Below are 115,343 nucleotides of genomic sequence, written 5' to 3'. Positions count from 1 at the left end.
CGCGGGGTGGATCGCGCTCGCCGCCATGCGCGACTTGCCGCCGGACGTCGCGCTCCTCTGCGCGGCCTCCGACGGCGTCGACGGCAGCTCCGGCGCGGCGGGCGCGGTGGTCGCCCGCGCGGCGGCCGCCGCGATGGCCGACCGGGGGATCGAGGCCGCGCTCGCGGGCTTCGACGACGCCGCCGCGCACCGCGCCCTCGGCACGCGCGTCGAGACCGGGCCGACAGGCCACAACCTCACGGACCTGCACATCGTCGCGCGGGACGTCACGCTCGGCGCGCGCGCGCGCTGATCTTGCAGCGCGCTGCCCCGCGGCGCGCGCGCCGCTCACCGCGCTGCCCGGCGCGGCCTCACTGCGGTTCGGCGACGGCCCCGGTCGTGTCGCCCATCGCCTCGCGCACGGCGAGGGCCAGCGCGCAGCTGTTCGCCTGCCGCTGTCGCGCCTCGAGCGCGCTCCCCTCGACGGACGGCGTTCCGCCGATGAGATGGCCGCTCGCCTCGCGGCGCACCCGCAGGATGGGCTTGCCGTCCGACAGCCGCCACACCCCGACCCGCGCCATGTGCGGCACCCCGAGCAACGCCTCGGTGCTCGTCGCGCCCTCGGCCGGCTCGTCGAGGACGAGGAGGTAGTACTGCGCCCGCGTCAGGAGCTCCGCCGCGAGCGGCACGTCGTCGCGCATCGTGTCCTCGAAGCTCGACTCCAGGAGCCGCAGCCGCAGCTCGTTCGAGGCGTCCTGCGCGTCGCGCACCCACTCGTCGGAGAGGACATGCATCGTCCGGTAGGCGACGCGCAGGTTGAACGGCTGCGCGGGGCGCGAGCAGCGCTCGGCCTCGTTGCAGTACTCGCCCGCAGCGCAATCCCGCGTGCGCTTGCACTCCGCGCCCGCCAGCGGGTTCGGGTTCGGGACCCGCAGGAGGCACGCGGTGAACGCGTCGCGGAGCGACTGCTGCGCGTTCTTGCGGATGGCGTCGACGCTCGTCGCCTCGTCCACCCGAAGGCGCAGGTAAATGCCCGCAAGCTCACGGAAATTCCACGCCTTGAGCGCCTCCCGATCCACGAGCTCGGCCCCCGCGCTGCGCGACAGATCGAGGGTCCAGCCCTCCACGCGCTCGCGCATCGGGAACCAGCGCGGGCCGAGCTCGACGGCGACGGCGCGCTGGCGCGCCATCAGCTTCTGGCGCGCGCTCTCGATCTGCCCCTGGGACCATTTCCAGTGGAGGATCGCCGAGACTGCGAGGACGAGAGCCGTGTAACCCCAGAACTTCGCCGGGGGCCAGCGCATCTTCGAGCGCGCTTCCCGCGCCTTGTAGACCGAAGGCAAGCCGCGTTCGCGGGGCGGCTGTTCAGAGGACATAGGAGAGGCTCCACGCAGGAGGCACCGACCCGATCACGCGCGCAGAACAGCCTCCTCCACACGAGCTGCGCGGAGGGGAAGGCTGCGCCGATCGCGCCGCTGGCGCCACCACGTCCGAGGGTGACCGGGGCCGCCGGGCATCGCCCAGCGCGCCCCTTTCTTCTCTGCTTGATAGGTCAAGAAGCGAGGATCACTGCGACTTCGGGAGCTTGCCGACCATGAAGCTGACGTTCGGGTAACCGGCGAACGCCGCGGTCTGGAACACGCTCTTCACGACCAGCGCGGGAACGTTCTGATCGACCTGGAGGATGCACACGCCCGGGAACGGCTTGTTCGGCTGCACCTGCTTCCACAGCTCGCGCTTGTTCTTGAGCAGGTTGAAGAGCTCGTCGATCTTCTGGAGACGCCCGAGCTCCTCGATCGCGCGGGTCGACCCGGCAAGGGCGCCGTCGACGAGGATCTGGTTGCCGTTCACCGCGACCATCGGCGCGTCGATGATGTCATCGACGTTCTCCGCCTTCGGGAGCTTGACGTTCTTGTCGACGGCGATCTCACCCGACGCCGAGAAGGACATCAGGAGGAAGATCACGGTCACGATGAGGAAGTCGATGAAGCTCACGAGGTTGAGCCCCGCGTTCGGGTTGCGTCCGCCGTGCCCGGACACCTTGTTCCACACGAACCGGAGCGGCACCCCCTTCATCAGCCGGCGGCCCGGCTGATGGATCACGTGGGCGTGGGGGTTCTTGTGGTGCTTCGGATTGAACCTATCCATGTGCGCGCTCCTGCCTCAGCGGACCGAGAACGTCATGTTGAACACGGGGACCTGCTTGTTCCCGTCCGGCAGCCTCATCTCGCGCTTCGGCGAGTAGAGCGCGTCGAGCACCGCGACGATCTCCTTGAAGGGCGTGCGGTTGTCGGTATGGAGGATGGCCTGGTCGACCTTCTTGTCGCTCGGATCCCGGTGGCCGCCGTGCGTCTTCCACTCCTCCTCGATCCGCTTCGCCAGCTCCGGGTAGCGGATGATCTTCGAGGACGCGTCGCCGAGCTCGACGGGCGACTTGTTGACCTTGACCTCGTTGACCACCGTCGCGCCCTGCTTCCACACGAGCCCGAACTCGCTCTCGCCGATGTGCAGGTTCAGCACCTTCTCCGGCGTCTGCGGGGTGAGCTCCTTGTTGGGATCCGGCGGACCGGGGACCTGGGCGTCCGCGTTCATGCGCGAGTTGGTGACCCAGACCGCCGTGATCAACAGGAATGCAATCGTGACCATCAGCAGATCGATGAACGGGATCATGTTGATGTCCGAGTTCGTCGCCCGCTTTTTGCCGCCGCCGTCGCCGACGTCTACGCCGCCCATATTGCCTTCCCAACGTGAGCCTGGGCTCACCTATCCAAGTTGTTGCGGGAACGCCCTGCCCGCAGCTCGCGGAGGGCCACCATGCTGGGTCTGACTTCGTCGCGCTGCTGAAGTTCCCGGGGCCCCGGCGGCGCAAGCCGTCCGGGGCTTCGAGGCACGGGAGCGGGCCCAGGTGGAAGCGCGCGGGAGGCGCTCGACGACCCGGGCCCGCCGAGGACCATCAGGCAGCCGCCTGACCGACTGCAGCGACATTCACCTTCTGACGGTTCGAGACGACGAGGTTGAGGATCTGCACCGATGCCTCGTTGATGTCGTCCTCGATGTGCTGCGTCTTGCCGTTCAGCACGGCGAAGCCGATGAGGCCGATGATCGCCACGCCGAGGCCGAAGGCGGTGCAGTTCATGGCCTCGGAGATCCCGAGGGCGAGCACGCGAGCCTTCTGGCTCGGATCGACCGACTCGCCGCCGACGGAGCCGAAGGACTTGATGAGACCCGTCACGGTCCCGAGCAGACCGGAGAGCATCGCGAGGTTCGCGAGCAGCGCGAGGTACGAGGTGCGCGCCGAGATCTTCGGCAGCTCACGGAGAGCCGCCTCGTCCATCGCCGCCTGGACTTCCTCATCAGGGCGGTTCACCTTGACAAGGCCGGCCTGGACGATCCGGGCGAGCGGGGCGTTCGCCGCGGAACACATTTTCACAGCCTTGGCGACATCACCCGCCAGGATGCATTTCTGCATGGTGGCGAGGAAGACATCCTTGTTGATGGACGAGCCGAACAGGTAGAGGGCGCGCTCAACAATGATGCCGATCGTGAGGATCGACCAGAAAAGGATGGGCCACATACCCCATCCACCCTCTTTGAAAGCTTCATACGCTCCGTGCATTGCTTCTGTCCTCCAGTTCGCCTCGCGTCCCCGGGATGAGGTTTCGCGCAACTCGATCGGTTCCCTTTGTCAGACTCGTGTTGCCGAGGGGCGGCAGTCTTTCACTCACACGTAAGAACGGATGAGAGGCCTATTTCGCTCGGCGGCGCTGGCCGTGGACGGCGTGCTCCTGTCGCTCTCTGGCGAGATGCGCACGGGACGCTAGCCGAGCGGCGCTGACCTCTGCAAGAGTCCTGATCGTCTCTCCTGGCCCCGGCGCCCGGCGCCGTCCCAGCTCTCTCACCTGTCGTCCAAGACTGACTTCGCGTCGTCACCCCCGGGGCCCGTGATGGCTCTGGGCGCGGCTCCCCGTCACCGCAGAGCGTGCCGCCTTCTGGCCGAGCCACGCCGATGCGCTCGGGGGACTCGCGCATCTTCGCGATTGAGACCCGGCGCCGTCAAGAGAGATTTGGCCACACGTGAGCGCTCTGATACGGGCAAAACTTTACAACAATCGCAGGGTTATGTAACGTTCCGCCGGGCGCACCGCGCGCAGGCCGGCAGCCCATCCCGCGAAACCTCGGGAGACGCGGCGCCGGCGCGACGTCCGCCGGCGCGACAGCGCACCGCGGCAGTGCGAGCGACATTACGCCGGAGGGCGCGCAGTGATTCAGCAGGCAAGCGGACGCGGGGACGGCAGAGCACGGCGGCCTGGTCGGGCGCCGTCGACCGGAGCGATTCAGGGGGCTCCGTACCCCTCCGACGTCGGCCCCTCCCGCGCTGCCTCGCCGTGCCCCGTGGGCGCTCACCGCGAGAGGCACGCTGATTCTGCGGGGATTTTCGCCGATCCAGGCCTCTCGCCGCGCGGCGTGGCCGCATCGCCGAGCTTGCGCACGGGATCGGGCGGCAGTTATAGTCGCCGCGCCTAGAGATTGTCGGGCTTCTGACGACGCTGAGAAAGGGACTTCGAGGATGCGTCATCTGCTGATGTTGGCGGCCGAGGGTGGTGGCGAAGGTGGGATGTGGGAGGCCATCAAGCACAATCCGACCTTCCTGATCGCGAACCTGGTCGTCTCGGCGGTCGTGGTGACGATCATCATCGAGCGGACCGCGTTCCAGCTGGGACGCTACCGCGTGAACTCCAAGGAGTTCTTTGCGCAGGTCAAGAAGCTGGTGGCGGCCGGCAACATCGACCGCGCCATCAAGCTGTGCGACGCGAGCGATTACCCGATCCTGCAGCTCGTGAAGGCCGGCCTGACCCACGCGAACAAGGGCGCGGACGAGATCGACGCCGCCCTCAGCGAGAAGCTGTCCGAGCTCAAGCCCGCCGTGGAGAAGCGGGTCGGCGCCCTCTGGTCGCTCGCGAACATCGCGACGCTGATCGGCCTCATCGGGACGGTCTCTGGCCTGATCAACACGTTCGCCTCCATCGCCGCCCAGGGCCTCTCGCAGGCCGACAAGCAGCGGATGCTCTCGAACGGCATCGCGGAGGCCATGTACAACACGGCGTTCGGCCTCGCCATCGCCGTCGTGTGCATGATCGCGCACGTCCTCCTCCATACCCGCTCCAAGAACATCCAGCACGATCTGGAGGCGACGACGGAGCGCGTCTTCAACCTGCTCACGATCAGCAGCAAGCCTGGCTACTAGCCCATGGCGGACCCGCAAGACGTCCCGCTCAGCTCGGCGCAGCGATCGAAGATCCGGCGCCTATCGCAGCCCAAGGAGCCCGACGCCGGGGAGGAGGCCGGCGAGCTCAACGTCGTTCCGTACCTCGACATCATCATGAACATCCTCATCTTCGTGCTCGCCAGCGTCTCGGTGACATTCGTGTCGTCGATCGACACGACGCCGCCATCCATCGGCGGGGGGAAGGTGCGCAGCGAGCTCTCCAGCAAGGCGTTGAACCTGTCCGCGTTCATCACGAGCCAGGGGATCTCGCTGAAGACGTCGAGCGGCAACATCGCGACCGGCTGCCAGGACGTCGGCAGCGGGGTCACGGTGCCGAAGACGAACGACAGCTACGACTATACCGCCCTCATGGCGTGCGCGAAGCGCCTCAAGAACGCCCGCCCCGAGTTCAAAGAGGAGACGCAGGTGACGATCACGGCGAACCCGGGCATCGACTACAAGACGATCATCGACGTGATGGACGCGCTGCGAAGCGACGACGGGGAGGTGCTGTTCCCGGAGGTCCACTTCGGAGTCGCCCGATGAGCGCCGAGCTGCCCCCTCCGCCGCGGCCGAAGGCGAGCGTCGTCCGCTACAAGGCGGCCCTCCGGAAGGCGATCCGCAGGAACCGGCGGGAGCCGGAGATCGACTTCCTGAACATCACGGCGATGCTCGATCTGATGACGATCATCCTCGTCTTCTTGCTGAAGAGCGTGGGATCGTCGGCGGCATCCATCCCGCAGTCGAAGGATCTCACCCTGCCGAAGTCGGTGATGCAGTCCGAGCCCTCGCAGGAGGGCGTGGTCGTCATCGTCTCGAAGTCGCAGATCCTGGTCGGCGAGGATCCGACCCCGATCGTCGTGCTGCCCAACCGCGAGCAGCTCGCCCAGTCGGGCGTCGACGCGAAGTACAAGCGCAGCGGGCCGAACGATCTCTACGTCGTGCCGCTCGCGAACGCCCTCTCCCATGCGCGCGAGACGGACAAGGCCATCCGCGCCGCGAAGGGGCTCGACCCGTCGTCGTCCGAGGCGGTCATCGTGGCTGACGCGACCACGCCGTACCGCCTGCTGATCGAGGTCCTGTTCACCCTCGGGCAGAGCGAGTTCGGCAAGTACCACCTGATGGTTCTGAGCGGCGGTAGCAAGCAGTAGCCGCCTCCGGCCCTGCCGGCCGGCCGCCCCCGCAGCCGATCTCCCCGCAACCGCGAGCTCCCCGCAACCGCGAGCGGCGCGCTCCCCCCGGCGCGCGCCGTCGTCCGGTCAGTCCACCGCGAACAGCTCTTCCAGATCGGCCTTGGTGAGCTTCTTGGCGCCGCCTGCGTCCTCGCTGAGGACAGAGGAGACGAGCTGGCGCTTCTTGTCCTTGAGCAGCAGGATCTTCTCCTCGATCGTGCCCGCGGCGATGAGCCGGTAAGCGGTGACCACCTTCGTCTGTCCGATGCGGTGGGCACGGTCGGTGGCCTGCTGCTCGACGGCCGGGTTCCACCACGGATCGAAGTGGATCACCGTGTCGGCCGCGGTGAGGTTCAGGCCGGTGCCGCCTGCCTTGAGGCTGATGAGGAAGACCGGCACGCTCGGATCGCCCTGGAAGCGATCGACGCGCTGCGGCCGGTCCTTCGTGGAGCCGTCGAGGTACTCGTACGCGACGCCATCCTCCTTCATCGCCTTCTCGATGAGCTTCAGCATCATCACGAACTGGCTGAAGACGAGCACCTTGTGCCCGCCCTCGACGGCGTTCGCGATGAGCTCGCGGACCGCGATGAGCTTGCCCGAGTCGTCGTCGCCGAAGTCGCGCGGCAAGCCGAGCAGGCGCGGGTCGCAGGCCGCCTGCCGCAGGCGGGTGAGGCCCGCGAGGATCTGCAGCTGGCTCTTCGCGAGACCGACGCGCTCCACCTCGCCGAGGACCTGCGCCCGGACCTCGCGCGCGACCTGCATGTAGAGCGCCCGCTGCTCGCCGGTGAGATCGCAGATCTGGTCCATCTCGATCTTCTCCGGCAGGTCCTTGGCGACCTCCTGCTTCGTGCGGCGCAGGATGAACGGGTGGATCGCGGCGCGGAGCCGCTGCGCGGTCTTGTAGTCGCCCGCCTCGATCGGCCGCGAGAAGCGCGCCTCGAACTTGTCGAGCGAGCCGAGCAGCCCCGGCGAGACGAAGTCGAAGATCGACCAGATCTCCGACAGCCGGTTCTCGATGGGCGTGCCCGTCAGAGCGAGCCGGCGCTTCGCGCGGAGCCGCTTGGCCGCGGCGGCGGTGGCGCTCATCGGGTTCTTGATGTGCTGCGCCTCGTCGAGGATGGCGTAGGTCAGATCGAGCTGCGCGAGGAAGTCCTCGTCGCGGCGGAGGAGCGCATAGCTCGTGATCACGACCTCGGCGGCCTTCACCTCGTCGATCTGGTCCTTGCGATCCGCGCCGTGCCAGAGGGCCACCGAGAGCGAGGGCGAGAACCGGGCGAGCTCGCGCTCCCAGTTCGTGACGACGCTCGTCGGGGCGACGATCAGCGCGCGCATGTGCTTCTCCTCCTGCTTGACGGCGAGGAGGAGCGCGATCGTCTGGACCGTCTTGCCGAGACCCATGTCGTCGGCGAGCACGCCGCCCGAGCCGATGTCATGGATGAACTTGAGCCATGACAGGCCGGCCTCCTGGTAGGGACGCAGCGTCGCCTTCAGGTTCCGGGGCCGCTTGGTGCTGCCGATCTCGTCGATGTTGCTGAGCTTGTGGAAGAGCTCGCGCGCGGAGGCGGTCACGTTCGAGCCGCTCGCGTGCTGGATCAGCTCGTGCACTCGCCCGGCCTGCGCGAGCGGCAGCCGGCCGCTCTTGCCGGCCGCCATCATCAGCTCGACCTCGCGATCGAGCATCGCGCGCACGGCGTCAGGGTCGAACGCGGCGAACGAACCGTCCTCGAGGCGGACGTAGCGCTTGCCCTCGGCGAGACAGCGGCGCAGCTCGTCGCGATCGACGCCCACGCCCTCGCTCTCGAAGCTGAGCTTGACGTTCAGCCAGTCCATCCCCGAGGTGACCTTGGCGAACACGCCGATCGGCCTGCCGCGCACCTGCGTGTCGACGAGATCCTCAGGGACGAAGAGGTCCCAGTCGTCGGGGAGCTCGGCGAGCCCCTCGGTCCAGAACGTGAGCGCCTGATCGCCGTTCGCGATGAAGCCCTGGCCGGTCTCGTCCGGCTTGAGCCCGAGGGCGAGCAGCTTGCTCGCCGCGTCCTGCTGCGCGGCGATGTCGACGCGGATGCAGCGGGCGCGCTTCATCCCCTCCTCGGGCGGCTGCACGAGGACCGGGGGCGACATGCCGTCGGCGCGCACGGCGACCTCCGCGTCGCCGTACGCGGCGAACAGCGTGACGCGCGCCTCGATGAGCGAGCCGCCCGCGCGCATGCGGAACGTGGGAAGGAGGTCGACGACCTCGGCGATCTGGTTCAGGTCGGGCAGCTCGGCGCCGACCTCGAGCGCGATCTTGGGCAGCCCCTGCATGATGATGCGGGGCAGCTCGCTCATCGGCTCGCCAATGGTGGGCGAGCGGAGCAGGCGGCGCATCGCCGCGGGGGAGACGCGCTTGTCGAGGCGGCGCGCGAGCCCCTCCTGCGTGTCGATGTGCCAGCCCGGCCAGCCCTCGAACCACCCGCCTTGCAAGAGCGAGAAGCGGCGCTTGTCGTTCCCCCGCTCGAAGCTCGCCTTGACGATGATGGTGTCGCCGCCGACGGTCTCGAGGTCGAAGCGCGGCCGCAGGCTGTCCTCGCCGAAGCGGAGCTGCATCAGCGCCGGCTCGAGGAGCACGCGCTGGCCTTCCAGCAGCGGGAGCAGCTCGGCCACGTCCTCGCCGCGGATATCGACGGCCGGGTGGCGCGGGTTGCCGCTCTCGAACCGGGCGAGCAGCCGGAGCGCGTCCCGGTCGGGCGTCGGATAGAGCGCCTGCCAGGCGAGCGCCGCGGAGGGCAGCACCGGGACGCGCGCCTCGGCGTCGAGGACGGTGACGGTCAGCGCCCCCTGCCGGACGTGGAGGCGGAACTCCACGCGCCGGGCTCCGCTGACCCCTTCGGGCGGGAGCCAGGCGCCGATCCCGGTCTGCTTGGCCGTGGCGTCCAGGATCGGCGCCGAGAAGGCGACGCCGGAGCCCGGCGGCCCGTGGGTGCCGACGACGGTCGGGACCGGCACCGGCGGCGTGATCGCCAGCCGCCCGCGGCGGTCACGCCGGCGCACGCGCTTCAGGGCGTCACCGCCGGCGTGGGCGGTCTGCGGGACGAGCGCCGGGCTCGGCGGCTCGCGCCGGGGCTGCGCGCCTCGAGCCTGGTCGCGGATGCTGATGAGCAGCGCCGCGACATGCTTGCAATGCTGTCCAGCCTTCTGGAAGGCCGGACAGGAGCACTGCGACTGGATTCCATCGGGCGAAAGCTCGACCTTGACCGGATACGGTTCGGAGTCGGCGGCGCGGACGGTGCCGCTCGCCATCGTCTCGTTGATGGAGATGTCCTCGACGACGCGGCGGCGGAAGTACTCCAGCCCGCGGAGAAAAGTGCGGGCGCCAAGGAGCCTTCGCAGGCCACGATCGCTGAGGGTGGAGAGTGCGTCGGAGATCGGAGGCGGCACGTCGTGGGCTCGGGATACGGGTGCGGCGGCAATTCGCCGGGATGGATCGGGTGGACGGGAGCCGGGGCGGATCCCGCTGGATGAAGAACCGTCATCAGATGAAGAACGGCAAGAACACGATAGTCACGGCGGGGAGCATCTTGATGAGCACGTGGATCGCAGGGCCGGCCGCATCCTTGAGAGGATCGCCGATCGTGTCGCCCACGACAGCGGCGCCGTAGGTGGGGTTGTCCGCCCGCGCCCCCGTCTCGTCGACGAGGTAACGCCCACCGTGCGCGCCGGTAGCGATGTACTGCCTCGCATTGTCCCAGATCGCCCCGGTATTCCCCAAGAAGAGCGACCCGAGGACGCCTGCGACCGTCGCGGCCATGAGCAGGGCCGCGACTGAATCCGCCGCGACCAGAGGATTATCCTCCGTCCTTGCAAAGCGCAAGGCAAGTCCCACGACGACGGGGACCGCCACCGAGACGAGGGCCGGCGCGATCATATGGCGCAGCGCCGCCCGAGAGACCATCTCGACGCAGGGCTCGTGATCGCCGACGAAGCCCGGCGGCCGAGCCCGGGTCTGACGCCTCACCTCGTCAAGGACGCGGCGGCCGGCCTGGAGCACATTGCGGATGCAGCGGCCGGCCAGCCAGAAGACCAGGAGGATCCCGACCAGCGCGCCGAGGTAGACCTCGGGTCGGTCGAGGCGCACGACCATCGCGGTCGTCTCGCCGCTGCTCGGCGCGCTCAACGTCAGCGCGCGCCGCCGGGACTCGTCGAGGTAGCCAGCGACGAGCAGCAGCGAGGCGAGCGCGGCCACCCCGGCCGTGTACGCCTTCGTAAGCGCCTTGGCCGTGTTGCCGACCGCGTCCAGGACGAGGGTGCGTCCGCGCACGTCCGGCCGCTCGCGGGCGACCGTCAGCGCGACGATGCCGCCCGCGTTGTCCACGATGGGGCCGAACGCATCCATGGCGAGGACGTAGCCCGCCGTGCCCAGCATCCCCATCGTGGCGACCGCGGTCCCGAACAGGCCGCCCCAGGCGAGCCCGGAGCGGGCGCCGAGCAGGTAGGAGCCGAAGGTCGCGCCGACGACGACGAGGAGCGGGAGCACCGAGCTCTCGAGGCCGATGGCGAGCCCGCGCAGCACCGCCATCGCGGAGCCGCTGCGGGCCGCCTCGGCGAGCTCGCGCACCGGGCGGTGCCGCTGCTCGGTGTAGTACTGCGTCACGTGCAGCACGCCGATGCCCGTGACGATGCCGATGACGCCGCACGCGAAGAAGACCACCCAGTGGGCGCCGAGCAGCCACTTGGCAGCCCCGGCGATGCCGACGGCGTGCAGGATGGCCGTGACGTAGAGCCCCCGCAGGAGGGCGTTGAAGGCGTCCTCGCGGTCGTCGGTCTTGACGACCATCACGCCGAAGAGCGTCGCGATGAGACCGAACGCGCGGCTGACCAGCGGGAAGAGCACGACGGCGAGGGCGCTCGGGAGCCCGGCGTTGTTGCGGAAGAGCATGGCTCCGACCACCATGGCGCCCGCGTTCTCGGCGACGGTCGAGGCAAAGACGCCCGCCGCGCGCCCGGCGCAGTCGCCGACGGTGTCGCCGGCCAGGTCGACGATCGTGGCCGGGTTCTGCAGGTCGTCCTCGTCGAGGCCGACCTCCGCGCCCGCGAGATCGGCGCCGAGGTCGGCCGCCTTGGCGAAGGTGCCGCCGCCGAGCTGCGCCATCAGGGCGGCGAAGGAGGCGCCGAGGGGGTAGCCGGCGATGACCCAGGGGATGGTCGGCGCTAGCGCGAGCGCCTCGGCCGGCTCGGATCCGAAGCCGCCGCGGAACGCGAGGACCGCGGCGAACAGACCGCCGAGGCCGAGCAGGCTCATGCTGACGACGAAGAGCCCCGAGACGGCTCCCCCGCGGAGGGCGATCTGCAGCGCGAGGTCGAGCGAGCGGCGGGCGCCGCTCGCCGCGCGCACGCTGGTGCGGGGCGCGATCCAGGTGGCGACCCGGCCCGTCGCGACCGCGCTGGCCGCGCCGACCGCGAAGGAGAGCGTCAGCCAGACCCCGAGCTCCAGCGCCGGGACCGGGTTATTCTCCCCTGCGCGCCGGAGGAGGCCGTACGCGAGGAAAATGGCGCCGCCGAGCATCGCGGAGACCGCGCCGATCACGCTGCTCTGGCGGCGAAAGTACGCCTCGGCGACCCCCTGGATGATCGCGGCCACCCGCTGCATCTCGGGCTCGACCGCGGGGCGCGCGACGACCCAGCGAGCAAGGTAGACCGCAAAGGCGAGCCCGATCAGGCCGCCGCTGAGGATGAGCGCAAGCTCCGTCATGACGGGCGGACCGGGCACGCACCGTGGACGCGCTACCTCGGCCGGTGAGGGATAGTGCGGGCGGTGCCCGCGGAAGCGCCGCAGGAACCCACGCTGCAGCGGCGCACGCCTTCCCTACTCCGGCCAGGTGGGCCGTGCAAGCGAAGACGACGCGCGCAGCTCCCGGTCATTTCACGGCATTCGCGTCGCGTCCGACCACGTGGTCCAGGCGGATCTTCGCAGCGAGCGCGCCGACGCGCGCGTTGAGCTGCTGCAGCCGCGCGCGCGTGACCTCGGTCTCCGCGTCGACCACGTCGACGCTCGTGGCCCGCCCGGCCCGGAACAGCTCGGACCTGACGCGCATCGACTCCGCGGCCGCCGCGAGCTGGCGCTCGGCGGACTCGATGCTGCCCGCGGCCTTGCTCAGCTCGGCGTACGCCGACGCCACCTCGAGCCGGAGGGCGTCGCGCAGCACGGCCTTCTGCTCGGCGACCTGCATGGTGCGGGCGTTCGCCTCGGCGGAGGCGGCCGCGGTGGTGAAGACGTCGTTGAGCACCCAGGTGGCGCGAACGCCGGCGGCCCACGTCATGTCGAACTGGTTCTGCGACGGAAAGACGCGCTGGTTGGGGTTCGCGTAGGTGAGGTCGGCGAACGCGTCCACGCGCGGGAAGTAGCCGGCCCGCGTGACCGCCTCGGCCTTCTCGAGCGAGTACTGCGTCTCGTCGAGGGCGCGGATCTCGAGGCGCTTCTGGAGCGCCTCCTGGAACAGCGCCGGGAGCGCCTCGGCGGGCGGCTTCGCGGGCGCGCTGCCCATCACGTCGATCCCGAGGGCGAGCGGCCTGTCCTGCGCCGCCCCGAGCGCGATCCGGATCTGGTCGTCCGCGACCAGGAGCGCGGTCTGGGCCTCGATGAGCACCTGCTCCGCGCCGGCCACCTGGGCTTCGAGCCGGAGCACGTCGGCGCGCGAGAGCAGCCCCACCTCGAAGGTGCGGCGCGCGTCCTCGACGTGGGCTCTGGCCTGAGCCACCGCCTCGCCTGCGACGACGACCTGGCCCTTCACGCGGACCCAGTTGAAGAATGCGAGCTTCGCGTCGGCCGCGGCCTGCAGCGTCTCCGCCTGCAGCTCGAGCTTCTTCGCGCTCTCCGCGTGCGAAGCCGATGCATACCCCTGCGAGAGGCGGAGCACGTAATCCGAGATGGGCACGGCGAGGTTGGCCGTGAGCGCGTACGTGTTCACCGCGTTGTAGGGTTCGATAGCAGGCTGTCCGCCCGGCCCCGGAATGCTCGCGAACAGGTCGGCGAGCGGGTTCTCGACCTCGGACAACCGGGTGTACGTCGCCGTTACCGTGACCCGCGGAAAGAAATTGACCATCGCCTGGTCGACCCTCGCCGATGCCGCGCGGAGGTCGGCCTGCTTGGCGCGGAGCGATGCGCGCGTCCGCAGCGCGGCCTTCGCGACCTCGTCCGGCGTCAGCCCTCCTGGCTGGGGCGCGAGCGCGGTGGCGAGCGGATCGGCCTTCGGCGCCGCCGGCTGCGCCGCAGCGGCGGGAGCCTGCGGTGGCTGCGGCTGGCCGGGGGCGGGAGGCGCCGACGCGGGCTGCGGGGCGGCCGGCTGCGCGGCGGCGGGCGGTGCGATGAGCCCGAGGGCGAGCAGCCCGGCGAGCGTCGAAGCGAGCGAGAGGCTGCGTCGAGACGAGGGTGCGGTGCTTTTCATGACCGGTCGGTCACTTATGGGCGGTGAAAGCACCCGTCAAGATCGCAGGCGATCCCGCGCCACTGCGCATCGGCGATCGCTCGCTCCACCGTCCCACGAGCGTGACCGCGCAGCCTGCGCTCTCGCCCCACGACGGCCGTGGCGGCGCAGGCGCACATGAACCCGTGATGGCGCCCCGCACTGTCCAAGATCGCGCTGGCTCCGTGGTCTGACGTGTTCGTCATGCCGTGCCGCAATGGGCCACGACAGCCGGGACATGACGACCGGCTCCCGGGAGGGGCCCCCTCGTCCAAGGCAGCGTTCGTACCCGTTCACGCGCGTCGTGGACGGCAGAAATCCGTCGCTCACGCGGAGGCAACGCTTATTGCGGCGCTCGATCGAATGGAAGAACATCTCATCAAGTGGCCGCCATCTTGCTTGGCGGCTGACCGGAGGCCTCAATGCATAGACTGCTTGCATCGCGCTGCAGCTTCTCCCCGATGCTCGCCATCCTCGCGAGCGCATCATCGTTGGCCGCCTGCGCTCCCTGGGATCTCGGTGAAGACGAGCCCCCCCAGGTCGATGATCCCGGGAGCGTCGCGATCGCGGCGGAGCCGCCGCCCGCCATCAGCGGCGGGACGCTCGCCGTGAGCAGGAGCGCTGTCAGGGCCGTGGCCTCGGATCCGGATCGCGACCGGGTGTGGATCGTCGATCTGCAGGCGCAGCAGCTGACCGCGGAGATCGTCCTGGAGAAGGGGGATGAGCCGGGCCGGGTCGTCGAGGACGACGCGGGGCGGTTCCACGTCGCGCTCCGCCGCGGCGGCGCGATCGTCACGGTCGACGCGGACAGCGGGAAGGTCGTCGAGCGGCGCGCGGCATGCCCGGCCCCGAGGGGGATCGCTTACGACGCGAGGACCGACGAGCTCCACGTCGCCTGCCTCGGCGGCGAGCTCGTGACGCTCCCGGCCGGCCCCGGAGACGCGACGCGCCGCCTGCAGCTCGATCGCGACCTGCGCGATGTCGTCGTGGATGGAGAGCGGCTCCTGGTCAGCAAGTTCCGTGCGGCTGAGCTGCTCACCGTCGACGCGGACGGCAGCGTCGCGGAGCGGCAGAAGATCCCGCAGTTCAACCTGTTCGGACAGGAGTTCGTTCCGACCGTCGCCTGGCGGACGGTCGGCCTGCCGTCCGGCGGCGTCGCGATGGTGCATCAGCGCGCCCTCGTCGCGCCCGTCGAGATCGTCGAGGGGGGCTACAGCTCCGGCGGATGCGACGGGAGCATCGTGCACAGCACGGTATCGGAGGTCGGGACCCCCGATTCCGGCGACGGGCCGAGGGCGTCCCCTGCCCTCCCATCCGCGACCCTCCCGGTCGACCTCGCGGTGTCGGCCGACGGCGCATCGTACGCCGTCGTCGCGGCCGGCACGAACGAGATACTCCTCACCACCCCGACGACCTTGAACGCGAACATCGGCTTCGAGGTCGAGGGAACCTGCATCGATGCGCAGCAGCGGATGGCGGTGGACGGCGAGCCCACCGCCGTCGCGTTCGCCGGCGACGCCGTGATCGTGCAGACGCGCGAGCCGGCGGGCATCCACGTGCTCGGGATCCCCGGCATCTCCAGCAACCGCGTCATCACGCTCCCCGGGGAGAGCCGGAAAGACACCGGCCACGAGATGTTCCACCGGAACGCGGCCGGTCCGATGGCCTGCGCGTCGTGCCATCCGGAAGGCGGCGAGGACGGCCATACCTGGGTCTTCAACCCCATCGGGCCCCGGCGCACCCAGTTCGTGAGCGGCGGGATCCTCAACACCGCGCCGTTCCACTGGGACGGCGACATGTCGGGCATCGAAGCCATCATGGACGAGGTCTTCGAGCGCCGCATGGGCGGCGTGCACCAGGGGCCGCGCCGGGTGAACCTCTTCGCCCGGTGGATCGACAGCCTCCCCGCTCCGCCGGTGTCGCTGGCGCCCGACCAGGGCGCCGTGGCGCGCGGGGAAGCCGTCTTCCACGACAAGACCGTGGATTGCGCGCGGTGCCACGCGGGCGCTCAGCTCACGAGCAACGAGTCGTTCGACGTCGGCACGGGCAAGGCCTTCCAGGTGCCGTCGCTGGTCCGCATCGGCACGCGCGCGCCGTTCATGCACGACGGATGCGCCACGTCGCTGCGGGACCGGTTCACCAACCCCGCCTGCGGCGGCGGCGACCTGCACGGCAAGACGTCCCACCTCGCCGACGACCAGATCGACGATCTGGTCGCCTACCTCGAGACCCTCTGACCCCCCGCCCTACCGGCCCCCCGGCTGGATTTCCGCCGGGGAACCTGCCCGATCGCGCCCACCTCACCGCGAATGATGTAACGAGCGCCGAGCCGCGATATGCTGACGCGGCGTGAACGTCGCAGAAAAAGTCGCCACCCTCGAAGCGCTCCTCCAGCGGGTGCAGCGGAACACCGCTGCGCCTCGAACCCGGTCGCAGCTCCCGGTCTCCGCGGAGCTCGTCCCGCACCGCGGCGAGGCGCCCGGCGCCATCGCCAACGACACGGCGGGCGCGGCCTTGCCCGACGCCAGGTTGATCGCGGCAGATACGTCGCCGGCGAACGAAGCACGGCCGGCAGGGGCGGCCAGCGCGGTCGCCGTGGGCGGACCGTCCGCGCCGCGCGCCCCCGAGCCGTTCCTGGACGACGTCGGCAGCATCGACGGTTCGGGCCTGCCCGGCGGCCAGCTTGCCGCGCCGCCCGCCGCTCAGGCGCCGCAGACCGCGGCCGCCGGCGTCGCGAGACAGCCGTCCGCGGTCGCGAAGGCGCCGCAGCAGCCTGCTGCGAAGACGCCGCCACAGCCTGCGGTGAAGATGGCCGCAGCGGCCACGCCCGCCGCGAGCGCAGCCAAAGCGCCGGCCGGCAAGCCGGCGGCCACGACCCCGGCGCGGATTCCGGCGCCGCCTCCCAGCTCCCCCGGGAAGTCGGCCGCGAGGCCCGGGGCCTCGCTCGATCCCCGGGTCGAAGCCCGTGACGCCGGCCCCCAGGAGACCTTCCGCCCGCCCGCGGAGCCCGCCGAGCCCAGGCCGAGAGAGGCGACCCGACCCGCGGCCAAGGTCACAGCGCCGGCCGCCAGGTCAGGCCAGGGCAGGGACGCGCTCGCTGCCGGTCCGGCAGTGCCCCCCGCCCGCGGCTCCAGCCCGCGCGCAGAAACGAAGCCTTTCTTCCCGCACGAGGACACCGCGGGAAGGACGAAGGTCGTGGAGAGCGACAGCGAGCTCTCGTTCGCGGGGCTCCTCCCCGACGAGCCGGCGCCCGCGCAGAGGTCGGCTGCAGCGCTGAAGATCCCCGCCGAGCGCAGGCCGACGCCGGAAGCCGCGGCGCACGAGGCGCGCGCCGAGCGCAGGTCGTTCCCCGACCGCGCCGAGGCGCCCGCCACGACCACGCCGGTCGGGAAGGAAGGCGCCTTCGCGCTGGACGCGGTCCGCGCGGCGTCCACCGCTGAGCCGGTCACCCCCAAGGCGGAGCCGGTCGCCGCGGCCACACGGCGCCCGTTCGGAGAGCCTGCCACCGAGCGCGAGTTCAGCCGCGACATGGTCGACGACGAGCCGACCGTGATCCGCGGCATGCTCGAGGACGAGGCCACCGTCATTCGCTCTCGCCCCGAAGGCCTTGAAGACGAGGAGACGGCCGTGCGATCCGCGCGGTCCGAGGCCCAGGCGATCGCGCGCTCGGTCCAGGATCAAGAGACCGTCGAGGCGCCGCCGGGGGTGCTGCCCAAGGACGCGAGCGAGGAAGCGGATCGCAAGTCCAGGTCGAAGCCGGTCGATCGCGATCTCCTCCCGAAGGTCATCACCAAGGACCCGCCCATCACCACGGAGCAGGGGCTGAAACCGTCCGAGCGCGTCACCGCGCGTCCGCCCGCCGACGTCAGCGTCACCGATCGCCCGTCTCCGCGCCCGCGTTCCCGCGTGGGCATCCTCATCGCGGCCGTGGCGCTCCTCGTGGGCGGCGCAGCGGTTGCGCATCGGCTCGGGTTGTTCGGCTCCGAGCCCGCGCCCCTCCCGAACGTCGTCCCCGACACCACCCCGGGCGCAACGCAGGACGTGACGGAGCAGCCTCCGACGACGGCTCAGACGCCGACCGCCGCGCCCGCCGAGACCGCGGTCGCACCGGCGCCGGCCGAGACCGCGGTCGCACCGGCGCCGGCCGAGACCGCGGCGCCGACCGAGACCGCGGCGCCTGCCGAGACCTCGGCGCCTGCTGCGGGTAGCGCCGACGATCTGCCGCCGAATCGTGGCCATCTCTTGGTCAACTCGCCCCAGCAGGCATCCGTGTACGTGAACGGCTCGCTCGCCGGAAGTACGGGAGAGACGCTCGACGTGCCCTGCGGGACGCGTTACGTGCGGCTCGGCAAATTGACGACGGAGAAGGTGTCGAGCCCCGCGTGGCTCTCCTCGGGTCAAGCGGTCATCGTCGGCTGCCGCAAGAAGACGGTCCTGTCGATCGCGGCCACCGTGGCAACCCCGTCGCCGGACCAGCCGGCCAAGCGGAAAGCCAAGCCCGCCGGCACCGCCGCTCCTGACGACGAGGGCTCGGCGCCGGCCCCCGCCGAAGAGACCACGCCTCCCGCCTCGACGGCCGACCCCGCTCCGTAGCAACCCCCCCGCGCTGCTCTGCTCAAGAACCCCTGCCACCTCGAGGGCGGCCACACGCCCTGCAGGGGGGCAGAAGCGCGGTGCTAGGCTCGGCGCCCCATGGAATCCAAGACAGCTGCCCTACCCGGCGAGGCATTTGCGGCGGCGAGCGAAGCGGCGGGCTCGCCGGCGTCCGGCAGGACGACGAGCGCTGGACCCTTCCCGACGCGCAGTCCGGCAGGAGGAGAGCCCCTCGGCGACGTCGCGGGAACAGAGCCCAGCGCCGTCGCGATGATCGTCGAGAGGGCGCGGGCGGCGCAGGTCACCTGGGCCGAGATCCCGATCCGGGAGCGGGCAGAGCTCATCGCGAGGGTCAAGAAGCGCCTGCTCGCGCGGGCCGAAGAGATCGCAGCGCTCCTGCATCGCGAGTGCGGCAAGCCGATCGAGGAGGCCGCGCTGGCCGAGGTGCTGCCGAACGCCGATCTCGTCGACTACTGGACCCTGTCCATCGAGGAGCTGCTCGACGAGTCCCCCGTCGATCTCGACGCGCTCGCCTATCCCGGCAAAGTCGGCCGTATCCGGAGGGATCCGCGCGGCGTCGTCGCGCTTATCACGCCCTGGAACTACCCCGTCGCGATCCCGCTGCGCACGATCGTGCCGGCGCTGCTCGCGGGCAACGCGGTGGTCTTCAAGCCGAGCGAGGTCACGCCGCGCGCCGGCGCGCTCGTGGCGTCGCTGTTCGACGGGCTGCTCCCGGAGGGTGTCCTCGGCGTCGCCCAAGGCGGCAGCGACGTCGGCGCCGCGCTCATCGAGGCCGGCGTCGATCTCGTCGTCTTCACCGGCAGCGTCGCCACCGGTAAGAAAGTCGCCGTCGCGTGCGCCGAGCGCCTCGTCCCGACGTCGCTGGAGCTGGGCGGCAAGGACAGCGCCATCGTGCTGGACGACTGCGACCTGGAGCGCGCCGCGCACGGCGTCGTCTGGGGTGCCTTCACGAACGCCGGACAGAACTGCGCTTCCATCGAACGCGTCTACGTCGAGCAGGCGATCGCGGACCGCTTCATCGCACGCGTCGTCGCGCTCACCGGGCAGCTCCGAGCCGGCGTCGACGTCGGGCCGATGACGACCGCGCGGCAGGCCGAGATCGTGCGGCATCAGCTCGACGCGGCCGTCGAGAGCGGGGCGGAAGTCCTCGCCGGCGGCGCGCCGGAAGCTGGATCGCTCGCCTTCCCGCCGACGGTCGTCAAGATCGAGCGCGAGGACACGCCGCTGCTCCAGGACGAGACCTTCGGCCCCATCCTCCCCGTCATGGTCGTGAAGAACGCCGAGGAGGCGATCGCCCGCACCAACGCGTCACGCTTCGCGCTCACGACGAGCCTCTGGACCCGCGGCTACGAGCGAGCCCACGCGCTCGCACGGCGGCTGCGCTCGGGCGTGGTGACGATCAACAATCACGGCTTCACGGGCGCGCTCCCGGCCGCTCCGTGGACGGGGACGGGCGACAGCGGCTCCGGCATCACGAGCAGCCCGCACGCGCTCTCGGGCCTGACGCGGCCGCGCTTCTTCCTCGAGGACCGCAGCAGAGCGAAGCGCGAGCTGTGGTGGTATCCTTATACTCCGGCGCTCCGGACCGTCGCCTTCGCGATGGCGCGGGCGCGAGGTGGAGCCGGGTTCTTCGGCCGCATCAGCGCCCTGGTCGAGCTCGTCGCCGCGTTCGCGAGGCGCCTGCTCGGCCGCTGATGCGGAGGCCATCGAGCGAAACGCATGCGCCCTCTGATCCTCCTCTCCAACGACGACGGCTACTCGGCCCCGGGTCTGATCGCGGTACGCGACGAGCTCGCCCTGCACGCCGACGTGGTGGTGTGCGCCCCCGCGGTCAACCAGAGCGCGACGAGCCACTCCCTGAGCCTGCACCGCGTCCTCCGGCTGCTGGAGGCCGCGCCCGGCGTGTTCGCGGTCGACGGGACGCCCGCCGACTGCATCTATGTCGCCCTCCACGCCGGCACGCGCGTGCTGCCGCGCCGCCCGGATCTGGTCGTGTCGGGCATGAACCATGGGCTCAACCTGGGCTCGGACATCTTCTACTCGGGCACCGTGGCCGCAGCGCGCGAAGGAGCGCTCCGCGGCATCCCCTCGATCGCGCTCTCCGCCGACGCGGGCGCGTCGCGCCCGGCCGCGGCGGCGCTCGGCGTGAAGCTCGCCCTCGCCCTCCACCGCGCCGCCGGGCCGGAGGGGCGCCGGCCGGCGCCGCTGCTCAACGTCAACATCCCCGCGGGCAGCAGCTGGCCCGTGCGCGCCACGCGCATCGGCGCGCGCCTCTACACCGAAGAGGTGATCTTTCGCCGGGATCCCCGCGGGCACGAGTACCTCTGGATCGGCGGCGCAGGCGTACGCCACGACCTCGTCCCCGGCTCGGACACCGAGGCCTACGACGAGGGCGCCGTCAGCGTCACCCCGCTGACGCTCGACCTGTTCGCGGCGCAGCACGAGGGCGTCGCGCGCCAGCTCGCCGCGGAGCTCAACGACGGTCGCACCGGCTGACGGCGCGCGCGTCGCCCTGGCAGCGCTTTCCGGCTCGGGTGCGCTCGCCTACGCTCGGCGCCATGTTCAACCACGACGCCCTGCCCTCCGAGCACGCGCTCCGCTACCTCAAGGCCCACCTCCGCAACGTCCCGGATTTTCCGAAGCCGGGCATCCTCTTCAAGGACATCACGCCGCTCCTCGCCGACCCGCGGGCGCTCCACATCACGCTGGATCTCCTGGCCCAGCGTTACATCGGGGAGCACGTCGACGTCGTGGTCGGCGTCGAGTCCCGGGGCTTCATCTTCGGCGGCGCGCTGTCGGCCCGGCTCAACGCGAGCTTCGTGCCCGTGCGCAAGCCCGGCAAGCTCCCGGCCGCGGCCGATCGGGTGGCGTACGCGCTCGAGTACGGCACGGCGGAGCTGGAGATGCACAAGGGGTCGATCAAGCCCGGCGCCAGGGTCCTCGTCGTGGACGACCTGCTCGCGACCGGCGGCACGGCCTCGGCCGCCGCGGAGCTCGCGCGCAAGCAGGGCGGCGAGGTCGCCGGCTTCGCCTTCGTCGTCGAGCTCGACTTCCTCGGCGGCCGGGCGCTCCTCGCCCAGCGCGCCGGCGACGCGGCCCGGGTCTACTCGATCGTGCACTTCGCCGCGGGCGAGTGATCGTTCAGTCCTGCCCCACGCCGACCTGCAGCTTGCGCGCAACGATGCGGCTCGCGCTGGTCGCCCGGGTCGGCCCGCCGACAGGGAACGTGATGACGACGGGGCCCGCCCCGCCCTTCGTGATGCCGCCGCCGTGCGCCCCCACGAGCTTGCCCAGGCTCGCCGCGTCGAGCGAGGCGCCGGCGCCTCGCAGCGCGTCGATCGGTCCAGCCCCTCGCAGCGCGGCCAGCGCCCCTCGATCGACCGCCGGCATCTCGGCGAAGACGCCGGACGCATAGACGAGCGCCGTCGCCACAGCGGCCGGATCCGGGCCGCGGAACCAGGCGCCTGCGTCGTGATAAGGCAGGTGCGCGCAGCGCGCGTACAGGGCGCCGAGCTCGGCGCTCGCGCCATCGGCCATGCGGTCGGCGAGCGCGACGAAGCGCGCCCGGAGCGCGGGATCGAAGTAGGCCCGCGCGTACCCGCTGGAGAACCGCGCGGTGATCGCGCGCCACGACGGCGAGCGCCCCGCCTCCTCCTCGTCGAACCCGGGGACGATCTCGACGAGCCCGTCGGTGATCGCCGCGAGCTCGGCGTCAGCGGCCGCTGTCAGCTTCCCCTGGGAGATGAACGCGCCGAGCCCTACGGACTCGGCGGACAGGGTGTCCTGCCCCGCGGCACCGGCGGCGGCCTGCGCCGCGCCGCCGCCGCGGGGCGTCGCCAGCCAGAGCTCGGCGACCCAGCCAGCGAGCTCGAACGGTCCCATCGATGCACCCGAGTAGATGCGCTTGCGCGCCGCCTCGCAGGTGCGCGCGTTCCGCGCCGCGTCCTCGCCGACGGCCGTCTCCGGCGCTGCCGGCAACGCGGCCGGCGTCTCCCGCGATCGAAGCAGGCGCACCGCGACGAGCACGCCGACGACCGCGAGCACCACCGCGCCGATCGGGATCACGACGTGCCGCGCCGGCCGGATCGGCACGGTCGGCGCCGGCGGGGCCAGCGAGCTGACCGCGCGGTGCGCCTGCGCGAGCCGCCGCGCCAGGTCGGACGCCTTGCGCGTGCGCAGGTCCCGCGGCAGGAGCGGCCACTGCTCGACCAGCTGCTCCAGATCGATCGCCACCGGCGCCCCGCGCCCATGCAGCGCGATCTGCCTTCCCTGAACGCTCACCGCGCCCGAGGTCCCGAACAGGCCCAAGGCCTCCTGGACAGCCGCTTCGATTTCCCGCGCGCTGGAGTCGTCCACGATCGCAGGTTACCCGGATTTGCGGCCAGCATGCCGCCGCTTCTTCGCGGGGCGCCAGGGCTTGCGGGCGCGGACGCGGCCGGCGCGGGAAATGCCACGGAGGGGCGATGAAAATGGCACATTCTCACGCGTGCAGAAGACGCGCGTCTACCTATCGCCAGGCATGTTCGGCTTCGCGACCCTCGCCTCCCTCGAGTACTTCGAGCATTTCATCCGAGCGCTCGAGGAGCGCTTCCGTGATCGCGGCCGCATCGTCGAGATCCACGTCTGCGAGGTGCATCCGACGGCCTCCATCCTCCGCCGTGCCGCGAAGCTCGCCCGCCTCGTGGACGAGAGCGCCGGGGACGACGGTGGTCCGATCCACATCGTCGGCCACTCGACGGGAGGCCTCGACGCCCGCCTCGTCGCCTCACCCACGGTGCGCCTGCCCGGGAACGCGCACCGCCGGCTCGGCTGGACGAGCCGGCTGCGGTCCGTCACCACGATCAACACGCCTCACTTCGGCACGCCGCTCGCCGCGTTCTTCGCCACGGTGAGCGGCCAGCGCCTCCTCTACGCCGTCACGGCGCTCACGGTGGCGGGCCTCAAGCTCGGCGCGCCGCCGCTCGCTGCCGCGTCTGCGCTCGTCGCCGCGTTCGGCCGGGCGCAGCTCGGCTTCTTCGAGATCGAGCTCATCGATCGCGCGATCGAGAGCTTCATCCGCGTGCTCGACGACGCCTCGAGCCGCGAGCTGCGCGCCTGGCTGAAGCTCCTGCGCGACGACCAGGGCGCCATCGTCCAGCTCATGCCCGAGGCGATGGACCTGCTCCACGCCGGCCTGGTAGATCGCGCGGGCCTGCGCTACCAGAGCGTCGCGACGTACGCGCCGCGCAACGCCGTCCGCGACTGGGTGTCGGCGCTCCGCTCGCCGTGGGGCGCGATGTCGGCCGCCCTCTTCACCGCGCTCTCGAACATCACGGCTCGACTGAACGAGCACTACCCGTGTCGCTCGCATGACGGCTCGATCGAGCAGAAGCTCGCGAGCGTCCTCGGCGAGCTGCCGCCGCCGGACGCCAACGACGGCGTGGTCCCGCTCGCCTCGCAGGTCTGGGGGGACCTCATCTGGGCCGGCAAGGCCGACCACCTGGATATCGTCGGCCACTTTCCGGGCAAAGGCGGGCACATCGACTGGCTGGCGAGCGGCGCGCGCTTCAATCGCCTGCGCTTCGACGCGGTGCTCGACCGGATCGTGACCGGGATGGTGGCCGGCGAGCAGAGCAGCGCGGCGGCGCCGCCGCGCGTGGTCGTGGAGACGCGCGTGGTGGAGCGCGCTCTGGACATGGCGCAGGGCGACGCCTCAACGGGATCGAGCGGAGAGCCCGTCGCGTGAGCGGCGGCGGCGCAGCGCGCGCGCTCCAGCAGATCACGACGGAGCTCGTAGCGTGCCGTCGGTGCCCGCGGCTCGTGGCGTGGCGCGAGGACATCGCGCGGGAGAAGCGGCGCGCTTACCGGGACCAGACCTACTGGGGTCGCCCCGTGCCAGGCTTCGGCGATCCGGATGCGCCGCTCGTGATCGTCGGGCTGGCTCCGGCGGCGCACGGCGCGAACCGCACCGGCCGGATGTTCACGGGCGATCGCTCGGGTGACTTCCTCTACGCGGCGCTCTTTCGAGCGGGGCTCGCCTCCCAGCCGACGAGCACCGCGCGCGACGATGGGCTCTCGCTCGAGGGCGTGTTCATCACCGCCCCCTGCCACTGCGCTCCCCCGGACAACAAGCCGATGCCCGCCGAGCTCGCGGCGTGCCGCGGCTGGATCGAGAGAGAGCTCGCGGCACTGCACCGCGCGCGCGTCTACCTCGCGCTCGGCAAGATCGGCTACGACGCCGTCGGCGCGCTCGCCCGTTCGCGCGGCGCGTTCGCCGCCGGTGAGCGCGCGCAGCGCAGCGCCGACGCTGCCCCGCACCTCCCTCCGTTCGCGCACGGCGTGGAGGCGCGCCTCCCCGACCCGCGCGGCGGCGCCGGGGAGGCGCGGCTCTTCGGCAGCTACCACGTGAGCCAGCAGAACACCCAGACCGGGCGGCTCACCGGCGACATGTTCGACGCGGTCCTGCGCCGCGCCCTGGAGGCAGCGGGGTTGCGTGCCCTGGAGCGATCCGGCGGCTAGCCCTGCTTCGACAGGATCTTCTGCAGATCGCCCGACTGGAACATCTCCATCAGGATGTCGGAGCCGCCCACGAACTTCCCGTCCACGTAGACCTGCGGGATCGTCGGCCACTGCGAGTAGTCCTTGATTCCCTCGCGCAGCGAGGGGTCGCTCAGAACATTGACGTCTTTGAACTCCACGCCGCACTTCTTCAGGATGTCGACGGCCCGGGCCGAGAAGCCGCATTGCGGGAAGGTCTTGGTGCCCTTCATGAAGAGGACGACGCGGTTGCTCTCGACGGTATCCTTGATCGCCTGGTGGATGTCGCTCATGGCTCGTTCCTGATCTCCCGCCGCGAGCGGGATCGCCCGTTGTTCAATCTACAGGGAAGCGGCGCGTGCCTGCCGGACCGCGCATGGGCCGGCCGGCGGGGCTCGCGGTATCGGCCTTGGATCGCCAGGCGGACCACGTGACCGCCGTGCCCCGGACGCGCAGTTGTGGACGGGGTTTTTGGTGTCGCCTTTCGCCCGCGTCAACTGGGCGAAAGCGCCGCAGGGTTTCCAGTGCGGCGAGGTAGGGGGCCGGTGCGCGCCCCGCGGGCGGATGCGCCCCGCGGGCGGATGCGGCGACGGCGGGGTGCCTCCTTGCGTTCAACGCAGCGGCGCGCTGGGACGCCAGGCGGGCTCAGCGCATCCGGCGAGGGTCGAACGGCCGCAGCCTGGGAGACCCGTGGCATCGTCGACGCGATGCGGTGCCCTCCTCTCCGTGGGCACGGGAGATCGCACGCCGGTCGGCAACGTGCTCCTCGGTCCGCGGCCCAGCCGCGGCGACCTCCGCTTTCCGCTGGCTCTGCACGCTTCAGCCTGCCCGCACCTCAGCGTCTGGCCTCGCGCCGCCAAGTCGTTGTAGAACACGCCCCCACCGCAGCCGTCTTACCGCCCGTGACCAGCGGCCGTGAGCCGCCGCGGGTGCGGCGAGCGTCCCAATGTCGTGGCCTCACCCCGCACAACCCTGAAGGAGCCTCGTATGCGCTTGTACGTCCTCATCCCTGCGGCCCTGCTCGGCCTCGCGCCCCTCGCCTGCGGAGGCAGCGACCCGGAGCCGAACAACCCGTCGCAGATGCAGAACCAGTACGGGGCCCCGCCCGGCCAGTACCCCCCCGGGCAGTACGGTCCGACCACCCAGCAGCCGGGCCAGTACGGTCAGCCGACCACCCAGCCGGGATATACGCAGCCTGCCCCCACGACCCCCACGACAACCCCCGCCCCGACGCAGACGGGCACGAGCACCGGGCAGGCGACCCCGATCGCGCCCGCGGCGGTAAGCGCCGCGACCCCGGTGCTCACGGCCATGGCGGCCTCCGAGGTCCAGGGCATGCAGCCCGAAGGCGGCGCCTTTGCCGGGCAGTTCCAGGACGGCCAGACGCTCGAGCAGCCGTTCAACATCCAGCCGGGCAAGTGCTACTCGGTCATCGGCGTGGGCCTCGGCGTCCAGGAGCTCAACCTGCAGATCGTCGCGCAGCCCGCGCCGATGCTGCCGCCGGTGGTGCTCTCGCAGGACAACACCACCGGACCGAACGCCACGCTCGGCGGCAAGGGGCAGTGCTTCAAGAACCCGCTCCCCGTCGGCGGCCCGGCGAAGGCCATCATGACCGTCCGGGGCGCTGGCCTCGCCGTCGCCCAGATCTACGTGAAGTAGCCGCATTCTGCGGCTCGACGCCGCCTGCCACGCATTCCGGGGTCCCGCGCGGCGCCGCCGTTCGCGCCTCGCGGGACCCCGGCGTTGCTCGCGGGCTCGTCGGTGTGCGCCCGCTGACCTCGCGCGCCAACGATCGGCAGCGTCGCTGGCCACGGCTCGCCGGGTGAGCCGCCATGTGCTCCGTCCTCGGCTTTTCGCCAGGGGAGGTGCGAGGTACACTCCACGGGTGAACTTGCCTTCGAAGCACTGGGCGCTCCGGATTGTCCTGGTCGGACTGGCGTCCTGCTCGCTTCGTCTGGCCGACGGGTCGGCAGAGGACGCCGATGTTCCCCCGGATATCCCTCGGCCGGGAACGCTGGCGTTCGAGCAGCAAGGGACGCTTCAGCTCGTGCCGGGGGAGCTGCGCACGCTCTGGATCACGGGCCAGCCGCCCGCGCCGTACGAGATCAGCTTCACCCTCCTCGGCGAGGCCGCGGGCGCATGGGTCGACCGCACCACGGCCATCGCGGACGACAACGGCAGGGCCTCGGTCCAGCTCCACGCCTCGAACCTGGGGAGCACGTTCCGACTCCGCGCCGCCACGAAGAATGGCCCGGTCGCCGAGCTCGGCGTGTCGGTGAGCGCGGAGGGCTTCGGCACGCTGCGCGTCATCCCGGTTTACCAGGGCACGCGCGTCGCGAAGAGCTGGACCGCGAGCGTTGTCGCGGAGTCCACATGCGAGGAGCTCGCAACGGCCGCACCCCAGGCGCCCATCGGTGCGCTCGTGGCGCACGGCGGTCCGGACGAGCCGGTCGTCGTCGAGGGCGCTCCTGTGGGGCCGAGCCTCACCATCGCGCTCCACAGCGGCCGGATCATGTGGGGTTGCGTGGGCGAGCGGGAGCTGCAAGCCGGGTCCGCGCGCGACGTGTACGTCCCGATCAAGGACCTGCCCATCCACCTGGCGGCGACGCGCCTCAACACGAAGCTGACGCTCGTGACGGACGATGGGCTGAACGCATGGCTCGAGGCGGCGACCGAGCAGCTGGTCGACGCCTTTTTGCCCGCCGGCGCGGAAGCCGCGTCCCTGCTCGACGCCATGCAGCGCGCGGCGCCGGCGGTGCAGGCAGGCGCGTTCGCTGCGCAACGGGTCGAGCGCGGCTGGGACGCGGCGGCGCAGGCGCACCTCGCCGCGCTCCCGATCCCCCTGCGCAACAGGTGTCGTGGATGGGCCCGCGCCGGGCTCGCGGATACGCCGCTCGCGATCGACGGCCATCTGAGCGGGCTGGAAAAAATGCCGGGAAGCGCGGTCTTCGAGGCGAGCTGGCTCGGCAGCGTGACCGCCGACAGCGCGGGCGTACCGCCGGAGCAGCTCATGTCGTGGACAGCGGATCCCGGCGATGTGCTCCGCCTCTCCGGGACGCTCTCGTGGGTGCCGAGCCGTTACATCGGCGGCGCGGTCGGGCTCGGGGCTGCAGTGGAGACGACGGCGGAGTCCGTCCCTGCGGCGCTCGCCGATGGAGCGGAATGCTCGGCGCTCGGCGAGCTGCTCGGCGGCTACGCCGGCTGCAACAGCGACTGCATGGCGATGCTCTGCGCAGGCGGGCTCAAGCTCCTCTGGCGCGAGGGCATGGACGCCTCGGAGACCGCCGGGCTGATCGGCGAGATCGTCGTGAACGCCTCGGGGCCGGCGCAGGTCAACAGCGCAGCGGCGCCGATCGCCTGGACGGCAGACTGGCTCGGAACCATCCGCTACGGAGACGGCGAGGAGGTGAGCGTCGAGGGGCAGGTGAACGCGGTGTCCACCGACGTCATCGCAGACTAACGCTCACCTGGCAGCGTCCTTCGGCTCGCAGCGCAACCACCACCTCCGGCCCGTCGTCCGCTCGGTCGCCGCGAGCGGGATCGCGCCGGCGGCGATATCGAGCTGCTTTTCGGGTGCCTTCGAGAAGGTGCCCTGCAGCCTCACCGACATCGCCTCGACGCACGCGCTGCCGGGATCTAGGCGAAGCCGGAACTCGGCGCCATCGACGGACGGATAGCTGCCGCCGAGATCGAAGCTCGGCGAGCCCTCCAGGCTGGTGTCGAGCAGCCAGCCGTCCTGACCCGGATGACAGCGGTCGAGCGGCGTGTCCACGAGATCCTTGCGGCCGAGCGGCACCGCCTCGCCGAGCGCACCCGTATCGCGATCGATCGGGAGCACGTGCCAGGAGCCGGCGCGCACGCCAGGGTCCGGGGCCGTCGAGATGAGCAGGCCGACGCCGCCGCCCAGCACGCGCCGGACGAGGCGCGGCGGATCGACGCCATAGCTCGTGCGCCCAGGGCGATGGTAGGTCGCCAGCTGCCGCGCGATCCCGAGATCGGCGCGCCACAGCGCCACGGCTTCGTACGAGCCGCCGGGCGTCACGAAGAACCAGGTCTCGCCGAGCCGGACGGCGCCGTTCGGGAACGGCCGGAGGAAATTGCCGGCGCGGCCCGCGCTGTCGCGAAGCGGAAGGACCGGCAGCCCCTCGGAGACGGCGAACAGGTTGCACCCAGCGCCACGACACACGTGGGTCAACGCAGCCCGTCCGCCGGGATCGAGGTACGCGCCCCAGGAGGCAGCCCCGTAGCTGGCCACCCCGAGCGCCTCGGCGGCCGACGCCTCATCCGACCAGGGTGAGGCGCTCACGCCGCTGGAGCGCACCCCGCCCTCCGGGTCGAAGCGGTCATCGAAGCGGATGAGCCATCGCCCGGCGCGCGCCCAGTCAGCGCCCCGCTTGCCCCACGCGTAGGCGCGCATCGTCACGATGTCGTACGGGGCTCCGTTGTCGAAGCCGATCTCATCCGCCCCGAGCGCGGGCGGCGGCGTGTTGCGGAACGGAGCCCACGCGGAAGCCGTCGCCGCCTTGGACGCCGAGCGCACGGCCGACGGCGCTGGCCGCACGGCGGGCGCGGCGCGCGCGGCCGACGGCCTCTCCGGCAGCGGCGGGGTCGAAGAGCCGAGCGCCTCGCAGCGCATCCCGACCGGGCTCCCCGCGCGCAGCGGCGTCTGAAGCACCGGCGGCGGCTTCGCTTCGGCGAGATCGTCCGGCACCGCCGTCTTCCCCCAGCCGACCCGGATCCAGCCCTTGAAGACGCAGCCGACGGGGCCGCACGCGCGCGTCCGGGACGCCGCCGTGTCGGCGTCGCGCTCCGGCACCTCGATCGAGCGCCACGTCATGCCGCCGTCCGTCGACTCGGCGGCGAGCTCGCCCTCTCCCAGGGAGAGCGCGAACCGTCCTGACAGGAGCGCGCCCGTACCGTCCTGGCGCGGCGCGCCGGCGGTCACGTTGCCGCTCTTCACGTCGATCCGGACGCCCACGATCGGGCCGCCCGCCTCCACCCAGCCGCCGAGCACGCCAGGCTCCCGCTCCTCGAACCCCTCGAGCCACATACCGCGCTGCAGGTCGCGGGCGGTGCTGCGGGGCTTGGTCGGAAGGATCAAGGGGACGGCGGTGACATCGCTCCCCTTGAGCAGCGTGAGCTGCCCCGACGCGCCGGGACGAGGCGGCGAGAGGACGGCGACCCGCCCGTCCGCGAGCGCGACGACACGCTCGATGCCGATGTCTCGCGCGGGCGCGCGGACGTGGATCTCGCGTGTGCCTCCCTCGGCGGCGACGATGCAGTACGCGCGGCCGTCCCGCGCATCGCCGTCCTCGCCGCACGAGCCGCGGATCACCAGCGCGCCGTTGCCGCTCGAGGCCACGAAGCGGGGCTTGTCGAAGCGCATCAGCCGGCGCATGCCGAGCGGCCGCTGGAAGGCGTAGAGCGTCGTCGGCCCCTCGCGCTCGCCGCAGACGAAGCCGAACGATGCGCCGGTGCGGATCGCATGGCACGTCGCCTCGCGCTCGGAGTAGGCGTCCGGCGCGACGTCCACGACCGACCCGTCGCGCAGCGATACGCGCGCGAGGGCGCCGCCACGAGCCACCACCGCGGTCGAGATCGAGTCGGGCCACCCGTCCTCGACCGCGGTGCGCAGCGCGCGCCGCCCGAACGGCCCCTGGGCGCGCGCCGGGGGCTCCTGCACATCGTCCGACGCGTCGAGGGTCCGGTACGTCACGCCGCCGCGGGCATCGACCGCGTAGAACCCGTTCGCCGTCATCACCGCCGGATCGCCGCCGATGATGCTCACGGCGGTCGGCCGCGCGTCGATCTCGACCTCACGCCACGTGGCCCCGGCGTCGAAGGTGACGAGCAGGCCGCGCAGGTCGGCCTCGACCACGGCGCGCCAGCCGTCGGCGAACGCGAGCTGGCCGTAGGCGCTCGCCGGTGGAAGCGGGCCGAGCGGCATCGCCGCGCCCGTCTGCGCATCGATCGCGAAGAGCCGATGGCTGTGCGAGAGCCGGGCATAGAGGCGATCGAACCCCGCGATGATCTCGTTCGCCTCCGACGGCAGCTGGACGAGCGGCTCGAGCGGGGCGAGCCACGCCTGAGCGCGCCAGAGCTGCGCGCTCCCGCGGTTCGACGCGTAGAACAGGTAACCGCCGCCGAGCCGCGTCGGGAGCTTGAGCGCGGTGACCTGACCCGACGGCAACAGGTCAGCGGCGCGCTCGATCGATCCATCGTCGTGCGCGATGACCCGCATGCGATCGATGAGCACCCGCTTGGCCCCCGCCTCGCTGGCCACCACGCCGCGCTCTCCGACGAGATCCGGGAGCAGCAGCGACGGCGTGACCATCGTCACGAGCGCCCCCCGCGCGGCTCGGCCGCCCGGCGCCGAGAGCGACGCCTGCGCAGCGCCGCCGTGATCGCTCGACGTTTGCCCTCCGGCCGACGCGACCGCCGCCCGTCCGCCGCACCCTGCAGCGCTCACGCCGAGGAGCAGCGTCATCGCGACGAGCGGCGCGGCGCCGGGCGTCCACCGAGGAATCGACGCGTGCAGCCGCCCGTCGGGCTCGGTCATGACGGACGATGCTAGCGCGCCCCCCGGGGCGCCGCACCGTTCTTGCTGCCGTCCGCTCGACGGAGACAGCCACGGCTCAGCTCGTGCGTGGTCTCGTCCGTCGGCTCGCGGCGATCGCGCCTCGCGCGGCCAGCGCTGGCGAGTCGCCAGCCGCAGGAGCGCAGCTCAACCGGCGAGGCGCTCCGGTTCACAGCGGGGGGCCTGACGACAGCCCCCGCGCGTTCACTTGCCCTTGGCGGAGCACTGCATCGCGCACATCAGATCGCCCACCGCGCACCCGCAGCCGCCGCGCTTCGGGGCCGGGGCGGCGGGTGTGGGAGTGGCCGCGCCGGACTGCTGCGCCTTGCCCCCGGTGCTGCCGCTGGCCGGACGCGGCCTCGAGCCCGCGCGCGCGCCCGCTGCCGCCGGGGCGGCGGTCGGCGCCGCGGTCGCGACCGGCTCTGCCGTGGCGCTCGCGGTCGCCGTCGCGGTGGGCGCCGGCGGCTCGGGCTCGGGGGGCGCCGTCGTCGCCGGGGCCGCCGCCACGGGCGGCGTGGTCTCGGCAGCGGTGGGCGCCGGCGTTTCGCCGCCGCCCTTCATCAGGAGGAAGACGCCTGCGATCGCGATGCCCGCGATCGCGATGCCGGCGCCGATGATGATCGGCGCCCGGTTCTTGGCAGGGGCATCGACGGTCGGCGGCGCGACGGACGGCGCCCGCGCCGTGGTCACGATGGGCGCGCTGAGCTGGAACAGGCCGCCGTCGCTGGCGACGATGCTCGCGACCGGCGACGGCGCTCGGACGCCGGCCCCCGAGGCGAGGGCCTTCAGGTCGATGAGGCCGGAGTCCTCCGAGGCGCTGACGGCCGACCGTGCCGGAGCAGGGGCGGCCTTCGCCGTGAGGGCGCTCAGCGAGAACAGCATCGAGTTCTCGTCGCGCTGGCCAGGAGCAGCGCCGCTCTTGAAGAGCGGAGCGCTCGTGGCCACGTCGTCGGAGCTGGGCCGGTGCGCCTCGGGCCCCGGGCTCGCGCCGAAGAGGTCCTGCGTCGGGCGCGCCGGATCGCGGCGCACCGCGGCCGCGCGAGGAGCGGCCGCCGCGACCGCCTCGACCCCCGGAGACGTCGGACCGACCGGCGCGGCGGCGCTGGGCACGGACTGCGACGGCACGGGCGCCGAGTCCTGCGCGGCCACGGAGGCCGGGGCGCTGCCAGCGTGCAGCGCCGCGACGATCGTGTCGACCTGGCCGAGCGGCTGCCAGTCGGCCATGCCGTCCGCCCAGATGTACGTCTCGGCGTTGATCGCCCCCGCCTGATAGCTGGCGACGATCTCGGCCACCGTCATCGAGCGTTGATCGCCATCCGCCACGTTGACCAGGTACGTGGTCCCGTCGGCCGGAACGCTCGTGCCGGAGACCGGATCGGCGACCCCGCCGTTGGTCGTCACGCCCGAGCTGTTCACGAGGATCGTGGCGCCGCATTTGCGGCACTTGATCTTGACGGTTCTGCCTTGGACCTTCTCGTCCGAGACGGTGTATTTCGACTGACAGGACTGGCAGGTGATCTTCATTGGGGGCTGGCCCGCAGGGGTGTGGTGCCGGCGAGGCGTCGCGTAGAGTTTACCTTGATGCCGCGCCGGTGGCCCGCTCTCTGACGTGCCAGTCGCGCGTCTGATCTCGCAGCTCCGCTTTACGATAGCCGAGGTCGTCGTCCCTTCGTAAAGCACAAAGGGACGGACCGCCGACGTAACCGTTGTCGGGACGCATCGTAGGAGCCCGCAGGCCGGCTCCTGGAGTGGGACCAGCCGCCTTGCGGAGCGCCTCAGACGCCGGTGCTCGGTGGGGATGCGGCTCACACTCAGCGGTGTCGGGGTCCGACGAGGCTGGAGTGCTGCCGTACGGCAGGACGGCGCGGCGAGAGATCCCCGTTCAGGCGTCGCCGCGCACGGAGCCGAGCTCTTCGAGGCTGGGCTCGTCGACCACGACCGGCACATCGTCGACCGGGTCCTGCGGCTCGACGCTCTCGCTCGGCCCCGGGGCCTCATGGCTGCCCACGTGCTCCCCGTACGCCTGCAGCTTCGAGTACAGGCCGCGGCGGCTGATCCCGAGCACGCGGGCCGCGCGCTGCTTGTTGCCGCGCACAGCCTCGAGGGTCAGAAGGATGAGCTTGCGCTCCGCGTCGGCCAGGCGCGTGCCGACCGGGAGGCGCAGCACGAGCGGGTGCTCCGCCGCCTCACCGGCGTCCCGCGGCGGCTCGGCCTCGTGCACGCCTGCCACCTCCCCCTGCGGCCTCCGCGGGAGCGAGGCAGGGCCCGTGGAGGGCGGCGCAGGCGGCGCGGTGACGACGTGCGACGGCGCCGGCTCGGAGGGGACCGCCATGTCGGACACGTGGACGATCGGCACCGACAGCGGCTCGGCCGGCTCGGGATGGACGACCGGCGCCGCAGCCCTCCCCGTCGAGATGCTGTCGTAAGAACGCCGGGCAGACCGCCGCTCGATCCGGCCCTGGCCGAGCTGGACGTCGTTCGCCGAGACCAGCTCGGTCGAGGCGAAGAGCGCGGTCTGCTCGATGACGTTGCGCAGCTCGCGGACGTTGCCCGGCCAGTCGTGCTCCGTCAGCCGCTCGACGGCGGCGTCCGAGAGGCGGCGGGCCGGGGTGCCGTAGCGCTTGGCGAACTTGATCAGGAAGCGCTCGGCGATCGGCAGGATGTCGTCCCGGCGCTCGCGCAGCGGCGGCAGCGTCACCGTGAACACGTTGAGCCGGTAGTAGAGGTCCTCGCGGAAGACGCAGTCGTCGACGAGGTCGAGCAGATCCTTGTTCGTCGCGGCGACGACGCGCACGTCGGCCTCGATCTCCTTGCGGCCGCCGACGCGGGTGAACCGGTACGTCTCGAGCACGCGGAGGAGGCTGACCTGCACGGCAGCGTCCATCGTGCCCACCTCGTCGAGGAAGACGGTGCCGCCGGCCGCCGCCTCGAACTTGCCCTCCGCGGCCGCGAACGCGCCGGTAAACGACCCCTTCTCGTGACCGAAGAGCTCGCTGCCGATGAGCTCGCGCGGGATCGCCCCGGTGTGCACCGGCACGAACGGGCCGGCGCGACGGCGGCTCCGGTTGTGAATGGCGCGCGCGACGAGCTCTTTGCCCGTGCCGCTCTCGCCGACGATCAGCACGGGCGCCATCGTCGCGGCGACGCGATCGATGCGGGTGAAGACCTCCCGCATCCGCGTCGAGCCGCCGATCATCCCCTCGAACACGAGCTGCCCGTGGAGGGGATCGTCGTCGTCGAACTCGGTCGGCGGCGACGAGAGCAGCTCGCGCACGAGCAGCACGAGGCGCGCGGGATCGAGCGGCTTCTGGAGGTAGTCGGCCGCTCCCAGCTTGAGGGCGTCGACGGCGCTCGTGATCGACGCGGCGCCGGTGACCATGACCACGTGGGGCGGCGGCGCCTTCGGCTCGGGGCCATCGAGCTCGCTCGGCGAGAGCCGGCGCATGAGATCGACGCCCGTCATCCCGGGCAGGTTGAGATCCGTGACGAGCACGTCAGCCGGCGTCCGCTGATGGATCTCGAGCGCCTGCTCGCCGCTCGACGCGACGACCACGTCGAGCCCTTCGTGGCGCAGCACCGCCTCGAGGATGGCTGCCTGGTCAGGCTCATCCTCGACGAGGAGCACCCGGCCGTGGTGGCTGTGGCTCCGGTGCGGCGCGCGCGCCTGCCCGCGCGGAATTGCAGCAGAAACTGCGTTCGGTCCCAAAGCTTCCCTCCCAGCTCGGCGGACGGACGGCTCGGCCCCGTGCGTTATGAAACGTGCCGTTAAACTTGTAGCTCGCGCGGGCCTCTCATCAACTCGGGAGTTGCCTCCTTCTCGGGTGCAAGGCCCCCCTCACATGCCGTCCGTGACATGTCGTTCCTGCGCACCTGCGCAACGCGCGCGACGCCCCCGGATCGCTGACTCCTGTGGTGACACGCCGCCGCGCGCATCACCAGCGCTCGATGATGCCGCATGCGATGCGATCTGCCAGCGCCATGCACGTAAGCATCGGGTTCACGGCAGGACTTCCAGGAAAGATGCTCGTGTCGGCGACGTAAACGTTGTCGAGATCGTGGCAGCGCCCCTCCTCGTCGACGACCCCGTCCCGCGGCCGCCGCGACATCCGCGCCGTGCCGAAGGCGTGGTTCGCCGCGGTGATCGTGTCGCGCCCGTCGAGCCGCTTGCTCTTCAAGATCTCGGCTTCCTCCGGCGAAGTCAGCTCGTCGGGGACGCCGTGCAGCCCGGGCAGGATCGACGCGGCCCCTGCCGCCCAGCAGATGTCGGACAGGATGCCCAGACCGCGCTGGATCTTCTCGACGTCGCGCGGTGCGTAGTCGAACCGCACATCGGGATCCCAGCAGCCGCGCTTCGGGCGGACCGTCCCGCGCGACTGCTCGGCCGCGATGATCACGTCGAACGGCGCCATCCGGTTGTAGGTCCGGAGGTGACGCTGGTAGTCGTGCCCGAAGCCGGGGAACCGCGCGGCAAGCACGGCGGGGGGCGACCAGAGGACCTCGAGCTTGATGCCCTGCTCGAGGAAGTGGAGCGAATGATAGCCCTGGGTCGCGCCCTCCCATGGATCGGTGGGATCCGGGAACACCGCCATGATGGCGAGCCCCGGGTGGAGCTGCAGCTCGTTGCCCACGTGGCCGCTCGAGTTGGCGGCGCCGCTGCGGAGCAGGATCAGCGGCGTGGCCATGCAGCCCGCGGCGAGCACGACGAGCTTCGCCCGGATCTCGACGGGCGCGCCCTCGCGCCACGTGAAGGGCTCGATGGTGCGACCGCGCATCCCGGCGGCCCGCCTGCCGGAGACGAGCAGGTGCTCGGCGCGGACGCTGGTGAACACACGCGCGCCTGCCCGGATCGCGGCCGGGACGTACGAGATATCGGTCGACATCTTCGCGCGGTTGCGGCACCCGGTGAAGCACTCGCCCGAGCCGCGGCAGCCGCGCACGTTGCGGTGGGTCGGCTCGCTCGACAGCCCCAGCGCGTCGCAGCCGCGCTTGAAGCGCAGGTTGCGCTCGCCCTGCACCTCCACCGGCGTGGGCGAGACGCCGAGCAGGCGCTCGACGCGCTGGTAGTGGGGCAGCAGCGCGTCGAGCGTGATCGCCGCCGTCCCCGCTCGCTCCGCCCACTTGTCGAACACCCAGGCGGGCGAGCGCGCGCAGATCGCCGAGTTGACGACCGAGCCGCCGCCGAGCGCGATCGCCTGCATGGTCGGGATGAGCATGCGCCCCCGGGCGGCTCGCATCCCGCCCTCGCGCAGCGTGCGCGCCAGCGACTCGCCCGCCTCCTGCCGGAAATCCTCCACCCCGAACGGCGGGCCTTCCTCCACGAGGATCACGTCGCGCCCCGCCTCGGCGAGCTCCTTGGCGACGACCGCCCCGCCCGGCCCCGACCCGACGACGAGCACCTCGCACGAGGCCTGCACCTCGCCGTCGTAGTCGGCGAACACCTTCACCTGGGAGCGCGGCTCGACGGGCGGGAGCGGCTCCACCTCGGCCCTCGAGCGGAGCGTGGCCACGGAGAGCAAGCGCTTGTCGCCGCGCTCGGGGTGCGCGGAGCGCGGCGGCTCCTGAGGGTCGGGTAGCTTCATGCCGTCACCCCCGGCGCGAGCGACGGGGGCTTCACGGCGACCGGCTCTCCCGACGCGCGCGCGGCGGCGCGGCGCTCGAAGGGCGTGGCGCAGCAGGCGACGCCGATCGCGCGGGCGACCTTCTCGTTCGCGAGGTAGCCCATCGAGAGCATCGTCCGGAGCGAGAGGAACGTGACCCGCCGGAGGTAGATGCAGCTCTGCGACATCGACGCGAGCACCGCGATGCGATCGGCCTGCGGGAGGCGCGTGAAGCGGGCGCGGCGCGGCCCGAAGACCCAGGGAGAGAGCTCGACGAAGTGGAAGAGCAGCCGCATGTACGGCCGCAGAGGCCGCGGCGTGCGGGCGACGTAGTGCTCCATGTACTCGACGAGCCCCGCCTCGGTCCCGGAGACCGGGATCGGGCCGCCGGCGGGAAAGAGCGCGTCGGCGCAGGCAGCCACGATGGCCCGCTCCCTCACGGAGAGCGCACGGGAGCGCGCCCCGGGGGCCGAAGCCCGGCGGGCGAGGCTCACGGCGGCGGCCGTGAGCGCCGCGAGGGCAATGACGAGACAGATCACGGGCAGATGCGCAACGAGCTCGCTCATCACTCGACTCCTTCCTTCCCAGCGGGAAGCCATCGCCTGGCTGCCTCGACAGCGTAGTCCGACGCCCAGAGTGCGCAATTTCGTTCGCACTGCGTCGGGGTGTTCGCGCACCATCCTGTCCTGATTTACGCAGCCCGACGTTGCGCCTGTGACAATCGCGGTAGGGTCGGCGCCCGATGAGCGACGAGCCGAAGAGCGCTGTGGACATGAGCGAAGAGGCCGGAGGCGACGAGTCGAGGGAAGACGAGAAGCCGACGTAACCGACCGGTGTTCGGGCTGGAGACGCCGCTCTTACGGGAAGAAGGGCGGCGCCTGGTGCATCTACGGGAAGCCGTCGTACCCCTGACGATCGACGAAGCGGTCGCTCGCCCCGCCCCGCGACCGCCTCACCGCGACGCTCGCCCTGCGCCTCGCCTCAGGGCGCCTCTCCCGGCCGACGCTCCTCGCCCTCCGCTCCCGCGCCGGCCGTTGCGGCGGCCCAGAACGCGCGCACGTCCTCGATTCGCTCGGTCCGGCGCGCGTCGGGCAAGCTGTCGAGCAGCACGCGGCCGTAGCCGCGCGTGCGGACCCTGCGGTCCAGGATCGCGACGATGCCCCGATCGGTGCGCGCGCGGATCAGCCGGCCGAAGCCCTGCTTCAAGGTGATCGCGGCCTGCGGAACGCTGTAGGCGATGAACGGGTTGCCGCCGCCCTGCTCGATCGCCGCGCACCGGGCCGCGACGACAGGATCCGTGGGCACCGCGAACGGGAGCTTCTCGATGATCACGAGGCGCAGCGCCTCGCCGGGGACGTCCACGCCCTCCCAGAAGCTCATCGTCGCGACCAGCACGGCGTGCCGCTCGGCGCGGAAGCGGCGGAGCAGCGCGCCCTTCGGCGCGTCCCCCTGCACGAGCAGCGGCGCCTGCTGCCGCGGAGCGCCGCCACCCGCCCGGGCCTCGGCCGCGGCGCGCGCGAGCCGGACGCGGAGGGCGGCGGCCAGCGCGTTCATCGCGCGGACCGAGGTGCAGAGGACGAACGCGCCGCCGCCCGTGATGCCGATGAGCTCGGCGATGCGATCGGCCCCGCGCTCGACGAACGCGGCGTCGGTCGCCTCGGGCAGGTCGCGCGGCGTGTAGAGCAGCGCCGCGTTCGGGTAGTCGAAGGGCGATGGAACCGTGAGCTCGTCGACCGGCACCGGCACCTCCGCGTCGAGCCCCATCCGCGAGCGGAGGAAGCGGAACCCCGACCCGGCGGAGCCGCCCGTGGTCAGCGTGGCGCTCGTCAGCACCACGGCGCCGATCCGCGCGAAGACGTGCTCGCGCAGCATGTGCCCGAGATCGACCGGCGACGCGCCGAACGAGACGGCGCGGCCGCGCACCTCGACCCACGTGACCTGGTTCGTCGCGGGGTCGACGATCCGCGCGGCGTCGTCCCGCAGCTGGGCGGCGCGGTTGCCGACGAGCTGCACCGCCTCGCTGCTCGCGTTCGCGCTCGCGTACCCCGCGAGCGCCTCGAGGTGGTTGTCGAGCCGATGATAGGCCCCGAGCAGCTCGCCGGACCACGCGTCCCTGGCGAGCGGGACCCGGGAGTCGCCGCGATCCCCGCTGCCCGCGGCGCCGCCGAGCGCGGCGAGCCGATCGAAGAGCGCGTCCGCGGACTCGCGCACGATGGCCGTGATCGCCGTCCCCTCGCCCCGCCCGAGGATGCGGTCGGCGAGGCCCGACGTGATGAACGCGCGGTCCGCGTCGCGCAGCATCGAGTCGACCCGCGCGCGCGAGACGCGGACGCCGAAGAAGCTCGTCGCGATGTCCTCGAGCTGGTGCGCCTCGTCGAAGATGACCGCGTCGTACGGCGGGAGCGCGCCCGCGCCGGCGAAGCCGCGGCGCGCCCCGGCGATCTTCAGGGCCAGGTCCGCGAAGAACAGGTGATGATTGACGATGAGGAGGCGCGCCGCCTCGCTGTCGCGCTTCATCCGCGTGACGAAGCACTCGTCGAAGTAGTCGCACGACGCGCCCAGCCGCGTCTCGCTGGACGACGCCACCTCCCGCCAGACCGGATCCCCCTCGGCGAGGTAGGCGAGCTCCGCCACGTCGCCCATCTCGGTCTCCTGCGCCCACGCCTCGATGAGCGGCAGCGAGCGCCCCGCGGTCCCGGCGCCCGCGCCGGGGCTCTGGCGGAGCTCGTTGAAGCGGCGCAGGCAGAGGTAGTTGCCGAGCCCCTTCACCAGCGCCGCGCGCGGATCCAGCCGGAGGTGCTCGGTCACGAGCGGCAGATCCTTCGTGTAGATCTGGTCCTCGAGCGCCTTGGTCGCGGTCGAGACGACGACCTTGCGGCCGCTCAGGATGGCGGGGACGAGGTACGCGAGCGTCTTGCCGGTCCCGGTGCCCGCCTCGCAGAGGAGGATGCGGTCCTCCGCGATCGCCCGCTCCACGGCGCTCGCCATCGCGATCTGCCCCTCGCGGTCCTCGTAGCCCGGCAGCCCGCGCGCGAACGGGCCGGAGGGCCCGAGCAGGCTCGCGGCTCGGTCGAAGGGCATCGTTGACCGCTTACCGCGGCAGGGCAGTCTTCTCCAGCGAGAGGGCGAACCCCACCTCGCTGAGGGCGACCTCGAGCGACGCGACCGGCTTCTCGAACTGGATCTCGCACCAGGTGTCCAGCGTCCGCTCGGCGTCACCGGGGTCGCGGACGTGCCGGAGCGCGGCCTCGCCCTCGGTGTAGCCGCGCGCCACGGCGGGCTCGGCCATCCGCCGCGCCCGCTCGAAGAGCTGCTCGTCCGTCGCGCCCGGGAAGTCGTTGCGCTGGGCGCGCACGACGAACCCGACCCGCAGCGGCTCGGCGCCCACGACGATGCCCGAGTCCATGAGGAGGTTCTCCCGCACCCGCTCGGCGACCTGAACGGCGTCGCCCCGGGTGCGATAAACCTCGAATCCGGCTTGGAGCAGGGCCTTCTTTATCTCCGCGGGTGTCGGCATCTTCCGCTGGTTTCCGGCTACCCCCAGCTGCGAGCAGGACCATCCATCGCAAAATTACGGGTGCCTCGTCAAGCGGACAGCGCTGGCAGGGGTGTGGCGCTTTGGCGGGCCGGCGCGTTTGTCCCCGCTCACGAGCTCGACCGTGACGACCTCGACGCCCCGTCGTCCAAACGACCCGGGATCTCTGCCCCCTCGGGGGCATCCAGGAAGCAGACCCCCACGATCGACCCGTCCGGCTCGTCCTGCACCCACATGATCCGCCCTGGGCGCGGAGATCTACCGTCGAGCCAGACCGTTAGCTCCGTGCCGGGGTCGAGTGAATTTTCTATCACCACCCGGAGCCCGCCGACGCTCATGTTGAGCGTCCAGCCGGAGACGGCACGGTCGGCGGCTTCGAGGCGGACCCGCTCGCTCAGCTCGCGTCGCGGGCTCCTGCGACGGTTGGCCAGGAGCTCAGGGGGAATCTGGAGCGACGGGGGAGTGAGGGTTCTGCGTCGAATCACAGAAGAAAATTACAAGCACAGACCGTGCCCGAGGACAGAAATGTTGGCTATGGCTGATATCCAGCAGGGACGGGAGGATGGGACCGCTCAGTGGGCTTCGGCATGGTCGGGCTTGTGGCCGGAGCCGTCGTTCGGCTCCTCGAAGACGGAGACGGGCTCGAGCAGGGACAGCTGGTCGCGTTTGATGCCCACGCCCTTGTCGGAGAAGAAGAGGTCGTTCTCCTGGAGCCGCGAGCGCACGCGGCCGATGAACAGGATAGGCATGCCCGCCTGCGTGTAACCGAGCTGCACGAGCGTGCCCTTCGGCCAGTTGCCGCCGTCGAACGAGAGCTCCTTGCGCAGCGTGTAGAACCCCTCGGCGGGGAGACGCTGCAGCGAGTCCGCCCACGTCGTCCCCCGGAACGCGACGGCGGGGCCGTGGAAGTGCCAGCGGTTGTGCACGTTGTGATCAGGCGTCGTGACCGTCGGCAGACCGTTGTCCGAGTGGTTGTGGAAGGAGACGAGGATGCCGGCAGGCACCTTGTCCTCGTTTCCGGGGAGCGGCTTTGTCGTCAGGTAGAGGCCGCAATCAGGGAGGTGTGACTTCGAGCTTGCCATGGCCTGTGCCCCTAGCCCCGCTCTCGACCGCCGTAAAGACACGCCGTCGACGCCGTGCTATGCCGCGCCTGGCCAAGGCGGGAGGCCGCTCGAGGAGCGAGCGGCGCACGCCCCGGGAGCAAGCCCTTCGTGAACAGATTGAGCCAAATCTTCGGCGCTGCCATCGTCATCGCGATCGCCGTCGTCTTCATCGTCCAGTTCCGCCCGAGCACGGGCCCCGTGCAGTCGACCGCGAGCAGCTGCGTCGTCGAGGTCCGAGGCAGCTGCATCTCCTCGGTCGACTTCAACGCCTCGAGGAACCTGCTCGCGATGCGCGCCGTCGACGAAAACCGCCTCCGGGCGATGGGGTACCGGCGGCTCACAGCGGAGGGGCTCTACGAGCGGTGGCTGCTCAACGAGGACGCGGAGCGCCTCGGGATCAGCGTCTCGGACGACGAGCTCACGGCCGAGCTCGTGGCCGGCAGGGTGCGTGTCTCGCTGCCGGCGGACAAGATCCGCCAGGTCGGTTACGCCCTGAACCTCCGGGAAGACCTCATTCGCTACCTGGACGTCCGCAACCGCCAGACAAAGAAGTTCGACAGCAAGCAGTACGAGAAGCAAATCCGGAACATCACGAAGATGAGCCCGACGGATTTCCGCGAAACTCAGCGGAAGGAGCTCGTCGCCGCGCGGATGCGCGACCTCATCCGCGCGCGGGTCCGGGTCGGTGACAGCGAGGCGTTCGAGCAGTTCTCGCGCGAGAAGTCGACCCGGACGCTCAGCTACGTGCGCTTCGATCGGCGCTTCTACAGCGACCTCATCGTCGACACCTCGGAGAAGGCGATCCAGGCCTGGGCGGACGCCAACAAGGAAGAGCTCGACAAGACCTGGGAGGGGCGCAAGGCGCACTATCTGCCCGAGTGCCGGGTCGCCCGGGACCTCATGGTCGAGGTGCAGCCCGCGGAGGCCGAGCAGGGGCCGGAGGCGGGCAAGGCGGCCGCGAAGGCCCGGATCGAGGCGGCGGTCCAGCGCCTCAAGAAGGGCGAGAGCTTCGCCGACGTGGCGCGCAGCGCGAGCGACGATCCGAGCGCGGCGCGCGGCGGCGATCTCGGCTGCGTGACCAAGGGCCGGCTCAGCAAGCCTGTCGAGGACAAGCTCTTCGAGATGAAGGCGGGCGAGGTGTCGGACCTCATCGAGACCGAGGACGGCTTCCACGTGATCAAGCTCGAGCAGATCGCGAAGGACGCCGACGCCGAGAGGATCGGCCGGCTGGAGACGGCGCGCGACCTGTACATCGCCCACGAGTCGGAGCGGCTCGCGGCCGAGGCCGCGAAGCAGGTGCTCGCCGCCGCCGCGGGCGGCAAGTCGCTGGAGGACGCGCTCGCCGCCTACCTGGCCCAGCTCGCGCCCGCGAAGGACAAGGCCGGCGCCGCCGCGGGGGCGCAGCCCGCCGCCGCGAAGCAGGACGGGAACAAGGACGAGGGGGCGAAGGACAGCGGCCAGGCCGAGCCTGGCGCGGCGCGGCCGCCCTACACGACGGCGAACCACCCGAACCGGCCGACCGTCGAGGCGAGCCTGCCGTTCAACGTGTCGGGCTCCCCGATCACGGACGCGAGGGACAGCACCGAGGCCGCGCGCATCGCCTTCCAGCTCGACAAGCCGGGCGATCTGCCCAAGGACATCGTGGCGCTGGAGAACGGTTACGCCGTGATCCAGCTCAAGGAGAAGACGTCCGCGAGCCAGGAGCAATGGGACAAGGACCGCGAGTTCTACACCGCCGCGATGCGCGCCGCGAAGCAGAACGACGCGCTCATCGGGTACATGCGCCGGCTGAAGTCGACGATCGGCAGCGAGGTGAAGTACGACCAGGGCCTCCTCAAGGAGTCCAGGCCGGCCGAGGACGGCTCCGGCGAGCCGGAGCTCCCGCTCGGGGACGAGGGGGAATGACGTCGCTCCCGCCGCGTGACGCTCGCGACGTCCTCCTCTCGAACGGCCTCAAGGTCGTCCTCGTCCCGCAGCCGCATGTCCACCGGGCGGTCGCCTCGCTCTACCTGCGCGTCGGCTCGCGGTTCGAGAACCCGCAGAACAACGGGATCTCCCATTTCCTGGAGCACATGGTGTTCCGGGGGACGCCGACGCTGCCGTCGGCGCACGCGCAGGCGCTCGCGTTCGAGCGGCTCGGCGGGACGCTCTACGCGGCGACCCACGTCGACCACGGCGTGATGAGCATCTCCGTGCCGCCGGCGAACCTGGAGCCGGTGATCGCCCTGCTCGGCGAGGTCGCCACGTCGCCCCGCTTCACCTCGATCGAGGTCGAGCGCGGCATCGTGCGCGAGGAGATCCTCGAGGACCTCGACGACGAGGGGCGCGACATCGACCCGGACAACAACGCGCGCGCCCTCATGTACGAGCGGCACCCGCTCGGCTTCACCATCACCGGCGGCATCGACGCGCTCGATCGCTTCGACGAGCCGATGCTGCGCGCCCACCACGCCCGGCACTACACGACGGCGAACGCGGTGCTCTGCCTCGCCGGGCGGCTCGATCCAGACGCGTGCGCGCGGGCCGTCGAGCGGCACTTTGGCGCCATGCCGCGCGGCGAGCAGGTGCCCGCCGCGCCGCCGCCGAACGGACAGAAGAAGCCGCGGTTCCGCTTCATCGAGAACCAGTCGAGCCAGACCGAGCTGCGGGTCGCGTTCCGTGGCGTGAGCGAGCGCGATCCGCGCGAGCCCGCCGTGGAGATGCTGCTCCGCGTCCTCGACGACGGCATGTCGACGCGGCTCTACGAGCGGATCTGCGACCGGCTGGGCCTCTGCTACGACGTGTCGGGGATGTTCGAGGCCTACGAGGACGACGGGGTCGTCGACATCGCCGCGGGCGTGCAGCACGACCGCGCGACCGTGGTGGTCCGGGAGATCTTCTCGCTGCTCCGCGAGCTCTCCGAGGTCGGCCCGCGCGAGGACGAGCTCGCCAAGGCGCGCGACCGCCACCTGTGGTCGGTGGAGGCGATGCTCGACGACGCCGAGGCGACCGCCGGCTTCCACGGGCTCGCCGCGCTCGCCGACATCACCCGCACCCCGGAGGCGCGGCACGAGGAGCTCGCCCGCGTCACGGCCGAGGACGTGCGCAACGCCGCGCGCGCGCTGTTCCGACCAGAGCGCCTCACCGTGGTGGCCGTGGGCCTGCTCCGCTCCTCGGAAGAGGCGAAGCTCGACAAGGCCGTCCGCTCGTTCGCCTGAGCCCGTCCGCAACTTCAACGGATCCCGTCCGCTCGTTCGGCTGAGCCCGTCCGCGGCTGACTGGCGGACGTCCGCGTCACCGCCGACACGCTCCTGCGCGTGAATTTTCAATTTGCATTCATGCGCATCGATGCATATATGTGAACCGTGATGACGGTCACGGAGGTCCCGGCCGAGCCGATGGGGGCGGTCGCGCGGTGCGAGCTGTACCGGCTCCTTTCGGATCCGGTGCGGGTGCGGCTCCTCGGCCTGGCCGCAGCGGAGGAGCTGGCGGTCGGCGAGCTGGCCGAGCTGCTCCGTGAGGGCCAGCCGAAAATCTCGCGCCACGCGGCCGCGCTGCGCGAGGCGGGGATCCTGCTGGCACGCCGTCAGGGCACGTGGACGCTGCTCCGCCTCGACCCGCGCGCCACGAGCGACCCCGTGGTCGACGACGCCGTGCGCGCGGGGCAGCGCGCGTGCGCGGCCGACGGGACGCTCGCGCGCATCGAGGAGGTGCTCGCGGCGCGCGACGCCGAGACGCGCGAGTTCTTCGCGCGCGGCGGGCGCCCGTTGCGCCCGGGGCCGCCGTCCGAGCTCGCCGCCTACCTCGCCGCGCTCGCGCCGCTCCTGCCCCACCGCCGGCTGGCGGTCGACGCGGGCACCGGCGATGGGGCGCTGCTCGAGGTGCTGTCCCCCGTCTTCGACCGCGTCGTCGGGCTCGATCGCGCGAGCGCCCAGCTGCAGCTCGCGGGCGAGCGCCTGCGGCGGCGCAGCCTCGAGAACGTCGAGCTCGTGTGCGGCGAGATCGACGGGCCCGAGGTGATCCAGGCCGTGGCCCGCGCGCTCGGCGGCGGTCCGCCGGAGGCCGGCGAGGCCCTCTCCGGCGGCGCGGACGTGGTCCTCGCGGCCCGCGTGCTGCACCACGCGCCGCAGCCGGCGCGGGCGATGCGCGCCCTCGTCGAGCTCGCGCGGCCGGCCGCGCCCGGCCGCGGCGAGGACGCCGCGCCCGGCCGCGGCGAGGACGCCGCGCACGCCCGCGGCGGCGCGGTGTGCGTGCTCGATTACGAGGCGCACCACGATCTGACCCTGCGAGAGCAGGAGGCGGACGTCTGGCTCGGCTTCTCGCCGGACGACCTCCGGCGCCTCGCCGAGGAGGCCGGGCTCTCCGGCGTCGAGATCCGGCGGCTTCCGTCCGCCTGGCAGGGCGAAGGTCCGGATCGACACCTCGTTTGGCAGCTGCTCGTCGGCTGGCGCGGCGCGCGTTCGAGCGCATTCACCGGAAAAGGCAAAGGGACACCATGACTGCTGAGAAAAAGCTCTCCTACAAGGTCGCCGACATCACGCTTGCTGACTGGGGTCGCAAGGAGATCCGCATCGCCGAGAAGGAGATGCCGGGCCTGATGACGCTCCGGGCCGAGTACGGCGCATCGCAGCCGCTCAAGGGCGCGCGCGTCGCCGGCTGCCTCCACATGACGATCCAGACCGCGGTGCTGATCGAGACGCTGGTCGCCCTCGGCGCCGAGGTCACCTGGTCGAGCTGCAACATCTACTCGACGCAGGACCACGCCGCGGCGGCGATCGCGGCGGCCGGCGTCCCGGTCTTCGCCTGGAAGGGCGAGACCCTCGAGGAGTACGACTGGTGCATCGAGCAGCAGATCTACGCCTTCAAGGGCGGCAAGGGGCCCAACATGATCCTCGATGACGGCGGCGATCTCACGATCATCGCCCACGAGAAGCACCCGGAGCTCTTCGCCGGCAACGACCCGATCCGCGGGCTCTCGGAGGAGACGACGACGGGCGTGCACCGGCTCTACGAGATGCACCGCGCCGGCAAGCTGAAGGTGCCCGCGATCAACGTCAACGACTCGGTGACGAAGAGCAAGTTCGACAACCTCTACGGCTGCCGCGAGTCGCTGGGCGACGGGATCAAGCGGGCCACCGACGTGATGTTCGCCGGCAAGGTCGCCGTCGTGTGCGGCTACGGCGACGTCGGCAAGGGGTGCGCGCAGTCGCTGCGCGGCCTCGGGGCGCGCGTGATCATCACCGAGATCGACCCGATCTGCGCGCTGCAGGCGGCGATGGAGGGCTACGAGGTGAAGCGCCTCGAGAGCGTCGCCCCGGTCGCCGACATCTTCGTCACGGCGACCGGATGCGCCGACGTCGTGCGCGCCGAGCACATGACCGCGATGAAGGACGAGGCGATCCTCTGCAACATCGGCCACTTCGACTCGGAGATCCAGATTTCGTGGCTCGAGAAGAACCCCGAGATCAAGGAGGAGAACATCAAGCCGCAGGTCGATCACTTCATCTTCCCGGACGGCAAGCGGCTCATCGTCCTCGCGCGCGGCCGGCTCGTGAACCTCGGGTGCGCCACGGGCCACCCGTCGTTCGTGATGTCGACCTCGTTCTCCAACCAGGTCCTCGCGCAGATCGCCCTGTGGACGGAGAAGTACACGGTCGGCGTCCACCTGCTGCCGAAGAAGCTCGACGAGAAGGTCGCCGCGCTGCACCTGCCGAAGCTCGGGGTCGAGCTGACGCAGCTCACGCAGGACCAGGCGAAGTACCTGGGCATCCCCGCCGAGGGCCCGTTCAAGGCCGAGAACTACCGGTACTGAGCGGCGGGCTTTCGGCGCCTCCGCCGCTGGGGTAGGCGGCCGAACGATGGATCCTCGCCACAGCAGGGACGAAGCCCAGCGCTACCTCGACACCTACGCCGCTGCCTGCGGCGAGGATCTCGCCCTCCGCGTCTACACCTCGCGCCTGCTCGGCGCCGATCCGTCGCTCGTGCTCCACGGCGGCGGGAACACGAGCGTCAAGAGCACGGCCGTCGACCTGCTCGGCGATCGCGTCGACGTGCTCTTCATCAAGGGCAGCGGGTGGGATCTCGCGACCATCGAGCCGCGCGGCTTCCCCGCGTGCCGCCTCGCGCCGCTCCAGCGCGCGTGCGAGCTCGAGGCGATGACCGACGAGCAGATGGTCGCGCTCCTGCGCGGCCAGATGCTGGATCCATCGAGCCCCACGCCGTCGGTCGAGGCGCTGCTGCACGCGATCCTCCCCGCGAAGTTCGTCGATCACACCCACGCGGACGCCGTGCTCTCGGTCATCGATCAGCCCGGCTCGGCCGAGATCGTGCGGGAGATCTACGGGGACCAGGCGCTCTTCGTGCCGTATGTCATGCCGGGCTTCGCGCTCGCCCGTCGCGTCGCCGAGCTCGTCCGGGCGCGCCTCGCGCAAGGGGCGCTCCCGTCGGTGATGATCCTCGACAAGCACGGGGTCTTCACGTGGGGCGACACCGCCGAGGAGAGCTATGCGCGCATGATCGACGCCGTGACGCGCGCCGAGCGCTACATCGCCCAGCGCAGCGCGATCGTCCCGCACCCGACGGTCGCGGCGCCCGATCCGGAGTTCCGGGCCGCCATCGGGCCGGTCGTCCGGGGCGCGCTCGCCCGCGCCTCGGGTCGCCCCTGGGTCTGCACGCTCCGCACCAGCCTGCAGCTGATCGCGTTCTGCGACCGCGACGACGTCGCGCGGGCCTCGCAGATCGGCTGCGCGACCCCGGATCACGTCATCCGCACCAAGGCGCGGCCGCTCATCGTCGACGGCGGCGACGTCACCGACACGGCGCGCTTCCGCGCGGCCGTCGAGCAGGGCATCGCGAGGTACGTGGCCGAGTACCACGAGTATTTCCGCCGCTCCTGCGCCGCGCGGGGCGTCGCCCGCGACGAGCTCGATCCGTTCCCGCGGGTGCTGCTCTTCCCCGGGGTGGGCGCGCTGTGCGTCGGCGGCTCGCACGCCGAGGCGGAGATCGTCGCGGACGTCTACGATCACACCGTGTCGGTGATCGAGGCCGCCGAGGCGCTCGGCGGGTACCAGCCGGTCCCGGAGCTCGACCTCTTCGACATGGAGTACTGGAGCCTCGAGCAGGCGAAGCTGAAGCTCGGGGCGGGGCAGAGAGGCCCGCTCGATCGGCGGGTCGCGCTGGTGACGGGCGCCGCCTCGGGGATCGGCCACGCGACGGCGGCGGCGTTCCTCGCCGCGGGAGCGCACGTGGTGCTGGCCGATCGCGACGAGGAGCCCCTCGAGAAGGCCGCCGCCGAGCTCGGGGGACGCCACCGCGGCCGCTGCACGAAGATCGCCTGCGACGTGCGCAGCGAGGCGAGCGTGAACCGGGCGTTCGCGCAGGCGGCGGCGCACTTCGGCGGCGTCGACGTCGTCGTGTCGAACGCCGGCCGCGCGTTCTCGGGGCCCATCCACACGTCGGAGGGACACGAGGCCCTGTGCGCCTCGCTCGAGCTGAACCTGCTCGGCCACCAGAACGTCGCCCGCGCGGCGGCGCGGGTGCTGCTCGCCCAGGACTCGGGCGGCGCGCTCCTGTTCAACGCGTCGAAGAGCGCGTTCAACCAGGGGCCCGACTTCGGCCCGTACTCCGTCGCCAAGGCGGCGCTCGTCGCGCTGATGCGCCAGTACGCCGTCGACCTCGGCCCCCAGGGCATCCGGGCGAACGCCGTGAACGCCGACCGCATCCGGACCGCGCTGTTCGGCGCCGGTCTGCTGGAGGCCCGCGCCCGCGCCCGCAACGTCTCGGTCGACGACTACTTCCGCGACAACCTGCTCCGGCGCGAGACCACCGCGGCCGACGTGGCGCAGGCCTTCGTCTATCTCGCGACCGCCGAGGCCACGACGGGCTGCGTCGTGACCGTCGACGGCGGGAACGCCGCCGCGTTCCCCCGCTGAGCGCGGGTCAGAGCCCCTCCACGCCCGGACCGCCGCCCTCCGCGCCGAGCACGGCCTTGTCGGGCGGATGCTGGGCGTCGAGCCGGATCTTCTTCCAGTCCCCCGAGCGGAACTTCCACACCATGGTCGCCGCGAGGAGGACGACGTAGATGACGCCGGCCCCCCAGATGCCCATCAGGCCGAAGCCGAGCGTGATGCCGAGCAGCCACGCGAGCGGGACGAGGCAGGTGAAGTGCAGGATGAGCTCCACCACCATCACGAACACGGTGTTGCCCGCGCCGAAGAGCGCCTGCGTCAGGATCATGCCGACCGCGACGAGCGGCGTGCAGATGCCCATCACCTGGAGCGGCCGGAGCGCCGCGGCCTGGACGAGCTCGCTGCTGCTGGCGAACGCGAGGATCTGCGGGGCGAAGATCGCCTCGAGCAGGCCGACGACCCCGAAGATCACGAGCCCCAGCCGGACGCTCACCCAGCCGAAGCGCGCGGCCTTGTCGCCGTCCTTCTCGCCGAGCGACTGCGCGACAAGGGTCGCGGTCGACGTGCCGAAGGCCAGGCAGGCGGTGAACGTGAGCTTCAAGATCCCGACGATCACCGTGGTCGCCGCGCCGTAGACCGGCTCGGCGCGGCCGCCGGGGCAGAGCGGCGAGATCACGCCCGCCGGCGCGACCTGGTCGAGCTTGCTGGCGATCGCGTAGAACAGGGCGAAGCCCGTCATGATGGCGACGGTGGCGACGGCGCTCGGGATCGACAGCCTGAGGATCGACCAGGTGAGCGGGACCGAGAGCTTGCTCGTGGCGAACGGGCGGTAGAGGCGCCGGTACTGCGGCAGGAGCGCGTACACGACCATGATCGCGAGGCCGACGTAGGTCGAGATGAAGCCCGCGATGCCCGCCCCGGCGATGCCGTACTTCGGGATGCCGAGCGAGGCGTTGCCGAAGATGAGCACGAGGCAGAGCACGATGTTCAGCGCGTTCATCGCGAGCGCCGAGACGAGGTGGATGTGCGTCTTGCCGATGCCGTCGAAGAACGCCTTCAGGGCGAACGTCGCCGCCATCGACGTCACCCCGAGCAGGCGCCAGCCGAGGTAGTCGAGCGCCGCCTGCCGCGCGTCGGGCACCTTGATGATGACCGAGAGGATGTACGGCATCGTCAGGTACCCGATCACGGAGAACGCGACGCCGGCGACGATCGCGAAGAACAGGGCGTTCGCGAGGACCGCACCCGCGTCCTCGGGCCGCTTCTCGGCGAATCGTCGCGCGGTGAACGCCTGCGTGCCGACCGAGACCGCGCTGAGCGAGCCGCCGAACAGCCAGAGGACGATCAGCGACGGCAGGAGCGCCGCGTGCGCGTTCGACGACTCGGGGCACGGCAGGTGCGCGAAGAAGACGATGTCGATCTCGTTGACGATGCTCTGGGTGAGCATCGCCGCCACGGTCGGCAGCGCGAGCCGCAGGATGGCGCGATGCGGTGGGCCCGAGGTAACGGCGTTCGATCCCGGGGCGGACAGGGCTATCTGAGCCATCGCAGGCTGCGCGGTATACAACGCCGCAGCGTGCGCGCGAGAGAAATGCTCCGCGTGGGGCGCAGCTTACTCGGCCTTGGCGACCCGGGACCGCCGCTTGTGACGGCGCCGCTTCGCCTCGGTGGGATCCTCGTGCCCGTTGCCGTCTTTCTCTGCCGTGTCAGCGTCGCCACGGGCAGGCGTCGGCGTCGACGGCTCGCGCGCTGAGGACGAGGACGATCGCTCGCGCGCCTTCGACTCGCGCTTCGCGACCTCACGAGAGGCGCGATCCGCCGCGCCGCGCGCCGCGGGCTTGTCCGCCTTCGGCGCCGATCCGCGCGTCGCCACCGCCGGCCTGCGCGGGACGGTCTGGTTCCTCGCGGGCGGCTTCGCCGCGTCGGCCTTCGCGACGGCGGGCTGCGCAGGCGGCACGACGGCGGCGGGCTGCGCGGCCCCTGCTCGGGGCGCGGCCGCATCGGGTCCGGCGGCGGGCGAGGCCGCGAGGGCCGAAGGGGCGCCGGTCCCCTGCCCCGCCTCGCTGGGCACGAGCGCGCCGGCTACGCCGGGCGCGGCCGCATCGGGGGTGACCGCGGCAGCCGGCGCTCCGGCTGCCTGCACCGCTGCGGCGGCCGCGAGGGCCTGCGGCGCCGCGCCCGCCGCCGGCGCCTCCGAGACGGCCGTCGGCGCGTCGATGGGCGCATCGGGCTGAGCCGCCTCGCCCGACGAAGGGGCCGCCTCGCCCGCGACGCCGAGCAGCGCAGCGGCCGCTGGAGCGCGCGCCGCGATCTCGCGCCCCTTGCCCACGACGACGACGCCCGCGAGCGCCATCACGGCGGCCACCGCCGCGAACCCGAGCGCGCGGCGGCGAGCGCGCGCGCGCCCGGGCGTGCCCAGCGCCCTCAAGATGGCCTGACGCATCTCGGTGGCGCTCTGGAAGCGGACGCTCGGATGGCGCGCCAGCGCGCGCATCACCAGCTCGTCGACGAAGGGCGGGATCTGCCGGGCCGGCGCGCGCTCGCGGAGGCGCTCGGGGCTGCCCTTGACCTTCGCGTCGAGCAGCGCGACGAGGCTCGGCTCGACGAACGGCAGGCGCCCCGTGAGCATCTCGTAGAGGACGCACCCGAGCGCGTAGAGATCCGCGCGCCCGTCGATGCGCCCCGACGCGGCCTGCTCGGGGGCCATGTACTCGGGCGTCCCCACGATCGCGACCGCGGCCCGCGCCGGCCCCTCGCCCGCGCCCGTCGCGTCCGCGACGCCGTCGACCTCGCCGCGGTCCTCCGAGAGGCACTTCGCGAGCCCGAAATCGAGCAGCTTCAGGCCGGCCTCCGCGATGGAGGGCGCCCCCTCGGCGCCGCTCGGGCGCGTCAGGAACAGGTTCTCGGGCTTGATGTCCCGGTGCACGAGGCCCTCGGCGTGCGTGAGCTCGAGCGCGCTCAGCACCTTGACCGCCATCGCGAGCGCGTCCCTCCAGTCGATCGCGGCCCCGCGGGCAAGCACGGCGTCGAGCGTCGCGCCCTCGAGCAGGTCCATGCCGCAGAACAGGCGGCCATCCGCCGCCATGCCGAAGTCGTGCACCTTCACGAGGTGCTCGTGGGACAGGCGCGAGAGGACGCGCGCCTCGCGGCGGAAGCGGTTCGCGACCACGTCCGTCGCGGAGTGCTCGGCGGAGACGACCTTGAGCGCCACGCGGCGCCCGAGGTCGACGTGCTCCGCCTCGTAGACGGTGCTGCTCGCGCCGGCGCCGATCTCGCGCAGCAGCCGGTAGCGCGTGCCCGGCAGCATGCCCTCGTCGCCGCGCTCGGCCGAGGCCATCGCCTCGGCGCGAGGGCTCACCGGCGTCACGGCCGTCGCGCGGTGCGCCTTGGCGGCGGTGACGAGGGTCGCGAACTCTCCGCGCGAGCGCCCCGGCTCGCCCGGGAAGAGCCGCTGCATCAGGTGCGCCGCCCGCGCGCGCACGCCGCGCTCGCCGCCCGGCAGCGCGACCGCCGCGCCGAGGAGCGCGGCGAGGTCGCGCGCGGCCGCGCGGCTGGACGGGTACCGCGCCTCCCTGTCGAAGGCCGTGAGCCGCGCGATGGCGGCGTCGAGCGCCGGCGTCGCCCCGAGCGAGAGGGCGATCGGCGGCGGGTCGTTCTGGTTGCGCGCGACCGCGGCCATGTGCGTCTGCGCGTCGCCCTGGAGGAAGCGGCGCCCCGCGCACAGCTCCCAGAGCATGATCCCGAGCGCGTAGAGGTCGACCCGCGCGTCGCCCGGGTCGCCGTTGGCGACCTCCGGCGCGACGTAGCCCGGCTTCGCGAAGACGACGCCCGCGACCGTGTGGCAGCGCCGGTTCTGCCCGCGCGCGGTGCCGAAGTCGATGATCTTCACGTCGCCGGAGAAGCCGAGCATCACGTTCTGGGGCGACAGATCGCGGTGCACGATGCCGAGCGCGTCGCCCGACGGGTCCTTGCGCTCGTGCACGTGGGCGAGCGCCTCGGCGATCATCGTCGCGATCGCGACGGCCTCCGCCCAGTCGAAGCGGTGCCCGAGCTGCACCGCGCGCGCCCGGACCTCGCCGAGGCTCCGGCCCTCGACGTGCTCGACCACCGCGTACGGCTCCCCCGTCGCCGGGTCGACGTCCGCCTCGATGACCTGCGCGACGCCGGAATGCTGGAGCTGCGCCTGCACCCGCGCCTCGTCCAGGAAGCGGGCGATGTAGCTCGGGTCGGACGCGTGCTCGCGGCGGATGATCTTCACGACGACGGCGCGCTCCGCCCCCTCGAGGCCGGTCGTGGAGGCGAGGAACACCTCGCCCATGCCCCCCCGAGCGATGCGCCGCAGGAGCACGTAGCGTCCGAGCGGTCGGGGAACATCGTCCGCAGCGAAGCCGCTCTTGTTGGGCTCATGCGAGGGCGGAAGAACCGGGCGAGGCACGGTCGCGGAGGAGTTCGCCATGAACCGAACCTACCGGATGTAGGACAAGGTGGGCCAACTTCGGGTGGTTCGCTCGACCGCGCCGAAACGGGCCGTGTTTTCGCGGGGCTCCCGCCGTACCGCGCCGTTTCGACACAGGGGCTCTCCAGATTATCCACAGGGTTATCCCCACCCTGTCGACAAGTCGCGCGCTCCGGGCGGCCGCCCTGAGCGGCGCAGGAATCCGTCCAGGAAGTCCAGAAAAACGCTGCAATCACCCGAGGTCCCGGCCATTGCTCTCCCCGCTGGCCTCGGCTACTCCTTGGCAGGGATGTCGCGACACGCCGTCCAGCGCCTGATGACCTTGCTGACGTTCGCGTTGGCGCTGGTCCTCCCGCTGCGCGCGGGTGCTGCGATCGTTCCGGTCTGCGAGGACGACCGGATGACGATCGTCGCTCCGCCGGACGAGCCATCGTGCACCGTCCTGACGAGCGTCGACGACGCGACGGGCGCGACGAGGGCTGCGCCCATCTGCGATCCCCGCGGCGCTTCGTCGGTCGCCCCGCCCCGCACCCTCCCGATCACCGATGCGCGGATCGACGCGGTCCCTGGATGCGAGGGGGGCGATCTCTGGCCGAGGGTCGGACCGAGCTCGCGCCATCCCGGCCCTGTGAGCGAGCTCTCCAGCCCGCCGCAGCAGGCGCTGCTCGTTCCGGAGCTCGTCCTCCCTGCCGTGGGCACACCCGTGGCGCTCTTCTCGTTCCTCGCGGTCCCCGGTGGGCCGCGCTCCGGCGTGGAGCAGGGCATCTACCACCCGCCTCGATGAGGCGAGCTCGCCGGCAGGCCGTGCTCGATCGCGCCGCGTGGTCTCTCGGAGCCCGCTGCTGGCGGTTCGTGGCCGGCTCTGCCGCGAGATCCGGAGCGTTTGCCGTTCTGATCCGAGCCCGCTAGGCGGCTCGTCCGGCCCCACGTCGCGCAGGCTCGCCCTCTCCAGGGCGACGCGCCCTCGCGACGGAGGCCGGGCGCAGACGCCGGCGTGGCGGGTCCAGAGCGGTCCCGGCGCTCCGCCGAGGGCTGCGGCCGCACCGCGCGGCGGCGGCTCCTTCGGCCCAGGGTGGCTCGCCGCCCTGGGAGCGCACGATTGGCGATCTTGTCGCGGGCACGCCACCTGGTGTCGCGCCCGCGTTGAAGGAGGGGCCCGCCTGGCGGAGCCCCACCACCGTTGAGAGAGGAAATATCATGAACAAGGGAACAGCCATCGTCGGCTTTCTTCTCTGCTTCATCGCAGGGATGGGGCTGATGTGGAGTATCGATCGGAGCGCCGGCTCGCGCGGGCATGAGATCTCGGCGGCCGTCGACGACGGTCAGCCGTGGACCGACGAGGACGCGGCGGTGCCGGTGTCGTCGAAGGACCCGATGTGGGGCGCGCGGACGGCGCCGGTGACGATGGTCGTCTTCAGCGACTTCGAGTGTCCGTTCTGCACCCGGGTCGAGACCACGATCAACCAGCTCAAGGACAAGTACGGTCCCGAGAAGCTGCGCGTCATCTGGAAGAACAACCCGCTCCCCTTCCACAAGAACGCGCGCCCGGCGGCGCTCGCGGCCGAGACCGTGTTCCGCCTCGGCGGCTCGAAGGCCTTCTGGAAGTTCCACGAGCTCGCCTTCCAGAACCAGAAGAGCCTCACGCCCGAGAACTTCGAGAAGTGGGCGGTCGAGTCCGGCGTCGACAAGGCGAAGTTCAAGGCGGCGTTCGATCGGCAGGAGTACATGGCCAAGATCGACGCCGACATGGCGGTCGGCAAGTCCTCCGGCGTCACCGGCACGCCCGCCTCGATCATCAACGGCGTGTTCCTGAGCGGCGCTCAGCCGATCGACAAGTTCACCGCCGTCATCGAGGAGCAGCTCAAGGCCGCGCAGGCGGCGGTCGCCGCGGGGACGAAGCCCGACAAGGTGTACGCCAAGCTCGCCGGGGAGAACAAGGCGAAGGCGCCGCCCCAGAAGGACCGCGAGCGCCCGCAGGAGGACGACAAGACGGTCTGGAAGGTGCCCGTCGGCGACTCGCCCGCGAAGGGACCGGCCACCGCGCTGGTCACCATCGTCGAGTGGTCCGACTTCCAGTGCCCCTTCTGCACCAAGGTCGTCCCGACCATGGAGGAGCTCCTCAAGACCTACGGGGACAAGGTCCGGTTCGTCTGGAAGAACAACCCGCTCCCGTTCCACCAGCGCGCCGAACCCGCGGCCGAGCTCGCCATGGAGGCCCGCGCTCAGAAGGGCGAGAAGGGCTTCTGGGACACGTACGACCTGCTCTGGAAGAACCAGCAGAAGCTCAGCGACGACGACCTGGTCGGCTACGCCAAGGAGCTCGGGCTCGACGCCGAGAAGGTGAAGGTCGCGATCGCCACCAAGAAGCACGGCGCGTCGATCGCCGCCGATCAGGAGCTCGCGGACGACCTGCAGGCGTCCGGGACCCCGCACTTCTTCATCAACGGCCGCCGGCTCGTCGGCGCGCAGCCGATCGACAAGTTCAAGACGATCGTCGACGAGGAGATCAAGAAGGCCGAGGGGATGCTCGCCAAGGGCGTCGCCGCCAAGGACCTCTACGCCGAGATCATCAAGGACGGCAAGGAGCCGCCGCCGCCCGAGCGCAAGGAAGTCGCCGCGCCGGCGCCGAACAGCCCGTGGAAGGGCGGCGAGCGGGCCAAGGTCGTCATGCAGGTCTTCTCGGACTTCGAGTGCCCGTTCTGCAAGCGCGTCGAGGATACGGTCTCGCAGGTCTCGAAGACCTACGGCGACAAGCTGAAGATCGTGTGGCGCCACCGGCCGCTGCCGATGCACAAGAACGCGCCGCTCGCGTCCGAGGCCTCGCAGGAGGCCTACGCGCAGAAGGGCAACGCCGGGTTCTGGGCGTACCACGAGGTGCTCTTCAAGAACCAGGGGCAGCCGGACGCCTTCTCGCGCGCCTCGCTCGAGAAGTACGCCGAGGAGCTGGGCCTCGACATGACGAAGTTCAAGAAGGCGCTCGACGCGAACACCCACAAGGCGTTCGTGGACGCCGAGAACTCCGTGGCGGACAAGGCGGGCATCAGCGGGACGCCGGCCTTCGTCGTGAACGGCTACTTCCTCAGCGGCGCGCAGCCGTTCTCGAAGTTCAAGAAGCTCATCGACAAGGCCATGAAGGAGGCCGGCGAGACCGTGCCTGCCGCCGTGAGGGTGGACGCCCCCAGGAGGCCGGCCCCCGCCGCGCAGCCTGCCGCCGCCCCCGCCGCCCCCGCCGCCCCCAAGTGAACCGCCGCTGCGCGGTCTGATCTCTCGCCTGCCACAGCCAATCCACCCGAAGGGCGGCTCCCGGTGACCGGATGAGCCGCCCACCCCCCTGCCCCGCGCGGGCTCGGTGGGCATCCTCGTCGCTCCCGCTTCTGTGAGGGCGGCCCCGCGCCCCCGTCCCACGCGCAACAGCGTCGCGCGCCGCTGCGCGCAGCTCGTCGCGCGCCGCTGCGCGCAGCTCGTCGCGCTCGGCGCGGCTACGTCAGCCCGTGGTGCGGAACCGCGAGCGTCCCTCCGAGGTCCACCACGCGCGGTAGCGCTCCTGGGCGGCCTCCCGCTCCTGGCGCGGCAGGTCCTCGTAGTAGCCGAAGTACTCCCGGGTGATGCCCTTCAGCTCGTCGATGGCCGCGCGGCGGAGGGCGGGCTTCTCGTGCGTGAGCGCGTCGATGATCCACTCGATGCGATGGCGCTCGCCGTTCCTCGACCACCACGACATCCACCTGCGCGCGTCGCGGCCGTGATCTTCTCGCGTGATGACGAGCAGCGCCCGGGCCGACGCCTCGACGATCACCTCGTGCGGATCGGAGAGGGCGCTGACGAGCGCCGGCACGCTGGATCCGGAGCGGATCTCGCCCATGGTCTCGATGGCGGTCAGCCGCCGCACCGGCGACTCCTCGCGGTCGCGCGCGATGTGATCGAGCCCTTGCAGGATCGGGCCGCCCGCGGGTGGCGCCGTGATCAACAAAGCGGCCGAACGGACGGCGATCCGCCGGACGGCGATGCTGTCGTCGAAGAGCCGCGGGAGCAGCGCGTTGGCAGCTTCCGGATACGGCAGCTCGCCGAGCACGTGCGTGGCCCAGAAGCGCACCTCGGGGTCGGGCGAGGAGCTCCGCACGGTCATGAAGGGAAGCGCCGGGCGCCGGATCGCGACGATGAGCTCGAGCAGCGTCCCGCACTGGGAGGCGGGGGGCGCCGCGGCGACGCTCGCGACGCCATCCGGGCCAGCGATCTGCTCACGGAAACGCTGGCGATCGACCCGGAGCGGACCGGGAAAACGCGCGGCGACGATCGAGATCGCCGTCTCGCCGTTGCGCACGAGCTCAGCAAACGCCCTCGATCCCGCCTCGCCGCCCGCGAGGACGTGCTGCACGAGCGAGCTGTACTCCGCGCGTAGCTCGCCGGCCGGAGAGGGCGAGGCCGCGGCGCGTCGCTCGGACGGGGGCCTCGGATACGCTGCGGCGGCCTCGAGGGCGACGGGCGTGCGGCGACGCCAGTGGGGGCGCGCGGCGTCCGACGACGGCGCCGGCCCGGCGTCCCGGTGCTCTTCGGCGCCGGGCGTGATCGAGCTGTCGAGCATCCACGGCGGACGTGAGTACCGCTTCGTCCGCGCCTCCTCAGGCTCGCCGAGATCGAAGTCCTCGGACCGCGAGGGGGCCGGCGCCGCGGGGATCTCCAGGTCGGGGATCTCGTCGATGGCGGGCGGCGCCGACGACGCCGTGATGACCGGCGAAGACGGCGCCCTGACCGCCTGCAGGAGCGGCTCGGTGATCGCTGGCATCATCGGCGCCGTGACGGCCGTGCCCGACACGACGTCCACGCCCGCCTCGCGGCCGCGCCTGAACTGCGGCTCGGCGCCGGGGATCGGCGCGTGCGGCATCGGGGCCGGCGGGATGGTCGAGCTGAACGCCATCGCGTGCGCGACGCCTTCGTCCGGCCGCACGGGCTCGGCCTCCACGCCGGTGCCGCGGAGCCCGAACGCCCGCGCGACGGCGTCGATCCCGGATCCGCCGTCCTCCGTGGACCAGCCGCTCTGGTGCCGCGGGCCTTGCGGCTCGCCATCCTCGCGGTCGGCATGCGCTGCCTCTCCCGCGCCGAGATCTGCATGCGCTGCGGGCGGCGTGGATCCAGCGTCGGTCGCGGGCGACCCGTGCGACGCCGCGCGCACCGTGCTGCTCAGCTCCAGCAGCGCGGCGCGGGTGCGCAGGGAGAGCGGGCCATCCTTGGCGAGCTCGTCGCCGTGCTCGTCCAGCGGCGCGGCGACCTCGGCCGGCGGTGCGGACGCCCTCTGCGGAGCGGCGGCCTCGGCCGGCGGCGCGGACACCCTTTGCGCCGGCGCGGCGGCCTCGGGCGGCGGCGCGGACGCCCTTTGCGGCGCGGCGGGCTCCTGGGCTCCGCCGCTCCGGTTCAGCTTCTTTCGCAGGATGAGCCGCTCCAGCACCGCTGCTGCGAGCCCGGCGAGCGCGATGAGGTCGCCGATGCTGGAGAGCTCGACCGACGCGGCGCCGTCGTCACCGTAGACGAGCGCGACGACGCGGCCGCGCACGACGATGGGGACGGCCGCCACCGCGGCCGCGTGAACCTTCCTGCCGAGCTCGCGCTGGAGCTCCGCGTCAGGGGCGCTGCCAGCGAGCGCGCTGATGAGCGGCGCTCGGAGCGCGCGCGCCCTGGCGAGGGCGGTCGGACGCTCGAACGGCACGGTGATCTTCGTGACGCGCTCGCGCTCGGCGCCGGGGCCTGCGGCGTTACGGCCTTCGGCGCGCTCGCCGTGGACGGTGAACAGGACCGTGTATTCGAAGTACTGCTGCGCGAAGTCGAAGAGGACCGCGAGCACCGCCTCGCTCGAGTCGACCGCAGCCAGCTCCTGCTCGGCCATGGCCAGCGTGAACGGGCCCTTGCGCCGCTGCGCAGTCGGCGCAGACCGGCCCGCTTCGCGCATCGAACCCTTCGCCGGCGGCGCGCTCGCCGAGACCGCGCGCGCCACCGTCGCGGGCGTCGCAGGCGCCACGGGCGCGGATGCCGCGGTTGCGAGCGCCGCTGCTGCGGGAACCACGGGCGCGGATGCCGCAGGAGCAGGCGCCGCAGGCGCGGGCGCCACGGGTGCAGATGCCACAGGCGCCTGCGCCGCAGGCGCGGAGTCGCCGGGCCGGCGCTGGTGCGACGCGGTGGCTTGCGGCGGCGTATCTTGCTGAGGGCGGTGCGCGGCCGACGCCCGCTTCAACCAGCCGGTCAGCAGGTGAGTGCCCGGCGCTGGAGGACGCGCGCCGGACGGAGCCGGCACCGGCGTCGCCTTCACGGGCGGCGCTGGCGCTCTCACCGGTGGCGTCGCCGCTTCCACGGGAGCAGCCGCGTGCACGACCCCCGTTGCCGCGAACCCCGAGAGGCGCGGCGCGAGCTCTTCGGGGCGCGGCGTCGGCTCCGCCGGCTCGACCGCGGGCTCTTCCCGCGGCGCAGCCAGGTGGCCCGGTGGCGCGCTCTCCTCGCCCGGATCTGCCGTGGCGAGATCGCGCGTGGCCGGCGCCGCAGCCGCTTGGCCGCGCCGCGGCGCGAGCTCGGCGAGGCGTGAAGCGAGCGCCTCTGCCCCAGGCGTGTTCGCCTCGAGATAGCGGAACGACGGCAGATCGATCGGGTACTCAGCGACGACGGTCGGCTCGTCATCCAGCTCGTGGAGCGGCGGCTTCCTCGGCGTGGGCACGGCCTCGTTGAGCGAGACCTCCGCGACGACGGTCTCCTCGTCATGGATCGAGGTCAGCGCCTCGACCGTCGGAGCATCGTCGATGCTCGATCCCTTGTGCTGCTCCGCTTCAGCCGCCTGCTCACGAGCACTGACGCCGTCGGGGAACGTCGCGTCGGCGTCCTCGGAGGACGCCGCATCGACGTCCGCAGATGACGTCGCGTCGACTCCTGCCGGCGACGTCGCGTCGACGTTCGCTGGCGACGGCGCCCTTGCCCCCGCGAGCGAAGCTGCGTCGACCTGTGCGGACGAGGACGCGTCGACTCGTGCGGGCGGAGGCGGAGCCGCATCCGCACCGGCGGGCGAGGCCGTCGGCGGAGGCGCTTCCGGCGGGAGCGCGGCGGCGGCCGCCGGGGCGGGCTCGACCGGCTCCGCCGGGCTCGGCTCGGCGCGCGCGTCGAGCTGCTTCACGAGCCGCGACAGGCGCCGATCGAGGGCGATCCCGTAGTGCTCCGCGAGCGCCTGGCGGATGCGCACCAGCGGCGCAGCGAGCTGCCGCAGGCTGACACCCAGCGCGAAGCTCAGCTGCTCCGCCACGGCCGGCGCGAGGGGCTCGGCCGTGGCGATGACCAGCGTCGGCTCCGGCTGCGAGGCTCCCGTCGCCGCGCTGTCGAGGCCCGTGCGCACGTCGAGCGGGAACACGCGGTGCTGGACCGCGAGATCGACCGGGAGGGTCCGGAGCACGTCGGGCGACGCTGGCTGCAGTCGGCCCACGGCGGGCGGGAGCCCGAGGCTCTCCGCGAGCAACGCCGTGAGCTCGCGCTCGCGCACCGCGCCCAGCTCCAGCACATTCGTGGCGAGGTCGCCGCCATGGAGCACTTGGCGGGCGATAGCCTCCTCGACCACCCGCATCGAGGTGACCCCATGCTGCACGAGGAGAGAGCTCAGCGTCGGCATCGAGGCGCATTCATCGGTGTGCGGTGGAGGTTGGAGCACGCTCACGACGTGCGGCCCGGTCCATCCTAGACGAAGTCTTCATCGGACACGATCCGCGCGTTGGGAGGCCTCGGAGGGGGCCTTCATGGGTCGTCGCCGCTCGCCGCATAGCAGCGATCTTCCGTCTCAGGGAAGCTGGGTGGGAGGATCCCGCCCAACGCCGCCGAGGAAGCATGTGAAGCGCAGCCCGGTCGCGGAGAGGTCCGCGACCGACGCCGGCGCGCCGCCGTCCGTGCGCTCGGACGAGGGCTCCACGGTCAGCCCGCCCCCATGCGCGTCGAGGATGCCGCGCGCGATCGCGAGCCCGAGGCCGAGCCGCTCTCGACGTCGCGGCGCGACCGGGTCGGCGGGGATCGCCCCCCGCTCGCCGAACGGCTCGAGCAGCCGGGCGAGCGGCTCCGGCGGTACAGGGCCCGCCTCGTCGATGAAGGTCACCACCGGCATGCCATCGGCGCTCGAGATGCGGACCTGCACCGGCCGATCGCGCGATCGCAGGATGGCGAAGCCGAGCACATACTCGAGGGCCACCCGGAGGAGCTCCGGATCGCCCTCCACGGTGGGGACCCCATCGGGCTCGGCCTCGAACGAGATCTCCACACCGCGCGCAGCGGCCGTCCCCTCGAGCTGCACGGCCGCCCGACGGACGAGCTCGCCCGCATCGCAGCGGGCGATCGACATCGGACGGCTGGCGTCCGCGCGGAGCCAGATGGAGTTGTCGAACTCGTCGAGCAGCCGCTTCAGCCGCTCGCCGGCGCCGCGCACGCGCTCCAGCATGTCGCGCGGCGCTGGCCCGAGGTCCTTCTGGTAACGCAGAAGATAGTGGACCCCCGCCAGCATGGTCGCCAGCTCGCCCCGTAGATCGTGGCCCACCCGCGCGAAGAACTCGTCATCCATCCACATAGACGCCTGCTCCGAATATGCAGCAACGCGGACCGCGAGCATCAGACGAGCAAGCCAACTGTCGTCGGGACCGCCCCGAAACAGCCGTCGCCAGACGCTGAGGTCGAACCGCGCCGAGACCTCATCTACGCTGGACAGTTGATGGTTGCGGATAAGCGACCTGGGCACAAGGTGTAGCCGGGGCTCAGGTTTCGCCTCCACCAACGCAGGGGGACCTTTCCAGGAACGCCGGCGGGGGGTCGTTGCCCTGCTGCCGCGCATCGAAGCCGAGCACCTGGGGAGCGCTGTCAGCCGAGCCGCGAGCGGGGGAGCATGTCCGAGGCAGAGCGCAGAGAGTTCGCCGAGCAGCACGACGAGGAGGTCGACGAGGACACCCTGGTGGTCGAACGACGCCGCCGGGTCCTCATCGTGGACGATGATCCCGATTTCCTCGTCATGGCGGAGGCGGCGCTCGCCGCGCACGGCTTCCTGGTAGAGCGGGCGGCGGGTGGGCTGCGCGGCGTGTTCCTCGCCACGCAGGACGTGCCGGATGTGATCCTGTGCGACCTGAGGATGCCCGGCATCGACGGCTTCGTCGTCGCCGAGGCGTTGCGCGCAGACCCGGCGACCCAGCACGTCGCCATCTTCGCGTGCACAGGCCGGCGCGATCTGGAGGCCCGCGCCGCCCTCAACGCCTCGGCCTTCGACGGCGTGCTCGTGAAGCCGGTCGACTGGGACAGCGCCGCTCGTCTGCTCCACGAGATCGTCGGCGTCCGCCGGCCCTACGGCCCTACCTAGGGCACGTAGGGAACAACCTTAGACCCCTTCAGGGCAAGTGCAGGGCGACCCCTGCGCGGGAGGGGAAATGCCCGGCGTCCGGCCGGCAATAAGGTATACAAACATCGCGTGACCCGAGCGGATCGCCCCCTACATGACCTGCGTGACAGGCCGGCCGCACGGTGCCGGAGTCGTTCACGCCGATCGGGCGGCGCGCCGAGGAATGGAAAGGTTCACTGGGATGGAAGTGAAGTGTGACGACAACGCGTTCTCGCCGCTCGTCCTGGTCGTGGACGACTTCCAGGACAACCGGGAGATGTTCGCGGAATACCTGTCCTTCTCCGGGTTCCGCGTGGCCGAGGCCGCGACGGGGCGGGAGGCGCTCGATCGCGCCTTCGAGCTGATCCCGGACCTCATCCTGATGGATCTGTCGCTCCCGGAGATCGACGGCTGGGAGGCGACGCGCCACCTCAAGAGCGACCCTCGCACGAAGCGGATCCCCATCGTCGCGCTCACCGGTCACACGCTCGCGGGGCACTCGCGCGAGGCGAAGGACGCGGGGTGCGACGCCTTCCTCACGAAGCCGTGTCTGCCGGACACGCTCGTGCTCGAGATTCGCCGCCTCCTGTCGCGCGGCGACGGCGACGCGCGGGGCGCGTCGTCGCAGCCGGAAAGAACGACCTGACGCGCCGCGGATCCCCTCCCCGGCCAGCCTGCGAAACCTGTCCGGCGCACACGAGCTCGCGAGGTCCCCGAGACGCGCGAGACGCGACATGCGACACGCGACACCAACGAGAGAAACAGCGCACGTGCGCTCCCGCGTTGGCAGGACTTGACTGAGGCACCACCTGACTATCCCCAGCACAGTCTTTCTGGCTAACTGATCGCCTGAGAGACAAGAGGGAACGAGGATGGCGGGGGTGACGAGAAAAAAAGCCGGTAAAGCCGCGACGGACAGCGCGGATGCAGCGCACGGCCGCACGCTCCGCGGGCGCGCCAGCACGGTGCCCCTGCGCTCGCCGAAGAGGGGCTCGACGTCCACTGCGGCGAGCGGGCCCCGCTCCGCGGGACCGGCTACCCTGCGCGCCAGGGTGCCCAGGCGATCGAAGGCGGACGCGGACCGGCATGCCCCACGGGGCGATGCGGCTGAGCGCGAGCGGATCGAGGAGCAATGCCAGCTCCTGGAAGGTCGCGCGGAGGCCGCCGAGCGCATGCTCCGCGAGACCGTGTCCACCATCTCCCACGACCTCAGGAACTCGCTGAGCGTGATCGTGGTCAGCGCCCGCATGCTGATGCGCTCGATCCCCCAGGACGGCCCTGGCCGGAGGCAGCTCGAGGCGATCACCCGCGCAACGGACGAGATCAACCAGCTCGCGCAGGACCTGATCGACGCCATGAGCATCGAGAGCGGCTCGCTGAAGGTCGGCAAGGGCGCGCACGAGGTCGAGCCGATCCTCGACAGGGCGATCGAGCTCGTCGCGCCGACCGTCGCGCTGAAGCCGCTCGAGATCACGAAGGAGCTGCCGCACGACGTGCCGCCCATCGCGTGCGACCGGGAGCGCATCGTTCAGGTCATCGCCACCCTGCTCGGCAACGCGATGCGCTTCACACCCAAGGGCGGACGCATCACCGTGCGCGCGGAGCCCGCGGGCACCGACGCGCGATTCTCGATCTCCGACACCGGCCCCGGCATCTCGCCGGATCAGCAGCCGCTGCTGTTCGCCCGCCACGCGCCCCCTCGCCGGCCGCTGGGGCAGGGGATGGGGCTCGCGGCGTTCGTCACCAAGGGCATCGTGGAGGCCCACGGCGGCACGATCTGGGTCGAGAGCTCGCCGGGCCAGGGCAGCACGTTCTTCTTCACCATCCCCGCCGTCGGGCTCTCGGTGCGCGCAACGTCCTGACGGACAGCCCGTGCGCCGCGGAAGGGGTGCGCACCGCCGCGCGCCGCTGGAGCGGGGCGCGCGCAGCGGGCGCGCGTGCGGTCAGGCCGGTCCGAGCGCCGAGAGCCAGCGGCGGAGGATCGCGCGACCTTCCGACAGCTTTTGCAGCGACGCCCACTCGTTGCGCTGGTGCGCCTGGGCGTTCTCGCCGGGGCCGAAGTTCACCGCGGGCACGCCGAGCTCTGCGAAGCGGGCCACGTCGGTCCACGCCTGCTTCGGCTCGACCGCGGCGACGCCGGCCTCGCGCAGCGCCACGACGAGCGGGTGCGACGCGTGCGGCGGCGCCGAGGGGCTGAGGTCGCGCCAGTCGATCTCGGCGCGGCCGCCCACGAGCGCCTCGATGCTCCGCTGCGCGTCCTGGATCGAGGTCCCGGGCGGGAAGCGGTGGTTCAGGTTGATCGTGAACTCGTCGGGCACGACGTTCCGCCCGCGCCCGCCCTGCGCCATCGTCGCCGTCGTCACGGCCCGGTAGACGAACCCGTCGATCTCGACCTCGCGCGGCGCGAGGGCGGCGAGCTCGACCAGCAGCGGGCCCGCCTTGTAGATGGCGTTCTCCCCCTGCCACGGTCGCGCGCTGTGCGCCGTCCGCCCGCGGAACGTCAGCCCCGCGTGGAGCGAGCCGCTCGCGCCGAGGCTCAGCTTGTTGTCGCTCGGCTCGAGGCACACCGCGAGATCGAGCGCGCGGAGGCCCGGCTCGCGCTCGATGACCAGCGCGAGCTCGTTCTCGAGGTACGGGCCTTCCTCCCGGGCGTAGAACACGAGCGTCAGATCGACCCCCGCGACGTCCCTCCGCTCGCCCTCGGCGAGATCGAGCATCAGCGCGAGGCCCGACTTCATGTCGCTCGCGCCGGGGCCGTAGAGGCGATCCCCCTCGATCCGCGGCGGCCCGTCGTGCGAGGTGCGCACCACGTCGAGGTGCCCGGCCAGCGCGATCTTCGGGCCGCCCGTGCCCTGCGTCACCTGCACGACGAGCGAATCGCCGTGACGGCGCACCGGCGCGGCGAGCTGCGCGCGCCCGAGCCGCTCCGCCACCGCGCAGCACAGCTCCTGCTCTTCCCCCGTGGGCGACGGGACGGAGCACAGCCAGAGCAGCGTGTCCGCGAGCGCGGCCCCGGCCGCCGCGTCCTGGTCGGGCCGCGCGCTCACACCGGCACCGCGAAGTCGCGCAGCGCCGCGTTGAGCGACACCTTGCGGTCGGTCGCCTCGCTCCGCTGGCCGATGATGAGCGCGCAGGGGATCGCGAACTCCCCCGCGGGGAAGCGCTTCGGCCGCGTGCCCGGGATGACCACGCTGCGCGCAGGCACCCGGCCGCGGTGCTCGACGACCTCGGGCCCCGTGACGTCGAGGATCGCCGTCGACGCGGTGAGCACCACGCCGGCGCCGAGCACCGCCTCCTCCTCGACGACGACGCCCTCCACCACGATCACGCGCGAGCCCACGAAGACGCCGTCCTCGATGATCACCGGCCGCGCCCCCGGCGGCTCGAGCACCCCGCCGATGCCGACGCCCCCGGCGAGGTGCACCCCCCGACCGATCTGCGCGCAGCTCCCGACCGTCGCCCACGTGTCGACCATCGATCCCGAGCCGACCCACGCGCCGATGTTCACGTAGCCGGGCATGACGATCGCGCCCTGCTCGAGGAACGCGCCGTAGCGCACCGTCCCCGGCGGGACGACGCGGACGCCCGCCTTGTCGAGCCCTCGCTTGAGCGGGATCTTGTCGTAAAACTCGAAGGGGCCGACCTCCATCACGGTCATGCTGCGGAGCGCGAAGTAGAGCAGGATCGCCTCCTTGATCCACGCGTGCGTCACCCACCGGTGCGCCGCGCCCTCGCCGCCTGGCGCCGCGCCCTCGCCGCCCGCCTGCGGGGTCTTGTCGGGCTCCGCGACGCGGAGCAGGCCTTGATCGAGGCACTCGATCGTGCGGAGGACCGCGGCCTCGTGCGCGGGCGAGCGCAGGAGCTCGCGGTCGCGGAACGCCGCCTCGACAAGGGACTTCATGGATTCTTCGGTGGCCATGGCGCCGCCTTTAGCACGGCCGCGCTAGCACCGGCACCGGCGTCAGAACGTCACGGTGACGACGCGGCCACAGGGCCCCTCGACGAGATCGATGCGCGCGCGGCGCGCGACGACGCGGGCGACGGCGGCGGCCCGCTCGCCACCGTCGCGCAGCACCACGTCGAGGGAGACCACCGGCGCCCCCTCGCGCGGGCCGCGCTCCGCGATGCGCACGGTCGAGCGCCCGTCCGGCAGGCGGGAGACGGTGAGGTGAGGGCTCGCGATGCCCGCTGCGCTGACCATGCCGACCGCGAGCTCCACGAGCCCGCTCACGGCGCGCACGTCCCCCTCCACCTCGTTGGCGCGGCTGTCCGCGGAGGCGACCGAGATGCCGACGACCGGCCGCCCCTCGACCGCGGTGGCGCTCCAGTTGCGGAGCACGTCGATGAGATCGAGCGGCGTCGGGCGCAGCTCGAGGGTCGCGATCACGAGCTCGGACAGGCGCAGCGCGCCGCTCAGCTCCCGGGCCGTCCTGCGCACCGACGCCTCGAGCGCGAGGCGCTGCCGCGCGTCGATGCCGCGCTCCGAGCCGGCGCGCTCCCCGCGGCCGCGCCCGGGGCCGCGCCCCGGCGGGGCGCTCGCCGCGGCGCGCGACAGCTCTTCCGTGAGGCGCGCGACCTCGACGCCCGCGTGCTCGAGCAGCGCGCACGCGGCGTCGGCCGCCGCGGCGTCGTCGGTCTCGACGAAGCCGTCGCGGACCGCCGCGGAGAGGCTGTCGAGGGCGGAGACGAGCGCCGCGCACCCCTCACACACCTCCGGCAGCGCGAGGGCGACCCCGCGCGGCCCGACGCGGCGCGAGCCGAGCAGGTGCGCGAAGCTCTCGATGCCTGCAGCGCCGTCCCGCGCCGCGCCGAGCGCAGCGGCGAGCCGCTCGTCGAGCATCAGTTCGTCGCGCTCGGAGCGACCTCGTAGCCCGCGAAGAAGTAGCCGATCTCGCGCGCGGCGGTCGCCGTCTTGTCGGATCCGTGGACCGCGTTCTCGCCCACGTTCGCCCCGTACAGCTTGCGGATCGTCCCCTCCGCCGCCTTCGCCGGGTCGGTCGCGCCGATGACCTCGCGGTACTTCGCGACCGCGTCCTCGCGCTCGAGCGCCATCACCAGGATGGGGCTGCGCGACATGAACGTCACGAGCTCGTCGAAGAAGCCGCGTCCCCGGTGCTCGGCGTAGAAGCCTTCCGCCTCCGCGCGGGTGAGGTGGATGCGCTTCATCGCTTTGACCGTGAAGCCCTCCTGCTCCAGGCGGGCGATGATCGCGCCGGCCGTGTTCTTTTCTACTGCATCAGGCTTGATGATTGAGAGGGTTCGCTCGAGGGCCATGGGCGGCCCAGTTAGGCGAAAACGCTCAGCATTGCAAGCGCCACACGTTCTGTCCGCACGATCCACAATCCGTCCCGCTGCGCGCCCCCGGCGCGCTTCCGCGCTCCCGTCGTCTCCGCCCGCCTGCCGCCACGCCGCTCGCGGTGGCTCTCCGGGCTGCGCCCGGCGCTGCTCCCGGAGCTGTCTCCGATCGGGCCGCCCGCCCTCCCGTGCGCTTCCCTTCCGCCGTTCGTCGCGCCTCGCAGCGATCTCGTCGCCCTCGCGCTCCACCGCCTGCTCGCGGGAGCTCCGTCTCGCGACGTCGACGCGCGGCACGCGCGATCGCCATCAAGCTGTCACAATGCGCTGCTACACCCATCGGCCATGCCGAGCCACGTGCTCATCGTCGAGGACGAGCGCGACCTGCAGCGCGTCCTCACGTACAACTTCCGTCAAGCTGGGTTCGATGTGGTCTCCGCCGGGAGCGGAGAGACAGCGCTTCGCGCGGTCAAGGAGGAGCGGTTCGATCTCGTCCTGCTCGACCTGATGCTCCCGGACATGTCGGGCACCGAGATCTGCCGTCGCCTCAAGCAGAACCCGCAGACCTCCGCGGTCCCCGTCATCATGGTCACCGCCAAGGGAGAAGAGATCGACCGGATCGTCGGCTTCGAGCTCGGGGCCGATGACTACGTCGTCAAGCCGTTCAGCGTGCGAGAGCTCATCCTGCGCGCCCGGGCGATCCTCAAGCGCTCCGAGAGCCCCACGTCGGCCCCGGAGAAGTTCGACTTCGGCATCCTGCGGGTCGACCGGGCCGCGCACAGGGCGTGGGTGCAGGAGAACGAGATCGCGCTGACGGCGCTCGAGTTCCGCCTGCTCACGATGCTCCACGATCGCCGCGGGCGCGTGCTCTCGCGCGATCTGCTCCTCGACGAGGTGTGGGGCTCGCACGTCGACGTCACCGCGCGCAACGTCGACACGCACGTGAAGCGCGTCCGCGAGAAGCTCGGGGCGGCCGGCGACTACATCGAGACCGTGCGCGGCGTCGGCTACCGGTTCCGCGCCGAGCCCGAGGTCGCCTAGGGGCCCCATGCTCGTGCTGAGGCAGCTCGGCGTCGGCGCGAAGCTCATGGCGGCGACGGTGCTCGTCCTCCTCCTCGCGGGCGTCCCGATCGAGCGCCTCGCCGCGCGCGACATGGAAGCGGCGCTGCTCGCGGAGCACAGCCCGCGCGCCGCCGTCGACGCGGCCCTCTCGCGCTCGCGGCGGACCTTGTTGTTCGGCCTGGGCGCCGTGATCGTCGTCGCCGTCTCGGTCGGCGCCGCCACCACCTTCTTCATCACGCGCCCCATCCGGAGGCTGACCCGCTTCGCGCTGGCGATGTCCGAGGGCGACCTGTCGACGCGCGCGCCCCTGCGCGGCTCGGGCGAGCTCCGCCAGCTCGCGCGCGCGCTGAACCACCTGACGAGCGAGCTCTCCCGATCCATCGCCGAGGTCCGGACCGAGCGCGACCTGCTCGCGGGCATCCTCGACGGCATGAGCGAGGGCGTGCTCGTGCTCGATCGCGACGGGCGGATCCTCCTCGCCAACCGGGCGCTGCGCGCGATGGCCTCCCTCGGCGAGGACGCGCTCGGCCGCTCGGTCATCGAGTCGATCCGCAACGCGCGGCTCACCGAGGCGATCCAGCTCGCCGGCCAGCGGGACGAGCCGGTCGACGTCGAGGTCGAGCTCGGGCGGGCGCTGCCGAGGCGGCTGCTCGTGCGCGTGTCGCGCCGGAAGGGCCCGGCGCGCACCGGACGTGACGCGCGCGACGCGCTCGAAGCGCGCGCGGAGCACGGCGGCGCGTCGGCGGAGCCGGGGCTCATCGCGGTGTTCCACGACGTCACCGATCTCCGCCGGCTGGAGACGATCCGGACCGACTTCGTCGCCAACGTGTCCCACGAGCTCAGGACGCCGGTCACCGCGATCAGCACCGCCGCCGAGACGCTGCAGCTCGGCGCGCTGCAGGACCCCCTCGAGGCCGCCGAGTTCGTCGACGTGATCGACCGGCACGCGAAGCGGCTCCGCCACCTCGTCGACGACCTGCTCGACCTCTCGAAGATCGAGGCGAAGAGCTTCCCCCTCGCGCTGGCGGAGCTCGACATCGCCCCCGCGATCGATCACGTCACGCACCTGCTCGCCGAGGCGGCGCGCCGGCGCAGGGTCACGCTGACCGTCGACGCCACCGCGCTCCCGCCCGCGCGGTGCGACCGCCGCGCGCTGGAGCAGGTGCTCATGAACCTGCTCGACAACGCCATCAAGTACGCGGGTGAGGGCGCTCATGTCACGGTGAAGGCGCGCTCGATCGATCACCAGGTGACGATCGCCGTCGCCGACGACGGGCCCGGCATCCTGCCCCACCACCTGGGCCGCATCTTCGAGCGGTTCTATCGCGTGGACGCCGGCCGCTCACGCGATCTGGGCGGCACGGGGCTCGGCCTCGCCATCGTGAAGCACCTGGTCGAGCTCATGAACGGATCGATCGAGGTCGAGAGCACCATCGGCCGCGGCACTCAGTTCACCGTCCGCCTCGCGCGCGCTGCGTGATCATGCATGTCCGGGAAATGCGGTATTCGCCGTTCCACCCTGCTGTCACACAGCTGTCACAGAACTCGACTACGCCTGGCGGTGCATGGCTCGAATTCTGCTCACCCTCACGATGCTCCTCCTGGCGGCCGCATGCGGTCGCTCCGACGCTCCCCAAGAGGCCGGCTCGCTCCCTGGCGCGAACAAGAACGCGGCGCCCCAGCCGGCCGCCGGCGGGGAGGTCCCCCTGACGGGTGCGGGCGCGACGTTTCCGTACCCGCTTTATATGAAGTGGATCGCTGAGTTCCAGAAAGCGAACCCCAAGGTCAAGATCAACTACCAGTCCATCGGCTCCGGCGGCGGGATCCGGCAGATCACCGAGCGGACCGTCGATTTTGGCGCCACCGACGCGCCGATGACCGAGGAGCAGCTCGCGAAGGCCGCCGGCATCCTGCACCTGCCGACCTGCCTGGGCGCGGTCGTGCTGACCTACAACCTCGAGGGTGTGCCGTCGGGCCTGAAGCTGACGCCGGAGGCGGCCGCGCACCTCTTCCTGGGCAAGATCAAGAAGTGGAACGACCCGGCCATCCAGAAGGAGAACCCGGACGTGAAGCTCCCCGACAAGGACGTCGCGACGGTTCACCGCTCGGACGGCAGCGGGACGACAAAGATCTTCGTCGACTACCTGAGCGCGGTGAGCCCGGAGTGGAAGAGCGGGCCCGGGACCGGGACCAGCGTCAACTGGCCGGGCGGCCTCGGCGCCAAGGGCAACGACGGCGTCTCCGCCCTCATCACGAGCACGCCCGGCTCGATCGGCTACATCGAGCTCGCGTACGCGGTGCAGAACAAGCTCACGTTCGCCTCGCTCAGGAACAAGAGCGGCAAGTTCGTCGCCCCGTCGCTCGAGAGCACGACCGCCGCCGGCGCCGGCGTCGCCACCCGGATGCCGGACGACCTCCGGGTCTCGCTCGTCGACGCCGAGGGCGAGGACGCGTACCCCATCGCCGGCTTCACCTACCTGCTCGTGTACCAGGAGCAGAAGGAGCTCGCGAAGGGCAAGGTGCTCGCCAGCTTCGTGAAATGGGCGCTGCAAGACGGCCCGAAGTTCACCAGCGATCTCCACTATGCGCCGCTGCCGACGGCCGTCGTGGAGAAGGTCAACAAGAAGCTCGCCGCGCTGGTGGGCCCTGACGGCAAGCCCCTCCTCGCCCCATCACCATGAAGGAAGGCGCGTCAGCGGCGCACACGGCGCTCCGTCGCGCGTCGCCGACGCGCGCGCAGGATAGGTCCATGGGCACGGTGGAAGTCCCGATGCAACAAGCCGCATCGTCCGCGCCGGTGATCGACGCGGCGCGCGGCGCGCGCGGCGCGGATCGAGCGTTCCGCGTCATCCTGACGGTGTTCGGCCTGACGGTGCTCGCGGTGCCCACGCTGATGGTGCTGCAGCTCGTCCGGTCATCCCGGCTGGCCATCGACAAATTCGGCCTGGGGTTCCTCACCGGCACCGTGTGGGACCCTGCGCGCGAGCAGTTCGGCGCGCTGCCGTTCGTCTACGGCACGGTCGTCACCTCGCTGATCGCCATCGCGCTCGCGGTCCCCGTCTCGCTGGGCCTCGCGATCTTCCTGTCGGACCTGGCTCCCCACCGGATCCGCAAGCCGCTCGGCTTCATGGTCGAGCTCCTCGCGGCGATCCCGAGCGTCGTCTACGGGTTCTGGGGCATCGCCGTGCTCCGCCCCTGGCTCCGGGACACCGTCGAGCCGTTCATGATCGAGTACTTCGGCTACCTGCCCCTCTTCGAGGGCCCGCCGCTCGGCTTCGGCATGTTCGCCGCAGGCGTCATCCTCGCGATCATGATCGTCCCCACGATCACCTCGGTGTCGCGCGAGGTGATGCAGGCGGTCCCGCAGCTGCATCGCGAGGCGGCGATCGGCCTCGGCGCGTCCGCGTGGGACACCATCCGCTACGCGGTCCTGCCGTCCGCGCGCTCGGGCATCATCGGAGCGATCATCCTCGGGCTGAACCGGGCGCTCGGCGAGACCATGGCGGTCACCATGATGATCGGCAACGTCCCGAAGGTGAGCGCCTCGATCTTCCACCCCGGGTACTCGATGGCGAGCGTCATCGCCAACGAGTTCGTCGAGGCGACGAGCGACATGTACGTGTCGGCGCTCTCCGAGATCGCGCTGCTCCTCTTCGGGGTCGCCCTCGTCCTCAACCTCTTTGCCCGGTGGCTCGTGAGCTCGACCAAGAGCAAGCTGGAGAGGCGCGCATGAGCAGCGACACCCCTGCCCCCGTGGCGAGCCCGTCCACCGCCCCCCGACGCGCGCTGCTCGCGCCCGCGCCCGGCGAGCGCCTGCGCCGCGTCCGCGGCTACTTCTTCGAAGGGCTCTGCGTCGCGAGCGCCGTCGTCGTCCTGGTCCCGCTGTTCCTGATCTTCATCTACGTGGTCAGCAAGGGCCTGAGCGGGCTGTCCCTCGACTTCTTCACCCAGCTCCCGAAGCCGGTCGGCGAGGAGCGGAGCGGCATGGGCAACGCCGTCGTCGGCACGCTCATCCTGGTCGCCATCGGCTGCGGCATCGGGCTGCCGACAGGCATCCTCGCCGGCATCTACCTCGCCGAGATCGGGCGGGGCAAGCTCGCGAGCGCCATCCGGTTCATCGCCGACGTGCTCGGCGGCGTGCCCTCGATCACCATCGGCGTGTTCGTCTACGCCCTCGTCGTGGTCACGATGAAGCGCTTCTCGGCGCTCGCCGGCGGCATCGCGCTCGCGATCGTGATGCTCCCGACGGTGACCCGCACGACGGAGGAGCTGCTCAAGCTCGTGCCCGCGCACCTCCGCGAGGCGTCGCTCGCCCTCGGCGTTCCGGAGTGGCGCACGAGCCTCCTCGTCGTGCTCCGGACGGCCTCTCCGGGCATCGGCACCGGCGTGATGCTCGCCGTGGCCCGCATCGCCGGCGAGACCGCGCCGGTGCTCCTCACCGCGCTCGGCTCCCAGTACTGGAGCGTCGCCATCGACCGCCCCATCGCCTCGCTGCCGGTGCAGATCTGGCGGAACGCGACCTCGCCCTACCCGAAATGGCAGCAGGAGGCCTGGACCGGCGCGCTCGTGCTGATCGCCATCGTCTTCTTCCTCAACTTGCTCGCCCGCATCGCGACGTCCCGGAGCGTCAAGGCACGTTAAAGGCACCCGATGAGCTCGTTTGATTCACCGCACACTGGACAGACCGGGGAACACCGCGGCGACCTCGACGCAGACGTCGTCGACCACCGCCCCGCGGAGCCCGAATCCGAGGCGCCGCCGGCCAAGATCAGCGTCACGCGGCTGAACGCTTATTTTCACAAGTTCCACGCCATCCACGACATCACGTTGGACATCCCGGACGGCCATGTCACCGCGGTCATCGGCCCGTCCGGATGTGGCAAGTCGACGTTCCTGCGCTGTCTCAACCGGATGCACGAGCAGGTGCCCGGGGCCACGGCGAAGGGCTCGGTGATGATCGACGGCGTGAACATCTATGATAAGGCAGTCGACCCGGTGCGACTGCGCCGCCGCGTCGGCATGGTGTTCCAGAAGCCCAACCCGTTTCCCACCATGTCGATCCGCGAGAACGTCCTCGCCGGGCACAAGCTGAACGGCATCTCCGTCAAGGACCCCACCGGTCTCGTCGAGAAGTGCCTGCGCCAGGTCGCGCTCTGGGACGAGGTGAAGGACAAGCTCGACCAGTCCGGGCTCTCGCTCTCCGGCGGCCAGCAGCAGCGGCTCTGCATCGCCCGCGTCCTCGCCGTCGAGCCCCAGGTGATCCTGCTCGACGAGCCGTGCTCTGCGCTCGATCCGATCGCGACCGCGCGCGTCGAGGAGCTCATCGATGAGCTGAAGCAGCGATATACTTGCGTGCTCGTCACGCACAACATGCAGCAGGCCGCGCGGTGCTCTGACTACACGGCTTTCTTCTACATGGGGGACTTGGTGGAGTTCGACAGAACCCAGACAATTTTCACCAACCCGAAGGAAAGCAAGACGGAAGATTACGTCACCGGTAAGTTCGGCTGAGGGGAGCGGGGAATTTCATGCCGACGTCGCACACGAGCAAGGTCTACGAGCACGAGCTGCGCACACTGCGCGAAAAGCTGCTGCTGATGGGCAGTCTGGTCGAGGAGATGATCCAGAAGGGCTCGACCGCGCTCGCGACGCGCGACACGGGCCTCGCCAAGGCGACGATCCGGCTCGATCGCCGGATCAACCGCCTGGAGTGCGAGGTCGACGAGCTTTGCATGAGGATCCTCGCGACGCGCCAGCCCGTCGCTTCGGACCTGCGCTTCGTCACGACCGCGCTCAAGATCGTCACCGATCTGGAGCGGATCGGCGACCTCGTGGTGAACGTCTGCGAGCGGGTGCAGGAGCTCAACGAGGAGCCGCCGCTCGCGCCGGCCGCGGAGCTGCAAGGCCTCTCGGACGAGGCGATCGAGGTGGTGCACGAGGCGCTCGACGCGCTGGTCGCCCGCGACTGCGAGCGTGCGCAAGTGCTGCTCACGCGCGACGACGTGATCGACGAGCACTACGCCCGCATCTTCCAGGAGCTGCTCCGCATGATGAGCCGCGATCCGAGCACCGTGTACAGGGCCACGCGCATCCAGTCGATCGCGAAGTACCTGGAGCGCATCGCCGATCACGCCATGAACATCGCCGAGTCGGTCGTGTTCCTCGTGAAGGGCACGGACATCCGGCACAACAACCGCCTGAGAGAGAACGACCCGCTCACCTCGCCGCCGCCGCCGCCGCCGCCCGGGCTGCGCCTGCGCTAGGCGCCGCCGCCTGGAGGCGCCTGCGCCAGGCGCCGCCGCCCCGCCCATGGCTTGCGCTAGACGCCGCCAGTGCCATCTGGAGGGGCTTGCGCCAGGCGCCGCCGCCCCGGCCCCTGGCTTGCGCTAGACGCCGCCAGTGCCGTCTGGAGGCGCCGCCCCGCCGTGGCCGTGCGCGTGCCCGTGGTGCTCCTCGGGCCCGTGCTCGCCGCCGCAGCGGGCGTCCTCCCAGCCGACCCAGTACGGGCCGTCCGGGCCGTGCTCGCGCTTCCAGATCGGCAGGCGCGCCTTGATGCGGTCGATGAGCAGGCGGCACGCCCGGAACGCCTCGCCCCGATGCGGCGCGCTCGCGGCGCAGGCCACCGCGGCGTCGCCGATGTGGAGCGCCCCCACCCGGTGCGTCGCGGCGACGCGCACCCCGGGGATCTCCGCGGCGATCTCCGCCAGGACCCGCTCGAGCTCGGCCTCGGCCATCGTCCCGTAGGCCTCGTACTCCAGCAGCGTGACCGACCGGCCGTCGTTGACGTCCCGGACCGCGCCGAGGAACGTGGCGATGCCGCCCGCGCCAGGATGGGACACGGCGGCGATGAGCTCGTCGAGGCTGAGCGGCTCGGTGCGGATCCGGCTCACGGCGCGCTCCTCTGGAAATGACCGGAACGGCCCCCGCTCTTTTCGAGGAGCTTGATCTCCGAGATCACCATCTCGCGGTCGATCCCCTTGAGCATGTCGTAGATCGTCAGGCACGCGGCGCTCACCGCGACCATGGCCTCCATCTCGACCCCGGTGCGATCCAGCGCCTCCGCGGCCGCGGTCACCCGGATCGCCGCGGAGGGCTCGTCCACGTCGAGCTCGACCGCGACGTGCGTGAGCGCGATCCCGTGACAGAGCGGGATGAGCTCCGGCGTGCGCTTCGCCGCCATGATCCCGGCGATCCGCGCCGCGGCCAGGACGTCGCCCTTCGGCGCGTCGGCGCGCGCGACCCGGGCGATCGTCTCGGGGCGCATCAGGACGGCGCCCGACGCGACCGCGCGGCGGTGCGTGACGGGCTTGCCTTCGACAGGCACCATGCGGGCCTCGCCGCTCGGGGACAGGTGGGTCGAGAGCGCTCCGCCCTCGCCGGGTCGATCAGGGGTCTGCGACATCGCTCCGGAATCTGACACGGCAGCCGCCAGGACCGAAAGCCGATCCGTGATCCGGCGCCGCGCAGGTCAGCCGCCGATCGCGCGGATCGACACCGTGGAGGCCGTCTCTTCGGTGCAGCCCTTCCAGACCTTGCCGTCCGGCTTGAGGCGCCACGCCTCGTCCAGGCGCCGGCGGATCGCCGCAGGATCGCCGGCCATCGCCTCGCGCGAGGCGTCGACGCCGTCGTCCGTGGCGAGGCACGGCCGGAGCTCGCCCGTCGAGGAGACGCGCAGGCGATCGCAGCTCTCGCAGAACGTGTCGCTCGTGCCCGTGATGAACCCCACGCGGAGCGACGGGTCGCGACGCGCACGGACGTACCTCGCCGGCCCGAGCCCGGGCTCGGTGACCGCGTCCTCCTGGAGGAGGTGCTCGGCGAGGCGCGCCCTCATCTCGGGCGCGGTGACGAGGTGCTCGCCGACGAGCTTCGCGCCCTCGGCGATCGGCATCACCTCGAGGAAGCGCGGGACCATCCGCCGCTCCCAGGCCCACAGCGCGAGCCGCTCGATCTCGTCGTCGTTCACGCCGCGGAGGACCACCGTGTTCAGCTTGATCGACGAGAAGCCCGCCGCGATCGCGGCGTCGATGCCCCCCAGCACGCGGGAGAGCTCGCCGCCGCGGGTCATCTCGCGGAAACGCCGGGGATCGAGCGAGTCGATCGAGACGTTCAGGCGGTGCAGCCCGGCGTCGCGCAGCGGCGAGGCGAGCCGCGAGAGCTGCGAGGCGTTCGTCGTGAGCGCGAGGTCCTCGAAGCCGAGCGAGGCGAGGCACGCGACGATCGAGACGATCTCGGGGTGGAGCAGCGGCTCGCCGCCGGTCAGGCGGACCCGCCGGATGCCGGCGTCGCGCAGGGCCTCGAACATGGTGCGCCAGGCGGACGTCATCAGCCGGCCGTCGGCGTAGCCGTCGTGGCGCGACGGGCGGCAGTAGGTACACGCGAAGTCGCACCGGTCCGTGACCGAGATGCGCACGCTCCGCGGCGCAGGCCCCGCATGCGCAGAGGGCGCCCCGCCGGCGCCCTCTCGGTACGGGATCACGGCGGCGCGGCGGCCGGGCTCCCCGCCGCCGACGAGCGGCAGCGAGCGCCGCGTCGGGGCCGAGGCTTCGGCCGCCGTGCGCGCAGAATCGAGGCCGGTAGAAGGAGGCATGACGTGTCCCTAGCGGGTCCCCTAGCCGCCTGCCACAGGTGGGATGAGCGCCACCTCGTCGCCGAAACCTACAGGATCGCTCGACGTCGCATAGACGCCGTTCACCGCCACCCGGATAGAGCCCTTGTAGGGGGTCAGCCCCGGATAGCGAGCGCAGACGTGATCCAGGAGCTCCGCCGCAGTGCAGGGGCCAGGCAGCGGCAACGCCACTTCTCCGGCGCCGAGGATGTCCCTCGCGCCTGCGAAGGCGAGCACGCGAACCGCTGCATCCATGGCTGCACGCTAGCATCGCCCCGCTGCCGCGACACGACGAACTGGGGCCGAGCGACCTGGGAGCGCCCGGGCGAGATCGAGTCTACCGGGCCCGGCCGGCGCGGCTATCATCGGACCGCTCACCGCCATGTCCGAAGAAGGCTTTTTACCGGGCACGATCCTGGCCGGTCGCTACCAGGTCCGCCGCGAGCTAGGGCGCGGCGGCATGGGGGTCGTCTATCTCTGCCGCGATCTTGTGATCGACGAGCGCGTCGCCGTGAAGCTGCTCGACCGGCCAGGCGCGGCCGCGCGCCCCGAAGACGCCTGGTGGTTCCAGGAGGAAGCCCGGGCGCTCGCCGGCCTCTCGCACCCGGCGCTCGTGAAGGCCCGCGACTTCGGCGCGCTCAGCAACGGGACACCTTACCTCGTGATGGACGCCGTCCCGGGGAGGTCGCTCCACGAGTGGCTCTACCTCGCCCGGCTCGAGGACCCGCTGCCCTGGCCGATCATCTGGAGCGTCATCGACCAGGTCCTCGGCGCGCTCGCGCACGCGCACGCGCGCGGGGTGATCCACGGGGACCTGAAGCCGTCCAACGTCCTCGTCGACCTCCAGCACGGCGGCGAGCCGCCGCTCGTGCACGTGCTCGACCTCGGGCTCGCGTGGCTCATCCAGGACCGGGTCGATCACCGGCTCGACGGCTCCAGGGAGAGCGAGCCCACCGTGCGCTGGGGCGCGGGCACCCCGGGCTGGATGGCGCCGGAGCAGATCCGCTTCGCGGCGCCGCACGTGGGGTCCGCGACCGACCTCTACGCGCTCGGCTGCATCCTCTACGCCCTGCTCGCCGGCGGCGAGGTCTACGACGGCACGAACGACGAGCTCCTCCAGCAGCACCGGAGCGCGCCGGTCCCGGACCTGCCGCTGCCCCCGGAGGTGCCTGGCGACGTCGCGAAGTTCGTGAAGCGGCTGCTCGCGAAGCGGCCCTGGCACCGCTTCGACTTCGCGGGCGACGCGCGGCGGGTGTGGAAGCGGTTCGAGCCGCGCAGCGACGCGAACGTGACCGCCACGCCGCTGCCGCTCGCCCTGCTGACGAGCGGCCGGCTGCCCCCGAGCCGCAAGGAGCTGCTCACCCCCGAGCTGCTCGAGCCCCCAGACGACGATCCGCCGCCGTCCGTGACGACCACCGGCCTGCTCGCGCTCCGGCCGAGCCCGTTCGTGGCCCGGACGGGCGAGCGGGCGCGCCTCATGGAGGTCGTGGCCGAGATGGTCGACGCGCCGAAGGCGATGCACCGGTTCGTCCTGCTCGCGGGCGAGGCGGGCGTCGGCAAGAGCCGGCTGGCCGAGTGGCTCTGCGAGGAGGTCCACGAGCGGGCGTTCATGGTGCCGCTCCGCGCGCGCTACCGGCGGATCGCGGCGCCGCTCGACGGCGTCCTCGGCGCGGTGACCCAGCACTACCGGCTGGAGCGGGCCGAGCGCGAGATCGTCGAGAAGGTGCTGATGAACCTCTGGGAGGTCCCGCCCGAGGACGAGGTCGGCAAGACGTGGGTCGCGGCGACCGCCGAGTGGATCAAGCCGTCGCCCCCGGGGAGCGAGGCGGTCGGTCCGACGGGCAAGCGCTTCCGACTGGACCGGCCGGAGCTGCGCTGGCTGATCATCCGCAAGACCCTGGAGCGGATCGGCCGCGATCGGCCGGTGCTCCTCTGGCTCGACGACCTGCACTACGCGTCCTCGACGACGTTCGAGGGGCTCCTCACGCTCCACCGCGACGCGCCGAACCTCGGCCTGCTTGTCGTCGCGACCGTCCGGAGCGAGGCGGTCGAGAGCGATCCGGTCGCGGCGAAGCGGGTGGAGGGGGCGCTCGCGGCCTACGGCGGGGAGCGGCTCGACGTCGCCCCGCTGAACCCCACGCAGACGCACGCGCTGCTCCGGGAGACGCTGCCGCTCGACGACGCCGCGGCCGAGGCGGCGACGGCCCGCTGCAAGGGGAACCCGCTCTTCGCGCTGCAGCTCCTGCACGCGTGGGCGGGCGGCGGCCACCTGCAGCTCCGCGCGGGCAAGTACTTCGTGCCGAAGGCGTCGATGGCCGTGCAGGCGGCGACCACCGCCGACCTCTGGGAGGAGCGGCTCGCGGCCCTGCCCGAGGAGCTCCGGGCCGGCGCGCGCGCCGCCGCCGCGCTCGGCGGCGACATCCGGCGCGAGATCCTGCGCGCGCTGCTCACCCCGCTCGATATCCCGGCGGACCGCGCGATCGCGGCCATGCAGCGCGCCCAGATCCTCCTCGCCGTGGGCGACCGCCTCCGCTGGCCGCACGCGCTGCTCCAGGAGCACCTCCTCTCGCAGCTGTTCCTCGAGCCGGACGCGGCCCGCGTCTTCCGCGCCGCCGCCGACGCGCTCGGCGCGCACCCGGCCGCGTCGAGCCGCCGCATCCTCCGGCACCGGGTGGTCAGCCTGCTGCGCGCCGGCGACACCGACGAGGCGGCGGCGCTCATGCACGCGCACGTGGCGGCGCACTGGCAGAGCTCGCGCGACATCGCCGCGACGCTGCGCGATCTCGCCGTGCTCGACGGCAAGCTGCCCGGGGGCAGCGACTCGCGCCCGGGCCTCCGGGGCGGCGTGGAGACGCGGCCCGCGCTGACGGGCACGCGGCTCGGGACGCAGCTGCGCTTCCGGGCCGAGGCGCTTCGGCTGGCGGGACGGCTCGACGAGGCGCGGCGCGACGCGGAGGACGCGCGGCGCATCTTCGAGCACGCCGGCGATCGGGAGAACCAGGCGCACTGCCTGCGCCTGCTCGGGCACATCGCGTCGGACGTCGGCGCGGAGGCGCAGGGCCGGCGGCTCGTGGCGCGCGCGCACACGATCTTCGACGAGATCGGCCACCGCCACGGGCAGGCGCAGTGCGAGGTGCTGCTCGGGGAGATCGACTACCAGCTCGGCGAGCACGCGCGGGCGCGGGCGGTGCTCGCGTCGGGGGAGGCGCGCTTCCTGGAGGTCGGCGATCGGCTCGGCCGGGCGCAGTGCCTGCTGCTCCAGAGCATGGTCGAGCAGGCCGGGGCGCTCTCGGAGGCGGCGCGAGCGCTGCTCGCGACGGCGCGCGCCAACTTCGACGCGATCGGCTACCGGCTCGGGCTCGCGCAGTGCGACCTGACGCTCTCGCACGTGGATCACCGCCTCGGCCGCTTCGAGGCGTCGCGCGCGGGCGCGCTCGCGGCGCGGCAGAGCTTCCGCGATCTCGCGAACCCGCGCGGCGAGGCGGGGTGCGAGCGGCTCCTCTCGATGGCCGCGCTCGACGCGGGCGCGCCGGAGCTCGCCGAGGAGCACGCGCTCTCGGCCGGCAGGATCTACGAGACGCTGGCGGACCCGTGGGGCCTCGTCGAGGCGCGGCTGCTCTTCGCGCAGATCGCGCTCCACCGCGGGGACGCGGATCAGGCGCGCGAGCACCTCATCGCGTGCGAGGCGGTGGCGCTCGCGGAGGCGGAGCCGCGGCAGCACCGGCACCTGACGCTCGCGTGGCTCGCGTACCACGAGGGGCGGTTCCACGAGGCGGCGCGGGAGCTCGACGCGGCGCGCGCGTCGTTCAAGGACAGCCGGACCGGGGACCACACGCCGCAGCTCCTGGAGCGGTTCGCGCGGATGGGGTGGCCCAAGCCGGCGGGGACGCGGATCAGCGGGTGGATGCGGACGCTGGCGCTCGCCTGAGGCGGGCGCTGGGGCCTGGTCGCGAGGGCTGGCGTGGGGGGGGATCTGCCCGCCGCGCTGCCCTAAAGCGGTAGCCAGAAGTCGGGGCCGAAGAGACGGCGCGCGGCCTCGATGGTGCGGAGGGCGCGGGGGAGGTCGAGCTTGGCCTGGTGCTCGGCCAGCTGCACGACGTAAGGGATCCAGAGCGGCCGGCAAACGACGAGCGCCGCGAGGTGGAACTCCGCTTCCTCGGTCTGACCGAGGTCCACCGCGACCCGCGCGAGGAGGCTGTGCACCGCGACCGGCGACCCGAGCGGCGCGATCGCCGTCGCGCAGCGACGCACGTTCTCCGCGGCCGCCTCGCTGGGATGCCGCCGGAACTCCTGGAACGCCGCCTCGAGCTCGTGCTCGTCGCTGACCTGCTCCGGCAAGTGCTCCGCGACGAGCTTCTTCCAGTGATCGACGAACGGCAGCTCCGCGAGCGCGCTCGACCTGTCGGCATGAGCGAGGAGCATATCGGCCTCCTTCCAGTCGCCAGCCTCGCGGGCGAACTCGAGACCGGAGACGACCCGGGCCTCCTCATGAAGCCCCGGCTCCTTCGTCAAGAGCCAGCGCTGCCAGTAAAGCGCACCCCGGAAGGCAACGCGCGCGAGCGGATCCTTGCCCTCGGCGCGCATCTGCAGCGCCACATCCATGAGCGCGCTCTTGTGCCGCTGCACGTCCCCGACCTCCAGGCTCGCCGGCCAGGCGCAGAGCCCGCACGCCTCGGAGATCATCGCGCCCCCCTCGCGCCGCGCGAGCATAGCCCGCCAGCAAGTCGTGCAGCAGGAAACCTCCCCGACACAGCACAACGCTACCACGCCGCGCGCGGCACGCGAGAGGTCGTCGCCGGCGAGTGGCAGGCAGGCAACAGCTCGATGAGCGGCGGCACGGGCAGCCCGCGCCGAACCGGACGGCCCGCGCCGAACCGAACCGAACCGAACCGGACGGCCCGCGCTGAGCCGGGCGGCCTGCCCCGAGCCGCGCCCGATGCCCGATGCCCGATGCCCGATGCCCGATGCCCGATGCCCGATGCCCGATGCCCGATGCCCGATGCCCGATGAACGATGAACGATGAACGACGGGGCGACGCTCGGAGGCAGCCACGGCCACGAGCGCGTGCGGCGGCGACGGCGACACACAGAGCGGGCTCATGGTTCTCGATCTCCACCGAGGCTTCCTGCACAATGCGCCGTTGGCGGCAGCGACAGAGGGGGATGCAGGCGGCCGCGCGAGGTGCGGATTGGCGATCGAGCTCGAGAGGACAACGCGACAGCAGGACACTCCGGGCGCCAGGCGGCGCCAGCGATGAGCCATCGTGATCTCTACCGCGCCGCGTTCGAGGCGGCCGAGGACCCGCTCCTCCTGCTCGAGAACGGCCGCGTGATCGACGCCAACCCGAGCGCGGTGCGGCTGCTCGCCGGGCCCACGGAGGGCCTGCTCGGGCGCGAGCTCACGGGCCTCTCGCCGCTCCTGCAGCCCGATGGACACGCCTCGGCGGAAGGCCTGAAGCAGCGGATCGACGCGGCGAGCCGCGGCGAGCCGCAGCGGTTTCGATGGCTCTACAGGCGGCCGGGCGGCGGGTACATCCAGGCCGACACGCAGCTCGCCCGGCTCACCCTCACCGAGGGCTCGGGGACGATCCTGCGCGCGGTGGTGCGCGAGGAGGACAAGGAGCAACGGCGCCTCTACGCGCTCGCCGTCGACATGCTCGGCATCGCGACGCTCGACGGACGCTTCAGGGAGCTCAGCCCCTCGTGGGAACGCACGCTCGGGTTCAGCCGCCAGGAGCTGATGGACCGGCCGTACGTCGAGTTCATCCACCCCGAAGACAGGGCGCGCACCCTCTCGGAGACCGATACGTTCTCGACCGGCGCGCAGACGCTCACCTACGAGAACCGCTTCCTCTGCAAGGACGGCTCGTACCGATGGCTCGAGTGGAACGCGATGCTCGCGCTCGACGAGGGGCTCGTCTACTTCGTCGCCCGCGACGTGACGCGGCGCAAGAGCGCCGAGCTCGCGCTCCGCGAGTCCGAAGAGAAGCTGCGGGCGCTCTACGAGGGCATCCCGCACATCCTGACCGTCGCCGACAAGGACGCGCGGATCGTCTCCGTGAACCGGACCGCTCCGGGGGTGGATCCGGAGAGCCTCGTCGGCCGGAGCCTCTACGATTTCACGTCGCCGGAGTACCACGCGACCGTGAAGGAGGCGCTGGAGACCGTCCTCCGGACGGGCGACCGGGCGCACTACGAGGTGGTCGGCGTGGGGGTGAACGGCGGGCGAGCGTGGTACGCGAACCACGTCAGCCCGATCCGGGGCGCCGACGAGGTCACGAACGTGCTCATCGTGGCGGAGAACATCACCGAGCGCCGGCGCGCCGAGGAGCTGCGCCGGGAGAGCGAGGCGCGGTTCCACGCGGCCGTCGAGGCCAGCATGGACGCGTTCCTCACGATGAGGTGCCGGCGCGACGAGCGCGAGGAGATCGCCGACTTCGTGATCACGGGCCTCAACGCGCGCGCCGCGGCGATGCTGTCGATGCAGCGCGAGCAGCTCCTCGGCCAGCGCCTCTCGGAGATCGAGCACTCGGTCGAGGCCGCCGTCCTGCTCGAGAAGTGCCTTCGCGTCATCCGGAGAGGAACGCCGCTCGCGGAGGAGATCCTCCTGGCCACGCCGCCCACCGAGCCGTCGCGCCCGGGCGTCTGGGTGCACCACCAGGTCGTGCCGATCCAGGACGGCGTGGCCGTGACCCTGCGGGACACCACCGACCGCAAGCGGCTCGAGGACCAGCTGCGCCAGTCGATCGAGCGCCTCGAGGCGTACGCCGAGGAGCTGGAAGGCAAGAACCGGATGCTCGCCGAGGAGAACGCCGAGCGCGAGCGGACCGCGAGCGTCCTGCGCCAGCAGCAGGAGGCGATCCGCGCGCTGTCGACGCCCATCATCCAGGCGTGGGAGGGCGTCCTCGTGCTGCCGATCATCGGCGCGCTCGACAGCGCCCGGGCCACGCAGATCATGGAGAAGCTGCTCGGGGAAGTCGTCCGCACGCAGGCCCACTTCGCCGTGCTCGACCTGACCGGCGTGGAGGACGTGGACGCGCCGACCGTCGACCACCTGCTCCAGGTGGCCCGGGCCACGAGCCTGCTCGGCAGCCGCTGCCTCATCTCGGGCATCTCCCCCAGGGTCGCGCAGGCGATCGTGGAGCTCGGCAGCGACGCGCGGACCTTCGAGACCTTCGGCGAGCTGGAGGACGCCCTGCGCCACGCGCTGCGCGTGTCGGGCACGCGCCTGCCGAAGGTGCAGCGCAGGGCGCGGTAGCTCCCTCGGGGCTCCGCCCCGAACCCGCGCCGTGCGCGTCTACGCTTCGTCGGCCGCGAGCTCGTCGCAAAGCTCACGGGCCCGCGCCGCGTGGCGCGCCGCCTCGGCGCCCTCGCCGATCGCCGCGGCGTACGCCACGGCGCGGTCGTACGCCGCCGCGGCTGCCCGCAGATCGCCGCCCCGATCGTAGTGGTGCGCGAGGAGGGCCGCGCCCTCGTCGCGCGCCGCCGCGTCCGGGGCGCGGTGCTCGAGCCAGTCCGCGACGAGCAGGTGGATCCGCCGCCGGATCTTGAGGCTCAGCATCTCGTAGGCGACCTCGCACGTGGCGTGCTCCGCGAACACGTACTCGCGCTCGCCGGGGAACGACGCGGGGGTGCGGAGCCGGATCAGCTGGCGATCGCACAGGCGCGCGAGCAGCTCGGCGGTGGACGCGCCGGCGCCGTGCCGCACCGAGAACGGCGGGTCGAGATCCTGGAGCTCGGCGAGGATGCGCTCGCTCGACATCGGCGAGCGCGCCTGCGGGGCGTCGTTCCGGAGGCGCTCCACCGCGCCCTCCCAGAAGGTCCTGCCGACGACGGCCGCCTGGGCGAGGAGCCCGCGCGCGTCGGCGTCGAGGCGATCGAGGCGCGCCTGGACGACGCCGTGCACCGACGACGGCAGGCTCAGCGTGCCGATCGCGTCCTCGCGCACGCGCCACGCGCCGTCCTGCACCTCGATCGCGCCGGCGTCCACGAGGAGCTGGAGCATCTCCTCGACGGTGCGCGGGTTGCCCTCGGCGCGCTCGGCGAGCGCGCGCACGAGCTCCGGGTCGAGCTCGGAGACGCCGCGGAGCCGATCCCGGATCATCTCCTCCGCGTGCCGCCGCGCGAGCGGGAGCGCGTCGACGCGGACGTAGGCCTCCTTCGCGACGCCCCAGTCCGGGCGGCGCTCGTAGAGCTCGGGGCTCGCGGCGCACACCGCGCAGAGCGGCAGCCCCTCGGCGTGCGCCACGAGCTCCTCGATGAGATCGAGCGTGGCGTCGTCGGCCCACTGGAGGTCGTCGCACACGATCACCATCGGCGTCCGCTCGAGCGCGAAGGTGACGAGCTGCGCGAGCGCGGCGGCGATCCGGCGCTTCGCCAGCACGCTGCCGCGCGCCGCGGCCTCGAGGAGCCCGGCAGGCGCAGGTCGCGCGCCCAGGATGGCCGCCAGCCGGGCGAGGATGTCCTCGAGGTCGCTCGACCCGCTCGACCTCGCCAGCGACGGGGAAGGGTCGAGCTCGTCGTCGTCCTCGTACCGCACCGCGCCGGCTGCCCTGCGCCCGCTCACGGTCGAGCTGACCGGCCCTCGCAGGGGGACGGTCGACGCGCGGGTCACCATGGGCGACGCCCCCCCGAGCGCGGCGCGGGTCCCCGCGCCGGCGGCCTCCTGCTCGGCGCGGGCGCGGGCGCGCGCGGTGCGCAGGCGGAGCCAGCGCAGGCCCCGGCGCAGCTTGCGCAGGATGACCTGGGCCGGGTCGGCCTCGTGGATCCCGAACCAGCGGCGGAGCAGCGCGCCGGTCAGCCCGTAGCTCGTCTCCCGCGCGAGCGCCGAGCACTGCGCCGAGAGGACGAACAGCCCCTCGGACGGGGAGGACGCGGCGCCGCGCTCGGACGAGGGCGCGCCGGACGCCGGCCCGTCGCCGAGGCCCGCGATGAGCTCGGCGAGCATCCGTGTCCGGCCCACGCCGGGCGCGCCGACCAGCGTGACGAGGCGCGGCCGCCGCTCGTGGAAGGCGGTCTCGACGAGATCGCGCAGGCGCTGCATCTCCGCGCCGCGCCCGACGAGCCGCGTCGCGAGCCCGTGGAACTCGGTCGGCGCGAACGCGCGGTGGAGCGTGGCCTCGCCGAGCACGCGGTAGATCGGCAGCGCCGCGCCGCGAGCGGCGGGCTCCGGCGGCGCCGGCGCCGCCCGGACCGCGCCGGAGTCCGCGCTCGTCTCGATCGGCTCGACCCGGAAGCGCCCGAGGACGAGGCGGTGGGTGTCGCGGCCGATGACGATCGCGCCGCGCGGCGCGAGCTGTTGCAGGCGCGCGGCGACGTCCACCGCGTCGCCGAGGACCGCGAGATCCTGGCGCGCCGAGCTCGCGGCGCCGACGAACACCCGCCCCGTCGAGATCCCGATCCGCACCGAGAGGCGGAACGAGCGCGCCGCGCGCGGCAGCGCGAGGCGCGGGATCGCGGCCTGCGCGCCGAGCGCCGCGACGATCGCCCGCTCCGCGTCGCAGTCGGTCGAGCGGGGGACGCCGAAGACGGCCATGACGCGCCCGCCGATCGGCCGCTCGACGATCCCGTGCATCTGCTCGACGTGCTCCGCGAGCGCCTCGTAGCAGCGATCGACGACGTCCTTGACGTCCTCGGGATCGAGCCGCGACGAGAGCGCGTTCGCCTCGGAGAGATCGGCGAACAGGACGGTGCAGACCCGGTGCTCTCCGCCCTCGAACGGGACGCCGGCCCGGCCCCTCAGCGCGCTCCGATCGGGGCTGACGCTCCCCCGGCCCCCGCTGCTCTCCGGCGGCCGCCGCTGCGGCCGCGACGCCGGCGGCCGCGACGGCGGCGGGACCGAGAGCGCGGGCGGCGGAGGCAGCGGCGGCAGGTGGACGGCGGCGAAGTCGAGCAGCCCGTCGGGGTCGTCGTCGTCGCGGCCGCCGGCGTCCTGGCCGAACGCGGGCGCGCGCAGGGTGTCGCGCGCCACGACGACGACGCTGGAGCGCTGGGCGGCCTCCAGGGCGGACCACATCTCGCCGAGGTTGTGGAACCGCTGCGCGGGGTTGATCGCGAGCGCGCGGCCGAGGACCGCATCGACCTCGGCGCTCGCGTTCACCCCGCGGGAGCGGAAGCTCGGCCGGATCGACTCGTCGCTCGACGCGACGAAGAGCTGGATCACGTCGCTGCCGCAGAGGGCGGGCTGACCGCTGGCGACCTCGACGAGGATGAGGGCCATCGCATAGACGTCGGTCCATGGCCCCGTGGCGCCGAACCGCGGGCTGAACTGCTCCGGCGCGCCGTACTGCGGCGTGAAGGCGCGGAACGTTCGTCCCGTCTGGACGAGCGCCTCGGCGAACGTCGGCGTCTCGGAGAAGACCTTGGCGAGGCCGAAGTCGAGCACCTTCATGCGGTCGCCGAGCAGGAACAGGTTGGCCGGCTTCACGTCCCGGTGGGACACGTTCTCGTCGTGGGCGACGGCGAGCGCGGAGGCGACCGGCGCGAGGAGCTTGATCGCCTCGGCGAGGCTCCTCGGCGGCTGGTTCTCGGCGCGGCGGCGCCTGAGGTCCTGCTCGAGCGTCTCGCCCTCCAGCCACTCCATGACGATGTACGGCGTCCACGGCCCCTTCGGCGCGGCCGCGGCGCCGATGTCGAGCGCCTGGACGATGCCCATCGTCCGGCGCGAGAGCTTGTGGAGCAGGCGCGCCTCCTCGCGGAACTTGGCGAGGAAGCCGTCCTGCTGCTCGGCGCTCAGGCCCGTCGGGATCTTGAGGCATTTGACGGCGACCGGCGCGTCGAAGCCGAGGTGCCGGGCCCGGTAGACGACGCCGAACGCGCCCTCGCCCGCCAGCGCCTCGACAGCGAACTGACCGTCGACGATCGACCCCACCCAGCCGAACGGGTCGCTGGCCTGCATCGTTACCTAGGCTACCTGCTGCGACGAACCACGAGCAAGAGAGGCAACAGCCCGCGCAAGTCGCGGGCCCGGACCGCTGGGGCCGGCGAGGAGGGGCCCTGCGGGGGCAGCGACGGTGGGGAGATGGACGGCGGTGTGGCCGGCGCGGCGTCCGAGAAGATCAGCGGGTGATGAAGGTGAAGAGATCGTCGTCGCCCGTGAAGGGGAGCACCTCACCCCCCTCGTGTTGAGATCGACCACGGGTCCAGGGCTCGCGCCGCTCACGCCGCAGGGACGCCGAAGAAGTAATAACCCTTGCCCCGGAGCGGGAATTCATAGGTGCCGTACTCCCACCGGAAGGCGCCGCCGAGCGGGGCGACCATCTCCCGCAGCTCGGCCTCGGTGTAGACGCGGAGCGTGCTCACCACGCCGTCCCACACGCTGGCGGCCGCGGCGATCGGCGTCGCCCACGTGAGCCACGCCTTGGCGGCCCGGGATCGGCGCGTGAGCAGCGGGTTCGCGGCGAGCGCGGCGACGCCCACCGGCACCATGGGCAGGAACCCCAGCGGGTTCCGCTCGAACCCCTCGGACAGGAAGATGCCGGACGAGCCGCGCACCGCGTCCGCCAAAATCGCGCGCGCGAGCTCGGGAGAGAAATGGTGGAAGGCGTTGATCATCAGCCGCGCGCGGCCCTCGGCGAGCGCCCGCGGGATGCGCGTCGCGTCCACCGGCGAGGGCTCGAAGCCGACGAGCGACGGGTGCCGCGTGGCGGCCGCCGCCCACGCTTCCGGCTGCGGCAGGACATCGGTGAGCACGAAGCGCGGCGGCGTCGCGCCCGCGCGCAGGAGCTCGTCGATGAGCACCTCCGACGGCCCGGCCGCGCCTGCGCCGAGCTCGATGACCTCTGTCGCCCCCGAGGCGGCGAGGAAGCCCCGGAACGGCGCGATCAGGCCGCGCAGCATGCCGCCCCACCGGATCGTCCGGCTCAGCGACTCGATGATGAGCTCGCGCAGCGGACCGGGAGACCACGGCGAATCGTTCCACTCGAAGAGCGAGAGGCGAGGGAGACCGCGCTGCATCGGTTCACCGTCGACCGCCGCGGGCGGCGGCGCCATCCTGAACGCATGAACTTCCTGCTTCATCGGCACCTCGCCGCGCGCGATCTCGGCTCGGTCGCCGCCGGCGCGGGCGCGATGCTCCCCGACCTCTGGCGCATGGCGGATCGCCGTGTGAAGCCCTCGCGCGCGCCCGAGCGCCCCGACGCCCCGGCGCCCTGCCTCGCCGAGGTGCTGGCCGGCATCGATCACCACGTCGCCCTCGACCGCTGGTTCCACGCCGCCCCCGTCTTCGTCGAGGGGGAGCGCCGCCTCTCCGGGGCGCTGCGCGGCGCCGCGCTCGGCGCGCCGCGGCTCGCGCTGTTCGCCCACGTGCTCTGGGAGATGTGTCTCGACGGCGCGCTCGTGCGCCGGACCGGCCTCGCGCCCCTGCTCGACGACCTCCGCGCCGGCCTCACGGCCATCGCCGGCGCGCCCACCGAGGCCGCCGCCTCGTTCCATCATTTCGACCGGCGCGCCCCCTCCCCCACCGCCGCTCTCACCGATCGCCCCGCCTTCGAGGCGCGCCTCCGTCACATCTGCGACGAGCTCGCCCGCGGCCCCTGGATCGCCGGCTACCAGCACGGCGCCGGCCTCACCCTGCGCCTCTCCGGCGTGCGCGCCCGCTTCGGCATGCCCGCCTTCACCCCCGAGCAGCACGACCGCCTCGCCGCGCTCCTCGACGCCCTCACCCCCTCCGCCGACGACGCCCTCGACGATCTCCTCCGCACCGCCCCGCCCCCCATTCCTCCCTCTTAAATCCAGACGGCGTCCCGCGGCGGTCACTCATGGATGATGATCGTCGTGCCCTCGCCCAGCTCTTCGCCTGTATTGATGGCGTGCCACCCCGGCGGCACCGGCGGCTCGGTCCACAGGAACACCCGGTGGGCGTCGATGGGCGACAGGTTGATGCAGCCGTGGCTGCGCGGCGTGCCGAAGACGTCGTGCCAGTACGCGGCGTGGAGCGCGTAGCCGCTCGCGAAGTACTGGATGTACGGCACGTCCTTGAGGGCGTAGGTCCCCTCGCCGCGGCGCCGCGTGACGCCGTACTCCCCGTCGCCCTTGCGGGGGGCCGCCTTCTGGCCCGCCTCGGGCTTCGCCGCCGCGCCCGCGCCCGGCTTCTTCGACGAACGCTCCTTCGAGGAGCCGCCCTTGTCCGGCTTCGCGCCGCGCGACGCGGAGGGCGCGTCGGCGGTCGTGTCCGCGCGGCCGCCGACGCTCGACGACTCGTTCGAGTCCATCGTCGCCGTGATGTGCTTGTTGCGCATGCGGAAGATGCCGCGCACCGTGGCGGTCGTGGTCTTGGGGTCGGCCACCCCCGCCTGACCGGTCGAGACAAGCGTGGCGTAGATGGGGCGCTTGCCCTCCCAGAGCACGAGCGTCTGGTGCGCGATCGAGACCTCGATCCACTTCTCGCCCTTCTCGGCGACCTCGGGCCACACGGACGGGGCGACCGCGAGCCCGACGTCCAGCTGGCTCACGTACCGCTGATCCTTCGTGCGGTAGTACTTCACCCCTTCGATCCGGCGCATCCGCCCGGTCAGCGGGACGAGGTCGCGGAACGGGAGCTCCTTGCCCGGCGTGGCCTTGTCTCCCTGGATCTGGACGTCGCGCGCGTTCCGCGCCCGGACGAACGCGAGCGGCAGCGTGAGCTCGTCGTTCAGCTCGACGCCGTGCCAGGGAGAGCCCGTGTCGGGCTTGATCTTCGTGGCGGGCGCGAGCCGGAGATCGGTCGTGATCGCGAACCGCCGGCTCAGCGACTCCGGTCCGGTCGGGAACGACCCGATCAGCGACAGGCCGGTGAAGCGCCGCGCGCGATCGGCGAAGACCGCGTAGTCCGGCACCTTGAAGTCGCTGATGTTGCGGATGAGGCGCTTGCCGCCCTCCAGCCAGAACGGGATCGGGTCGCTGTCCCCTTCCGCGCCGAGCAGGGCGCCCTCGCCGAGCTCGAGCGAGTTCTTCCCGAGGCCGAGCTCGCCGATCCGCTTGCCCGGCAGCGGCACGCCGCGCGCGTCGATCGCCACGTCGCTCGCGCCGAGGATGACCCGCTGCACGGTCGCCTTGTTCTCCTCGAACCACGAGAGGTGCTCGTCGAGCTTGAACTCGGATTTGCGCTGCTCGTCGGCGGTGGGCACGCGCAGGTAGAGCGGCAGCACGGCGCGGACGAAGGCGTACCGGTACGGGAGCGCGGCCGTCAGGTTCGGCCCGGGGCCGGCGGCCTTGAGGAGGGGGTCGTCGAGATCGAGCGTCGCGTCCTCGCCGACGCAGAGGAAGCCGCGGGGCTCGATCGCGTACCAGCCGCCCGGGCAGCCGGCGGTGCCGGCGGGCTCGGCGGCGCGGGGCACCCTGGAGCCGACGCGCAGGTAGCCGAGCTTCTTCGACGTGTCGCGTGGCTCCTTGTAGACGGTCGCCACGAAGCCGGTGATCCCGAGCAGCGGCTTGTCGGTCGGCGGCCACGCCGTCACCGCGGGCGCCGCGGGCGCCGGCTCCCCCGCGGCGGCCGTGACCGCCGCGGCGGCCGCCTCCGCGCCCGCGTCGTCGGCCACGGCGTCCGTGGGCTTCTTGCACGCGCCCGCCCCGCACACCGCCGCCGAGAGCGCCGCGACGCGCGCGAGGCCAGCGAAGCGAAGAACGACGCGCGCCGCGCGCATCGAGCGCGGCGCACAGCGAGGCTTCCCGGAAGACAGCAGGCCGCCCATGCGGGCCTACTTGCCAAAAACGGGGCGCGACGAAAAGCCCAAAACACCCGCCCGGCGCTCAGGCCAGGAGGCCCGGCAACGGACCCGTGCAGTAAGCGGGGTTGCCGAACGTCGACACGTCCACGCCCATCGCGTTGCACAGCGTCACGAGCAGGTTGTTGTGGGGGTCGCCCTCGTAGCGCAGGTACCTCCCGGTCCGGAGCGCCCCGCCGGCGCCGCCGGCGATCACGTACGGCATGTCGCGCCGCGCGTGGCTCTGCCCCTGCGCGATGTCGGTGCACCAGAGGACGAGCGTGTTGTCGAGGAGCGTGCCCGTGCCCTCCTGGACCGCGTCGAGCTTCCCGAGCAGGTACGCGAGCTGCTCCGCTTGCCAGCGCCCGATGTCGATGAGCTGCCGCTGCTTGTCCGCGTAGCCCGGGCTCGAGTGCGACAGCGCGTGGTGCGTGTCCGACTGGCCCAGCCAGGTGAACACCTTCCCGGCCTGCGTCGCGCTCCACTGGAGGGACGCGACCCGCGTGAGATCGCAGGCGAGCGCCATCGCGAGCTGGTCGGTCTGCAGCCTCCCGATCGCAGGGAAGTTGTCGTTCGCGTAGACGTCGAGCGGCTCGCCCAGCTCCGGCAGCGCGCACACGCCGCCGAGGAGCCCCGGCGCGTCGAGGCGCTTCTCGATCTCGCTCACCGCGTCGAGGTGCTGCTCCAGCTTCTGTCGGTCCTCGCCGCCCAGCGTCCTCGCGAGGGAGCCGTAGTCCTCCATGACGCTGCCGAGCACCCGGCGGCGCAGGGCGCGCCGCCGCTCGAGGTCCGCCGGGTCGGCGCCGAGATCCAGGAAGAGCCGGTCGAACGCCGCGCGCGGGTCGTCCTCGGGCGGGACCGGCTGGCCCGGGCCGAGGTACGAGACGCGCGACGAGACGTTGGCGTACTGGACCTGGACGCCGAGCTCGAGCGACGAGAGCTTCGTGCGCTCCCCGAGCTTCGCGGCGAGGAACTGGTCGACCGAGATGCCGCCGCCCCAGCCGACGCGCGCGGCCGGGTCGCAGGCGTACGGGAAGAGGGTGCCCTCCTGGAGCTCCGTGCCCGTGAGGGCCTGTCCGATGCCCTGCTGGTGGGCATCGCCCGGCCCGTGGTGGGCGGACTCCATGTCGATGCCCTCGAGGACGAGCAGCTTGTCCCGGTAGGGCGCGAGCGGGGCGAGGATCTCACCGAGCTCGAAGGACGTCTCGGTCCCGGTCGGCTGCCAGGCGTTCTTGACCGTGCCGAGGCCCGTGAAGAAGACGACGAACCGCTTCGGGAAATCGACGGCGCTGGCCGAGCCGGCCATCGCGTCGAGGAAGGGCAGCGCGAGAGCGAGCCCGCCGGCCCCGCGCAGGAAGGTGCGTCGATCGAGGCGTCGCCTCGACGCGCGATGCCGCGCGGCGCCGCTCACGGCTCACCCCAGGCGCCCGGCCCCCTGCGGCGGTAGCGGAACGCGTCCGTCTGGGTCAGCGCCACGAGCAGCGCCTTGATGCTGTACCCGCCCTCGGCGAACGCCGCCTGGATCTGGTTCATGCTGCACTCGTCCTCCGCCTGCTCGGCGCGGCCATAGCCGAAGCGGAACCACTGCGTCGCGACGCACTGGCGCACCTCGTCGCTCTCGGCGAGGCGGTGCGCGAGCTCCACCGCCCCGTCGAAGGGTCCATCCGTGCCGCGGCTCCCGGCGATCTCGCCGCTCGCGTCGACAGGGACGCCCTCGTCGACCTCGCGGTAGAGGCCGATCCCGTCGTAGCGCTCGAACCCGAAGCCGATCGGATCCATGAGCCGGTGGCAGCCGGAGCAGCTCGGGTCCTCCGCGTGGCGCTCGAACCGCCTGCGGGTCGGGATCCCGCCCCGCACCTCGGGGGGCTGGATGTCGATGTCGGGCGGCGGAGGCGGCAAGGTCTGACAGAGCAGCCGCTCGCGGACGAACTTGCCGCGGTGAACGGGCGAGGACTGGTTCGGCTTCGCGAGCACCGAGAGCAGGCTCGCGTGGGTGAGGAAGCCGGCGCGCTGCGCCGGATCGAGCGGCACGATCGCGAGCTCGCCCGGCGCCCCGGCGCCGCCCGCCGGGGCCGGGAGCCCGTAGAACGCGCGGAGCTCGGCGTTCATCAGCGAGTAGGGCGCCGTCAGCAGGGTCGCCACGTCGCCGGCCGCGTCCTCGAACACGACGTGCTCGAGGAACGCCTCGGTCTCCGCCCGGAAGAGCGCCGGCAGCCCGGCGTGGAAGCCCGGGTAGACCGCCGTGTCCTTGGTGAGGGTGTCGATGTGCGACAGCTGCAGCCATTGCGCATGGAAGTTCGCGACCGCGGCGCGGGCGCGCGGATCCTCGAGCAGGCGGCGGGCGTGCGCGGCGATCTGCTCGGCGGTGCGGAGCTCGCCCGCGTCGGCCGCGACGAACAGCGCGTCATCGGGCATCGAGCCCCAGAGCAGGTACGAGAGCCGCGAGGCGATCTCGTGATCGGAGAGCGGCACCACGCCATCCCCGGCCGGGTCCGGCATGCCGAGCTCGACGCGGTAGAGGAAGTGCGGCGACTGGAGCATCCCCTGGATCACGAGCTCGACGCCGGTCGAGAAGCCGTGCTCGTCGTTCCCCCAGGCGAAGAGCCGCGCGAACCGCTCGCTCTCCAGCGGCGTGAGGGGCCGGCGGAACGCGCGCTTGCCGAAGCGCGCGATGAGCTCGTCGGCGCACGCCTCGGGCCCTTGCACCGCCGGGTCGCACCCCTCGAGGAGCCTCTCGGGATCCCGCGCGGCGCGCTCCGCGATCTTCTCGGAGGCCTTCATGAGCTGCTCGGCGAGGAGCGAGGTGACGCCGAGCGCCGCCGCCTGGTTGTTGAACCCGAGCGCCTCCTCCTCGATCACGAAGGCGTCCGCCGGCGCGCTGTCGTCGCCGAGGAGATCCCGGATCGTGTTATTGTACTCGAAGCGCGTCATCCGACGGAGCGGCGAGGCGCCCGGCCGGATCTCCGCGCAGCGCGGGGGCTCGTCCTCCGTCCCGGCGCCGGGCCTGCCGGAGCAGGCGGCTGCCGCCGTCACGACGATCATCGCGGGCCCCAGCCAGCCGCCGGGGCCGCGCTTCGCGCGGGGATGCCGTCCTCTTGACTGATCCATCTGCCCCCTGCCTGGGACGCGCTGGTTTGCGATGCGTGGCGTTGCGGCGCCGCGCGTCGTGCGACGACTTTTCTTACTCCATTGAAGCCAGTCGCGAAAGGCGGGCCGCGACGCGGCGAGCCTTCTGAATCCGGTTGTAGCGGAGTCTCCTAGCGACACTGCGTGTCGCTCGAAAGAATGCTCAACCCCTCGCAAGACGCTGGATTCTATCGTGACATCGCTTGTAGGCTCGCGCGCGTGCAAGCTCCCGTTGACGCCGCAGCCACCCCCCAAAGGCCCGTGCGCAAGCGCACCCGGTTCACCACGCTGTCTCTGTCTTTGAGCCTCTGCGGGAGGCTCCTCCTCGGGCTCTCCGCCGCGACCGCAGCCACGTTCGCGGGTTCGCCCGTCGCGCTCGCCGCCCCCAAGGCGTCGAAGTCGATCGCGGTTCACATCGAGGGGCCCAACGCGGCTGCCATCCGCGAGGACATTCTCTCCTTCGTCCCCGAGACGCTGGAGGTCGTCAAGCCCGCCGCGTTCTCGAAGTCGCTGAAGGGCGCCGGCCAGACCAAGCCCGTCGGGGACGCCCTGGTGATCAAGGCCCAGCGGAAGAAGGCCCTCGACCGCATTCGCAAGGCCGGCAAGGCCGCGAAGGTGGAGGGGGTGATCTACGGGGTCTCGCGGACGAACAAGAAGAAGAAGAAAGAGGTCCACCTCGTCTACGTGGACGAGAGCGTCGGCGACCTCGAGGTGGACAGCGCGGTGCCGCTGGGCGGATCGAGGGACGACCGCAAGAAGGCGCTGGAAGATCTGCTCGGCCCGATGCTCGCGCAGATCGCGCCGCCGCCCGCCCCCGAGGAGGAGAAGAAGGGCGGCGAGGACGGCGGCGACGGCGGCGAGGACGGCGGCGACGGCGGCGACGGCGGCGAGGACGGCGGCGGCGACGGCGACGGCGAGAAGAAGGCAGACGAGGACGAGAAGGACGACGGGGGCGCGAAGCGCAAGCGCAACGACGTCCGCTCGGCGCTCTTCTCGGTCGAGCTCGGCCTCGAGTTCGTCGGCCGCTGGTTCGACTACTCCGATCCGCTCTCGCAGAACCTCCGGCCCTACAGCGTCTTCGGTCAGCCGGCGCTGTCGCTCTCCGGAGAGCTGTATCCGCTCGCGGGGACGGGCATCGCGGTGCTCAAGGGCCTCGGGATCACCGCCGGGTACGCGCAGGCGCTCGGCCTCAACTCGGCGGTGGGCGACGGCGACCCGATCAGCACGACCTACCAGCGCATCAACCTCGGGCTGCGGCAGCGGCTGTCGATCGGCGAGTCGTCGGTGCTCGGGATCTCTGCCGGGCTCCGGTTCCTGACCTTCGAGATCGACGCGCAGGGGGCTCTCGCCAACACCGTGCCGAACGTCTCCTACACGCTCTTCCGCGCCGGCCTCGACGCGCGCGTGCCGGTCGGCCCGGTCGCGCTGGCCCTGGGCGCCGATTACCTGATGCCGCTCTCGTCCGGCCCGGTCTACGACCGGTTCACCGGGGCAAGCGTGCAGGGCATCGGCGCGACGGCCGGGGTCCTCATCCCCGTCGCGACAGGGATCGAGGCGCGGCTGCTCCTCGAGTACGCCCGGTTCTTCTCGTCGTTCCAGCCCGAGCTCACCGACACCTACGCCGCGGGCGGGGCCACCGACCAGTACCTTGGAATTCGGCTCGCCGGGGCTTACATCTACTGAGAGTGAGGTAGCACGTGACGTTCATCGCTTCCCTTTACGGGCGCACCGCGCTCGCAGTCTCCGCGCTGATGAGCGGCGCCGCGCTCCTCGCCAGCTGCGCGGGGACCCTCGACGACGACTTCAAGGACGAGTACGCCACCGGAGGCGACGGGGCCGGCGCCGGCGATGGCCAGGGCACCGGCCAGGCCGCTGCGACGAGCGGCGGCGGCGCCGCCGCCGCCGCGACCACCGCGACCACCGGCGGCGAGGCAGCGGCCACCACCGCGACCACCGGCGGCGAGGCGGCGGCCACCACCGCGACCACCGGCGGCGAGGCGGCGGCCACCACCGCGACCACCGGCGGCGGGCCGGATTGCGGCGACGTTCCGGCGCTGATCGTCAACACGTGCGGCGGCGCAAACTGCCACAACGCGACAACGAGGGCCTCGGGCCTCGCCCTGACGGCGGGGTTCGAGACGATGATCAAGAACCAGCCGTCCGGGTCGTGCGGCGGCTCGGTGCTCGTGCCGGGTCAGCCGGACATGAGCTCGCTCTACACGAAGATCACGGCCACAAATGACTGCAATAACCGGATGCCGTTGAACCAACCGGCGCTCATGGACGAGCAGATCGCGTGCGTGCGCGACTGGATCATGACGCTCCCCCCGTGAGGAGCTGAGGGAGCGGAACGCCGCGGGCGGCGCGTCGTTCCATCGACGAGCCCGCCTCGTTGGCGCCCCCTCGGCCAGAGGCTACGCTCGCCGCAATGCTGCGCCGGCGCTCGTTCTGGATCGCCGCGGCCGCTGTCGCCTACACGGCCTTCGCCGCGCTCCGGGCGTCCGGCGGCCACGGGCCCGCGTGGCTCGCCCTGCTCGGGCTGCCGGCGCTGCTCGCGCTCGGCTTCCGGTGGGTCGAGCGGCCGCCGCGCGGCGAGGACCGGATCGAGCCGGCCGCCCGCAGCGCGGCCGCCGTCTGCCTCACCGGCGCCGCGATGCTCGCCGCCGCGCGGAGCGGCCCCACCGGGCTCGCGCTGATCGCGCTCGGCAACCTCGGCGCCGCGGCCGCGGCGATGGCCGCCCTGGTCGGGCTCGCGCGCATCGCGGGCCTCGGCGGCCTGCTCGAGGCGCCGCCCAGCACGCGGCGCCTCGACGCCGCGGCGTTCGCCTCGCTCTTCTGGACCGTCGCGGTCGCCCTGCCCGCCGTCTCGGCGGTGGCGCCCGAGCGCGCGGCGGACCTCGATCCGCTGCTCGTGCCCTACGCGACCTCCGCGGCGTCGCTCGGCTCGCTCACGGTGATGCTCGTGGCGATCGCGCGCGTCCGCATCGCGCGGCGGATCGAGCTCGGCGTCGCCGACCGGGTCGAGGCCGCGCTGCTGCTCTCGGCGACCGCGCTCGCTGTCGGCCTCGCGGCGGCCTTCGTCGGCGTCGCGCCGCCCGAGTCGATCCTGCCCGTCACGAGCGCCGTCGCGGCGGTCTGCGTCGCGTCCTGCACGGTGGCCGCGGACGCCGCGCAGGTCTCGCGCGCGCTCCGTCGCACGCTCGCGATCGCGACGCTCGCGACCCCGCCGGCGCTCCTCGCGGTCTACGCGGTGCACGAGGCGCCGCGCGGCGATCTCGGGCTCCGCGGCGCGCCGCAGTCGTCCGTCGGCGTCGCCGTGTTCGGCGCGTGCGCGCTCTGCGCCCTCGCGGGGCTCGCCGCGCCGGCCCTCGCGCGCCGGTTCGCGCCGGAGGGGGCGCGCTGGCTCGGCGCCTTCGACGCGGCGACGCGCGCGGCCATGAACCCCGAGCCGGAGGCGGCGCTGGAGACGGCGCTCGCCGCCCTGCGCGACGCGTCCGACGCGGGCACCGCCGGGCAGGCCCCGCCGGCGCTGTACCTGCTCTCGCCGCCCGAGCGGGTGACCGTCGATCGCGCGGGCTACGCGCACACCGAGCCGGCGGAGGTGCCGGCGCGCCTCATCGAGCTCGCTCAGATCGAGCCGGAGCGCGTCCTGCGCGTCGAGGCGGCCGAGGCGGTCGAGGTCCGGCGTCCGGAGGTGCGCCCGCTGCTCGCCTGGCTCGCCGAGCGCGACATCGGCGTGGTCGCCCTGGTGAACGACGCGGAGGGGCCGATCGGGGCGCTCGCGATCCCGCGGGGCCGGCGCGCGTCGCCGATGACGCTGGAGGAGGTGAGCGGCCTGCGCGCGGTCGCCGACCGGCTCGGCGCGGTGATCGCTGTGTCGGCGATGCTGTCGGGGTCGCGCGGCCGTGAGGTCGCCGCCCGCCGCGAGGCCGAGGAGCGCGCGGGCGAGGTCAGGCGGCTCACGCGCGCCGTGACGCAGGGCGCGGGGCGGTTCCGCGCGATCGCGGCGCTGCTCGCGCGGCCGGCGCGGGCCGCGGCCTACAGCCCCGCCGCGCGCGCGGCGATCGAGCAGCTGGAGCGGCTCGGCGAGGCGGGCGGCCCGGTCACGCTGCTGACGGCGCCCGGGATCGACGCGGTGGCGTGGGGCGCCGTCGTCCACCTGTCGTCGGCGCGGGCGGGCGGCCCGCTGGCGATCGTCGACGGCGCGGCGCCTGTCCCCGAGGGGTTCGCGCAGGCGTTCGCCCAGGCGCGGGGCGCCTCCTCGGAGCGCGCGGGCGGCGACGGGTCGTCGGGCTCGGAGGAGACGCCGCCCGCGCTCGCCCTGTGGCGCGATCCGGACAGCTCGCCGATCGAGGCGGCGAAGGGGGGGACGCTGCTCGTCCTCGACGCCCAGGCGTTGCCGGCCGAGGTGCAGAGCTACCTCGGCGCGGCGCTGCCGGACGACGTGAAGCTCGTCGTGGCGGTGCCTCAGACGGTCGACGCGCTCGTGGCGACCGGTCAGATGAGCGAGCGGCTCGCCGACCGGCTCGGCGACCGGGCGGTCGCGCTGCCCTCGCTGTCGTCGCGCGGCGAGGACCTCCGGGCGCTCTCGCTGGACCACCTCGCGCGCATCGGCGTCCGGCTGCGGGGCCGGCCGTTCGGCCTCGATCTGCGCGCGCTGCAGGCCGTGCTCGACCATCCGTGGCCCGGCAACGACGCCGAGATGGGCGCCGTCCTCCTCCGCGCGGCGCTCGTGGCCAAGGGCGACGTGATCGGCGAGAAGGAGCTCGCGGCGATCGGGTTCGCGCCGCAGCCCGAGCCGTCCACCCACGGGGACGGCGCCCGGAGCGAGCCGCGGCGCGCCCGGCGGCGGCGCGCGGAGAAGGCGGGGTAGCCGGGCGGCCGGTGCTGCGCGGTCCGCGTGGGGGGACGCCCGCCGGCGTGCGGCGCCGCGTGGGGGACGCCCGCCGGCGTGCACCGCCGCGTGGGGGACGCCCGCCGGCGTGCAGCGCCGCGTGGGGGGACGCCCGCCGGCGTGCGGCGCCGCGTGGGGGGACGCCCGCCGGCGTGCGGCGCCGCGTGGGGGGACGCCCGCCGGCGTGCGGCGCCGCGTGGGGGGACGCCCGCCGGAGCGAGCCGGTCGCTACGCCTCCGCCGGGGTCCGCCGCGCGGCCCTGGGCGGCACGCCGGGCCGGAGTTGCGCGGGCCGCAGCATGTCCTTCTGGATGAAGTGCTCGAACATGTGGAGGCAGCCGGGACAGGGGCTCAGGCAATCACCGGCATCGAAGTACCTCGATGCCTCGGCCAGGAGCGCGATCCCGCCGTCGGGGATCTCGCGCAGCGCCTGCCGGACCCTCGCCTCGCCCGCGATCCCCTGCGGGAGCTTTCGCTCGCGCTCCCACGCCATGAGGTAGTCGCTGATCACCGCGGGCGCGGAGCACCGGCGCGCGTCCACGGGGATCTTGGCCGGCTCTCCCTTCGAGAGCGCCTCGACCCAGTCGCGGTACCACGCGGTGAAGCTGTCGTGGGTTGGGAGGAGACCCGAGCCCGCCGCGCGGAGATCCGCCCAGACGCTGCCCGCGCGCGGGCCGCGCACCACGAGCACGGAGAAATAGCCGCAGCCCATGTGCGCGAGCGCGACGGTGCCGCGGACCGCTTCGTCGGCCTGGAGCGCGGCGCGCTGGGACACGGTCAGCGTCCGCGGATCAGGCCGGTAGGGCCTCGTGTGCGGGAACTCGTCCGTGAGGCTCTCGATCTGCCCCGGGCCGTCGAGCGGCAGGAGCCCGTAGTAGGGGCCCGCGCCGGCGCTGCCGACCCGGGTGAGGAAGGCTGCGTAGTCGGCGGGGACGCGGGCGCCGCACGACGCCTCGATGCGACGGAGCTCCTCCGGCGCGAGCGGCGGGAGGAGGCGATAGCCGTGCTCGCGGGCGCCGAAGCGGTTCAGCCACGGGTCGTGGTCGCGGTGGAAGTGGTCGAGCGCCTCGGCGACGCCCGCGATGAAGCCTTCGACGACGGCGACGGGCGCGGGGTGGTGGAGCCCTTCAGCGCGCAGGCGCTCGATCGCCCACGCTGCGGCGGCGCTCCCCGGGTGCGCCTTGGCGTACGCCGCAAGCTTGTCGTACCACGAGGCGTCTCCTTCGCGCACGGCACGGTGATACGCGTAGGCCGGGAAGGCCACGTGGTGGGCCGGCTGCTTGTCGAGGACGGCCTCGAGGTGGCGCAGGCCCTCGTCGGCGCGGCCGGCTTCGCAAAGCATGGCGCCGAGGTCGCAGCGGGCCGAGACGTCCTCGGGATCGAGGCGGGCGGCGGCCTCGAACGCGTCGCGGGCCGCGTCGATATCGCCTTGTTCACGGAGGGCGTACGCGAGGCTCACGGCGGAGGCGAACGTCGGATCGAGCTCGAACGCGCGGCGGGCGAGCTGCGCCGCGTCGTCCAGCCGGCCGAGCTTGCGGAGGATCATGCCGGCGACCCAGGCGACCTGCGGGTGGTCCGGGTGGCTCGCGCGGAGCACGTCGAGGGCGGGCAGCGTCTTTTCCAGAGCGTTGCGAGCCTTCGCGTCGAGGCGCTCGTCGGGGAAGCGGCTGAGGAGCTTCACGAAGCGGCAGACGGCGGCGCCGACGTCCATGAGCGCCACGTTCTTCGGGGTGAGCTCCGGGGCGCCCTGTCGCGGCGTAGGCTTCTGCTTGCGCCGCCCCGTCCTGGCCATGGGCGGGACGGTAGCGCGCATCGGCGAGGGCACCAAGGGAAGGGCCGCTGGGTCGCGCGACGCGCCCGGACACGTCCCAGCCCGGTGGGGGGACCGCCGCCGCCTGGTGGGTGCCGCTTGCGGCAGGCGTGCCTGTCGCTGAGCATGCCCGCATGGCACGAACGGCCCCCTTTCCGAACGCGATGGTGATCCCCGGCATGAACCCCGGCGTCTTCATCCTCGGCGGCGGCGGGGGCGGCGGGGACGGCAACGGTCGCGGCGGTAACGGCCGCGGCGATGGGCAGGGCGGCGATGGGAAGAACGGTGGCGACGGCCCGCACGGCGGCGGAAAGGACGCGGGCAGCTGCGGGCCGGGCAGCGGCGGCGGCTGCCCCAACCCGACCCATGGCAGCGGCGGCGGCACGCATGCGGGCGATCCGGTCGATCCGATCACGGGGCGCGTCACCACGGTCGCGGTCGTCGATCTCGCGCTGCCCGGCACGATCCCGCTCGTGGTCAAGCGCAGCTACAGCTCGGCGCTCATCGAGGAGGACTGCGGCCTCGGCTTCGGCTGGACGCATTCGCTGTCGTGGCAGGTCGAGGAGCGGCGCCGCGGCCTGCGGGTGCTGGAGCCGCACGCGGCGGCGACCGAGCTGCCAAGGAAGCTCGATCCAGGCGAGTCGGTGCGGCTGCCGTGCGGGGTGCTCACGCGGTACGCGTGGGGCTATGCGCTCGCCGCAGACGGGCTGGCGTACCTGTTCGCGGAGCCACAGGGCAGCCGGTGGCTGCTGAGCCGGATCATCGATCTCCACGACAACGTGATCGAGCTCGTCTACGAAGACGGCCGGCTCGCGCAGGTCATCGACAGCGTGGGCCGCGTCGTGCGCGTGCGGCGGCACAGGGACGCGCACATCGCCGCCTTCGAGGTCAAGAACGCCTCGGCGCAAGGGCGCTGGGAGGCGCGGCGCAGGTACGCGTTCGACGCGAGGGGCGATCTGATCGCGGCCGAGGACGCCGCGGGACACGCGCACCGCTTCGCCTACGACGAGGACCACCGCCTGGTGCGGCGCGATGAGCCGGGCGGGCTCGTCGCGGAGTTTCGCTACAAGGACAAGCGGTGCGTCGAGACGTGGTGCCACCGCGAGGGCAACGACGCGCTCGACGACGGCGTACCGGAGACCTTGCACGACGGATCGCGGGCCGAGGGGTTCTTGCACGCCAAGATCGACCACAACGACGGCGTGCTGACCGAGGTGATCACCTCGCGCACCATCCGCCGCGTCGACGGCAACGCCTTCGGCAAGCTCGACAAGATGGTCTGGGGCGGCGGCAGCGGCGTGCACACCTTCCGCTACGACGATACGGGCGCGCTGCTCGAGTATGCAGACGCGCTGCAGCAGGTCTTCCGCTGGGAGCGCGACGCGGACGGGCGGCTCCTGGCCGAGGTCGACCCGATGGGCAACAGGACGTACTACGAGCACGACGCGCGCGGCTTCGTCTCCACCATGACCGACGCGCTCGGCGCCGCCGCGCGCTACGAGCGCGATGTGCGCGGCGACGTGGTCGCCGTGGACGACGAGATGGGCTTCGTGGTGGGCTTCGCTTACGACAGCCGCGGCCTGCTCGTCGGCGCCACCCTGCCGAACGGCGGCGCGACGCGCATGGAGTACGACGCGCTCGCGAACCGCGTCCGCGTCGTCGAGCCCGACGGCGCCGAGCGGCGCATCCGCTACGATTTCCTGGGGCGTGTCATGGGCTCCACCGACGAGCGGGGGATCGAGACGCGCTTCGCCTATGACGCATGCGGCAGGCTCGCGGCCGTCTTCGGACCGGCCGGCGGGGTGACGCGCTACGACTTCGACGTCGACGGCAACCTGGCGAGGATCACCGACGCCGACGGGCGCGCCACCAGCCTGCGCTGGGGCGGCTTCCACGTCGTCACCGAGCTCGTGCGGCCCGACGGCAGCAAGCTACGGTACCGCTACGACCGCGAGCAGGACCTCGTGCGCATCGTCAACGAGGCCGGCGAGGAGCACCGCCTCCTGCGCGACGGCGAGGGGCGCATCACCGGCGAGCAGACCTTCGACGGGCGGGAGATCGGGTACAGGCTCGACGTGCAGGGCAGGATCACGCGCGTCGAGCGCGGGAGCGACAAGGTCGACCTCGAGTACAATCCGCTCGGCAGGCTCGTGAAGCGCAGCACCTCCGACGGGCGCGAGGACGTGTTCAATTACGATCCGCTCGGCAGGATCGAGCGCGCGGCCAGCGGCGACATCGAGTGCGTCTACACCTATGACCGGCGCGGGCGCGTGATGACCGAGGTGACGCGGCGGGGCGACGAGGTGCTCGCGGCCTTCGCGTGGACCTACGACGCCATGGGCAAGGTTGCCACCGTGCGCGGGCCGGACGGCGAGCTGCGCATGGATCGCGATCCGAGGGGACGGCCGGTCGCGGTGTGGATCGAAGGCGAACGCGAGCCGCTGCGCTTCGCGTACGACGCGGCGGGCTTCGAGGTCGCGCGGACCTTGCCCGGCGGCGGCACGATCGCGACCGAGATCGACGCCGCAGGCTTGGCGCAGCGGCAGCGCGTGCTCGGTCAACCCACGGCGCCGCGCGTTGGACCTGGCGAACCGCCGTGGGTCGGACCGCTCGTGACGCCCGAAACGTGGCGCAAGACGTACGCGTGGTCGCCCGCCGGCATGCTGCGCGCCGACGAGGATCTCGGCGGCACGACGCGAGAGATGCTCCGCGACGCCAACGGCCGCGTCGTCGAGCGCCGCAGGGCGGGCAAGGCGCAGGGCAAGCCGGCGGAGCGGTTCCGGTTCACCGCGACGGGAGACATGGAGCGGGAGGGCGAGCAGAGGACGTACGCGCCAGGGGGGGCGCTTGACGGAGCGCGCGACGGCACAAGAGACCGTGCGCTACGAGCACAGCGAGCGCGGCGACGTGATGCGGAAGCGCGTGAGCGGACGCGAGGGACAGGGGCAGGGCGAGCCGGCGCACGAGCGCGTGTGGTTCTACGAGTGGAGCGCCGATGGGCGCCTCCTGCTGGCGCGGACCCCGAAGGCCAGGGCGATCTCGTTTGCCTACGACGCTTTCGGTCGAAGGATCGAGAAGCGCGTGGCGCGGCTCGGGAAGGTCGAGAGCGTGACCCGGTACGCCTGGCGTGGCGACGTCCTAGTCCACGAGCGCTGCGAGCGGACCCGGGACAGCGAAGCGCCCGTCGTGGAAGAGCGCAGCTATGTGACGCTGCCGGAGAGCGCGCTGCCGCTCGCGCAAAGGGACGGCGCGGCGGCGGCGCTCAGGTACTTCGTCCACGGGGTGAACGGGTTTCCCGAGGCGCTCGTGGAGGACGACGGGCGCCTCACCGCCGAGATCGAGGTCGGGCTGTATGGAGACGTGCCGGCCGAGCAGGCGCGGATCACGCCGCTCAGATTTCCGGGGCGGTACGCCGATGAGGAGACGGGGCTCCACTACAACTGGCACAGGTACTACGACCCAGAGACGGGGGCGTATCTCAGCCCGGAGCCGATCGGGCTGGAGGGAGGGCTCAAGGCGTATGCGCACGTCGACAATTACCCGGTGGAGTGGGTGGACGCAGATGGGCTCGCGCGCATGGAGTGCACCATCACGCGCTCGGATGGCTCAACGATAACAGGTGCAAGCCGAGGGCGCCGCCGCAGCGATCTCCACCCTGCCGTTCAGGCGGCGCTCCCACCATCGAACGCTCGCGGCCAAGATGCCAGCGTGCAGCCGCAAAACTGCGCTGAGCCCCAGGCCCTGAGCGACCATCTGGAGGATTGGCAGAGCCGGACAGGCCTGTCGTGCCGCCCCGGCGATCCGGATTGGAGGAGGAACCTGCGAGCGGCCATGGGTGAGATTGGCACGAACGGTGGGATCGCTTCCTCCATGGGAGGAACGCCAAGGGCGTCCTGCCCGAACTGTTCGCAGACGATTCCGCGACTCTACGCGCTCGCCGGGATGGATCCGCCGAACAGAGTGATCGCGCCAGGGCATCAGGGTCAGGAGCGCAGCGGACCTCTGACAAGGACCACAAGACCTACAGGCGGCTTCCTGTCTGACCAGGGTAACCGCGGGGCTTCCAGCTTCAACGACTCCCGAAACCGCGGCGGGACCCCGGGCAATGTCCCCGGACGCGGTGGCCTCGGCACGTGGACTTATGATGAAAACCGCGGATTCTGGCATCGCCATTGATGGTGCCCACAGCAACGCATCGAGGAACCGACGTCATGTCAGATCCCAGGATGATGGAAGATCCTCGCGAACGACTCAACGGAGGAGCGTTTGAGCTCGGTCTATGCCAGCCGGGCACTGCACGGCACGCCGAGCTTCGCATTCTCGGGAACGTGTTCGAGCAGACCCTACGGGATGCTGGCTCGCACGAGACCAAGCGTCGGACGTACGCGAGCGCGATCGTCGCCGTAACCGCGTTCGAGCATTGCTTGGCGAAGCTCGTGGCCGATGGATTCCGCAACGTTTCGCTGCCCCCTTCACCCCACGAGGACATCGAGGCGCTGATTGACGACGAGCCCGACGAGCCCGCAGGCTACCTGCTCCTGGCGGAGTCGCTCCGGGCCTCCGCGGACGCCCGGGGAGAGCTCATCGAAATAGCCGCAGCGCGCCTCGAAGGGGACTCACCGGAGCTGAACGAACGCGAGAAGAAGCTGCTCCTGGCACATGGAGATCGTCTCTTCGGCGCACTCGATGATGTGCGACGTACTCTACCGGGCACGTTCTCGTACGAGCGCTTTCTCGGCTTCGTCCGCGAAGCCTGCGTGGCGGACGCAGATGCGGTCGCGCTCGCCGATGTATTCGAACCGCCGCTGCTTCAGGTCGATCCGCGCGAGCTCGGTTTCGATCCCCGCGTGGAGCGGCCGGCCCCGCACACCTACGCGGTCCACGCGCTCCGACGCTTGCTGCACCACCCGGCCGGGCGCTTCCTCCGCCGCTTACGGATGGAGATCCGCGAGGAGATTGAGCCCATCCTGCCCGTCCTCGTGGAGCACGATCGCGTCAACCGCGTCTCGCACCTGACGGTGACCTCGCGAGGGGGACGCGCGCTGGGCGCGTGCTTTCCGGAGCTGCTCTCCCTGGCCTGCTATGCCAGGGCGCTCGACCGCTGGCTCGCAGCGCCGCTGCCCCGGCTCGAGCGTCTCACGCTGCGCTGGGAGCCGGCAGGGCTCTCTGCTGTGCTCGCCGCGCTGGATTCTACCCGCCTTCCGTCGCTCCAGCACCTCGCCTTGTGGGACGCACCGCTCGACGCGAAGTCGGCGGCGCTGGTGCTCGAGCATCCTGTCATCGCACAGCTCACGAGCCTTGATCTTTGGTCGCAGATCGCACCTCAGCGCGGCATATACGAGGCGGTGCTCGCCAGACGCGGAGAGCTCGACCACCTGAAGCGCCTCGTCCTCGCGATCCATGGCGCGCCAGCCGAGCTCGTCGCGCGGTTTGCCGACTGGTCGGCGGTGGTCTGGGCGGACCGGAGCCGCGCTGGCCTGGAGGAGGTGGATCGGGACGCCATCGCTGGCTTCCCTCTTGGAGGGTTTATCTTCTGATTTTTGGGCCGAGAATCGCAGAACACGCGCGGGTCTCCGCTCGGGCCGCGGAGGCCGAAGCCAGCGCGCCTCCCCGCGCCGAAGCCAGCGCGCCTCCCCGCGCCGCTCAGTAGAACCGGTAGCTGAGGCCCACAGGCGCGGCGATCACGAGGCCGTCGAGCCCCTTCATGAACGTCGGCCAGGTGCTCAGCAGGAGCGCGCCCGACGTCCAGCTCGAGCTCGGCAGATCCGCGAGCACCAGCGACACCTCGACGCTGCCGCCGAACGCGAGCGTCTCGACGAGCGCGGTCTCGGGGAGGCTGCCCTCGCGCGCGGTCACGTCGACCTCGCTCCGTCCGTAGTTGAGGTCGGCCAGCTCGGAGGGGATCTCGCCCTTCACGCCGGTGACCTTCGCTTGCTGCCCCACCACGCCGACGAGCCCCGTGAGGCCGAGCCAGAGACGCCCGAAGCGCATCGAGGCGGACGGGCCGCCGACGATCAGGTAGCCGCCGCCGAACCGGTAGCCGCCGAGCGCCCTGGCGCCGAGGTGCAGCTGCTCGGAGAGCGCGACCCCGACGAAGGCCTGACCGCCGGCGAACGGCCCGATCGCCGGGTCGAAGCTGGCGTGGCAGACGTCGTCGTTGCAGGGCGCGATGAGCTCGCCCTCCGGGACGTTGTAGCTGTACGAATAGGCGCTCAGATCGCCGAAGCTGCCGGAGTCCATCAGCCCGACCAGCAGGCCGCCGGCCGCGCCGACCTCGAGCACGAAGCTGCCGGAATGTCCCGGCGAGGCGCCCTGGGTCGACTCCGGCTCCTCGGCCGAGGGAGGCGCCTTGGGCTGCGCGGGCTCCTCCGGACCCGCAGCGGCCTGCTCCGGCGCCGCCGCGCCCTTCCCTGGTCCGGCAGCAGCCCCCTTCCCGGTCCCCGCCGCGCCCTTCCCGGTCCCCGGCCCCGCCGCGCCCTTCCCTGGCCCGGCCGCGCCCTTCTCCGGCGCCGCGGCCGCCGGCGCTGCCGCCTCCTTCGCGGGCGCGGGCTCCGGCGCCGCCGAGCCGTCCTTGGCGAGGGCCGGAACCGCCACGGCCTTCCGTTCGCCCCGCTTGATCGAGACCGACCCCTCCCACGTCTTTCTGCCGGGGGCGCTCGCGCTCACCTTGTGCGCGCCGGGGTCGATCGGCCGGGCCTGGCCCCAGATCGAGCTGTCGAGCGGCGCCCCGTCGAGCGTCACCTCGATCCCCTCGACGGCGGCGGCCCGCGGCACGTTCACCGTGAGCCGCGGGAGCCGCAGCTCGAGCTTCGCTCCCCGCGCCTTGGCGTCGGCCTCGAGGCGCTTGTTGCCCTCCTTGCGGGCCGCGGCGCTGAGATCGATGTACTCGGACCAGGCGGTCGCGAGCTTGCCCTGCTTCTCGTGGCAGGTGGCGAGCGCGAGGAGCGTGGCCGAGCGCGGGCTCAGCCGGTAACTCTCCTCGATCTTGGGGCACGCCTCCGCGAGCTTGCCCTTCTTCATCAGCGCCTTGCCCTCGTCGAGCAGCGCCGCCGCCTGGGCGAACGCGACGTCCGGGCTCACCGCCAGCGCCAGCGCCAGCGCAGCGCCGGCGATGCGCGCCCACGGGCGCCGCGCGCGCCGGGCCGCCTCCCGGAAGAGGCCGCGGCGGAAGGAGCGCCAGGGAAAAGAAAGCAGGTTCTCGGAGGTCTCAGCGTCTTGCCGGTTCAAACGGATCGTCGCTCCAGGCGAGGCTCGTGAAGAGAGGGCCCGAGCGTATCACGCCCCGGTTGAACCGATCAAAACCGCGCGGCTCACGCGGCCCCGGGGCGCTCGTCGAGCAGCTTGATCCCGGCGGCGACCTCGCTGGCGAACGACTCGGCGATCGCCAGGGCCTGACCGAACCGCGGCGGGACCTCCCTGGCGGCGCGGGCGAGCGCCGCGACGGCGAGGTCGTGGGGCTGGCGCAGGAGGACGCGGTACGCGAGGCTCCGGCCAGGGGGGGTCGCGACGACCGCGAGCGTCGAGGGCGACCACGCGAACGGCGGGCTCTTCCGGGTGGCGGTCGCGAGATCCGTGAGCGGCGTGCGCGTCATCCAGAGGGCGACCGCGTCGGCGAAGTCCGGCGGGGCGAGCCCCGGGATGTCGTGGCCCATGTCGGCCAGGCCGACGCGCCGGGTCTCGACCTCGACGTTGCGCAGCTGCCGCCACCGGAGCAGCCGCGCGGGCGGGCGCTGGCCGCGAAAGCTCGCGCGGCCCGTCCACCAGGCGACGAGCGCGTCCGTGCGAAAACAGTCGAGCACGCGCGCGAACGTCGCGTGCCGCGAGAGCGCCGTCGCGACGTCCGCCGGCGCGGGCACGAGCTCGCAGAGGTCGCGCACGCTCGCGAGCAGGCGGGGGTAGCGGCTCCGCGTCAGGACGCCGGCGAGCTCGTGGTTGGTGAGCTGGAGCAGATCGTTCAGCGCGGCCACGAGCGCCCAGTCGGCGGAGGTGAGCTCCGGGAGCGCGTCGACCGGGGCGACGAGGCGGGCGACGCGGACGCGGACCTGATCGATGCGCGAGCCGAGGTCGCGATCGAGCGCCGGCGCGCCGTCTCCGACGAGGAGCGCGAGCCGGACGCCGAAGGGGCGCACCGGGTGGAGAGGGCCGCCGAGGACGAGCGGGGCGAGCACGTTCGCCTGGAGCTCGGAGAGGCGCTCGGCGATCGCTTCGGGCTCGGTCATTGGGGCGTCCGACCGGTGCCCGGCGGGAGCGCCCTCGGCTCGGCGCTCCCGTCGGGCGGGGCGAGGTCGCGCAGGGGCCGGATGCCGACGCCGCCGAGGACGACCTCGGGCAGCTCGGTCGCCAGCGCGGCCGTGAGGCCCGCGGACCGCGCGGCCACCGGCGACCACTGCTGCGCCTCGAGGAGCGCCGCCTCCAGGGGGACGAACGCCTCCTCGGGCACGCCGATCGCCCGACCGTCGCGCCCGATGAACAGCGCCTGCCCGGCGGGGGCGCCCATCGCGCGGAACAGCACGCTGGGCGCGACCGCGGGGACCGCGTCGTAGCCGGCGGGGATGTAGAGGCCCGGGTGGACCTCCCGGAAGAACTCGCCGACCGGGATCCCCTCGATGCCGGTCGGGTGGCGGAGAAAGGCGCCGGCGGCGGTGAACGCGATGCGGGCGCGGCGCAGGGTCTCGGGGCCGAGCGCGTAGGCGACGTGCCGCAGCAGCTGCATCTCCTCCGGCCGGATCCACGAGGCGGTGACCGTCCGCCACGGCTCGGAGCTCGGGACGAGGCGGAGCGACAGCACCACCGACGCCGGGCGCAGGGCGTCGCCCTCCGGCGTCGCCCGCGCCACCGCGGGCTCGCGGCTGAGCTCGACCCGGGCGAACGCCGAGACGTCCCCCATCGCCGGCAGCTTCGTGATCTCCAGCGCCTCGCGGCCCGTGCCGCGGAAGAGCACGAGGCCCGCCTCGCTGAACACCGGGCAGGCGCGGAGGTGGACCGGATGCCGGAACCCGACCTCCACCGCGGCGCCCGGCGCGACAGGGACGAAGTACCCGAGGCCCGGCGTGCTCGTGAGCAGCGGGACCATCCGGCCGGGGATGGCCGGTACGCGGAAGAGGTACCGGAGGACCGGGGCGTCGTCGAAGCTCGACTCCGGCGGCCACTCGCACAGGCCCACCTCGGCCTCGACGCTGCTCCGGGACAGGTAGCGGATCAGCGCAGGGCCGAGCCCCGACTCCGCGAGGAGCCAGCGGGGCCCAGGCTCGCGTCCGGCGGCCGGATCGACGTGCGGCTCGAGCCGGAGCAGCAGCCCGCGCACGTCGAGGCGCCGCTCGACCTCGTACGTCTGCGAAAAGGCGTTGTGGTAGAGCGAGAGCGCCGCGTCGCTGGGCAGGATCTGCGGGATGTCGTACCCGAACGGCGCGGCGGCGTCGCGGTACTGGACGAAGTGCCGGCTCGTCCCGGTGAAGCAGTAGCCGCCGGCGAGCCGCGCGATCTCGGCGACGCGGTCGAGCCGGTCGCTGCTCTCCGCGGCGAACAGGAGGGTGACCTCCCGGGCGCCCAGCTTCGATCGCACGATCTCGACGACGAGCGAGCGGATGATGTCGCCGAGCGAGCCCTGCCGCGTGTAGAGCGCCAGGAAGGCGACGAGCCGATCGATCGACGGCAGGAGGACGAGCCCCTTGGCCCCGAGCGCGACGCCCTTGGCATCCAGCCCGAGGCCGGGCGTGCGCAGCCGGGTCTGGTGAACGGCGACGCGATCGAGCATCGAATGGCTCCCGACGTTAGCGCAGAGCCGCAGACCGTAAGAAGCGCATTCGGATCCGTCAAGCGAGGCCCGGCGCCACGCGGCGAGGTGAACGGCGCGCGCGGCGAGGCGAACGGCGCGCGGCTCCGTCGTGTACGGCGGCGCGGCGTACGGCGCACAGCGGCCGCGGAACCGCGCGCAGCGCGACCGCGACGCTGGAACTACCATGGACGACAGCGTAGTCTCCTTGGCCAATGCGCCCTGTCGGAGCACCGCAAGCCCACCCGGCCCGGCGCCATGAGATCGCCTCCCCGCCGCGCCGGGCGCCCCCGGCGCCCACCCCACGCATCACGTTGGCCAGCGCATGAACACCGCGCGCATCGAGCCCGCAAGGCCGCTCATCGCAGGCCGATTCCACATCGAGCGCGAGGTCGGCCGCGGCGGGATCGGCACCGTGCACCGCGCGTTCGACGTGCAGACCGAGCGGTACGTCGCGCTGAAGCTGATCACCGCGCTCGGCGTCGACGCCGAGAGCCAGGCCCGGCTCTCCCGCGAGGGGCAGATCCTCTCGGAGCTCGATCATCCAGGGATCGTGCGGGTCGTGGCGTTCGGGACGCTGGACTCGAGCGCGACGGACGGGGAGGGGCGGCGGATCGAGGAGGGGGCGACGTTCATCGCGATGGAGTGGCTCGACGGGGAGGACCTGGCGTCGCGCCAGCGGCGCTCCCCGCTCTCGCTCCGCGACGGGCTCGAGGTCGGGCGCCAGGTGGCGAGCGCGCTCGCGGCCGCGCACGACGCGGGCGTCGTCCACCGCGACATCAAGCCGTCGAACATCCTCCTCCTGCACGGGCCGCCGGACGCCGAGATCCGGGTCAAGCTCGTCGACTTCGGGGTGGCGGCGTCGAAGGAGCTCGTGCTCACGACCGACGCGGGCGGCCTCGTCGGCACGCCGGCCTACATCTCGCCGGAGCAGGCGCGCGGCGACGCGACGGTGGACGCGCGCAGCGACCTCTACTCGCTCGGCGCGACGCTGTTCGAGCTGGTCGCCGGCCGGCCGCCGCACATGGGGCCGACCTCGATGGCGACCCTCGTGCGCCTGGCGACCACGCCCGCGCCGCGGCTCTCGGAGTTCCTGCTCGACGTGGTCCCTGCGCTCGACGAGCTGATCCACGCGCTGCTGCTCGCCGACCGGGAGCTCCGGCCGGGCTCGGCGCGCGAGGTGGCGGAGAAGCTCGTGGCGCTCGTCAGCGAGCCGCACCTGCCCACCCCTTCCCCGCTGCGCGTGAGCGACAACCCGCCGGGCGTGATGGGCACGCGGCTCGTGACCACCATCGTGGCGCTGCACGTGGCCACCGGCGAGGAGCGGCAGCGCGAGCTCGATGCGCTGCGGCGCCGCGGGGCCGACGCGCTGCCGCTCGGCGCCGACTCGATCGCCGCCCACCTCGGCGTGCGGCAGGCCCACGGCGACGAGGCGTCGCGGGCCCTGGAGCTCGGTCTCGCGCTCGGCGGCCGCGGCGGCCGCGTCGGCGTCGCCTCCGGCCGCATGCGCGTCGACCGGACGCGATCGGCCGGCGAGGTCGTCGACCGCGCGGTCGCGCTCGCGCGCGAGGCAGGCCCCGGCCGGGTCCTCGCGGACGCGACCACGGTGGAGCTGTCCCGCGGGCGCTTCCTGGGCGAGACCCAGGACAGCGGCGCCGTGCGGGTGCTGTCGCGCGCGCCGAAGCGGCCCGACGCGCAGACGCCCTTCGTGGGGCGGGACGCCGAGCTCATCACCACCGTCGCCGCGTTCGACCGTTGCGTGGAGGAGCGGACGCCGGTCGTGGTGAGCATCTCGGGGCCGCCGGGCATCGGCAAGAGCCGGCTCGCGCGCGAGTTCGTCGCCCGCATCGCGGACCGGCCGGATCCGCCGCGGCTCGTCCAGCTGCGCTGCGAGTCGTTCGGCCGCGCGCAGGCGCTCGGCGTGGCCACCGACGCGCTGCGCGTCCTCACGGGGCTGCCGAAGGGCGCGTCGCTGGAGCAGGCCGACGACGCGGTGCGCGCGCGGCGCATGCTCCACGGCGACGGCAGGCTCCTCGCGCGCCTCCTCGCGAACCAGCCGTTCCCCGACGGGGTCGACCTGCGCGGCGCGCGCGACGCGCTGTACCTCTCGATGACCGACATCGCCGTCGGCGCGGCCTCGATCGAGCCGTGCGCGCTGCTCGTCGAGGACACGCAGTGGGCCGACCCGGAGAGCGTCGCGTGGCTCGATCACCTCCTCGGGCGAGCGGCGGGCCGGCCGCTCTTCGTCATGCTCATGGTGCGCCCGGCGTTCTGGCGCGACCAGGGCCAGCGCTTCACCGGCCGCGACCACGTGCGCGTGGAGCTGCGCCCCATCGCGCGCCGGGCCACGCGCGAGATCGCGCGGGCCGTCTTCAGCGCGGCCGCGGCCGCGCGGCCCGTCGACGACGCGACGCTCGACCGGGTCGCGCAGCAGGCGGCCGGCTCGCCGCTCTTCGCCGAGGAGCTCGCGCGGGTCATCGCCTCCGGCAAGGACGCGGCCACGGCGCCGACCATCGAGGCGGCCATCCAGGTGAGCCTCGACGCGCTCGACGAGCCCACGCGCGAGGCGGTGGTGCGCATGAGCGTCTTCGGCCTGTC

At 72.4% G+C, this 115,343-nt stretch carries 80 protein-coding genes (2 of these 80 only partly in view); 40 read left to right on the top strand and 40 right to left on the bottom strand.

Going from position 1 to position 115,343, the window contains the following annotated elements:
- On the top strand, positions 1 to 292 hold the 3' end of the coding sequence (locus WME75_RS15455; RefSeq protein ID WP_437491327.1) for a DUF4147 domain-containing protein. It extends 1,010 nt beyond the left edge of the window; only the last 292 of its 1,302 coding nucleotides appear in the window; its start codon lies beyond the left edge, outside the window; it ends in the stop codon at positions 290 to 292.
- A gap of 58 nt (positions 293 to 350) precedes the next feature.
- On the opposite strand, the gene WME75_RS15450 is transcribed toward WME75_RS15455, so the two are convergent.
- From WME75_RS15450 to WME75_RS15435, 4 genes are all read right to left on the bottom strand, one after another.
- Entirely contained in the window at positions 351 to 1,355 is a 1,005-nt protein-coding gene (locus WME75_RS15450; protein WP_437491324.1) for a hypothetical protein, read from the bottom strand.
- Positions 1,356 to 1,545: 190 nt separating this feature from the next.
- The gene (locus WME75_RS15445; RefSeq protein ID WP_437491321.1) at positions 1,546 to 2,127 is read right to left on the bottom strand and encodes an ExbD/TolR family protein; all 582 of its coding nucleotides are present in this window, start codon (positions 2,125 to 2,127) and stop codon (positions 1,546 to 1,548) included.
- Between the two features lie 15 nt (positions 2,128 to 2,142).
- Positions 2,143 to 2,712: an ExbD/TolR family protein gene (locus tag WME75_RS15440; RefSeq protein ID WP_437491318.1), complete on the bottom strand. Its 570-nt coding sequence runs from the start codon at positions 2,710 to 2,712 to the stop codon at positions 2,143 to 2,145.
- A gap of 220 nt (positions 2,713 to 2,932) precedes the next feature.
- Complete coding sequence (locus WME75_RS15435) at positions 2,933 to 3,595, bottom strand: MotA/TolQ/ExbB proton channel family protein (protein WP_061605614.1); 663 nt, start codon at positions 3,593 to 3,595, stop codon at positions 2,933 to 2,935.
- Between the two features lie 951 nt (positions 3,596 to 4,546).
- Here WME75_RS15435 and WME75_RS15430 point away from each other — a divergent pair.
- From WME75_RS15430 to WME75_RS15420, 3 genes are read left to right on the top strand one after another with little or no spacing between them, the layout of a single operon-like run.
- Positions 4,547 to 5,224, top strand: coding sequence for a MotA/TolQ/ExbB proton channel family protein (locus WME75_RS15430; RefSeq protein ID WP_061605615.1), 678 nt, complete (start codon positions 4,547 to 4,549; stop codon positions 5,222 to 5,224).
- 3 nt (positions 5,225 to 5,227) lie between these two features.
- A complete protein-coding gene (locus tag WME75_RS15425; RefSeq protein ID WP_437491315.1) occupies positions 5,228 to 5,791 on the top strand; it encodes an ExbD/TolR family protein in 564 nt (187 codons plus the stop codon).
- Complete coding sequence (locus WME75_RS15420; protein ID WP_437491313.1) at positions 5,788 to 6,396, top strand: ExbD/TolR family protein; 609 nt, start codon at positions 5,788 to 5,790, stop codon at positions 6,394 to 6,396. Before WME75_RS15425 ends, WME75_RS15420 begins: the two co-directional genes overlap by 4 nt.
- 108 nt (positions 6,397 to 6,504) lie before the next feature.
- On the opposite strand, the gene WME75_RS15415 is transcribed toward WME75_RS15420, so the two are convergent.
- The 3 genes from WME75_RS15415 to WME75_RS15405 form a co-directional block, all read right to left on the bottom strand.
- The gene (locus WME75_RS15415) at positions 6,505 to 9,834 is read right to left on the bottom strand and encodes an SNF2-related protein (RefSeq protein WP_437491310.1); all 3,330 of its coding nucleotides are present in this window, start codon (positions 9,832 to 9,834) and stop codon (positions 6,505 to 6,507) included.
- A 94-nt stretch (positions 9,835 to 9,928) separates the two neighbouring features.
- Positions 9,929 to 12,145 carry a sodium-translocating pyrophosphatase gene (locus tag WME75_RS15410; protein WP_437491308.1) on the bottom strand — a complete coding sequence of 739 codons (2,217 nt, stop codon included), beginning with the start codon at positions 12,143 to 12,145 and terminating at the stop codon, positions 9,929 to 9,931.
- A 166-nt stretch (positions 12,146 to 12,311) separates the two neighbouring features.
- Positions 12,312 to 13,838 carry a TolC family protein gene (locus tag WME75_RS15405; RefSeq protein WP_437491305.1) on the bottom strand — a complete coding sequence of 509 codons (1,527 nt, stop codon included), beginning with the start codon at positions 13,836 to 13,838 and terminating at the stop codon, positions 12,312 to 12,314.
- A 440-nt stretch (positions 13,839 to 14,278) separates the two neighbouring features.
- On the opposite strand from WME75_RS15405, the gene WME75_RS15400 reads away from it, so the two are divergent.
- From WME75_RS15400 to WME75_RS15380, 5 genes are all read left to right on the top strand, one after another.
- Positions 14,279 to 16,093, top strand: a complete 1,815-nt coding sequence (locus WME75_RS15400; protein WP_437491302.1) for a cytochrome-c peroxidase — start codon at positions 14,279 to 14,281, stop codon at positions 16,091 to 16,093.
- Positions 16,094 to 16,205: 112 nt separating this feature from the next.
- Positions 16,206 to 18,449 (top strand): hypothetical protein, encoded by a 2,244-nt coding sequence (locus WME75_RS15395; RefSeq protein ID WP_437491300.1) that lies wholly within the window; start codon positions 16,206 to 16,208, stop codon positions 18,447 to 18,449.
- Positions 18,450 to 18,548: 99 nt separating this feature from the next.
- Entirely contained in the window at positions 18,549 to 20,165 is a 1,617-nt protein-coding gene (locus WME75_RS15390) for an aldehyde dehydrogenase family protein (protein WP_437491297.1), read from the top strand.
- Positions 20,166 to 20,189: 24 nt separating this feature from the next.
- The gene (surE, locus tag WME75_RS15385; RefSeq protein WP_437491294.1) at positions 20,190 to 20,966 is read left to right on the top strand and encodes a 5'/3'-nucleotidase SurE; all 777 of its coding nucleotides are present in this window, start codon (positions 20,190 to 20,192) and stop codon (positions 20,964 to 20,966) included.
- Positions 20,967 to 21,004: 38 nt separating this feature from the next.
- Positions 21,005 to 21,607, top strand: coding sequence for an adenine phosphoribosyltransferase (locus tag WME75_RS15380; protein ID WP_437491292.1), 603 nt, complete (start codon positions 21,005 to 21,007; stop codon positions 21,605 to 21,607).
- A 4-nt stretch (positions 21,608 to 21,611) separates the two neighbouring features.
- Here WME75_RS15380 and WME75_RS15375 read toward each other — a convergent pair whose 3' ends face one another.
- Entirely contained in the window at positions 21,612 to 22,826 is a 1,215-nt protein-coding gene (locus WME75_RS15375) for a hypothetical protein (RefSeq protein ID WP_437491289.1), read from the bottom strand.
- Positions 22,827 to 22,956: 130 nt separating this feature from the next.
- On the opposite strand from WME75_RS15375, the gene WME75_RS15370 reads away from it, so the two are divergent.
- Both WME75_RS15370 and WME75_RS15365 read left to right on the top strand, forming a co-directional pair.
- A complete protein-coding gene (locus tag WME75_RS15370; RefSeq protein ID WP_437491286.1) occupies positions 22,957 to 24,195 on the top strand; it encodes an esterase/lipase family protein in 1,239 nt (412 codons plus the stop codon).
- Complete coding sequence (locus WME75_RS15365) at positions 24,192 to 24,968, top strand: uracil-DNA glycosylase (protein WP_437491283.1); 777 nt, start codon at positions 24,192 to 24,194, stop codon at positions 24,966 to 24,968. Before WME75_RS15370 ends, WME75_RS15365 begins: the two co-directional genes overlap by 4 nt.
- Here the strand turns inward: WME75_RS15365 and grxD are convergent.
- Positions 24,965 to 25,279 (bottom strand): Grx4 family monothiol glutaredoxin, encoded by a 315-nt coding sequence (gene grxD, locus WME75_RS15360; RefSeq protein ID WP_437491280.1) that lies wholly within the window; start codon positions 25,277 to 25,279, stop codon positions 24,965 to 24,967. The genes WME75_RS15365 and grxD overlap by 4 nt on opposite strands.
- A 694-nt stretch (positions 25,280 to 25,973) precedes the next feature.
- Between grxD and WME75_RS15355 the strand changes: the two genes are divergently transcribed.
- Both WME75_RS15355 and WME75_RS15350 read left to right on the top strand, forming a co-directional pair.
- Positions 25,974 to 26,645, top strand: a complete 672-nt coding sequence (locus WME75_RS15355) for a hypothetical protein (protein ID WP_437491278.1) — start codon at positions 25,974 to 25,976, stop codon at positions 26,643 to 26,645.
- A 226-nt stretch (positions 26,646 to 26,871) separates the two neighbouring features.
- Positions 26,872 to 28,446: a hypothetical protein gene (locus tag WME75_RS15350; RefSeq protein ID WP_437491276.1), complete on the top strand. Its 1,575-nt coding sequence runs from the start codon at positions 26,872 to 26,874 to the stop codon at positions 28,444 to 28,446.
- Between the two features lie 3 nt (positions 28,447 to 28,449).
- Here the strand turns inward: WME75_RS15350 and WME75_RS15345 are convergent, their stop codons facing one another.
- From WME75_RS15345 to WME75_RS15305, 9 genes are all read right to left on the bottom strand, one after another.
- On the bottom strand, positions 28,450 to 31,545 hold the full coding sequence (locus tag WME75_RS15345; protein WP_437491273.1) for a hypothetical protein: 3,096 nt from the start codon (positions 31,543 to 31,545) through the stop codon (positions 28,450 to 28,452).
- Between the two features lie 222 nt (positions 31,546 to 31,767).
- Complete coding sequence (locus tag WME75_RS15340) at positions 31,768 to 33,087, bottom strand: zinc-ribbon domain-containing protein (protein WP_437491271.1); 1,320 nt, start codon at positions 33,085 to 33,087, stop codon at positions 31,768 to 31,770.
- A gap of 358 nt (positions 33,088 to 33,445) precedes the next feature.
- A complete protein-coding gene (locus tag WME75_RS15335) occupies positions 33,446 to 35,269 on the bottom strand; it encodes a sigma 54-interacting transcriptional regulator (protein WP_437491268.1) in 1,824 nt (607 codons plus the stop codon).
- Positions 35,270 to 35,495: 226 nt separating this feature from the next.
- Positions 35,496 to 37,142, bottom strand: coding sequence for a GMC family oxidoreductase (locus WME75_RS15330; RefSeq protein WP_437491266.1), 1,647 nt, complete (start codon positions 37,140 to 37,142; stop codon positions 35,496 to 35,498).
- The gene (locus tag WME75_RS15325) at positions 37,139 to 37,726 is read right to left on the bottom strand and encodes a gluconate 2-dehydrogenase subunit 3 family protein (protein ID WP_437491263.1); all 588 of its coding nucleotides are present in this window, start codon (positions 37,724 to 37,726) and stop codon (positions 37,139 to 37,141) included. The genes WME75_RS15330 and WME75_RS15325 overlap by 4 nt, the downstream gene beginning before the upstream one ends.
- Positions 37,727 to 38,141: 415 nt before the next feature.
- Positions 38,142 to 40,241 carry an ATP-dependent DNA helicase gene (locus tag WME75_RS15320; RefSeq protein ID WP_437491260.1) on the bottom strand — a complete coding sequence of 700 codons (2,100 nt, stop codon included), beginning with the start codon at positions 40,239 to 40,241 and terminating at the stop codon, positions 38,142 to 38,144.
- A 10-nt stretch (positions 40,242 to 40,251) separates the two neighbouring features.
- Positions 40,252 to 40,677, bottom strand: a complete 426-nt coding sequence (locus tag WME75_RS15315; protein ID WP_437491257.1) for a hypothetical protein — start codon at positions 40,675 to 40,677, stop codon at positions 40,252 to 40,254.
- Between the two features lie 128 nt (positions 40,678 to 40,805).
- Positions 40,806 to 41,180 carry a PilZ domain-containing protein gene (locus WME75_RS15310; protein WP_437491254.1) on the bottom strand — a complete coding sequence of 125 codons (375 nt, stop codon included), beginning with the start codon at positions 41,178 to 41,180 and terminating at the stop codon, positions 40,806 to 40,808.
- Positions 41,181 to 41,267: 87 nt separating this feature from the next.
- On the bottom strand, positions 41,268 to 41,777 hold the full coding sequence (locus WME75_RS15305; RefSeq protein ID WP_437491251.1) for a hypothetical protein: 510 nt from the start codon (positions 41,775 to 41,777) through the stop codon (positions 41,268 to 41,270).
- Between the two features lie 129 nt (positions 41,778 to 41,906).
- On the opposite strand from WME75_RS15305, the gene WME75_RS15300 reads away from it, so the two are divergent.
- From WME75_RS15300 to WME75_RS15280, 5 genes are all read left to right on the top strand, one after another.
- On the top strand, positions 41,907 to 43,703 hold the full coding sequence (locus WME75_RS15300) for a peptidylprolyl isomerase (protein ID WP_437491249.1): 1,797 nt from the start codon (positions 41,907 to 41,909) through the stop codon (positions 43,701 to 43,703).
- Positions 43,700 to 44,995: a M16 family metallopeptidase gene (locus WME75_RS15295; RefSeq protein ID WP_437491246.1), complete on the top strand. Its 1,296-nt coding sequence runs from the start codon at positions 43,700 to 43,702 to the stop codon at positions 44,993 to 44,995. Before WME75_RS15300 ends, WME75_RS15295 begins: the two co-directional genes overlap by 4 nt.
- Positions 44,996 to 45,145: 150 nt before the next feature.
- Positions 45,146 to 46,276 carry a methyltransferase gene (locus WME75_RS15290; protein ID WP_437494827.1) on the top strand — a complete coding sequence of 377 codons (1,131 nt, stop codon included), beginning with the start codon at positions 45,146 to 45,148 and terminating at the stop codon, positions 46,274 to 46,276.
- Positions 46,273 to 47,589 (top strand): adenosylhomocysteinase, encoded by a 1,317-nt coding sequence (ahcY, locus tag WME75_RS15285; protein ID WP_437491243.1) that lies wholly within the window; start codon positions 46,273 to 46,275, stop codon positions 47,587 to 47,589. The genes WME75_RS15290 and ahcY overlap by 4 nt, the downstream gene beginning before the upstream one ends.
- A 46-nt stretch (positions 47,590 to 47,635) precedes the next feature.
- Positions 47,636 to 49,708: a bifunctional aldolase/short-chain dehydrogenase gene (locus WME75_RS15280; protein ID WP_437491240.1), complete on the top strand. Its 2,073-nt coding sequence runs from the start codon at positions 47,636 to 47,638 to the stop codon at positions 49,706 to 49,708.
- Positions 49,709 to 49,715: 7 nt separating this feature from the next.
- Here WME75_RS15280 and WME75_RS15275 read toward each other — a convergent pair whose 3' ends face one another.
- On the bottom strand, positions 49,716 to 51,230 hold the full coding sequence (locus WME75_RS15275) for an MATE family efflux transporter (RefSeq protein ID WP_437491237.1): 1,515 nt from the start codon (positions 51,228 to 51,230) through the stop codon (positions 49,716 to 49,718).
- 66 nt (positions 51,231 to 51,296) lie between these two features.
- Positions 51,297 to 54,140, bottom strand: a complete 2,844-nt coding sequence (locus WME75_RS15270; protein WP_437491235.1) for a serine/threonine-protein kinase — start codon at positions 54,138 to 54,140, stop codon at positions 51,297 to 51,299.
- A 289-nt stretch (positions 54,141 to 54,429) separates the two neighbouring features.
- Between WME75_RS15270 and WME75_RS15265 the strand changes: the two genes are divergently transcribed.
- Both WME75_RS15265 and WME75_RS15260 read left to right on the top strand, forming a co-directional pair.
- Complete coding sequence (locus WME75_RS15265) at positions 54,430 to 54,924, top strand: hypothetical protein (RefSeq protein WP_437491232.1); 495 nt, start codon at positions 54,430 to 54,432, stop codon at positions 54,922 to 54,924.
- Positions 54,925 to 55,337: 413 nt separating this feature from the next.
- Positions 55,338 to 57,383: a DsbA family protein gene (locus WME75_RS15260; protein ID WP_437491229.1), complete on the top strand. Its 2,046-nt coding sequence runs from the start codon at positions 55,338 to 55,340 to the stop codon at positions 57,381 to 57,383.
- A 241-nt stretch (positions 57,384 to 57,624) separates the two neighbouring features.
- On the opposite strand, the gene WME75_RS15255 is transcribed toward WME75_RS15260, so the two are convergent.
- Positions 57,625 to 61,770, bottom strand: coding sequence for a HEAT repeat domain-containing protein (locus WME75_RS15255; RefSeq protein ID WP_437491227.1), 4,146 nt, complete (start codon positions 61,768 to 61,770; stop codon positions 57,625 to 57,627).
- A gap of 165 nt (positions 61,771 to 61,935) precedes the next feature.
- On the bottom strand, positions 61,936 to 62,709 hold the full coding sequence (locus WME75_RS15250; protein ID WP_437491224.1) for a sensor histidine kinase: 774 nt from the start codon (positions 62,707 to 62,709) through the stop codon (positions 61,936 to 61,938).
- 312 nt (positions 62,710 to 63,021) lie between these two features.
- Here WME75_RS15250 and WME75_RS15245 point away from each other — a divergent pair, with 312 nt between their 5' ends.
- The 3 genes from WME75_RS15245 (at position 63,022) to WME75_RS15235 (ending at position 65,366) form a co-directional block, all read left to right on the top strand.
- On the top strand, positions 63,022 to 63,486 hold the full coding sequence (locus WME75_RS15245; RefSeq protein ID WP_437491221.1) for a response regulator: 465 nt from the start codon (positions 63,022 to 63,024) through the stop codon (positions 63,484 to 63,486).
- A 220-nt stretch (positions 63,487 to 63,706) separates the two neighbouring features.
- Complete coding sequence (locus tag WME75_RS15240) at positions 63,707 to 64,150, top strand: response regulator (protein ID WP_437491218.1); 444 nt, start codon at positions 63,707 to 63,709, stop codon at positions 64,148 to 64,150.
- 406 nt (positions 64,151 to 64,556) lie between these two features.
- Positions 64,557 to 65,366 (top strand): sensor histidine kinase, encoded by an 810-nt coding sequence (locus WME75_RS15235; protein WP_437491215.1) that lies wholly within the window; start codon positions 64,557 to 64,559, stop codon positions 65,364 to 65,366.
- An 81-nt stretch (positions 65,367 to 65,447) separates the two neighbouring features.
- Here WME75_RS15235 and dapE read toward each other — a convergent pair whose 3' ends face one another.
- The 4 genes from dapE to ndk are packed head-to-tail and all read right to left on the bottom strand — an operon-like array spanning position 65,448 to position 68,778.
- A complete protein-coding gene (dapE, locus tag WME75_RS15230) occupies positions 65,448 to 66,551 on the bottom strand; it encodes a succinyl-diaminopimelate desuccinylase (protein WP_437491212.1) in 1,104 nt (367 codons plus the stop codon).
- Complete coding sequence (locus WME75_RS15225; RefSeq protein ID WP_437491209.1) at positions 66,548 to 67,423, bottom strand: 2,3,4,5-tetrahydropyridine-2,6-dicarboxylate N-succinyltransferase; 876 nt, start codon at positions 67,421 to 67,423, stop codon at positions 66,548 to 66,550. Before WME75_RS15225 ends, dapE begins: the two co-directional genes overlap by 4 nt.
- 42 nt (positions 67,424 to 67,465) lie before the next feature.
- Positions 67,466 to 68,344 carry a hypothetical protein gene (locus tag WME75_RS15220; protein ID WP_437491206.1) on the bottom strand — a complete coding sequence of 293 codons (879 nt, stop codon included), beginning with the start codon at positions 68,342 to 68,344 and terminating at the stop codon, positions 67,466 to 67,468.
- On the bottom strand, positions 68,344 to 68,778 hold the full coding sequence (gene ndk / locus WME75_RS15215; protein WP_437491204.1) for a nucleoside-diphosphate kinase: 435 nt from the start codon (positions 68,776 to 68,778) through the stop codon (positions 68,344 to 68,346). The genes WME75_RS15220 and ndk overlap by 1 nt, the downstream gene beginning before the upstream one ends.
- A gap of 363 nt (positions 68,779 to 69,141) precedes the next feature.
- Here ndk and WME75_RS15210 point away from each other — a divergent pair, with 363 nt between their 5' ends.
- From WME75_RS15210 to phoU, 7 genes are all read left to right on the top strand, one after another.
- Complete coding sequence (locus WME75_RS15210; RefSeq protein ID WP_437491201.1) at positions 69,142 to 69,837, top strand: response regulator; 696 nt, start codon at positions 69,142 to 69,144, stop codon at positions 69,835 to 69,837.
- Between the two features lie 7 nt (positions 69,838 to 69,844).
- Entirely contained in the window at positions 69,845 to 71,338 is a 1,494-nt protein-coding gene (locus WME75_RS15205) for an ATP-binding protein (RefSeq protein ID WP_437491198.1), read from the top strand.
- An 85-nt stretch (positions 71,339 to 71,423) separates the two neighbouring features.
- On the top strand, positions 71,424 to 72,539 hold the full coding sequence (gene pstS, locus WME75_RS15200) for a phosphate ABC transporter substrate-binding protein PstS (protein WP_437491196.1): 1,116 nt from the start codon (positions 71,424 to 71,426) through the stop codon (positions 72,537 to 72,539).
- Between the two features lie 89 nt (positions 72,540 to 72,628).
- The gene (gene pstC, locus WME75_RS15195; RefSeq protein WP_437494825.1) at positions 72,629 to 73,591 is read left to right on the top strand and encodes a phosphate ABC transporter permease subunit PstC; all 963 of its coding nucleotides are present in this window, start codon (positions 72,629 to 72,631) and stop codon (positions 73,589 to 73,591) included.
- A complete protein-coding gene (gene pstA / locus WME75_RS15190; protein ID WP_437491193.1) occupies positions 73,588 to 74,499 on the top strand; it encodes a phosphate ABC transporter permease PstA in 912 nt (303 codons plus the stop codon). The genes pstC and pstA overlap by 4 nt, the downstream gene beginning before the upstream one ends.
- 9 nt (positions 74,500 to 74,508) lie before the next feature.
- On the top strand, positions 74,509 to 75,369 hold the full coding sequence (pstB, locus tag WME75_RS15185; protein WP_437491190.1) for a phosphate ABC transporter ATP-binding protein PstB: 861 nt from the start codon (positions 74,509 to 74,511) through the stop codon (positions 75,367 to 75,369).
- Between the two features lie 17 nt (positions 75,370 to 75,386).
- Positions 75,387 to 76,121: a phosphate signaling complex protein PhoU gene (gene phoU, locus WME75_RS15180; protein WP_437491188.1), complete on the top strand. Its 735-nt coding sequence runs from the start codon at positions 75,387 to 75,389 to the stop codon at positions 76,119 to 76,121.
- A 123-nt stretch (positions 76,122 to 76,244) separates the two neighbouring features.
- Here the strand turns inward: phoU and WME75_RS15175 are convergent, their stop codons facing one another.
- From WME75_RS15175 to WME75_RS15160, 4 genes are all read right to left on the bottom strand, one after another.
- Positions 76,245 to 76,748, bottom strand: a complete 504-nt coding sequence (locus tag WME75_RS15175; RefSeq protein ID WP_437491185.1) for a molybdenum cofactor biosynthesis protein MoaE — start codon at positions 76,746 to 76,748, stop codon at positions 76,245 to 76,247.
- On the bottom strand, positions 76,745 to 77,260 hold the full coding sequence (moaC, locus tag WME75_RS15170) for a cyclic pyranopterin monophosphate synthase MoaC (RefSeq protein ID WP_437491183.1): 516 nt from the start codon (positions 77,258 to 77,260) through the stop codon (positions 76,745 to 76,747). The genes WME75_RS15175 and moaC overlap by 4 nt, the downstream gene beginning before the upstream one ends.
- Before the next feature lie 66 nt (positions 77,261 to 77,326).
- On the bottom strand, positions 77,327 to 78,445 hold the full coding sequence (gene moaA / locus WME75_RS15165) for a GTP 3',8-cyclase MoaA (protein WP_437491180.1): 1,119 nt from the start codon (positions 78,443 to 78,445) through the stop codon (positions 77,327 to 77,329).
- A 21-nt stretch (positions 78,446 to 78,466) separates the two neighbouring features.
- Positions 78,467 to 78,718: a MoaD/ThiS family protein gene (locus WME75_RS15160; RefSeq protein ID WP_437491178.1), complete on the bottom strand. Its 252-nt coding sequence runs from the start codon at positions 78,716 to 78,718 to the stop codon at positions 78,467 to 78,469.
- Between the two features lie 127 nt (positions 78,719 to 78,845).
- On the opposite strand from WME75_RS15160, the gene WME75_RS15155 reads away from it, so the two are divergent.
- Positions 78,846 to 82,391 carry a protein kinase domain-containing protein gene (locus WME75_RS15155; protein WP_437491175.1) on the top strand — a complete coding sequence of 1,182 codons (3,546 nt, stop codon included), beginning with the start codon at positions 78,846 to 78,848 and terminating at the stop codon, positions 82,389 to 82,391.
- 62 nt (positions 82,392 to 82,453) lie between these two features.
- Here the strand turns inward: WME75_RS15155 and WME75_RS15150 are convergent, their stop codons facing one another.
- Positions 82,454 to 83,146 (bottom strand): hypothetical protein, encoded by a 693-nt coding sequence (locus WME75_RS15150; protein WP_437491172.1) that lies wholly within the window; start codon positions 83,144 to 83,146, stop codon positions 82,454 to 82,456.
- Positions 83,147 to 83,717: 571 nt separating this feature from the next.
- On the opposite strand from WME75_RS15150, the gene WME75_RS15145 reads away from it, so the two are divergent.
- Positions 83,718 to 85,721, top strand: a complete 2,004-nt coding sequence (locus WME75_RS15145; protein WP_437491169.1) for a PAS domain S-box protein — start codon at positions 83,718 to 83,720, stop codon at positions 85,719 to 85,721.
- 39 nt (positions 85,722 to 85,760) lie between these two features.
- Here the strand turns inward: WME75_RS15145 and WME75_RS15140 are convergent, their stop codons facing one another.
- Together WME75_RS15140 and WME75_RS15135 are read right to left on the bottom strand one after the other, a co-directional pair.
- Positions 85,761 to 89,360: a protein kinase domain-containing protein gene (locus WME75_RS15140; protein ID WP_437491166.1), complete on the bottom strand. Its 3,600-nt coding sequence runs from the start codon at positions 89,358 to 89,360 to the stop codon at positions 85,761 to 85,763.
- A gap of 260 nt (positions 89,361 to 89,620) precedes the next feature.
- Positions 89,621 to 90,481 (bottom strand): hypothetical protein, encoded by an 861-nt coding sequence (locus tag WME75_RS15135; protein WP_437491164.1) that lies wholly within the window; start codon positions 90,479 to 90,481, stop codon positions 89,621 to 89,623.
- Here WME75_RS15135 and WME75_RS15130 point away from each other — a divergent pair.
- Entirely contained in the window at positions 90,464 to 91,192 is a 729-nt protein-coding gene (locus tag WME75_RS15130) for a hypothetical protein (RefSeq protein WP_437491161.1), read from the top strand. The genes WME75_RS15135 and WME75_RS15130 overlap by 18 nt on opposite strands.
- A gap of 23 nt (positions 91,193 to 91,215) precedes the next feature.
- Here the strand turns inward: WME75_RS15130 and WME75_RS15125 are convergent, their stop codons facing one another.
- From WME75_RS15125 to WME75_RS15115, 3 genes are read right to left on the bottom strand one after another with little or no spacing between them, the layout of a single operon-like run.
- Positions 91,216 to 93,132 (bottom strand): L,D-transpeptidase, encoded by a 1,917-nt coding sequence (locus WME75_RS15125; RefSeq protein ID WP_437491158.1) that lies wholly within the window; start codon positions 93,130 to 93,132, stop codon positions 91,216 to 91,218.
- Positions 93,133 to 93,190: 58 nt separating this feature from the next.
- On the bottom strand, positions 93,191 to 94,555 hold the full coding sequence (locus WME75_RS15120; RefSeq protein WP_437491155.1) for a DUF1552 domain-containing protein: 1,365 nt from the start codon (positions 94,553 to 94,555) through the stop codon (positions 93,191 to 93,193).
- The gene (locus WME75_RS15115; protein ID WP_437491152.1) at positions 94,552 to 96,186 is read right to left on the bottom strand and encodes a DUF1592 domain-containing protein; all 1,635 of its coding nucleotides are present in this window, start codon (positions 96,184 to 96,186) and stop codon (positions 94,552 to 94,554) included. Before WME75_RS15115 ends, WME75_RS15120 begins: the two co-directional genes overlap by 4 nt.
- Before the next feature lie 345 nt (positions 96,187 to 96,531).
- On the opposite strand from WME75_RS15115, the gene WME75_RS15110 reads away from it, so the two are divergent.
- The 3 genes from WME75_RS15110 (at position 96,532) to WME75_RS15100 (ending at position 101,143) form a co-directional block, all read left to right on the top strand.
- Positions 96,532 to 97,953: a hypothetical protein gene (locus tag WME75_RS15110; protein WP_437491149.1), complete on the top strand. Its 1,422-nt coding sequence runs from the start codon at positions 96,532 to 96,534 to the stop codon at positions 97,951 to 97,953.
- A gap of 14 nt (positions 97,954 to 97,967) precedes the next feature.
- Positions 97,968 to 98,603, top strand: a complete 636-nt coding sequence (locus tag WME75_RS15105; protein WP_437491146.1) for a c-type cytochrome domain-containing protein — start codon at positions 97,968 to 97,970, stop codon at positions 98,601 to 98,603.
- Between the two features lie 95 nt (positions 98,604 to 98,698).
- Positions 98,699 to 101,143: a hypothetical protein gene (locus WME75_RS15100; protein ID WP_437491143.1), complete on the top strand. Its 2,445-nt coding sequence runs from the start codon at positions 98,699 to 98,701 to the stop codon at positions 101,141 to 101,143.
- 249 nt (positions 101,144 to 101,392) lie between these two features.
- Here the strand turns inward: WME75_RS15100 and WME75_RS15095 are convergent, their stop codons facing one another.
- Complete coding sequence (locus WME75_RS15095) at positions 101,393 to 102,976, bottom strand: tetratricopeptide repeat protein (protein ID WP_437491140.1); 1,584 nt, start codon at positions 102,974 to 102,976, stop codon at positions 101,393 to 101,395.
- Positions 102,977 to 103,107: 131 nt separating this feature from the next.
- Between WME75_RS15095 and WME75_RS15090 the strand changes: the two genes are divergently transcribed.
- From WME75_RS15090 to WME75_RS15080, 3 genes are all read left to right on the top strand, one after another.
- Entirely contained in the window at positions 103,108 to 106,392 is a 3,285-nt protein-coding gene (locus WME75_RS15090; protein ID WP_437491138.1) for a DUF6531 domain-containing protein, read from the top strand.
- Entirely contained in the window at positions 106,280 to 107,149 is an 870-nt protein-coding gene (locus tag WME75_RS15085) for an RHS repeat-associated core domain-containing protein (protein WP_437491136.1), read from the top strand. The genes WME75_RS15090 and WME75_RS15085 overlap by 113 nt, the downstream gene beginning before the upstream one ends.
- 248 nt (positions 107,150 to 107,397) lie before the next feature.
- Positions 107,398 to 108,510, top strand: a complete 1,113-nt coding sequence (locus tag WME75_RS15080; RefSeq protein WP_437491133.1) for a hypothetical protein — start codon at positions 107,398 to 107,400, stop codon at positions 108,508 to 108,510.
- Between the two features lie 106 nt (positions 108,511 to 108,616).
- Here WME75_RS15080 and WME75_RS15075 read toward each other — a convergent pair whose 3' ends face one another.
- The 3 genes from WME75_RS15075 to WME75_RS15065 form a co-directional block, all read right to left on the bottom strand.
- Positions 108,617 to 110,200, bottom strand: coding sequence for a hypothetical protein (locus tag WME75_RS15075; protein ID WP_437491131.1), 1,584 nt, complete (start codon positions 110,198 to 110,200; stop codon positions 108,617 to 108,619).
- An 83-nt stretch (positions 110,201 to 110,283) separates the two neighbouring features.
- Complete coding sequence (locus WME75_RS15070; RefSeq protein WP_437491128.1) at positions 110,284 to 111,192, bottom strand: hypothetical protein; 909 nt, start codon at positions 111,190 to 111,192, stop codon at positions 110,284 to 110,286.
- Positions 111,189 to 112,727 carry a hypothetical protein gene (locus WME75_RS15065; RefSeq protein ID WP_437491126.1) on the bottom strand — a complete coding sequence of 513 codons (1,539 nt, stop codon included), beginning with the start codon at positions 112,725 to 112,727 and terminating at the stop codon, positions 111,189 to 111,191. Before WME75_RS15065 ends, WME75_RS15070 begins: the two co-directional genes overlap by 4 nt.
- Positions 112,728 to 113,070: 343 nt before the next feature.
- On the opposite strand from WME75_RS15065, the gene WME75_RS15060 reads away from it, so the two are divergent.
- Positions 113,071 to 115,343, top strand: the 5' portion of a protein-coding gene (locus WME75_RS15060) for a serine/threonine-protein kinase (RefSeq protein WP_437491123.1). Its footprint extends 1,618 nt past the window's final position; 2,273 of the gene's 3,891 nt are visible here — the first part of the coding sequence; the start codon lies at positions 113,071 to 113,073; its stop codon lies off the right edge, out of view.

Origin of the sequence: Sorangium sp. So ce1014 (assembly GCF_051521505.1) — a bacterium.
In the GTDB taxonomy this organism is placed as follows: Bacteria; Myxococcota_A; Polyangia; order Polyangiales; family Polyangiaceae; genus Sorangium.
This window is presented reverse-complemented; position numbering and strand designations above follow the sequence as displayed.

Bases quoted from the DNA above. Each gene is read 5' to 3' on its own strand.
- WME75_RS15145 (WP_437491169.1), top strand. From the start codon at position 83,718: ATGAGCCATCGTGATCTCTACCGCGCCGCGTTCGAGGCGGCCGAGGAC.
- WME75_RS15150 (WP_437491172.1), bottom strand. From the start codon at position 83,146: ATGATCTCCGAGGCGTGCGGGCTCTGCGCCTGGCCGGCGAGCCTGGAG.
- WME75_RS15410 (WP_437491308.1), bottom strand. From the start codon at position 12,145: ATGACGGAGCTTGCGCTCATCCTCAGCGGCGGCCTGATCGGGCTCGCC.
- WME75_RS15290 (WP_437494827.1), top strand. From the start codon at position 45,146: ATGACGGTCACGGAGGTCCCGGCCGAGCCGATGGGGGCGGTCGCGCGG.
- WME75_RS15205 (WP_437491198.1), top strand. From the start codon at position 69,845: ATGCTCGTGCTGAGGCAGCTCGGCGTCGGCGCGAAGCTCATGGCGGCG.
- WME75_RS15155 (WP_437491175.1), top strand. From the start codon at position 78,846: ATGTCCGAAGAAGGCTTTTTACCGGGCACGATCCTGGCCGGTCGCTAC.
- WME75_RS15305 (WP_437491251.1), bottom strand. From the start codon at position 41,777: ATGGCAAGCTCGAAGTCACACCTCCCTGATTGCGGCCTCTACCTGACG.
- pstS (WP_437491196.1), top strand. From the start codon at position 71,424: ATGGCTCGAATTCTGCTCACCCTCACGATGCTCCTCCTGGCGGCCGCA.
- WME75_RS15125 (WP_437491158.1), bottom strand. From the start codon at position 93,132: ATGGGCGGCCTGCTGTCTTCCGGGAAGCCTCGCTGTGCGCCGCGCTCG.
- WME75_RS15220 (WP_437491206.1), bottom strand. From the start codon at position 68,344: ATGCTCGACGAGCGGCTCGCCGCTGCGCTCGGCGCGGCGCGGGACGGC.
- WME75_RS15325 (WP_437491263.1), bottom strand. From the start codon at position 37,726: ATGAGCGAGCTCGTTGCGCATCTGCCCGTGATCTGTCTCGTCATTGCC.
- WME75_RS15330 (WP_437491266.1), bottom strand. From the start codon at position 37,142: ATGAAGCTACCCGACCCTCAGGAGCCGCCGCGCTCCGCGCACCCCGAG.
- WME75_RS15260 (WP_437491229.1), top strand. From the start codon at position 55,338: ATGAACAAGGGAACAGCCATCGTCGGCTTTCTTCTCTGCTTCATCGCA.
- WME75_RS15425 (WP_437491315.1), top strand. From the start codon at position 5,228: ATGGCGGACCCGCAAGACGTCCCGCTCAGCTCGGCGCAGCGATCGAAG.
- WME75_RS15270 (WP_437491235.1), bottom strand. From the start codon at position 54,140: ATGGCGAACTCCTCCGCGACCGTGCCTCGCCCGGTTCTTCCGCCCTCG.
- WME75_RS15450 (WP_437491324.1), bottom strand. From the start codon at position 1,355: ATGTCCTCTGAACAGCCGCCCCGCGAACGCGGCTTGCCTTCGGTCTAC.
- WME75_RS15295 (WP_437491246.1), top strand. From the start codon at position 43,700: ATGACGTCGCTCCCGCCGCGTGACGCTCGCGACGTCCTCCTCTCGAAC.
- WME75_RS15255 (WP_437491227.1), bottom strand. From the start codon at position 61,770: ATGCCGACGCTGAGCTCTCTCCTCGTGCAGCATGGGGTCACCTCGATG.
- pstA (WP_437491193.1), top strand. From the start codon at position 73,588: ATGAGCAGCGACACCCCTGCCCCCGTGGCGAGCCCGTCCACCGCCCCC.
- WME75_RS15225 (WP_437491209.1), bottom strand. From the start codon at position 67,423: ATGGCCACCGAAGAATCCATGAAGTCCCTTGTCGAGGCGGCGTTCCGC.
- moaC (WP_437491183.1), bottom strand. From the start codon at position 77,260: ATGTCGCAGACCCCTGATCGACCCGGCGAGGGCGGAGCGCTCTCGACC.
- WME75_RS15100 (WP_437491143.1), top strand. From the start codon at position 98,699: ATGCTGCGCCGGCGCTCGTTCTGGATCGCCGCGGCCGCTGTCGCCTAC.
- WME75_RS15320 (WP_437491260.1), bottom strand. From the start codon at position 40,241: ATGCCCTTCGACCGAGCCGCGAGCCTGCTCGGGCCCTCCGGCCCGTTC.
- pstB (WP_437491190.1), top strand. From the start codon at position 74,509: ATGAGCTCGTTTGATTCACCGCACACTGGACAGACCGGGGAACACCGC.
- ahcY (WP_437491243.1), top strand. From the start codon at position 46,273: ATGACTGCTGAGAAAAAGCTCTCCTACAAGGTCGCCGACATCACGCTT.
- WME75_RS15130 (WP_437491161.1), top strand. From the start codon at position 90,464: ATGAACTTCCTGCTTCATCGGCACCTCGCCGCGCGCGATCTCGGCTCG.
- phoU (WP_437491188.1), top strand. From the start codon at position 75,387: ATGCCGACGTCGCACACGAGCAAGGTCTACGAGCACGAGCTGCGCACA.
- pstC (WP_437494825.1), top strand. From the start codon at position 72,629: ATGCAACAAGCCGCATCGTCCGCGCCGGTGATCGACGCGGCGCGCGGC.
- WME75_RS15210 (WP_437491201.1), top strand. From the start codon at position 69,142: ATGCCGAGCCACGTGCTCATCGTCGAGGACGAGCGCGACCTGCAGCGC.
- WME75_RS15445 (WP_437491321.1), bottom strand. From the start codon at position 2,127: ATGGATAGGTTCAATCCGAAGCACCACAAGAACCCCCACGCCCACGTG.
- WME75_RS15405 (WP_437491305.1), bottom strand. From the start codon at position 13,838: ATGAAAAGCACCGCACCCTCGTCTCGACGCAGCCTCTCGCTCGCTTCG.
- WME75_RS15440 (WP_437491318.1), bottom strand. From the start codon at position 2,712: ATGGGCGGCGTAGACGTCGGCGACGGCGGCGGCAAAAAGCGGGCGACG.
- WME75_RS15140 (WP_437491166.1), bottom strand. From the start codon at position 89,360: ATGCAGGCCAGCGACCCGTTCGGCTGGGTGGGGTCGATCGTCGACGGT.
- WME75_RS15345 (WP_437491273.1), bottom strand. From the start codon at position 31,545: ATGACCGAGCCCGACGGGCGGCTGCACGCGTCGATTCCTCGGTGGACG.
- WME75_RS15400 (WP_437491302.1), top strand. From the start codon at position 14,279: ATGCATAGACTGCTTGCATCGCGCTGCAGCTTCTCCCCGATGCTCGCC.
- WME75_RS15420 (WP_437491313.1), top strand. From the start codon at position 5,788: ATGAGCGCCGAGCTGCCCCCTCCGCCGCGGCCGAAGGCGAGCGTCGTC.
- WME75_RS15340 (WP_437491271.1), bottom strand. From the start codon at position 33,087: ATGAAGATCACCTGCCAGTCCTGTCAGTCGAAATACACCGTCTCGGAC.
- WME75_RS15160 (WP_437491178.1), bottom strand. From the start codon at position 78,718: ATGGATGCAGCGGTTCGCGTGCTCGCCTTCGCAGGCGCGAGGGACATC.
- moaA (WP_437491180.1), bottom strand. From the start codon at position 78,445: ATGCCTCCTTCTACCGGCCTCGATTCTGCGCGCACGGCGGCCGAAGCC.
- WME75_RS15245 (WP_437491221.1), top strand. From the start codon at position 63,022: ATGTCCGAGGCAGAGCGCAGAGAGTTCGCCGAGCAGCACGACGAGGAG.
- WME75_RS15090 (WP_437491138.1), top strand. From the start codon at position 103,108: ATGGCACGAACGGCCCCCTTTCCGAACGCGATGGTGATCCCCGGCATG.
- WME75_RS15315 (WP_437491257.1), bottom strand. From the start codon at position 40,677: ATGCCGACACCCGCGGAGATAAAGAAGGCCCTGCTCCAAGCCGGATTC.
- WME75_RS15115 (WP_437491152.1), bottom strand. From the start codon at position 96,186: ATGATCGTCGTGACGGCGGCAGCCGCCTGCTCCGGCAGGCCCGGCGCC.
- surE (WP_437491294.1), top strand. From the start codon at position 20,190: ATGCGCCCTCTGATCCTCCTCTCCAACGACGACGGCTACTCGGCCCCG.
- WME75_RS15070 (WP_437491128.1), bottom strand. From the start codon at position 111,192: ATGACCGAGCCCGAAGCGATCGCCGAGCGCCTCTCCGAGCTCCAGGCG.
- WME75_RS15435 (WP_061605614.1), bottom strand. From the start codon at position 3,595: ATGCACGGAGCGTATGAAGCTTTCAAAGAGGGTGGATGGGGTATGTGG.
- WME75_RS15135 (WP_437491164.1), bottom strand. From the start codon at position 90,481: ATGAAGCAGGAAGTTCATGCGTTCAGGATGGCGCCGCCGCCCGCGGCG.
- WME75_RS15390 (WP_437491297.1), top strand. From the start codon at position 18,549: ATGGAATCCAAGACAGCTGCCCTACCCGGCGAGGCATTTGCGGCGGCG.
- WME75_RS15065 (WP_437491126.1), bottom strand. From the start codon at position 112,727: ATGCTCGATCGCGTCGCCGTTCACCAGACCCGGCTGCGCACGCCCGGC.
- WME75_RS15265 (WP_437491232.1), top strand. From the start codon at position 54,430: ATGTCGCGACACGCCGTCCAGCGCCTGATGACCTTGCTGACGTTCGCG.
- WME75_RS15355 (WP_437491278.1), top strand. From the start codon at position 25,974: ATGCGCTTGTACGTCCTCATCCCTGCGGCCCTGCTCGGCCTCGCGCCC.
- grxD (WP_437491280.1), bottom strand. From the start codon at position 25,279: ATGAGCGACATCCACCAGGCGATCAAGGATACCGTCGAGAGCAACCGC.
- WME75_RS15095 (WP_437491140.1), bottom strand. From the start codon at position 102,976: ATGCGCGCTACCGTCCCGCCCATGGCCAGGACGGGGCGGCGCAAGCAG.
- WME75_RS15240 (WP_437491218.1), top strand. From the start codon at position 63,707: ATGGAAGTGAAGTGTGACGACAACGCGTTCTCGCCGCTCGTCCTGGTC.
- WME75_RS15430 (WP_061605615.1), top strand. From the start codon at position 4,547: ATGCGTCATCTGCTGATGTTGGCGGCCGAGGGTGGTGGCGAAGGTGGG.
- ndk (WP_437491204.1), bottom strand. From the start codon at position 68,778: ATGGCCCTCGAGCGAACCCTCTCAATCATCAAGCCTGATGCAGTAGAA.
- WME75_RS15275 (WP_437491237.1), bottom strand. From the start codon at position 51,230: ATGGCTCAGATAGCCCTGTCCGCCCCGGGATCGAACGCCGTTACCTCG.
- WME75_RS15250 (WP_437491224.1), bottom strand. From the start codon at position 62,709: ATGTGGATGGATGACGAGTTCTTCGCGCGGGTGGGCCACGATCTACGG.
- WME75_RS15280 (WP_437491240.1), top strand. From the start codon at position 47,636: ATGGATCCTCGCCACAGCAGGGACGAAGCCCAGCGCTACCTCGACACC.